We start from the raw sequence: 112630 nt of genomic DNA on the forward strand, positions 1-112630 counted from the left end.
GGCCTTCGACCCGAGCTCGGCCGCGGACAGCCCGGTCACGTAGGACAGGTAGCCGGGCAGCAACGGGACGACGCACGGCGAGAAGAACGAGATCGCACCGGCCAGCACCGCGATCGGCAGTGCCAGCAGCATCGACCCCGTCATCGAGTCGGCGAACCACTCACCCATCAGCTACTCGCGTCTTTCACCATTCCGAGAAGCGTTTGCTTCGTCACCGGCCCGAGCACCCGGGACGCGACCTTGCCCTCCTTGTCGATCACCAGGGTGGACGGGATCGAGCTGGCCGAGATCTTCTGGCCGCGGAACTTCAGCAGCAGCTTGCCCTGCGGGTCGTAGATGCTCGGGTACGGAATCTTGAACACGTCGACGAACCTCTTCGGCGCCGCCTTGTCCAGGTCCCGGGTGTTCAGCCCGATGAACTGCACCGACTCGCCGAGCTCGGTCGCGGCCTCACCGAAGGCAGGCGCCTCCTCCCGGCACGGTCCGCACCACGAACCCCACACGTTCAGCACGACGACCTTGCCCTTGGCGTCGGTCAACTGCCACGCCGCCCCGTCCAGCGTCGTACCGCCGAAGTCCGGCGCGGCCACCCGCTCGCCCGCCGGGAACGACGCCACCCGGCCGTTCCCGCTGACGAACCCGGTCTGTCCCTGCCGGTTCTCCGCAGCGTCCTGGCCGGAGCTGCAGCCCGCGACCAGGAGCACTGCGGCGACGGCAAACGCCGTACGGCGAAACATCAGGCGCCACCCACGAACTTCTTGGGGTTCTTGACCGGCAGCAGATCCTTGGCCGGCTCGGCATACCCGACGGAGACGATCGACTCGCCGTGGAAGGTGAACGAGGTCAGGCTGGCCAGGCTGCACTGGCGCTTGCGCGGGTCGTGCAGCATCCGCCGGTTCTCGATCGCGGACCGGACGATCCAGATCGGCAGCTGGTGCGACACGATCAGCGCCTCGTGGCCCGCGGCCTTCTGCCGGGCGGTCTCGATCGCGTCCCGCATCCGCCGGACCAGCTGGCTGTAGGGCTCACCCCAGGACGGCTTCCACGGGTTGCGCAGCAGCCACCAGGCACTCGGCTGGCGCAGCGCGCCGTCGCCGACGCCGAACTTCTTGCCCTCGAACAGGTTCGCCGCCTCGATCACCCGCTCGTCGATGTCCGGGGTGAGGCCGAACACCTTGGCGATCGGCTCCATCGTCTCCTGGGCCCGCTCCAGCGGCGAGCTGACCAGGTGCACGATGTCGCGGCCCTTCACGTGCTCGGCCACACGCTCGGCCATGGCGCGGCCGAGCTCGGACAGGTGGAAGTCGGGGATCCGGCCGTAGAGCACCCCGGTCGGGTTGTGCACCTCGCCGTGACGCATCAGGTGCACGACCGTCGTTTCGGTCACCGCTGCCCCTCAATCAAGTTCGACACAGCCTTCTCAGTTCTGTACTGCGGCGGCCGCCCGGGCCGCCGGGGCGAGGGCGGACTCCAGCTCGGCCAGCGCGTCGTCGTCGATGGCGGAACTGACGAACCACGCCTCGAAGGCACTCGGCGGCAGGTAGACGCCGGCGTCCAGCATGGCATGGAAGAACGCCGCGAACCGGGGCAGCACCTGGGCGTTCGCACCGGCGAAGTCCCGGATCTCGGCGGATCCCTCCATGGACTCCACGAAGAAGACGCTGAAGAGGTTCCCGGCGGCCTGAATGACGTGCGGCACACCTTCCTTCTCCAGCGCGGTCCCGACCAGGCGCTGGATGGTGGCCGACGTCTCGTCGAGCCGGCGGTAGACCTCGTCGGTTGCCAGCCGCAACGTGGTCAGGCCGGCCGCGGTCGCCACCGGGTTCCCGGACAGCGTGCCCGCCTGGTAGACCGAGCCCTCCGGGGCCAGGTGGGCCATCACGTCGGCCCGGCCACCGAACGCGGCGGCCGGGAAACCACCGCCCATCACCTTGCCGAACGTCATCAGGTCCGGCTGGACGCCGTCCACGCCGTACCAACCGGAGCGGGTGATCCGGAAGCCGGTCATCACCTCGTCGGAGATGAACAGCGCGCCGTTCTCGGTGCAGGTGCGCGCCAGGAACGCGTTGAAGTCGTCGCGGGGCGGGACCACGCCCATGTTGCCGGGGGACGCCTCGGTGATCACGGCCGCGATCTGGTCGCCGTACTCGGCGAAGGCGGCGGTGACGGCGGCCTGGTCGTTGTACGGCAGCACGATCGTGTCGGCCGTGGTGGCCTCGGTGACACCCGGCGTGCCGGGGATGCCGAGGGTGATCACGCCGGAGCCGGCCTGAGCGAGCAGCGCGTCCACGTGACCGTGGTAGCAGCCGGCGAACTTCACGATCTTCGCGCGCCCGGTGAACCCGCGGGCCAGCCGGAGCGCGGACATGGTCGCCTCGGTCCCGGACGACACCAGCCGGACCTTGTCCACCGGGGTCCGGGCGACGATCTCCTCGCCGAGCAGCACCTCGGTCTCGGTCGGCGTCCCGTACGACGTCCCGCGGGAGACCGCGGCCTGGACGGCGGCGGTCACCTCCGGGTGCGCGTGGCCGAGCAGCATCGGCCCCCAGGAGCAGACCAGGTCGAGGTAGCGGTGGCCGTCGACGTCGGTGATGTGACATCGGTCACCCGATGCCATGAAACGCGGCACGCCGCCGACGGCGCGGAACGCACGCACGGGAGAGTTGACCCCGCCCGGGGTGACTGCGGAAGCCCTCTCGAAGAGCGCGGCGGACTGTTCAGTGTGGTCGGGCACGGCCGCCATTCTCCCCGACCGGCCAGTCGATCCGGTGGGCGGGCAGCACCAATTGCCGCCGCGGGGCTTCACTTGTGCGTTGTTACGCGCCAGTATGGGTACCCGGTGACCGCTCGTACACGGTCTGGCCCGGCGCGTAACCCACGCACGGGGCGGGCGTTAGACCAAGGGACGGCGGCAACCGACACGACGAATGACCGTCCGCGGCGTGGGGCCGGACAGGTCGATGAGTCACGGAGGGGATCATCGATGGCGAAGGGCAAGCGCCGCGCCACCGGGAGCGGATGGCGTCAGGTGGCGCCGTTGGTTCCACTGGCGCTGTTCGCGAGCGCATTCACCGTCAGCGCCACAGACGATCCGGCAGTCGCCACGGCCGCGCTGGAGCAGGGCCTGGCCGGCAACGACCCGGTCGTGGTCCCCGCCAAACCGATCGCCGAACCGGCCAACGTGCCGGTGCCGGGCGTGGTCGGCCCCGGCGTCGACCCCGGTGAGCAGCCGACCCAGGTGGTCTCCGGCCTGTCCCGGAACGGGATCCCGACCCTGGCCCTGAAGGCGTACTCGCGGGCCCAGCAGGTGATGGCCCAGGTCGACCCGGCCTGCAACCTCCCGTGGACGCTGGTGGCGGCGATCGGCCGGGTGGAGTCGAACCACGGCCGCTTCGGCGGCAACTCGCTGAACTCCAGGGGCGTCGCCGTACCGGGCATCTTCGGCCCGCGGCTGGACGGCGCGAGCACGGCGCGGATCACCGACACGGACGCGGGTGCGTTCGACGGTGACGGCGCGTTCGACCGCGCGGTCGGCCCGATGCAGTTCATCCCCGGCACCTGGCGGTCGATGGGGGTGGACGGTGACGGCGACGGCGTCCGGAACCCGCAGGACATCGACGACGCGGCGATGTCGACCGCGGTCTACCTGTGCTCCGGCAAGACCGACCTGTCAAACGCGAGCGACCTGAACTCGGCCGTCCTGCGCTACAACCACTCCCAGCAGTACGCCGACCTGGTGATCAGCATCGCCAAGGCGTACGCCGGTGGCAGCTGGATCGCGGTCGGCAACGGCACCGAGAGCGGTGACCAGGGCATCGACCGGGCCGGCGAGCAGATCGGCGACCCGACCATCGACGCCCCGGCCGACGACAACCTTCCGCAGGCGGTGGACCTGCCGACGTACCCGGCCACCAAGCCGACGCCGGGGGCGGTGGAGCAGAGCGGCAAGCCGAGCACCGAGCCGACCAAGAAGCCGCCGTCGACCACCGACCCGACGACGAAGCCGACCACCAAGCCGCCGGCCACGAGCGACCCGACCGCCCCGACGCCGAAGCCGCCGGCCACGACGCCGAGCGCGCCCGGGCTGGCCACGCTGCAGACCGCCGCCGGCCTGATCGTCGGCACCGTCGGCAGCACGGTGGGCGAGCTGACCAAGGCCACGCAGTACTGCCAGGCGGAGATGGCGAAGGTGACCATCACCAAGCCGACCCAGGAGCAGCTGCAGAAGTGCGTGACCGCCTACCAGACCGGCGGCACCAAGGCCGTCGACCAGGTCATCCGAAACCTGCTGTCGCTGCTCGGACTGCTGGGCGTCCTCGGTGGAGGCATCGGCGGTAGCTGACGTAACTGGACCGGCGCGCCTGCCCCCACCCCTCCCTGGGCGCGCCCCCGGCGACGCCACGGAGCACCTCCCCCCGGCTTCGTGGCGTCGCCCTTTAACGATCTATACGGCCTACCTCTCGACCGCCCAGGCCTTCTCGATGGTCTGGCTGATCCGGTTGCCGATCAGGTCGGTCGCGGTGACCCGGATGTTCGCGTACGACGCATCGGCCGGCGCATCGGGAAGCTCTGCCCGCACCGTGCGGCCCACGCCCCGCAACCGCAGTGGCTGCCAGGTCTGCCCGTCGTACGAGATCTCGGCGGTGGTCCGGAAGATGCCCAGACCGCGCACCCCGGGCTGGTAGCCGGGCGTCAGCTCGAGCCGGCCGTCGGCCACCTTGTAGTCGACCTGGACGAGTGGCAACACGGCACGTTCGCGCGACGGCTTGGAGAAGAAACGCCACTCCGTGTGGGTCGCGGTCGAGGTGGTCGCCCAGCTCTTCGGGCCACGCTTCTGGTCCAGCGTCAGGTCGTACCAGGCCGCCTTCGCCGGTACGGCGAACTGCGCGACCGACCAGTTCTTGCTGCCGAGCTCCACGCCGTTGCTGCTGAGCTTCAGGCTCGTCACGTCACCGCGGTCGCCCCAACCGTAGGTGTCGCCGTCGCCGCTCACGTACTGCGGGATCGCGATTCGCAGCGCGTTCTCGAAGCGGGCCGCGGGCAGTCCCTCGGACTCGCTGCCCGTCGCGTTGTAGGGGGTCGCCGGCCGCATCAGCGACTCCCACCAGCCGCGGGTGACCTTCTCGTTCGGGTGGTAGCCGCGGGCGATCGTGTACTCGAACCCAGACTCGTTCCACTCCCCTGCGGCCGTCCGCTCGTCCCACGTGACGCCCTTGAGGTCGGTGGCGAGGTAGTCCGTCCGGGTGACCGGTCCGGTGACCTGACGGGTCGAGGTGAGACCCGTCGCGATCCCCGGTAGGTGTGCGATCCGCTGGTCGGTGTGCAGGTACCACGCGTCATTGCGGCCGTAGTCCGTGGTCACCGCGGCCGGGCGCATTCTGCCGATGTCGTAGGTCAGCGGGCCGCGCACCGTCGACGGCCCGACGGCCAGGTCGTAGCGGTAGGTGCTGTCGAGCAGACCGGTCAGCTGGAACGTCACCGGTCCCTCGGCGAGCAGGTCGAGCAGTTGCTTCCCCTGCTCGGCTCGCAGCAGGTAGAACGGGATGCCCTGCTCGGAGCCGGTCGACCAGAAGCCGGGCTTCTCGTTGTACATGAACACGGCCTTGGCCCCGGCGTCCTTCGCCGCCTTGACCTGCTCCGTCACCTCGTCCAGCGACTTCCACCGGATCAGCGCCACCTTGTCCTTGGCGCCGGCCAGCTCACCCGCCGTACCGTCGCCGCCGTTGAACAGCGGCAGCTTCTCGTTTCCGACGAAGACGGTCCGGTACGACGCTTCGTCCGGCGTCGGCAGGCGGAAGCTGCTGCCCGAGCCGTTGACGTCGACGGTCAGCTTCGGCTGCGCGAGGTCCCACCGCTGCACGACCTGGAAGGTGCCGTTGGCAACCTTTCCGAAGTCCTGGACGTAGACACCGTCGGCGACCCGCTCGTTGTACGCCCAGCCGGAGACCGCGTCCCGGTCGCCGACCTTGCGGTGCCAGGCGATCCCGATGCTCTGCGCGTCCGCTCGCAGCGGGGTCTTCACCGTGACCTTGTTCGCGGTCCGGGCGTCGAAGGTGAACGTGCGGTCGCGGTCGATCCACTCGTCCGGATCGCCCATCAGCGTGACCGAGTCGGTCCAGTCGGCCTCGTCGCCGCCCATCGCGTACGCCATCACGCTGTACCGCCCGGTCGGCACCTCGAGGGTCCGGCTGCCGGTCTGGTCGAACGCGATCGCCTGCACGTCGCCGGTGTCCTGGTTCCACAACTGGACCCCGCTGGCGCCCCCCTTCGTGGTCGCCGGCTCGCCGTCGCGGCCGATCCCGTTCACCGTCACCTGGTTCAGCCGTCCCCCGGCCGCGAACCCGAGCCCGGTCCGGTACGACGTCCCGCCGGAACGGGCCGTGAGGACCCCGGAGTACTTGGCCGGCTGAGTCTTGGCCAGGTCCAGGGAGACGGTGGCGGACGCCGTACCGCCGGCCGGGATCGTGAGCCGCGCCGGGCTGACCGCGAGCGCAGCCTTGATCTTCCCAGGCGACTCGGCGCCGACGGTCAGGTCGAGGGTGACAGGCCGGTTCGAGTTGTTGCGGTAGGCAACCGTGCGGGTGACCGGCGCCGGGGCGGCCGGGCCGCTCCAGGACAAGTCGCCGAAGAACAGGTTCGCCGTGTCCGGGAGGACCTTCGGGTCGAGGGCCTTCGGGATGTCGATCCGGCCGAGACCCTGCTGATCGGCCCTCGCCGCGGCCGACGGGACAGCGGTCGCGGCAAGGGCAGCCTTGAGTTGCTGCCCGGTCCAGTCCGGGTGACGCTGGGCCAGGATCGCGGCCGCGCCGGCGACGTGCGGAGTCGCCATCGAGGTGCCGCTCATCGCGGTGTAGTACTCGCTCAGCACGTGGCCCTGCTCGGTCCCGGCCGCGCGGGCGGCCGCGATCTCGACACCGGGCGCGGTCACCTCGGGCTTCAGGGCACCGTCACCGAGCCGCGGGCCGCGGCTGGAGAAGTACGCCAGTTCGTCGTCGCGGTCGATCGCGCCGACGGTGAGCGCCTCGGCCGCCGTGCCCGGAGACGCAACGGCTTCCTCCGCGCCGGCGTTGCCGGCCGCGATCACGAACAGCGCGCCGCTGGACTGGGAGAGCTGGTCGACGGCCTGGCTCATCGGGTCGGAGCCGTCGGTCGGCCAGCCGCCGAGGCTCATGCTGACCACCTTCGCGCCCTGCTGGACGGCCCACTCCATCCCGGCGATCGCCTCGGAGTCCAGGCCGCTGCCGCTGTTGTCGAGCACCTTGCCGATCAGCAGGTCCGCGCCGGGCGCGACACCCTTGCGCTTGCCGTCGGACGCCGTACCGAGGCCGGCGACGATCGACGCGGTGTGGGTGCCGTGGCCGTGCAGGTCCTGGACCGGCTGGTCCGGGACGAAGCTCTCCGACGCCACCACCTGCTTGGCGAGGTCGGGGTGGCCGGCGTCGTATCCGGTGTCGAGGACGGCGACCTTGACGCCGCGGCCGTCGTACCCGGCCTGCCACGCGGTCGGGGCACCGATCTGTTTCGTGGACTGGTCGAGGGTGGCGTGGGTGCGGCCGTCGAGCCAGATCTTGCTGACCTGGCCGGTCTTGAAGGTGGTCGGTCCGCTGATCCCGTCCCAGAAGGTCTTGGCGTCCGACTTCTGCACGCTGACCGCGGTGCTGCCGACGCTGGGGAGGGTACGGCGGACGGTCGCGGCCTGTGGCGCGCTCGGGGTGCTGCGCAGGGTCTTCGGAGCGGCGAGGAGGAGGGGCAGGCGGTCGCTGCTCGCGTCGTCGTACCCCTGGGCGACGAGGTCGGTCAGGTTGAAGAGCCGCTGGTCGAGGCGGCCTTCGGTGAGCAGCGGGTACGCCTCGGCCGGGACCAGGCTGAGATCGCCGTCGAAGGTGCCGAAGTAGTACGGCTCGTCGCTGGTCAGCCGGGCGGAGACCTGGCCGTTCGAGCTGGTGATCAGCTCGGCGACGTCGCCGGTGATCAGGGTGATCCGCTGAGTGCTCGCACCCGGGGTCGGGCGATCAGCGGTCGCAGCGGGGATGTCGGCGGCTTGTGCGGAGGTGGTCGCCAGCAGCAGGGCGCTGGCGACCACCGTCGCGAGCAGGCTCTTCGCGAGCCGTGACGATCGGGTAGTCACAGGGGGATACCTCCCGATGCCCCGACCCACGCGAGGCCATCCTCGGGAGCCTTACAGTTGCCCTAAGCCCCGGTCCACCGGTCCTGGTGACGGACATCCGCCATGACCGGTACCAGCCATCACGAGTACCGCTTGGCCACCTGCTCCACGCGGTCGACGAGGTCCACGTCGTACGCGACACCCGGGACGTAGAAGTTGACGTAGTCGGCGCCGGCCTCCAGGGCGGCCTCGACCTTGTCGGCGATCTCGTCCTCGGTGGCGATGAAGTTGTCCCGGTCGAACTTCTCCCGGTTCATCGGGCCGAGCGCCTTCTCGGTCGCCTTCTGCGGGTCGTCACCCTTGTCGATCGGGAACACGTTGAAGTTGGTCGACTTGATGATGTCGTCGTAGTTGCGGCCGACCTTCTCGCAGTGCTGCCGCAGGATGTCGCACTTCTCCTTGATCACGTCCGGGTTGCCGCCGCCGATGTTCGCGGCGTCGCCGTACTGCGCGACCAGCTTCAGCGTGACCTGCGGACCGCCGCCGCCGATCCAGAAGCTCGGGTGCGGCTTGCGGACACCCTTCGGCTCGTTGATCGGCGCGTCGATCGAGTAGTACTTGCCGTTGTAGACCGGCTTGTCCTCGGTCCACATCTTGTAGATGATCTCGGTCGCCTCCCGGAAGGCGGCCATCCGCGGCTTGGTGTCGGTCCACTCGTAGCCGTAGGCCTTCCACTCGTGCTCGTACCAGCCGGCGCCGATCCCGGCGTACAGCCGGCCGTGGCTGGCCACGTCGACGGTGGAGGCGATCTTCGCGTAGAGCGCGGGGTTGCGGTACCCGTTGCAGCCGACCATCTGGCCGATGTTCACCCGCTGGGTGTCCCGGGCCAGCGCCGCCGTCGCGGACCAGCACTCGAAGGTGGTGTTGTCACTCGGCTCCGGCACCGTGTGGAAGTGGTCGAACAGCCAGATCGAGTCCCACGACTGCGCGTCGGCCCGCTTGGCGACCGCTGTCATCGCCTCCCACTGCTCGATCGGATCGGCGATCTGCGCCAGATCCATCTTCCAGCCCTGCGGAACAAAAATGCCGAAACGTGTCATGCCACCATCCTTTCCAACCACCCCCGCCAGGGTCCATCACCACAGCTACTGAATTTGCACTCAATCAGACCACTCCAGCTTCTGAATCCCGTCGCCGTGAGAGCGCTCTAGTTTCGGAACCGGCGGGGTATTGACCGGCGGCTGGGGAGGGCTGAGAGTCGGGCCCGAGACGCGGGCGCGGCCCGCGCCCGAGCCTAGGAGTCGCCCATGCCCAGGTGGCCAGTTCTTCGCCGTCCGCAACGCCGGACGGCGCTCGTCGCGGCGACCGCGCTGATCGCCGGAATCCTGTCGGCCGCGCCCGCGGCGGCGGATGATCCGGCGCCGATCGTGCTGGCGGCGTTCGAAGGGGGTGAGCCGTTCGCGTCGCCGCCCAATCCGGGGATCTTCGGGTGGGGTAGTGACGGGGACGACCCGCCGACGATGGAGCTGCAGGCGCGGGCGGACGCTCCGAGTGGCGAGAAGGTGCTGCACGGGACCTACAACATCAGTGGCTGGGGTGGGTTCAGCCACGACGTGACGTTCGACCAGAACCCGGGTGACTGGTCGGCGCACAAGGGCATCCGGTTCTGGTGGTACGGGCAGAACACCGCGCCGTTGCCGCCCGGCTCCGGCAAGCGGATCTTCTTCGAGATCAAGGACGGCGGCGCCAACGCCGAGGCCTCCGAGCTGTGGAACACCAGCTTCACCGACGACTGGCAGGGCTGGCACCTGGTCGAGATCCCGTTCAGCGACCTGGTCTACCGCGGCGACTACCAGCCGGTCGGCGGGATCGACCAGATCCTGAACCTGACCCACATGTGGGGTTACGCGTTCACCATGCCGGCCGGGTCGCCGGGTGAGTTCGCGATCGACCAGGTCGAGGTGTTCGGCAAGGCCGACCCGGCGCTCAAGGCGAGCGTCGTCACCGACGCCGGGGTGTACCCGGTCAAGGAGGGCGGCACCGCCCAGGTCAGGATCTCCGTCGGGACCACCGGCAGCACGCCGCTCGAGGAGCCGGTCACCGTCGCCTACCAGACCGGCGCCGGCAGCGCGGGCTCCGACGACTACACGCCGACGACCGGCACCATCACCTTCCCGGCAGGTACGGCGTCCGGCGCATCGCAGACCGTCTCCGTCACCACGAAGAAGGACCGCACCGCTGAGGTCGCCGAGACGATTCCGCTCGAGCTCACGGTCACCGGCGCGAAGCCGCCGTCGGCCCAGCCGACCGTGGTGATCAACGCCCACGACCTGCCGTACCTGAACAGCAAGCTCCCGATCAAGAAGCGCGTCGCGGACCTGCTCGCCCGGATGAACCTGGCCGAGAAGGTCGGCCAGATGACCCAGGCCGAGCGCAACGCGCTCCGGTCCCGCACCGACATCGCGACGTACGCCCTCGGCTCGCTGCTGTCCGGCGGCGGCTCGGTGCCGACCCCGAACACCCCGGCCGCCTGGGCCGCGATGATCGACAACTTCCAGCTGAACGCGCAGGCGACCCGGCTGCAGATCCCGTTGATCTACGGCGTCGACGCGGTCCACGGGCACAACAACGTGGTCGGCGCGACGATCCTGCCGCACAACCTCGGGATCGGCGCGACCCGGGATCCGGACCTGGCCCGCCGTACCGGTGAGGTGACCGCGACCGAGGTCCGCGCCACCGGCATCCCGTGGGACTTCGCGCCGTGCGTGTGCGTCGTCCGCGACGACCGCTGGGGCCGCACCTACGAGGGGTACGGCGAGGACCCGGCGCTCGTGCAATCGATGGCGACCGTGATCACCGGTCTGCAGGGCAAGGCCGACGGCAGCCAGCTCAAGCAGAACAACCGGGTGCTGGCGACCGCAAAGCACTTCGTCGGCGACGGCGGCACGACATACGGCTCGTCGACGACCGGGTCGTACAAGATCGACCAGGGCGTCACCGAGGTCACCCGGCAGCAGTTGGAGACCTTGCACCTCGCGCCGTTCCAGACCTCTGTCGATCTCGGCGTCGGCACCGTGATGCCGTCGTACTCGAGTGTCGCGGTCGACGGCCAGGCGCCGGTGAAGATGCACGGCAACGGCGAGCTGATCAACGGCGTGCTGAAGGACCGGATGGGCTTCGGCGGGTTCGTGATCAGCGACTGGCAGGCGATCGACCAGCTGCCGGGCGACTACCCGAGCGACATCCGGACGTCGGTCAATGCCGGCCTCGACATGATCATGGTGCCGACGAACTACCAGGGCTTCACCCAGGGCCTGACCGACGAGGTCACCGCCGGCCGGATCCCGATGACCCGGCTCGACGACGCGGTCCGGCGGATCCTGACCGAGAAGTTCAAGCTCGGCCTGTTCGAGAAGCCGTACGCCGACACCTCCCGGATCGCCGACATCGGGTCGGCGGCGCACCGGGCGGTCGGTCGCGAGGCCGCGGCCAAGTCCCAGGTGCTGCTGAAGAACGACGGCAACCTGCTGCCCCTGGCCGCGACGAACAAGGTGTACGTCGCCGGCAGCAACGCCAACGACCTCGGCAACCAGATGGGCGGCTGGAGCATCAGCTGGCAGGGCGGCTCCGGTGCGACGACCACCGGCACGACGATCCTGGACGGGATCAAGCAGGTGGCCCCGACCGCGACCTTCAGCGCGGACGCGTCGGCGCCGCTGGAGGGTCACGACGTCGGCGTGGTCGTGGTCGGCGAACGCCCGTACGCCGAGGGAATCGGTGACGTGGGCAACGGGCACGACCTGCTGCTGTCGGCCGCGGACAAGACCGCGGTGGACAAGGTCTGCGGTGCGATGAAGTGCGTCGTGCTGATCGTGTCCGGCCGGCCGCAGGTGATCGCGGATCAGCTGGGCACCATCGACGCCCTGGTCGCGTCCTGGCTGCCCGGCACCGAGGGCGCGGGTGTCGCGGACGTGCTGTTCGGCAAGCGGCCCTTCACCGGTCGTCTCCCGGTCAGCTGGCCGCGGGCGGAAGACCAGCAGCCGTTGAACGTCGGAGACGCGTCGTACGACCCGCAGTACCCCTACGGCTGGGGTCTGACCACGCAGGCGACGGCCCGGCAGAAGCTGACCGAGGCCCGCAACGTCCTGCTGCGGAAGCACGACCCGTACGCCCTGGCTGCGGGTGTCGCTGCCGGTGTCGCGCTCCAGGTCAAGGACTGGTCAGGACCGCAGGCGACCATTGCGCTGGCGGCTCTGGCGCAGTCGGCGAAGTACCTGGAGCGAACCAAGGCCGACTCCTACGCCGAAGGTGACGCGGTGGTGAGCGCGGCGCGCTGGATCGCGCAGAACCGGATCGGGCAGGCCATCGACGAGCCGGCGTCCAAGCTGACGTCGGACGCCGAGCACCTGCTCCTGACCGGGCACCTGAACGCGGCCGTCGGCAAGCTGACGACCGCCTTCACGAACTAGCCGAGTGACGGCCGGGACGGGCCCCTCTCCCATCCCGGCCGTCACATCCCCCGCGGCTCTTCCCCCCGGCACCTGGTAGACGCAGGGCCGGGCGAAAAGGTTGGACTTCGGTCTAGACCGACGCGAGCTCACGCTCCCGGGCCGCCGGGGTGGCAGCCGCCGCGAGCTTGTTCGGCCACCAGGCCTTGCGGCCGAGCAGGACCATGCTCGACGGCAGCATCACGATCCGGACCAAGGTGGCGTCGATCAGCACGGCGACGGCCAGGCCGACCCCCATCTGCTTCATCTCGAGCATGCCGAGGGTGGCGAAGACCGCGAACACCGAGATCATCACCGCCGCCGCGCTCGTCACCACGCCCGCCGACTCGGTGATGCCCTTGCGGACGGCCTCCCGCGGCGTCAACCCCGCCGCGACGCCTTCCCGGATCCGGCCGAGCACGAACACGTGGTAGTCCATCGACAGCCCGACCAGGATCACGAACAGGAACAGCGGGATCCACGAGACCACGAACCCGGCCGAGGTGAACCCGAGCAACCCTTCGGCCCAGGTGTGCTGGAACACCAGCGCCAGGACGCCGAAGCACGCGGCGACCGAGGCCAGGTTCAGCAACGTCGTCACCACCGCGATCGCAACGCTGCGGAAGGTCACCGCCATCATCACCAGCGTCAGCGCCAGCACGAACGCGATCACGTACGGCAGCTTGTCCCGCTGGTTGTTGCCGTAGTCAACGGACTCCGCCGACTCCCCGCCGACCGCCCAGGTCACCGACCCCAGCGCGGCCGGCGCCAGCTCGTTGCGCAGCTGACCGAGCGCGGTGGAGGCGTTCTCACTGCTCTCCGGCAACACCGACACCAAGGTCAGGACGGCGGTCCCGTCACCCTGCCGGATCGCCTCCCCCGGCGCCACGACGAAGTTTCCACTCTGTACGGCGGACTGCTGCAGCCCGGCCAACGCCGTGACGGCACCTCCGCCTTGCGCGACGACGTCGTACGACAGACCGCCCTGGGACGGGAAGTTGGCCTGCAGATCCTTCAGCGTGCGCACCTCGGGGATGCTCTGCGGCAGCGTGTTCAGGTCCGCCGGCTCGGTCTTCATCCCCAGCGCCGGTACGGCGAGGGCCACCACAGCGACCGCGGACAGCGACAGCGCGGCGCGCGGATGACGCAGTACGGGCGCCAGGACGCGGCGGCTGATGCCACCCGGCCCGATGCGCCGGTTGAGCCGCCACAGCAGCGGAACACGCGGCCGGTCGACCCGGTGCCCCAGCTTCGCGAGCAGCGCCGGCAGGACGGTCAGCGAGCCGAGCACCGCAACCGCGACGACCACGATCGTTGCCGTTGCCATCGACGCGAAGGTGGCGTCCTGGGCGACGTACAGACCGGCCATCGAGACGATCACGGCGAAGCCGGAGACGACCACCGAGTGCCCGGAGGTCGCCGCGGCGATCTCGACCGCGTCCAGGGTGTTGTGCCCCTTGCGACGCTCCTCACGCTCCCGCTTGAGGTAGAACAGCGAGTAGTCGACGCCGACCGCCATACCGATCAGCATCACGACGTTCGCCACCGAGCCGCCGTCCGGGAACAGGTAGGACAGTGGCGCGTAGAAGCCGAGGGCGGCGCCGACGGCCGAGAACGCCAGCAGCACCGGGATCCCGGCCGCGATCAGGGCGCCGAAGGCCAGCAGCATCAGCACGAAGGTGATCGGCAGGCTGAGCTTCTCCGCCTTCACCAGGTCGGAGCCGACCTGCTTCCAGATCCCGGCGTCGACCGACGCGCTGCCGGCCTGCGCGATGGTCAGGTCCGGGTTCGCCTGCTGCACCTCGGCGGTGGTGGCGACGATCTTCTCGATGTTGTCCGCGGCATCGTCGTCCGTCCCTTTGAGCTCCATCGGCAGCAGCGCGGCCTTGCCGTTCTGGGACCACACCGGCTGGCCGACGGCCTGCACCGACTCGAGTGCTCCGAGCTTCTGCTGCAGCTGGGCGATCGCCGTACTCGCTGCTGCCTTGTCCAGCAGGCCGTCCGGATCGGTCAGCAGGACGGTCTCGGTCGGGCGGTCGCCCAGGTTGGCCTTCTCGATCAGTTCCGCGGCCTGGCCGGACTGGCCGACCCAGGTGTCCTTGTCTTCCGCCTGCTGCTTCGGGATGACCACCGACATCCCGACCGCGACGACGACGAGCAGCAGCCAGAGGCCGATCGCCCGCCATGGATGGGTAGCACTCCAGCGCGCGACGCGCACAGTCACAGAACCCCTGCTCACCTTGCCCCACCTCTTCCTTGTACCGGTCAGGACGAGCCTGTCCGGAACGCGGGCGGAACTCAGGAGTCCTGAGCCCCCGCCGGTGGTGGAGGTAGGCCTACCCTGCGACCGGTTCGGCGGTACGGGAGCGGAGCCGGCGCAGCATCCGGGCGTCCTCGAAGCCGACCGCGCGGGCGGCGGCCTCGACCGTCGCGCCGTGGCCGATCAGGTGCTCGGCGCGCTCCAGCCGCAGCAGCTGCTGGTAGCGCAAGGGGGTCAGGCCGGTCGCGGCGGTGAAGATCCGGGTCAGGGTCCGCTCGCTGACCCCGACCTGCCGGGCGAGCTCGGTCAGCAGCAGCCGGTCGGCGTACCGGGCGTCGATGACGTCCTGCACCCGGTGGGCGAGATCGCTGAGGTGACCGCGATGCCGCAGCATCGCGCTCTCCTGCAGCTCGTCGCCGTTCCGCCGCGCGTAGACGACCATCTCGCGGGCCACCCGGGCGGCCGCCTCGGCGCCGTGCTGGCCCGCGACCAGGTGCAGTGCCAAGTCGATGCCACTCGCGATCCCCGCCGAGGTGATCACACGGTCGTCCACGACGTACAGGACGTCCCGCACGATCGTCGCCCGCGGGTACCGGGCCGCCAGCTCGTCGGTCAGGTCGTGATGCGTGGTGTACCGCCGCCCGTCGAGCAGCCCGGCCGCTCCCAGCGCATCGGCTCCCGAGCACACACTCGCCACCGAGCCGCCGCCGGCGTGATGACTGCGCAACCGCTGCCTGGTCTCCGGCCCGATCGGCGGCACCGGCGACAACCGCGGCGACCGCCATCCCGGGACGACGATCAGGTCGCCAGGCCCCAGGTCGGGCCAGTCCAGCCGGGCCTTCACCGGGACACCCTGCGCGGTGATGATCTCGTCGGTCTCCGCCACGTAGCTCAGCCGGTAGCCGTAGCCGAGGTCGTTCGCGGTCGAGAAGACCTGCGCCGGCCCGGCCAGATCCAGCAGGTGCAGCTTCGGCACCAGCAGGAAGGCCACGTGGGTGGGGCTCATCTGGTCAGGATGGCACGGGTACGGCGGTGAGGTCGTCGAGCGTCCGAATGGTGGCGAACCGGCCGGCCAGCGCGTACTCGGTCCGCTCGGTGACGACCTCGGGGCTGAGGGTCCGCGGGTCGGCCAGGACCTCCTCGAGGGTCGCGTCGGCCGGCATCGTCCAGTGCGGCAGCGGGGTGGTCGCGGTCGCCTCGGTGACGAACACGACGTCGTACCCGAAGTCGGACGCGACCCGCGCGGTCGTCTCGCAGCACTGCTCGGTGCGGATGCCGCTGATCACCAACTCCGTGACGCCGTGCTGGGTCAGCTGCTGCTGCAGATTCGTTGTGCTGAAGGCGTTGTGCGACGTCTTGGTGATCATCGGCTCGCCGTCGGCCGGCTCGAGACCCTCGATCAGCCGGACGTGGCCGTTGGCCGGGTCGAAGGCGCCGCCGGTGCCCGGCTCGGAGTGCAGCACCCAGACCACCAGGTCGCCCTTGTCCCGGGCCGCGCGGACCAGCCGGCCGACCCGGTCGGCGATGTCGGGGTGGTTCACGGCCTGCCAGTTCGGGCGGACCCGGAAGGATTCCTGGACGTCGATCACGATCAGTGCGGTTCGGCTCATGACGATCATCCTGGCGGCCGGGCGCCGTACCGCTGAAGACCCGATCGGGCCCGCCGCCGGACGGATCCGGTCAAGGCCCGCGGAACCTCTCCAGCCTCGTGCAGTCATCGGACGAATTCAAACCGTTACGAACTGTTCCAAACACTGGACACTCGTGCTTATCGTGCCCGGGTCGGCCCTGTGAGAACGCTCTCGCCGACACTCGACGACTCAGTGAGGGGATTGCGATGTCTGACCAGTTACCTCGCCGCCAGGTCCTGCGGACAGCCGGGGCCATCGGCCTGGGCGCGGCTGCCGCGGGCGGTCTCAGTGGGGTGGCCCAGGCCAGTTCGGCCGCTGGTACGACGGATAGGTTGACCGCCATGGGCGAACACCACGGCAGGTTCGAGATCCGCAAGGACCCGTTCGGCACCACCCCGGACGGGCAGCAGGTCGACGTCTACACGTTCACCAACGGCCGGGTCACCATCTCGATGCTGACCTGGGGCGCCACCATCCAGCGGGTCGAGACCCCGAACCGGCGCGGCCGCACCGAGAACATCAGCCTCGGCTTCGACAACCTGCCGGACTACGCGACGCTCAGCCCGTACTTCGGCTCCACCATCGGCCGGTACGGCAACCGGATCGCGAAGGGCCGGTTCACCCTCGACGGGACGACGTACCAGATCCCGGTCAACAACGGCGAGAACGCGTTGCACGGCGGCACCATCGGCTTCGACAAGAAGGTGTGGAAGGCCAAGGTCGTCCGCAGCGACAAGGCCGTCGGGGTCGCGTTCAGCTACGTCAGCCCGGACGGCGAGATGGGCTTCCCGGGTGAGCTCACCACGACCGTGACCTACACGCTCGACCGCCGCGACACGCTGCGGATCGGCTACCACGCGACCGTCGCGGGCAAGCCGACCGTGGTGAACCTGACCAACCACGTGTACTTCAACCTGGCCGGTGAGGGCAGCGGCTCGATCGACGGCCACGTGCTGGAGCTGGACGCGCCGTCGTACACCCCGGTCGACGCCGGGCTGATCCCGACCGGCGAGATCGCGCCGACGGCCGGCACGCCGTTCGACTTCAGCAAGCCGACCGCGATCGGCAAGCGGATCCGCGACGACCACCCGCAGCTGGTGATCGGGCGCGGGTACGACCACAACTTCGTCCTCGGCGCCGAGCCCGGCAAGGACGGCCTGCGCTTCGCGGCCCGCTTCTGGGAGCCCGAGGAGGGCCGGACCGTCACCGTCCACACCACCGAGCCGGGTGCGCAGTTCTACAGCGGCAACTTCCTGGACGGCACCTTCCAGGGCATCGGCAACAAGTCCTACCGCCAGGGCGACGCCTTCGCGTTCGAGACGCAGCACTTCCCGGACTCCCCCAACCACCCCAACTTCCCGTCCACCGTCCTCCGCCCCGGCGAGACCTACACCTCCACCACGACGTACACCTTCGGCACGAAGTAGGCGAGGCCGGACGCCCAGGCCATCACAATCACCGCTCCCGGCAGCACCGCCGCCGGCCAACGCACTGCAGCTGCGATTGTGATGGCCTGGCGGTCCGCACCTACCTCATCCAGACGGTGCCCTGGCGGTCGCGGCCGATCCATTGTTCGAGGGCTACGACCTCGGGGTTGGCGTTCAGTTCGCGTTCGAGCAGCCAGCAGGCCAGGTCGACTCCGGCGAACCAGCCGGAGCCGCAGGTGACCAGGTCGCCGTCGTCGACGATCCGGGCGTCGACGACCTCGGCCCACTGGCTCAGCCGTTCGTAGTCGGCGCGGTGGGTGGTCGCGGGCCGGCCGTCGATCAGGCCTGCCGCGCCGAGCAGGAGAGATCCCGAGTCGATCCCGGCCAGCACCAGGTCGTTGCCTCCGGCCCGCTTCGCGTCCGCGAGTTGCTTCGGGATCACCCCTCGCTCGATCTCCTCCAGGATCCAGCCGCCGGACACCGCCAGCACCCGCGCGGTGGCCGGCGACCACGGCTCCAGCCCCGCGAACGTCGTTCCGTAGCAACCGGTCACCTCGGTCACCCCGTCGGCGGTCACCAGCCGGGGATCCACCGCCAGGCCGCGCCGTTTGGCGTTGGCGAACACCGCGTACGTCGCCAGCGCGTCGACCTCGGCCACACCTTCGAACATCAGCACATCGATCCGCATACCCCTCACCCTGCGGTCGGCTGGTCCACGAATGAGAGTGGCTGGAAAGACATCATCAGCTAGATTCGCGCCATGATGACCGTGGCCGTCCTCGCCGCCGAAGGCGCGATCGGACTCGAACTGGCCGGCGCCTGCCAGGTCTTCGCGACCGCCGAGGGCTTGTACGACGTCCGCGTCTGCGGCGCACCCGGTACGACGCTGATGGCCCACGACCGCCCGATCCTCAAGGCCGAGGCGCCGTACCCGTTGTCCGCGGCACTGCTGGCCGACACCCTCATCGTGCCCGCCGCCTTCGACCCGTCCGACGAGGTGGTGGAACTGATCCGGGAGGCGCATCGGCGCGGAGTGCGGATCGCGTCGATCTGCACGGGCGCGTTCGCGCTCGCGGCCGCCGGCGTGCTCGACGGGCGACGGGCAACGACGCACTGGTCCTGGGCGGACGAGCTCGCCCGCCGCTACCCGCAGGTCGAGGTCGTGGTCGACGCGCTGTATCTCGACGAGGGCGACGTACTGACCTCTGCGGGGGTCACAGCGGGGCTGGACCTCTGCCTGCATCTGGTCCGGCGCGACCACGGCTCGGCCGTCGCCGCGGAGGTCGCGCGGCGGCTGGTGATGGCGCCGCACCGGGACGGCGGGCAGGCGCAGTTCGTCACCATGCCCGTTGTCTCAGGCAACGATTCGCTCGAGCCGGTGATGCGGTGGATGCGCGACCACCTGGCCGAGCCGCTCACCCTCACCACCATCGCCGCGCACGCCGCGATGAGCCCGCGCACGCTGTCCAGGCAGTTCCGCGCCCAGACCGGCACGACCCCGCTGCAGTGGCTGATCCGGCAACGGCTCGCCCGGGCCCAAGAGCTGCTCGAGACCACCACGCTCCCGGTCGGCCAGATCGCGACCGAGGCCGGATTCACCACCCCGCTGTTGCTGCGCCAGCACTTCACGAAGGCGTTCGCGACCACCCCGACGGCCTACCGGAGGACGTTCACGCGGTCTTGATGATCCCGCCGTCGATCAGGTAGTCGGCGCCCACGATGCTCGCGGTCAGCGGCGAGCACAGCTGCACCACCAGCGTGGCGACTTCGGCGGGCTCGATCAGTCGGCCGGTCAGCATCCCGGTCTGCTCCGGCAGTCCGGCGATCAGGTCGTCCTGCGACACTCCGAGTTTCTTCGCGAGCTGACCGCCGTACTGGTCGGGGCCGACCCACAGCGCCGTCCGAACCGGACCCGGCGAGACCGTGTTCACCCGCACACCTTGCGGACCGAACTCCTCGGCGAGCGCCTTGCCCAACGCGGTCAGCGCCGCCTTGGCGGTCGTGTACGGAACCGGTCCGGCGGACGGGATCCGCGCGCCGTTCGACGAGACATTGACGATCGCGCCGCGCTGGCGAACCAGGCTCGGCAGCGCTGCCCGCGTCGTCCGCACGGCGGCGAAGTAGTTGAGCTCGAAGAACTGGCGCCACGCCTCGTCCCCGAACTCCAGGAATCCACCGGCCGCCTCACCGTCGCCACCACCGACGTTGTTCACCAGCAGGTCCAGCTCACCGACCTCCGCCAGCGCCGCGGCGACCGCGCGCTCCGGTCCTTCCGGTACGGCGAGATCGGCCGGCACGACGTACGCGCCGGTGGCCCGGAGCTCCGGGGTGGCGGTCCGGGCGACCGCGACCACCCGCACCCCTTCGGCCACGAGTCCCTCCACCACGGCCAGCCCGATGCCGCGGCTGGCTCCGGTGACCAGGGCTGTCTTGTGCTTCAGCTGCAGGTCCATCAGGACTCCTCAATAGCATCTTGCTTGACCCTGAAAACGTACTACTTGCAACATAGATGATGCAAGTAGTCGAATAGTCGCGTCTGACAGGTAGACTTGAGCCCATGAACGAGGTCGTGATTCGTCCACTGCGTGCGGACGCCGAGCGCACCGTGCGGACGGTCCTGGAGGCGGCCGAGCGGACCCTGAACCGGAAGCCGAACGCCACCATGGAGGAGATCGCGGCCGCGGCCGGCGTTGCCCGCACCACCGTGCACCGGCGGTTCGCCACCCGGGAAGCGCTGATCACCGCGATGGCGACCTGGGCGTCCCAGCAACTCGCGGACGCGGTCGAGCAGGCCCGCCCAGAAACCACACCGCCCCTCGTCGCGCTCTACCAGGCAACCGCCAACGTGCTGCGCGTCAAGCTGTCCTGGGGCTTCGCGATGAACGCGGCCCTTGCTCCAGGCAACGAAGCGGACCGGATCCAGGCCGGCGTCGTGCAGCGCTGCGACCAACTGTTCGCCCGGCTCCAACAGACCGGAGCACTCCGCGCCGACGTGGACCCGGTCTGGGCGCGCCGGGTCTACTACGCCCTCCTCCACGAGGTCTGCCAGGACCTGAGCAGCCGCGGCGCCGAAGCCGACACCGACGCACTCGCGACCCAGATCGTCGACACCCTCCTGCGTGGTGTCGGCAATCCGAACACGCAGCTCTGATCAGGACGCCGCTTGCGGTAGACGAGGAGATCGTCGACCAGTTGCTGTGGGCTCGCATGGCGCTTGCCGGTTTCGGAGAGATGACCCGTGGCCGCCAAGTCGGCGGCACCGTGGGCGACTGAACGCACCAGTGTGGCGAGGCGGACCGGATCGCCCGCCGGGAGCACACCATCAGCCTGCGCGGCTTCGACCAGGCCGATCAGCCCGGCCTGAGCAGACTCCGCCGCCGCACTGAGCTCGGGCGACTCGACGGTCCACCGACCGAAGACGACACTCCCGCAGAGTCACCGCCGCCACGCCGCGCGACACCACCTCGGCGCTCGGTGAGGTGCGAACCGCCACGCCATCGCAACGACCACCAGTCCGTCGATCTGAGCGTGCCGCCGGTGCTGGACCGGCAATTGTGATGGCCTGGCGGTCCGTCACCGCGGCAACGCCAGGGTGAAGCAGGTGTTGCCCGGGTGGGAGGTGACGGCGATCGCGCCGCCGTGGGCTTCGGTGATGGACTGGGCGAGGGAGAGGCCCAGGCCGGAGCCGCCGGAGTCGCGGGTGCGGGAGGTGTCGGCTCGGGTGAATCGCTTGAAGACGTTGGGTTGCAGGTCGGCCGGAATGCCGGGGCCGTTGTCGTGGATGGTGAGTACGGCGGAGTGCCGCTCGTCGTCCGTCCGCAGACCGACGGTCACAGTAGTCCCCGCCGGCGTGTGCCGGCGCGCGTTGCTGAGCAGGTTGGTGACGACCTGGTGCAGCCGCTGCTCGTCGGCCGTGACGACGATGGGTTCCGGCGGCAGGTTCAGCGACCAGTGGTGGTCGGGGCTGACGATGCGTGCGTCGGTCACCGAATCCAGGGCGAGGCGGCTGAGGTCGACCGGTCTGAGGTCGAGCGGCCGGCCGGCGTCCAGTCGGGCCAGCAGCAACAGGTCCTCGACCAGGGCTGCCATCCGGGTGGCTTCCACCATCACCTTGCCCATGGCGAGCGGGAGATGCTCGGGACTGCGAAGGCTGAGCTGGGCGTAGCCGTGAATCGTGGTGAGCGGCGTACGCAACTCATGCGAGGCGTCGGCGACGAACTGCCGCACCTGCTGCTCGCTGCGGTGCCGGGCATCCAACGCGCCCTCCATGTGGCCGAGCAACGTGTTCAGCGCGACCGCGACCTGACCGACCTCGGTCCGCTCGTCGGTGAGCGCGTCCGGGACGCGAGCAGTCACGCCGATCTCGCCCGTGGCCAACGGCAGGCCGGCCACCTCACGGGCGGTCTGCGCGACCCGACGCAGCGGCCGTAGTTGACGCCGTACGACGATGATCGCGACACCTCCCGCGGTGATCACGCCGATGCCGCCGAACAGCGCCTCCCATCCGATCAGGCTGTTCACCGTGTTGTGTATGTCCTGGGTGGAGAGGCCGGTGATGACTGTCGTGCCGTCGATGAGTGAGGCGTGGACGCGGTACTGGCCGAGCCCGGGTACGTCGACGGTCTCGTTCGCCGCGTTGACCGGTACGGACGAGAGCGTGTCGATCGCTTGTGTGGAGAGGCCGGCCGAGTCGCCGTCCGCGGTGATGACGTTGCCGGTCGAGGATGGGCCGGTCCGGTAGAGGGTGATCGTGCCCGCGTCCTGATGTGGGCCGCCGCCGTCCAGCGGCGGCTTGGGCCCGCCGTTGTTGTTCAGCACCCCGATCGCCCGGCTGTGCGACGCGGCCACCTTCTCGTCCAGCTGCCGGGTCAGGTACGAGCTGATCGCGGCGGTCGTCAGGACGCCGATCAACACACTGACCGTTGCCATCAACAACACGACAGCAGCGGTCACCCGCGCGGTCAGCGACTTCGGCCTCATACCCCCAGCGTGAGCCCCCAAGCCTGGCACTCCCTGGACGAATCCTGTGGGCTTCCTGGCAATCTTCCTGACGCGTCAGAGAAGTATTGGCGGCCTCGTCGTCGGATGCCGGAGGCGAGACCGTACTGCGCGAGGTTGTTCCGTACAGCATCGGTCAGGGCTCGGAGCAGGATTTCCTCCGCGGGCGCAAGGTGCGGCCCGAGTTCGTCGAGCTGGTGTGACACGTCGGGCGCCCGCCGGGGAATGCGGACACATAGGAATCCGCCATTTCGTGGAACCGGGCAACCAGTACGCCGAACTTCCGGTAGAGCAGCCCGACAAGATGCGTCGAAGCCCCTGTCTCTCAACGGATTCGTCCGAGCGGTGACCGCCGTACCGGTTGCTTAGGTACGGGGGCAGGGTGGTGGGGTCGGTGAGGGAGCGGAGGGTGGCGAGTACAAAGACGAGGTAAAACTCGGAGGTGTGAAGTGCGGGTGGAGTGGGGAGGTTCGTTACGTTTCCGGATTCGCCTCCCCTTTCGGGGCCGGAAACCGGTAGCCTCTTGCAGCGCCCTTTGGGGGAGGCTGCCGTACCACCGACCGACGAACTGCCGGAGAGCCCAAACCCGGTCAGGAGACCACGTCTTGCAGGAGAACACCAGCAACACCAGTACTGGCGAACTGGCGAACGTACCTCTTACCGGTGCGGACAAGGTCGCCTATGCCTTCTACGCCACGGCGGCCGCGGCCGCCCTTGTCGGTCAGGTCTGGGCCGGCGTCACCCACATCCCCTGGCCGGAGACCGGCTTCTCGACGTTCCTGAAGATCATCCTCGTCACGCCCGCGGTGGCCGTGCTCGAGCTCGGTGGTGTCGCCACCGCGGCTCTGGCCGACCTGCGCCGGCGCAAGGGTGAGCAGGCCTACGCCTACCGCGCGATGTCGTTCTTCGCGGCGCTGGTGGCGGTCGTCTTCAACGTGGTCGGGCACTGGCGGCCGGAGGAGCGGTTCCTCGCCTTCGGCTTCGGCGGCCTGTCCGCGTTCGCGTACGTGCTCTGGCTGATCCACAGCTCGGCCCGCCGCCGCGACGCGCTGCGCCGCGCCGGGCAGATGCGCGAGACCGGGCCCGTGTACGGCGTGATCCAGTGGGTCCGCGAGCCGAAGACCACCTGGCTGGCCCGGTCGCTGGCGATCGAGCACGGCTACGGCCTGTACGAGAGCCTGCGCGCGGCCCAGCACCAGATCCGGAACCGGAGCCGCCGCGAGGCGATCGCCGGGACCGTTGCCGAGTACATCCGGTCCGAGCACCAGGACGAGCGGCTGGCCAAGATCGCCGAGACGACGTACGACCCGGACCGGCTGGCCGGGATGCTCGAGGAGCGGATCAACTACGAGGTCATCACCAACAAGCTGACCAAGGCGATCTCGCCACCGCCGGAGATCGAGGAGCGTCCGGTGCCGGCGGCGGTCTGGGTGCTCGAAGGCGGGCAGCCGCGGCGGGCCGACAGCACCGGGGTGTCGCTGCGCGACGAGGATGCCTGGACCGGCGAGTTGATGGCGATCGTGGAGCAGACCGACAGCGACGAATCGGTCGCCGAGGCGGTCGTCGTCGAGGACGAGGGCGAGCGGCAGCACGTCGTCCAGAACGGGACGGCGTCCTCGGTGAACAGCACGGTGAACAGCACCGCGAACGGGGCCGGGAGTAGCAAGCTCAAGCCGTTCGCGCCGCAGCCGAAGGCCGAGCCGCTGGTGCAGAAGCCGCAGCCGCCGTCGCCGTTCGCGGACACCACCGATACCCAGCCGCCGGCCCTGATCACCACGCCCAAGGTCGAGCAGGTCCTCCCGGATCCGGAGCCGGTCCTGGTGCCGAAGGCCGAGAAGACCGAGGACGACAAGCCGGCCGCGGACCAGCCGGAGCCGACCGCGCTGGAGAAGAAGCGGATGCGTGCGTACGCGCTGCTCTCGGATTGGCCGGCCGGTCGTGAGCGCACCGCGAAGACGCTGGCCGACGCGATCGCGTCGAGCGAGCCGATGGCGGCCCGGTTCATCGAGCAGTACGAGACCGAACACGGGGTCGTGTTCGCCTCGCAGAACTGATCGATCGGCTGCCGGTGGACCTCAGCCTCTGAGGCCGAGGTTCACCGGCAGCTCGGCGAGACCGCTGACCAGCACCCGGCGCCGTTCGAGGTCCTCGGCCGGCTTGGCCAGGCTCATCCGCGGGAAGCGCCGTACCAGGGCCAGCAGTGACTCCTGCAGCTCGATCCGCGCCAGCTGGGCGCCGAGACAGAAGTGCGGTCCGAAGCCGAACGACAGGTGCTTGTTGTCCTTGCGGTCCAGCCGCAGCTCGTCGGGCTCGTCGTACGCGCGCGGGTCCCGGTTGGCCGAGTTCAGCGCCGCCATCACGCCTTCGCCGGCCTTGATCCGGACGCCGTGCAGCTCGACGTCCTCGACGGCGACGCGCAGCTGCCCGACCTCGCTGAAGCGGTTGAACCGCAGCAGCTCCTCGATCGCCGACGGCACCAGGTCGGGGTTCGCGACCAGCTTGGCCCAGTTCTCCGGCCAGCGCAGCAGGGTCGCGACGCAGCTCGAGATCTGGTTCGCCGAGGTCTCGTGGCCGGCCACCAGCAGGTTCACCCCGAACGCGATCAGCTCGTCCTGACTGAGCCGGTCGCCTTCCTCGCGGGCCCGGACGAGTTCGTCGAGGAGGTCCTCGGCCGGCTGGTCGGTGTTCGCCAGCTTCTTGGTGACCAGGTCCTCGATGTACGCGGTCAGGCTCGTCATCGCGTTCTCGACGAGATCCTTCTCCGCCATCCGCATGCTGTAGCCGAGCTCGGTCCACTCCCGGAACTGCTCCCGGTCCCCGTACGGTACGCCGAGCAGCTGGCAGATCACCTGGATCGGCAGGGGCAACGCGACCAACTGCCGGATGTCCGCGCCGTCGCCGGCCCGTGCCACGTCCTCGGCGAGCTGCGCCGACAGCTCCGCGACCCACGGCCGGGTCCGCTCGATCCGGCGGTGCGCGAACGTCGACGACACCAGCTTCCGCAGCCGGGTGTGCTCCGGCGGGTCGGTCGTGGTCAGGCTGTTCGGCATCGGCTTGGCCAGCGCGACCCGCGGTGCGCCCTGCTTCACCACCGCGGCCCGCGAGAACCGCGGATCCGCGAGCACCATCCGCACGTCGTCGTACCGGGTCACCAGCCACACCTCGGCCCCGGCGAGCGTCCGCACCCGCGCCACCGGCCGGTGCTCCCGCAACTCCGCGAACGTGGGCGACGGATCGAACTGAAAAGCATCCTCGAACGGAATCTCCAGCACCGGCTCCGACATACCCCGACCCTAAGCGACTTAGGCAGCCCTTCGCAGCGCGCACGCGAGCCGGAGGGGCGGACTGTGGTGGTGGACCGCCAGGCCATCACAATTGGCGGTCCAGCACCGGCGGCGCGCTCAGCCCTCCGGCGGGGTGGTCATTGTGATGGCGTGGCGGTCCGCATCTCGTTACCCCGCGGCGAGGGCCTTCTGTGCTTGAGCCGCCAGCCCCGAGGCTCGATCGTTGTCCGAGGGTCCGTCGGCTACCAGGACGGCGTAGCGGAGGCGGAGGGTGGAGCCGGGGGCGAAGGGGAGTTCTTCGGAGAAGAAGGGGGCGGGGCAGACGGCGGCGAAGTCTTCGGAGCGGACGAACCACTGGGGTGGGTGGCGGACGTTGTCGGTGGCGTCGGCGATGATGATCGTCGAAGCGCGGTCGTTGTTGTCGTGCTTGCCGCTGAAGCCCATCCAGGCGGCCTTCTGGCCGCGCAGCTCGTCGCCGCCCTTGCCCTGCGGGGCGAGCACAGTGCCGTTGGTGAAGGAGCGCGGTCCGCGCCAGAACAGGCCGCCGTACCCGGCGTTCTCGCGGCCGGCCGTGGTCGGGCTGCCGATCTGGATCGTCTCGCCGGAGACGTTCGTCATCGCGGTCTCGTAGGCCAGCACCCAGCCGTCGTCGGAGAAGCGCGTGGTCAGCGACCGGGCCTCGTCGACGACGTGGTCGCCGGCCTGCGTCCGCCAGGACAGGTGGTGGGCGAACCGGACCAGGTCGTCGGACACGTCGAGCGCGTCGATCCGGTCGTGGTCCATCGAGCCGTTGTTGTCCAGCTGCTGGTAGCCGGTCTCCTTGGAGAACGTCGGCCCGCCCCAGAAGTTCTCGTGCCCGAAGTGCGGCAGTGACCAGGTCAGGCCCTTGTGCCAGACGTGGTCGTGCGGCCGGAACACACTGATCAGGTCGCCGCCCAGCGTCCGGATCGGGTGCAGGTAGGGCCGCGGCGACTCCAGCTGCCGATCGGTCGCCCGGTAGACGTAGGTGAACAACTCGCTGTCTCCCGCCGTGACCTGGATCGACCGGCCGACGGCGTGGTTGCAGCCGAGGTGCTGAGACATCAACTCTCCCGTGATTGTCGGATACTCCAGGGCGCCCCGAGCTCGCTGAACAGGGCAAGCTCGTCCGAGGCCCGGTCGACCCACTTCTCGACGTCGAGAACGATCGGCCGGCGCTCGAGTCCTTCGCCTTCCCACCGCACCAGCCCGTCCGGGATCTCGGCCGGCGGCTCCGCCACCCGGACCGCCTCGACGACTTTGGTGAAGCCACCGGTCGCGGACAGCGGGCAGTACAGCGGGACGGCGGGATCGGCGCGATGGGCGAGCAGGTTCTCCAAGAGGTCTTCCCGCGCGTACTTCGTCACGGTTCCGTCCGGCAGCTCCAGCGTGTCGGAGGCGTACCGCAGTACGGCGTGCCCTTCGGAGCCGTGCACGATCACCGACGGCTCGAGATGCTCCGGCGCGCACAACGTCACTGCGATCAGGATCGTCGTACCCCGGCCGGTCACGATCCGGACCGTGGACGTGTCGTCCGACTCGATCGGGTTGGCCCGGAACAGCTCGGTCTCCACCGACCGTACGTCGTCCGCGCCGGGCGACCCGTCGAGCAGCAACGCCGCCGCGGTCGAGTGCGCGAGCGGGTTCGTCACCGCCCCGTCCACCACCGCGACCCCGTCGAGCGTACGGCGACCCGCCCAGCGTGCCCGTTGGAAGTACTTCGCCTTCCGCACCCACTTGCCGACCGCGCTGATGCCACGGAGCTCACCGAGCCGTCCGTCGGCGACCATCTCCGCAAGCGTCAGCGTCGCCGCCGACGCCTGTGCCTGAAACCCGACCTGGCAGGCCCGACCGGTCTCGGCGACCACCGCCGACAGCTGCTCGAACTCGGCCAGCGACGCGGTCGGCGGCTTCTCCAGCAGTACGTCGGCACCGGACCGCATCGCGAGCTCGGCCAGCGGCACGTGGGTCTGGATCGGCGTGCTGATGATGACCACGTCGACCTCGGTCGACGCGAGCAGCTCGTCCAGGCCGCCGTACACCTGGACGTCCGCAGGGAGGCCGGAGGCCGGTTGCGGGTCGGCAACCGCCACCAGGCGGGCGCGGCCGGCCTCCGCCAGCCGCGCCACGTTCCGGACGTGCGACGCCCCGTGACCGTGGACACCTGCCACGGCCACGCGCGGCGCGGTCATCGACAATCAGTTGCCACTAGCAACACTTACTTGAGCTCCCCGTTGATCTCGTCGATGAACCCCTGGGCCGCCTTGTCCGGCGTCTGCCGGCCGAACAGCACCTCGGTGGTGTAGCGCTGGATGATCTTCTCCACCTGGCCACCACCCACCGGCGGCGCCGGCGACGGGTCGCCGAGCTCCTTGCCGATGTCCTGGATGAACTTCGCCGAGGCGGCGTCGGCCGGCTGCAGCTTCGGCGTCACCGCGGAGCGGATCTCGGTGTTCGGCGGCACGCCCCGCTCAGCCAGCAGGATGTTGCCGGCGGTGGTGCTGTTGGCCAGGTAGTTCACGAACTCGGCCGCTTCCTTCTGGTGCTTGGACCGCGACGAGATCGACCAGAACATCGAGCCCTTGTAGTAGGAGCCGTTCGCGGCCGCGTCGCCCTCGACACTCGGCACCCGGAGCAGCTTGAGCTCGGTGCCGGCCGCCTTGCTCATCGCGTTCAGCTGGTTGCTCCACATCCAGCTCATCGCGACCTTGCCGGTCGCCATCGCGGACTGGTCGAGCGCGGCGTTCATGTCCTGCGCGATGAACTCGGCCGACGGGATCGCCTTCGAGTCCTTCAGCTTCAGCACCTGCTGGTAGAACGCGGTCACCTGGCCGGCCGAGACGCCGAGCTTGCCGTCCTGGGTCCACAGCGACTCGCCGTGCTGGCGGGCCCACAGGTTCAGCGCGGCCTCGTTGGTGCCGGGCGCGCCGGTCCCCCAGCCCTTGCCCTTCAGCTTGGTGGTGAGCTCGGCGGCGAGTTGGGTGTACTCGTCCCACGTCCACTTGGTGTCGTCCGGAAGCGCGACGCCGGCGGCCTTGAAGATCGCCGGGTTGGCCACGATCGCGAACGAGTTGATCCCGGCGTTCAGGCCGTACAGCCCGCCGTCGAACTCACCGGCCTTGAGGGTGTCCTCCTCGAACTTGCCGGTGTCCAGGCCCTCGGACTTCTTCAGGTCCTGCAGCGCGCCGCGGTCGGCGTACTCGCGCAGGTACTTCTCGTCCATCTGGATGATGTCCGGCGCGTCGTTCGCGGCGACCGTGGTGGCGAGCTTGTCCCAGTAGCCGGACCACTCGCCGAACTCACCCTTGATCGTCACGTTCGGGTGGTCCTTCTGGTAGGCGTCGATCGCCGCCTGGGTCATCTTGGTCCGGGTGTCGCCACCCCACCAGGTGAACCGGAGCGTGACCTTGCCGTCCGCGGATCCGCCGCTGTTGCCACCGGAGTCACCGCCGCAGGCACTCGCCGCCAGCAGAGTCGTGGCGATCGCGACAGCGGCCAGGGCGCGCAGGCGCCTGGTGGGTGGGATGAGCTGCCTCATGAGGTGCACCTTTCGGAGTTACTTGATGCCGGTGGTCGCGATGCCCTTGATCAGGAACCGCTGGCCGAGCAGGAAGGCAAGGAAGATCGGGATGAGCGAGACGACCGACATCGCGAACATCGAGCCCCAGGACGACTCCGCTGTCGCGTCGACGAACGACCGCAGCGCCACCGGGACGGTGTACATCTTCGGGTCGGTCAGGTAGATCAGCTGGCTGAAGAAGTCGTTCCAGGTCCAGATGAACGTGAAGATCGCGGTGGTGGCGAGGGCCGGCACCATCAGCGGCAGGATCACCCGCAGGAAGATCCCGCCCCGGCCGCAGCCGTCGATCCGGGCCGCCTCGTCCAGCTCGCGCGGGATGCCCCGGATGAACTGCACCATCAGGAATACGAAGAAGGCGTCGGTCGCCAGCATCTTCGGGATGATCAGCGGCAGGAACGTGTTGATCCAGCCGGCCTGCGAGAACAGGATGTACTGCGGCACGATCACCACGTGGATCGGCAGCATGATGCTGAGCAGCATGATCGCGAACCAGAACTTCTTGCCGACGAACTCCAGCCGCGCGAACGCGTACGCCGCCATCGAGCACGACACCAGGTTGCCCAGCACGCTGCCGAGCACCACCGCGGCGGAGTTCAGCAGGTAGCGGGTGAACGGCTCGGTCAGCGCGTTCCAGCCGATCCGGTAGTTCTCGATCCGCAGGTCCTTGGCCAGGATGCTCGGGTCGCGGAAGATCTCGTTGCCGGGCCGCAGCGAGCTGACCACCATCCAGATCACCGGGTAGAGCATCACCAGGGCGGCCGCGGCCAGCCCGAGGTGGATCAGCACCGGCCGGATCCGGACCCAGCTGATCGGGGCGGCCCGGCGGGCGGCGACCGCGCCGCGCATCGTCTCAGTCGTCATAGAACACCCAGTACTTCGAGGCGAGGAAGTTCGCCGCGGTGAAGACCCCGATGATCACGAGCAGGAACCACGCCATCGCGGACGCGTAGCCCATGTCGAAATTGCCGAAGCCCCGGTCGTAGAGGTAGAGCGTGAAGAACATCGTCGAGTCCGACGGACCGCCGCTGCCCCCGGAGACGACGAACGCCTGGGTGAACGACTGGAACGCGTGGATGATCTGCAGCACCAGGTTGAAGAAGATGATCGGGGTGAGCAGCGGCAGCGTGATGCTGAAGAACCGGCGCAGCGTGCCGGCCCCGTCCACCGACGCGGCCTCGTAGTACATCGACGGGATCTGCCGCAGTCCGGCCAGGAAGATCACCATCGGCGAGCCGAACGTCCACACGTTCAGCACCACCAGCGTGCCGAGCGCCGTACTCGGGTCGGAGATCCAGCCCTTGCCCTCCACGCCGACCAGGGCGAGCACCTGGTTCAGCAGGCCCTCGGTGCCGAACACCTGGCGCCACAGGATCGCGATCGCGACACTCGAGCCGAGCAGCGACGGCAGGTAGAACACCGAGCGGTAGAACGCCATCCCGCGGACACCGCGGTCGAGGACGACGGCGAGCAGCAGCGCGACGGCCAGCTGCAGCGGGACCGAGACGAACACGTAGGTGAACGTGACGCGCAGCGAGTTGTGCAGCCGCTCGTCGGACAGCATCCGGGTGAAGTTCTCGAACCCGATCCACTGGGGCGCCTGGATCAGGTTGTAGTCGGTGAACGACAGGTACAGCGAGGCCAGCATCGGCCCGATGGTGATGAGGAACAGCCCGAGCAGCCACGGCGCGAGAAACAGGTACGCAGCGAGATTGTCTTTCTTCTGCCCTGCGGGTTTCTTCTGCCGGAGCGAGCCGAGCTCGCCCAGCGCACTCATACTTTCTTACCTCCGGAAACCTCAGGGGCCACGGAAAGCGTTTGCCTTGGCCGGTCAAATTAGCCCAGGAAACCGGTTCACACAAGACCTGGGATCCACCTGCAGTGACCAGATGCGGACAGCTGCGAAGTATTGACAGGACAAAGTCCCGGGGACACAGTACTGGACATTTGGCAACCGCTTACCAAGCTCACTTGGTCTGCCGGTATCCCTTGGAGGCATCGATGCAGCGTCGTACGTTCCTTGCCGGCTCGCTGACCACGCTGACGGTCGGCGCCCTCTACCCGGCCACCGCGGCCGGGGCGACCGATGCTGGAGTAGCAGCCGTGGACGAAGACTTTCTCGCCGTACTGACCAAGGCCAACCAGGCCCAGATCCCGCTGGTGCTCGGCAGCCTGCAGAACCCTTCCGACAGTGTCCGGACCGTGGCTCGCAAGGCCCGCCGACTAGTGTCCGGGTACGTCTGGGGCAAGTCGTCGTACCACCACGACGACTCGCTGCTGGCGCCGCTGCTCTGGCTGTGCCAGCAGCTCGCCGCGCGGCAGCACGACGACGGTCTGTACGACGTCGGCAACCTGCACTCGCCGCCGGACAGCTCGTTCGCGATCCAGGACGTCTGCATGGTCTACGGCCTGCTCGCCGAAGACGACCAGGCGGCGACGAAACCGCACCGGGCGATTCTGGAGCAGGTACTGCGCAAGGCCGGGCCGGCGATCGCGGCCGGCGGGGTGCACACGCCCAACCACCGCTGGGAGGTCGCGGCCGCGCTGGCGCGGACCCACCACCTGTTCCCCGACCGCCGGTACGCCGCTCGCATCGACGACTGGCTCGACGAGGGCATCGACGCGACCCCGGACGGCATCTACAGCGAGCGCAGCTCGACGTACGCCTCCGAGGTGACGAACCACTGCCTGCTCGGCATCGCCTGGACCCGGAACAAGCCCGAGCTGCTCGAGTACGTCCGGCGCAACCTGGAGGCGACGCTGTACTTCATCGAGCCGAACGGCGAGGTCGACACGATCGCGTCCCGGCGGCAGGACCAGACCCGGATCCGCGAGGTCTGGTGGTACCTGACCCAGTTCCGCGAGCTCGCCCTGCACACCGGCGACGGACGCTTCTCGACGGTTGCCAAGAGCATCGAGCAGCGTGGGACCGGGGAGATCGGCGACTTCCTGGCCGAGGTGCTGGAACGACCCGAGATCGCGGCCGTGCTGCCCACTCCGAAGCCGGCGCCGACGGACTTCGCGCAGCACTTCCCGTCGCAGGCGTCGGCCCGGATCCGGCGCGGGACCAGGACCGCGAGCGTCTTCGGCGGCACGGACTTCCACGACATCCCGGTGATCGCGTCCGGGTTGTCCACCAACCCGACGTTCTTCAAGCTCCGCAACGGCGCCGCGATCCTCGACTCGGTCCGGCTCTCACCGCAGTTCTTCAGCACCGGCCACTTCCGCAGTGACGGCATGCGCCGGACCGGGCCGCGGACCTACAAGCTGGCGCAGGAGGTGAAGGTGCCGTACCACCTGCCGCTGCCGAAGCGGTACCGGCGGGAGGACGGGTTGTACGCGCTCACGCTGGACGGCCGGTTCTACGCGTCGATGGACTTCCCGCACCGCCCGCAGCAGTACCGCACGCTGCGGACCGAGGTCACGATCGTCGAGGTCGGCAACGGCTGGGACCTGTCCTTCGAGTTCGACGGCGACGAGACGGCGTACGCGATCGAGCTCTGCTTCCGGAACGGCGGAACGCTGGCCGGCGTGGAGGCGTTGGGAACCGCGGGCAACTACCAACTCGTGTCCGGGACCGGCTCCTACACCGTCGGCTCCGACCGGATCGAGTTCGGCCCCGGCAACGGCGCCGCCCGGGTCACCATGGACCCGGGCGAGCGCTACACCTACCTCGGCGGGAGCCTGACCCCCGACGGTCAGCGGGTCTACCTCACCGGTCGTATCCCCGGCCGCCAGACCTTGCAGCTGCGGACGTCCTAGACGGTGATGATCACCTTCGCGCGAGCGTGCTCGGTCTCGACGTACCGAATCGCCTCGGCGATGTCGGCCAGCGCGTAGGTGCGATCGATGGCCGGGAGCAGTTGCCTGTGCTCGGCCATCGATCGGAGCGTCCCGAGGTTGTCCGCGCTCGGCTGCGCGTCGAAGGTGACGATCCGGTGGCTCACGAAGCGGGACACCAGCACGCCGCGCAGGATCAGGCCGACCGGCCCGACCACGCTGCCGCCGCGGGACACTCCGCCGCCGGACAGGATGAGTGTCCCGCCCGGTGTCAGCGCACGCCTGAGGTCGCCGAGGGACCGGTTTCCCACCAGGTCGAGGACGACGTCGTACCGCTGCCGGGTGAAGTCGTCCCGCGTGTAGTCGACGATCTCCTTGGCGCCGAGCGACCGGAGCAGGTCGACGTTCTTGGTGCTGCAGACCGCGGTCACCTCGGCGTCCAGCGCGTTGGCGATCTGTACGGCGAACGTCCCGACGCCACCGGACGCGCCGTTGATCAGCAGCGACTGCCCCGGCTTCAGTTGCGCCACGTTGCGCAGCCCGATCAGCGCGGTGTTCGCCGCGAGTGGGATCGCGGCCGCCTGCTCGAAGGTCAGGTTGGCCGGCTTCTGGTCGACCACGGTCTCCGGCGCGGCGACGTACTCGGCGAAGGCTCCGGGCGACTCGCCGTACACCTCGTCGCCGGGCTTCAACCGTCGTACGTCCGGCCCGACCGCCTCGACCACGCCGGCGAAGTCGGTGCCCAGGACCCCTTTGGGCGCCCGGAGCCCGAACGCGGCCGGGTCCATCAGCCGGGCGATCAACGGATCACCGCGCATCACGTGCCAGTCCCGCGCGTTGACCGACGCCGCCCGGACCGCGACGAGCACCTGGTTCCCGGTGACGTCGGGCCGGGCGGTCTCCCGGATCTGCAGCACGTCCGGCGCACCGTAGCGGTCCTGCACAACTGCCTTCATGCCTGAACGCTATGCGGTGACGGCAACTGTGGCATCCGGACGATCCCTACCGGACCCCTGGATTGCTCACCCCGTCGTACGCACGGTCGTCTCGAGCCTGCCGTCGTGGGGGATGCGGAGGACGTGGACCCGGCGGCGCTGGTCGCGGAGGTAGGTGCGGGTCGACGTGCTGATCGTTGCGGTCCGGCCGGCAGACCAACTTATGGTGATGGTCGTCTGCCCGCGCCGGATCGTCAGCGAGTCGGCCGTCGCCGTCCGAGTCTGGTTGTAGGGCACGACGGTGCCGTCCGAGAAGGCGACCTCGTCACCCGGTTGGAGGACGAGCGGGATCTGTTCGGTGGCGGCTGTGGTCGCGGTGACCCGGCGGGTGACGGTGCCCGGGCCGAAGATCAGGTCAGTCGCCAATGAGCCGTCGGGAGTGCGGTAGCGGACCAGGTCGTTCGACGGGTACTCGGCGATGAGGTTGCTCTCGGCATCGGCCTTTCCGCCGCGGACCGTCGCCCAGCAACCCGTCGACGTCTGCTGCGCGTGGATCACGGTGCCGGCCGCCGGGTGCCAGAGGAAGCCGGTCCCGGCCCTGACCGCGCTCCCCGGCCGGGTCCCGAAGAACGCGCCGACGTAGTAGCCGGGACGTCGTACGTAGAGGTAGTCCTGGTTCTCCACCTCGTCGCGGCGAAGCTCGGTGAAGTCGTCCTTGCGCAGGTACGGGATGCGCGCGATCGCGGTCCGCTTCGAGGCCCGGGTCGGCAGCGTCTCGCCGTACGGGGCGTGCGCGATGATGCGCGGCGACGTGTCCTGCTTCGCCAACGCCGGCACCGGCGCCGGGTCCTCGGCCCAGGCCGTCCTGAGTGCCGCCTTGTCCTCGCGGCTGGTGAAGAACGCCGCGAGATCCGGTACGGCGGGGACGAAGTGCGAGCCGAGGATGGTCCGGTCGGGATCCGGGATCGCGTCGTCGTAGTACGCGGTCGCGGTGCGGTCGGACACGGCGTAGTAGGTGAGCCAGCCGGAGCCGTCCGGTTCACGCAGCAGGTTGTAGCCGAACCACTCGGTGAACCGGCGGGTCATCGAGACCAGCAACGGGTTCCGGGTGAGCAGGTAGAGCTCGGCCATCTCCGGCAGCATCACCTCGAAGTTGTAGTTGATGTCCATCCCGCGCGGGTCGTAGAAGAACCCGGCCGGGCTCTGCGACCACTTGGCGACGAACCGGATGCGTTCCTGCAGCCGTTGCCATCGGGCGTGGTCGGGCAGCAGCCGGAGGGTGAGGGCGGAGCCGGCCACTCCGGCGACGGCCTGGTTCGTGTACTGGAAGGGGTCGTCCCAGACCACGCGGTTGGCCGGGTCCAGGTACCAGTCGACTCCCTTGCGCAGGGCAACTTCCAGCTGAGTACGACGGCTCGGCAGCGCATCGGCCTGGCGGAGGTTGGCCAGCGTCTTGGCCAGGTAGCCGAGACCGAAACCGCTCGACGCCTTGCCACGCTCGGCCGGCGCGTACTCCGGCCAGGACCCGTCCGGATTCTGCAGGTTCAGGTAGTGCTCGATCGCCGCGTCGAGCCGGCCGAGCAACGCGGGGTCGCGGTGGTACGGATTCCAGGTACGGCGGTTGGCGTAGAACCAACTGAGCGTGAACACGTGCTCCTGCACCCGCGAGTTGAACGGCTGGGCCGGCGTCCGCCACCACCCACCGCCCATGAACCCGTACGGCGTCGTGTCCACGATGTCGTTGGCCATCGGCGCGAGAATCCTCAGGTACCCCGCGAACCGCTGGTCCCCCGGCGCGAACAACCCGCGCTCCGGCAGCCCAGCCGCCAGCCCCGCAACCGGCGGCAGCCCGACAGCGCTGGCCCGCCCCGGCAAACTCCCAACCAACGGCGCCACCGCGGCACCAATCAAAACAGAACGGCGTTTCAAAGTCGTCCTCCAGATTCAGTCTCGGATCGCCAGTACGGCGAACTCTGGGTCGGGCACCGTTCGGCCGGTGCGTATGTCGGCGGCTGTGGCGCCCCACTGGGTGAACTCGGGGGTCTTGTCGCGGTAGCCGCGGTTGCCGCGGAAGACGACGTTGCGCGAGTCCCGGAGGCCGACGCCGTAGGGCGAAGGGCCGAGGACCGTGGCTACGCGGAAGAAGACGGAGTTGCCGAAGAGCAGGTCGCGGCAGTGGTCCAGTTCGACGGCCTGGGACTGCCAGCCGTAGATGTGGTCCTCGGTCTGCAGGCCGAGGAACTCCCAGTTCGCGACGTGCCGCAGGACGACCTCGCGGTGCTGGTGGTGCTCGACGGAGACCTCGTAGACCCGGGTCGGGACGGTCGAGTGCTCGACCAGCAGGCCGTTGTCCGCCCAGCCGTTGGCGCTCCAGACGTTCGACAGGACTCCGCCACCACCGCGCACCCACACGCCGTACTTGTGGATGCCTTTGTAGGTGTAGCCCGGATCGCCGCTCGCGACCTCCTCCGGGTGCCACTTCACGAACTGGGTGGTGATGTCCGCGAGGTACGAGCCACTGCCCGACTGCCAGCTGACATTGACCGAGCCCGCGGTGTTCCGGGCTGTGTCGAGGCCGAGCCCGATGACGATGTTGCAGCCGCTGGGCGGCGTCTCGACCAACGCCTTCGGCCGGCGCGGATCTCCGAAGTACGGCGTGCCGTCCGGGGTCCGCAACCAGGTCTGCCGCGGGTGGAGCCCGATCAGGTTGGAGTGCTTCCGAAGCCGAAGCGTGCCGGACAGCAGGTACTCGCCGATCGGCACGAAGACGGTCTCGTGGCGATCGACGGCAGCCTGGAAGACGGCCAGATCGTCCGCCGTCCCGCTGCCCACGGTCCGTCCCATCCGCGCGGCGACGTCGGCGATGCTCACCCAGGTCGACACCGGCGGGAGGTCGGGCACGTCGGACCGGAGCATGTCGGACACGTCCCGATGCCCGTCGTACGACAGCTGCACGCCGTCGGTCCGGCTCTCGCGTGCGGTCAACGCGTGCGCGATCCGCAGGCCGTAGGTCAGCTCGCGTACGGCGCCATCGCGGCCGGGCGTGCGTGTTCCGCTCTGCGCACGGGTCAGGAGGGTCGGGGTCCGGCGTACCACGCTGTCCACCAGGTTCAGCTGGTTGCTGTTCCGGATCAGCGGATTCGTTGCGCCTGGCAACAGCTCGCTGTCGTTCATCAGCACCGCGGTGTCGGTGAGGCCATCGAGTAGGCAGTCCTGCAGGTAGAGGTGCACGAACTGGTCGGGCACGCACTCGACACCACGTGGCGCGTCAGCGAGCACGGTACGGACGAGCACGAGCTTCGCGTCGTTGTTGGTCCGGATCGCCGTCTCGCGCTGACCGTTGAAGCGGCAGTCCAGCACGGTCGTCTGCCACCCGGCCGAGGCGGCGAACGCATTCAGGCCGACAGCACCGCCACGGACGCGTACTCGCTGGATGAGGTTCGCGTTGTGGTCGATGCCGGCCCAGCCGTCGCCGGTGTCGATGTCCAGGTCCTGCAGGATGCACAACTGCGCGCCACCGAACCGGACCGCGATCGCACGCGGATTGCCTGCACCGATCGCGATGTCCAGGTTGATCAGCCCGGACCCGAAGGTGTCGTTGTTGGCGTACGTCACCGGGCCGCCGACCGGCCGCCGCCGGAACGCGAACACGTCGCGTGCGGCGGTACCGGCGTACCCGGGACTGTTGTCGGCCAGGACGAACCGTGGCCGGTGGACGCCGTACCCGATGATCCGCACCGAGTCGTGCACGTCGATCGGTCCGGTCAGCCGGTAGGTCCCCGGTGGGACGAGTACGACGCCACCGCCGTCACCCAGCGGGAAGTCGCGGACGCCGCCGAGGATGTCGCCGAGTTTGTTCGCGATCCCGCGCCGGGACGCCTCGTCGACCGCGGCGCGGACGGCGGCGGTGTCGTCGCCGATCCCGTCGCCGTGCACCTCGAAACCGGGTGCGCCGAGGAGCACGGCCGTCGGATCCGGCGGCCGTGCCGGGTACGCCGACTGGAAGCGGACCGGATCGCGATCACGATCACCGGTCGCAACGGCGGGGACGGTGCTGCTGACGAACGAGCCGGCGACGGCGCCGGCGGCCAGGCCGGTGAACTGGCGGCGACTCAGCATGGAGGCCTCCTGGGCGGCAGGGGGTGACAGTGCAGCGAGTGTTCTCCGCCGGATCGGCGCCGGTCAACACCTCGTCGCTGCTAATCCGCATTACCACTGGAACGAACCCTTGACGCTCCCTCGAACGCCGTTCTACGGTTCCCTGGCAATGCGTATTACTGCGAAGGATTGAGCGGATGCCGGACAGAGCCACACGACTCACCCAGCGCGACATCGCACGGCTGGCGAAGGTCAGCCAGACGACGGTGTCGCTGGTGCTGAACAACCGCAGCGACGCGACCGCGCGGATCCCGGCCGAGACCCGGGACCGGGTGCTGAAGGTGATCCGGGAGACCGGCTACCAGGCCGACCCGCTGGCCCGGCGGATGCTCAAGCAGCGCAACCAGATCCTCGGCGTGTTCACCTACGAGTCGGTGTTCCCGAGCGCGAGTGGCGACTTCTACCACCCGTTCCTGGCCGGCATCGAGGACCGCGCCGAGCGGCTCGGCTGGGACCTGCTGCTGTTCACCAGCGCGCCGGTGACGGCGGGCCGGCGGCGGATCTTCCATGAGAACAACCGGCTCCGGATCGCGGACGGCTGCCTGCTCCTCGGTCGCCAGATCCCGTCCGACGAGCTGGCCCGGCTGATCGCCGAGGAGTACCCGTTCGTCTCGGTCGGCCGTCGCGACGACGCCGGCGGCCCGGTCCCGTACGTCGGCGCCGACTACGCCACCGCGACGCGGATCGTGGTGGAACGGGCCCAGGCGCTCGGCCACCGCAGGATCGCCTTCGCCGGGCCGGGCGCCGGCGCCGAGTCCTCGGCCGACCGGATGCAGGGCTTCCGGCAGGCGGCCGGCCGCGCGCCACACCTTCCGACGGCCGACCGCTCCGGCGGCGACCTGCTCGACGACCTGCTCGACCGCAAGGTGACCGCGGTCTTCGTCGAGGAGCGGGCGGATGCGGTCGCGCTGGCCGAAGCGGCCGCCCAGCGAGGCGTCGCCATCCCACACGACTTGTCCGTCATTGCGCTCGGTGACTCGACGCGGCCGGCCGAGAGCGACATCGACTTCAGCGGCTTCCACGTCCCGCGCCGGGCGATGGGCCTGCAAGCGGTCGAGCTGCTGGAGGCCGTGCTGAGCGGTACGGCGACCGAACGCCAACTGCTGCTCCCGTGCGAACTCACCGACGGAACCACTCTCACACCACCGAAAGGTGTCTAGATGCATACCGATGTACTGATCGTCGGCGGCGGTCTCGGCGGAGTCGCCGCGGCGCTCGCCGCCCTGCGGGCCGGCCGCTCGGTGGTCCTGACCGAGGAGTTCGATTGGCTCGGCGGCCAGCTGACCAGCCAGGCCGTGCCGCCGGACGAGCACTCCTGGGTCGAGCAGTTCGGCGTCACCGCGTCGTACCGGGCGCTGCGGGAGGGAATCCGCGACTACTACCGCCGGCACTACCCGCTGACCTCGGCGTCGCGCGCGGCGACGCAGCTCAACCCGGGCGCCGGGTACGTGTCGAAGCTCTGTCACGAGCCACGGGTCGCGCTCGCGGTGCTCGAAAGCATGCTGGCGCCGTACCGGGCCAGCCGTCGGCTGCAGGTCCTGCAGCCCTTCCGGCCGGTCGCCGCCGACACCGACGGCGATCGCGTCACCGCGGTGACCGTGGAACACCGGGACGCGGGCGATCAGTTGACGATCACCGCGCCGTACATCCTGGACGCGACCGAGACCGGTGAGCTGCTGCCGCTGACCGGGACGGAGTACGTGACCGGCTTCGAGGCGCAGAGCGAGACGGGTGAGCCGAGTGCGCCGGCCGAGGCGCAGCCGCTCAACATGCAGGCGGTGTCGTACTGCTTCGCGATCGACCACGTCGACGGCGACCACGTCGGCGACAAGCCGGCCAACTACGCGTTCTGGCGGAACTACCAGCCGGCGTTCTGGGGTGACCGGCTGCTGTCCTGGACGGCGCCCAACCCGCGCACGCTGGAGAGCTCGGTGCGGACGTTCACGCCGAATCCCGACGACGACCCGCTCGCGGTAGTCGCGGACCAGCGCCGGACCGGCGGCGACACGAACCTGTGGACCTTCCGCCGGATCGCGGCCCGCCGGCACTTCGAGCCGGGCGCGTACGAGAGCGACATCTGCCTGGTGAACTGGCCGATGATCGACTACTTCGAGGGCCCGGTCATCGACGTACCGGACGCGGCCAAGCACCTCGACGCGGCGAAGGAGCTCTCGCTGGCGGTGCTCTACTGGCTGCAGACCGAGGCCCCGCGTTCCGATGGCGGCGTCGGTTTCCCCGGGCTGCGGCTGCGCGGCGACCTGCTCGGTACGGACGGTCTCGCGCAGGCGCCGTACATCCGGGAGTCCCGGCGGATCAAGGCCGAGTACACGATCGTCGAGCAGGACCTGTCGGTCGCGGTCCGCGGCGATCGCGGCGCCGTCGAGTACGGCGACAGCGTCGGCGTCGGGATGTACCGGATCGACCTGCACCCGTCGACCGGCGGGGACAACTACATCGACGTGGCCAGCAGCCCGTTCCGGATCCCGCTCGGGGCGCTGATCCCGCGCCGGGTGGAGAACCTGCTGCCGGCGAACAAGAACCTCGGCACCACTCACATCACCAACGGCTGCTACCGGTTGCACCCGGTCGAGTGGAACATCGGCGAGGCCGCCGGCCTGCTCGCCGCCTTCTGCTTGGACCGTGGCGTCAGCCCGCGCGCGGTCCGCAACACTCCCGCCCTGCTCGGCGAGTTCCAGGCCCGTCTGGTTGCTCAGGGCATCGAACTCGGCTGGCCGGACGTCACCGGCTACTGATGGAGGACTCATGAAGCTACGCGCGCTGACCGCGGCCGCCACTGCCGCGGTGCTGCTGACCGCCTGCGGCGGGGGCTCCGGCTCCTCCGGATCCTCCGGGGAGGGACCGGTCGACCTGCGAATGACGATCTGGAGTGCGAACGCCAAGCACCTGGCGCTGTTCGACCAGATCGCCGCCGACTACAAGAAGGACCACCCGGAGGTCGGCAAGATCACCTTCGAGGCGATCCCGTTCGAGAGCTACACCACCACGCTGACCACGCAGATCGGCGGCGGCAACGTCCCGGACCTGGCCTGGATCTTCGAGAGCACCGCCCCCGACTTCGTCAGCTCCGGCGCGCTCGAGGAGATCGACAAGGACGCCGACCTGCTGCCGAGCACGACCGCCAACTGGGAGAAGGACGGCAAGCTGTACGCCTACCCGTTCTCCACCTCGCCGCTGGGCGTCTTCGTCAACACCGACCTGGTGACGGCGGCCGGGCGACCGACGCCGGCGCAGCAGATCGCGGCCGGGACGTGGACCTGGGAGGAGGCCGCCAAGACCGCGGCCGCCGTACAGGCCAAGGGCAAAGGCGGGCTCGTGGTCGGCGACTTCGACTTCAAGGGCTGGGACACGCTGAACGCGATCTGGGCCGGCTGGGGTGCGCGGCCGTGGAGCGAGGACGGCAAGAGCTGCCAGTTCGACCAGCCGGCGATGGTGGACGCGATGACGTTCGTCCACAAGCTGGTCTTCACCGACAAGGGCATGCCGGGTCCGGGCGTGACGAAGGACTTCTACGCCGGCGACTCGGCGATGGTGCTGACTCAGATCAGCCGGGCCGCGCTGCTGGAGAAGGCGAAGTTCAAGTGGGACCTGGTCCCGCTCCCGGAGGGTCCGGCCGGTGAGTACTCGGTCGTCGGCCAGGCCGGCATCGGGGTGCTGAAGCGGGGCAAGAACGCCGACGAGGCGAAGGAGTTCCTCGCCTACTTCAGCAACGCGGAGAACTCTGCCAAGCTCGCGCAGTTCTTCCCGCCGCCGCGCAAGGCGCAGCTCACCACCGCCACGCTGGCCAAGGCCAACCCGCTGCTCAAGCCCGCGCAGCTGGAGAGTGTCGTGGTCAAGGGCATCGAGCGCGGCACGATCAAGCCCAGCCACACCGGGTACGCCGAACTGCAGCAGACCGTCCGGGCCGCGCTCGACCCGCTGTGGAAGCCGGACGCGGACGTGAAGACCGTGCTGTCGGACGTGTGCTCGAAGATCAACCCGCTGCTGGCGAAATGACACTGTTGCTGGAGAAGCCGGCCGCGTCGGTGGCGCCGGCGGACAAAGCGCCGTACTGGACGATGCGGCGGCGCGACGAGTTGGCCGGTTGGCTGATGGTCGCGCCGCAGCTCGCCGGGATCGTTGCCTTCGTCATCGTGCCGCTCGGGCTGGTCGTCTGGTACAGCGTGCACGAGTGGAACGTGCTGGCCGGTTCCTTCACCTTCGTCGGGGCCGACAACTACACCGCTCTGGCTGACGACAAGCAGCTCGGGCCGGTGCTCCGGGCAACGGGTTTGTTCTCGGCGGGGCTCGTCGTGCTGAACCTCAGTCTGGCGTTGTTCCTCGCCGTACTGCTGAACCAGAAGCTGCGCGGCACAGTCGTCTTCCGGACGCTGTTCTTCTCACCGGTCGTGGTGACGCTGGTCGCGTGGACGATCGTGTGGGGGTTCCTGCTGCAGGACAACGGCGGGGTGAACGCCTTCCTCGACGTCTTCGGCATCGACGGGCCGAACTGGTTGCGCTCGGGTGGTACGGCGATGGTCTCGGTGATCGTGGTCCAGCTGTTCAAGAACGTCGGGCTGAACATGGTGCTGTTCCTGGCCGCGTTGCAGGGCGTGCCGGCCGAGCTCTACGAGGCCGCCAAGATCGACGGTGCGTCCGCGTGGGCCCGGTTCCGGCGGGTGACGCTGCCGCTGATCAGCCCGACCATCCTGCTCACGATGATCCTGACGATCGTCGGGTCGCTGCAGGTGTTCGCGCAGATCGCCGTACTGACCCAGGGCGGTCCGGGGACGTCGACGACAGTGCTCGTGTACTACCTGTATCAGCAGGCGTTCCAGTTCCATCACTTCGGGTACGGCTCGGCGCTCGCGTTGCTGCTGTTCGGCATCGTGCTCGTGCTCACGGTGATCCAGTGGCGGATGCGCCGGAGGTGGGTGTTCCATGAGTCCTAAGGTCAAGGTGCTCGTGTACGGCGTACTTCTGGTGTGCTGCGTGCCGTTCGTGTTCCCGATCTGGTGGATGGCGACGACCTCGGTGAAGCCGGTGACCGAGATCTTCGCGTTCCCGCCGTCGTTGCTGCCGGGGTCGCCGACGCTGGACGCGTACCGGCAGGTGTTCGAGCTCCAGCCGTTCGGGCGGCAGTACGTGAACAGTCTCTACATCGCCCTGGCGGTGACGATCCTGACGCTGGCGGTGTCCGCGCTGGCCGGGTACGCGTTCGCGCGGATCCGGTTCCGGGGCGCCGGCGTGGTCTTCGTGATCGTGCTGACCGGGCTGCTGGTGCCGAACGAGGTGACGATCATCCCGCTGTACCGGATGTTCGACACGCTCGGCCTGGTGGACACCCACTGGCCGCTGATCCTGGTCCCGGCGCTCGGGGCGCCGAGCGTGCTGGCCACCTTCATCATGCGGCAGTTCTTCATCACGCTGCCCGGTGAGCTGGAGGAGGCCGGCCGGGTGGACGGCCTCGGCCGGTTCGGCCTGTTCTGGCGGGTCTGCCTGCCACTGGCCCGCCCGGCGATCGGCGCGGTCTCGATCTTCACCTTCCTGCACAGCTGGAACCTGTACCTGGAGCCGATCGTGTTCCTGTCCAGCAAGGAGAAGTTCACCATCCCGCAGGCGCTGACACAGTACGTCGACGCCTACGGCGGCCCGATGTGGAACACCCAACTGGCAGCGGCAACGCTGTCCGCGCTCCCGGTCCTGGTCATCTTCGTGCTGGCCCAACGCCAGTTCGTCGAGGGCCTCGCCCAGACCGGGCTGAAGGGCTAGTCCTGGGAGTTGTTGCGGCCGCGTGGAAAAATGTCTTCGTGAGTTTCCACGCGGCTGTTTTCATCGCCACCAGTCTCGACGGGTACATCGCGCGGCCGGACGGGTCCATCGACTGGCTCACCACGCGCGGCGAACAGGCCGGCGACACCGGGTACGACGAGTTCATGGCGTCGGTCGACACCGTCGTACTCGGCCGGAACACCTACGAGAAGGTGCTCAGCTTCGACTTCTGGCCGTACGAGGGCAAGCAGGTCGAGGTGCTCAGCACCACCCTCGACCCGGACGCCGACGAGCGCATCATCGTGCACCGGACCCTCGACGCCCTGATCGAGACCCTGAACGACCGCGGCGCCAAGCGCGTCTACACCGACGGCGCCCGTGTCATCCAGACCTTCCTCCGCGCCGGCCTCCTGAACGAGCTCACCATCACCACCGCCCCCGTCCTGCTCGGCACCGGCATCCGGCTGTTCGGCGACCTCGACTCCGACATCGCTCTCACCCACAACGCCACCCGGACCCTCAAAGCCGGCTTCACCCAATCCGACTACACCATCCACCGCTGACGCTGCCGGTTGCTCCCAGGTCAGCGGTCAAGGGTCTGCGCGGGCCCGTCGGGCCGCTGCCGGCGGTCCTGCTCACCGGCGGTGGCCCGCTTCTGCTGAGCTGATTGGGGTGTCGGGTTCGTGCCGGCCCGGATGGCCTTGGCGAGGTCGGAACTGTCCCGAGCGGCCCCATAGGCCCCCTTCCTGGCCTCCCGGATCTTTGCGCGCAACTCCTCGACGCTGTCGCCCGCGGTCCTGACCTCACCCTCGACCTGCGCAGCGACCTCACGAATATCGTCCGCGGTCAGCACCTGGTAGACGTCCGTACCCGGCCGTCGATTGACCACCCGGTCGAGCTGGTCGAGCGCGGCAGAAATCCGCCGGCTGCCCGCGTCCACACCCTCCATCGCGGACTTCACCGTGCCCTCGAGCTTCTCCAGCCGCCCCCGCAACTGCTCATTCCTCTGATCGGGCAGGTCACCGGCCTGCTCGAGCAGTTTCCGGCCGGCCGCGAGACAGGCGGCGCTCCGCTCGAGATTCTCCCGAATCTTCAGGAGCCGCACATCCGCCCGGAACACGTCCTTCCACAGATCCTTGGCCCGATCCCGCGCAACCCGCGCGTCCACGTCAGGCGCCAGAGCCTGCCGCCCGTCCTCAGGCTGGTGGTTCAGCTCGACGATGCCGTCCTCGACCCCGCGCACCATCTCATCGGCCTGATTCGCAAAATCAGCCGCGTACCCAGCCGCCTGCCGAGCCCACATCAACTGCTCCGCAGCCCGCCCCGCCAACTCCCCCGCCTCATCCCGGGAAACCACCACACCCACCTCACCTCTCGCCAGACCCGAGAGCGTAAACCCCCACCAGTCCACCGCACGGGCGTCAGAGCCTGCTTGCGCCCGGCCACCGCAAAGCAGACGACGCCAGAGCAGAGCCGCCCTTTCCGCTCGCCTTCCTCGAGCTCGGCCCAGAAAGCCTCGGTGTCGTCGATCAGCTGGTCCAGGCGGGTGCCCAGGAGCATGCGCAGGAGGGCGACGGTGTTCTGGATAACCGTTGCGCGCAGGCGCACGTCGTGAAGGCCGGCCTTCATCAACATGCGCGGCAACCGCCGCCCCGCATCCGGTGTCGCCAACTCATCCGCGAACCCGCGGACCAACTCGGTGGTCAGTGCGCGATCCGACCCATTGAGGAAGACGCCCGGCATCGACCTCCGACACCACGACCACCCCCAGGCCGTGTCACCCGCACCATCTCGCGTAGGGCGCTCTCCCGATCCCGCATCGCCATCAACACCCGCTCCGCCCCGCACCGATCGAACGTCGCGTCCCCGAACGCGAGCCCCCCGCATCCCCCTCGACAACCTCCACCGCCAACCCGCTCCCCGCCACACGCCTCCGAGCCTCAGCGACCATCGCCGCACTCACATCCAGCCCGACAACGCGCCCGCCCACCCCAACCATCTCCGCGATCTCGACCGCATCCACACCAGTGCCCAGCCCCACGTCGAGCACCCTCATCCCCACCTGCACGTCCAGCAGCTCCAAGATCAGGCACTTGACCTCCAACTCCCCCCAGCCACCGCCGCGCATCCAAGAACCGCACAAAGTAGTCCCCACCCACCCCATCAACATCGCCAAACCCCGCGGGCCCCTCCTCCAGCCACATCCCCACCTATCCAAGCCATGCACACTGCGCCCCCGACATCTCGCAGCGATCTCACGCCCGTCTCACCGGTCCAAACCCATTGCCTCGTTCAGATCTGGCGACTTGTGGGCATGCCAGCAGTCGGCTCTAGGACCCCAACAGGACCAGTACGGTCGATTGACGCCGACTTATGCCGACGACGCATGGAGAAACGCGGACTCGGGCAGAGGCTCAGACAACGCCAGTGCGCGCCGCGAACTCGCGCAGACCTGGAACGCTGTTGTGGCGGGAGCCGGATAGCAGATCACGAGTGAGCTGCTGTGCCCAGGGCCGGAATCGGACTTCCTGCGGCGTATCGCGGTCGGCAGCGACAAGTGCCTGAAATGCCGCCTCTGGCCGGCCACGGCCGAGCAGGGCCAGAGCGGTGTCTTCCCAGTAGCGGGCGCGACGTTCTGGGGAGGCGATGCGGGTGGGATCGACCAAGCGGGCGTAGTCGATGGCGATTCCGAAGTCGCCTAGAACGCGCGACACACTGATCTTGTAGACAGCCAGTTCGAGGGGGTTGAATCGCTCGTCGTGTGTGGCGCCTACTCGGCGCGCTGCGTCCTCAGTCTCGGTGAGTAGCGTCCAAGCGGTGTCTCGGTCGTCGCATAGAGCGGCTGTGTAGGAGGCAGCAGCAATCAACTGTCCATACATCGCGGCCGTTCCGGCGCTCGCCAGGCCGGTGTCGGAGTGCAACTGACGGGCGGCGTCGAGCATCAGCCGCTGTGCGCCGGCGCGGTGGTGGTGTGTGCGCCGCATTACAGTTGCCGCCAGGCGGCGCGCGTCAGCGAGCACCATTGGGTCGTTACATGAGTGGGCAGCCTGAACGGCCCGGTCCGCGGTGGCCCATGCCATCCCGTTGTCGTGCAGCTTGATCAGGAGCTGCGTGGCCAGGTTGTAGGCGTCTGCAAGGTGGCCGGCCGCCCGCGGTGCATCGGTGGTGTTGGCCGCGTCGCGACCGGCAACGGACTGGGCAAGCAGCCGCGGTAGGCGGCGAGCGAGCTGACTGTAACGCGTGGCGCGGAAGTCCGCACGGGCTGCAGCGATTTGTGCGGCGAGCTGGTTGCCCGGAATCGGTGCGGCGGTGGTACGGCCGAAGAGCACATCCTCGATGGTCTCGGACATGCCCTGGGCCACGGCTCGCTGATCCAGGGGCAGCACAGCCGCGCCGGTCACCACAGCGGCGGTCGTCGCGAGCAGGTCGCGTCGTCGCATCGGATCACCATCCTCATCGACACCTGTGCTCAGGCTAGCGGCGCTCGTGTCAAAGATCGGTCGCGACAGTCCGAACAGGTGCGCAGGGATAGCGAACACCTCAGCGAGACGGCGAAGGTCGCGCACGTCCCAGGTGCGATGCGGCTTGGTCTCCATCCGGCTAAGCGTCGAGGCGGAGACGCCAGCGAGCTTCGCGGCGTCCTGCAGAGTCAAGCCTGCAGCCACGCGGGCGGTTCGGAGGACTGTGCCGAATTCGCCACGACTGGCCGCCGCTATGACGGCCGGCATCGTGGCCCAGGCGGTGCGAGCGCTCAAACGGTCACCTCCATCCATCGATGGCGGGAGTTTGAGCGTGACGGATGTTTGCAGGTTGTGCAAGCCGGTTGCATCCTCAGTAGCCATGTCTTCGATCCGGGTGCCCCGCCCGCTGTGCTGGAGCCATCGAACCCGCTGGGAGACAAGGGGATCCCGCCATGATGCATCTGCCTACACCGGCCGCCACCCCGGCGACCGTCACTGACTTGGTCCGAGCCGGGCTGCTGGAGCTCGACGACGGCTGCCAGATCCACCCTTCAGCCGTGTTTCTGCCGACCGACATGCTGGGCACGACCCGTCCGATTGTGCTCGGCCGCCGGGTCATCGTTGGGGCATTCGCGATAGTGCATGGCGGTGCCACAATCGGCCGAGACACTCATATTGGGCACCGGGCAGTTGTTGGCGAGCCGGAGTACGGATACGCCGTGCGTCGTGTCTACCAAGGTGCCGGTGTACCGACGATGGTCGGCTCCGGCGTCGTGATTCGCGCCGGAGCCACGATCTATGCCGGAGTGGTCGTCGGTGACGACACTACGATCGGACATAACACGCTCCTGCGCACCAACGTGAAGGTCGGCTCCCACAGTCAGCTCGCGGCGAACCTGACCATCGAGCGCGGCTGCAGTATCGGCAACGGCGTGCGCTGCTCGCCCAGCTCCCACTTGACCGCCGACACCGTCGTCGAGGACAGGGCATTCATCGGTGCTGGAGTGCGCACCATCAACGACAAGGAGCTGATCTGGCGCGATCCCGACAACGAGAAGCCGCTGCTGCCGCCATCATTCGCGTACGGCTGCAAGATCGGCTCGGGGGCGGTCATCCTCGCAGGAGTCGCCGTAGGCGAACACGCCCTCGTCGGAGCCGGGTCGGTTGTGACCAAGGACGTACAAGCCCGGTCCATCGTGTACGGCGTCCCAGCAACGGAACGCGGGGAGGTCGCGCCATGACCAGTGTTTCGGTCTGGCTGGACCCGCTGCGGACCAGCATCGGCGAGATCGACAACACGGGCTGGCGGGATCTCCTCCGCTTGGCCGACGACGTTGCCACCCTCTGCGCGGACGCACCGCCAGCGTCCGATGGCACGGTACGGTCGCAGTGGCTCCTGCATTTGCGCCGAGAACTGGCCATCTGTCGGCGCGGACCCGCGGACGGACAGGGCAGCCTGGTGTGGCAAACACTCGCGCAGTTCACCGCCGGGTTTCATGACTTGGATCTGCGTGACGCGACCGGTCCGGGGCATGGGTCGATGATTCTCGTCGACGGCAATACTCACTCTGCCGCCCGCTGGTGTAAACGCTTGGGGGCCGGCGAGTTGGTCGGCATCGCCGCGACCGAACGGCACGGCGGCTCCCGGATCCAGGAAATCACCACTCGCGCGGTTCTATGCCGCGACGGCACCTGGCGGATCAGCGGCGAGAAATGTTGGGTGTCGCGATTGATGGAGTCAGCCGGATTCGTGGTGTTCTTCCGCGACCCGGATGGACGCATCAGCGCTGCGATCGTCGACGGCGATCGGCCTGAGCTGGAGCGCGAGGTCATCGAACCTCTCGGGCTAGGAGGCTGGTCATGGGGCGTGCTTCGCCTGCGAGAGGTGCCTGTGAATCCGGAATCCGACCTCGTCGGTCGGCCTGGTGACGGCCTTGGAGTCTTTCGGCGCCACTTCACTCGTTTCCGGCCACTGGTCACCGCCACCGCACTGGGCACCGCCGCCGGAGTGCATACCCTGGTCACGGACGCCCTGGCCGCCAAGGCAAGGGTTGGAATGCTGCCCCGGATCCGCGACAACGCCCTGGTAACTCTGGGACGTTCTCACGCCGAGATCACAGCTGCCCTCCTGGCCACCATAACCACGAGCCGCCTCGCAGCTGAGGGCAGTCCGCATGCCGACCTCGCCGCGCGAGTCGGAAAGGCAGCTGGCGTAGACACTGCCGTCCGCGTGGTGGCGGACCTAGCACCGTTGCTTGGCGCAACCGGATTTCAACGGGCGCACCCGGTCGCCAAAGCTCGCGCCGATCTGACCGGGTTGCTGTACGCCGACGGCATTCACGACAGCCTTTACCGATCAGGCGGGATCAGTTTGCTGACCGCCTCGAACACCAACACCCGGCCGCCACTGGCTGGCATCGCGACTGCCGACCACTACGACACAGCGGCCTGACACCCGACGGCGCGTTGCACCATGACGGGGAGCGCGTCGTCACGGCATGTCGAAGCCGTTCTCCAGATCGAGCGCTGCGCCTTCGGCTTTGGCTCGCAACGCGGCAATCACACGCCTGGCCAGCAGGGGCGACATCCGCTGTTCGATCTCCGCCCGATCGCACCATGCCCAGCGGGACAGTTCGTCAGGGGGTAGGTGGATATCGGCCGTGCTCTGCTCATCGAGAGTGCCGCCGTCATACACGAACATGACCCCCTCCGTGCGATCCGGCCTGGGTGGCACCCAGTCCACCACCAGTAGCGGGCCCAACGCGACCGTCTTGCCCAGTTCCTCTTTCACCTCACGCACTGCTGCCTGGCGCGGAGACTCATTCTCCTCGACGCACCCGCCTGCGATTTCCCAGTAGTCCTTGTACACAGGCTCTACGAGCAGGGCTCGCCCCGAGACATCAGTGAACAAAACACCCGCACCCATGCGTTTGCGAGGGAGCTTCGCGGTGTAATCACCAGATGAAGTCATTTCCGCAGGCTACCCCTTCGGGCGGCCGTATCCACTAGTTCATCAGTACGTTGCCAGCTGCCCCAATGTGTCGACTGCATGGCGTACACGAGCACGTAGGGAACGCATCTGCCAGGTGGTTGTGCTGGGCACCGATAGGATCCGTCTCGCCTTGTTGGATCCATCGAGCGATTGGTCAGCGACTCAAGATCCATACGCAATGCATCCTTGATGGGGTCGGGTGCCTAGCGATCCGACGAAGGCACAGCTGCGAAGTGCGCCTGCGGGCTCGCCCGGTCGGCTTGACGGGCAGTCAGCTTGCGGACGAGCGCCGACCTAGTCGTCGATTGCGCGCGACGAAGGAGTGCGCAGGAGGCCGGCGATAGCCGGCAAGAAAGCTATGGGCGGGTGGGAGCGCGCGTAGCGGACGCGACGAAGGAGCGGCTGCGTAGCACGCGTGGGGCTGACCCCAGTCGGCGGGACGACGGAGAGGTTGAGGAGCGCGGGGGTGGGGCAGCAGTTAGCGGTGGAGGAGGGGGACTGCGTCGGTGGCCCAGTAGGTCAGAATTGTGTCGGCGCCGGCTCGGCGGATGGAGGTGAGGGTTTCGAGGATGGCGCGGTCGCGGTCGATCCAGCCGTTGGCGGCGGCGGCTTCGACCATCGCGTACTCGCCGGAGATGTTGTAGGCGGCGACCGGGACGTCCACGTGGTCGCGGACCTGGCGGATGATGTCCAGGTAGGCGAGGGCCGGCTTCACCATCACGATGTCGGCGCCTTCGGCCACGTCGAGGTCGACCTCGCGGAGGGCCTCGCGGGCGTTCGTGTTGTCCTGCTGGTAGGTCTTGCGGTCGCCCTGCAGGGACGAGCCGACGGCCTCACGGAACGGGCCGAAGAAGGCCGACGCGTACTTCACGGAGTACGCCAGGATCACCGTGTCCTGGAATCCGGCCGCGTCCAGCGCCGTACGGACGACCCCGACCTGGCCGTCCATCATCCCGGACGGGCCGACGACGTGCGCGCCCGCGGCCGCCTGCGCGACACCCATTTCGGCGTAGATCGCGAGCGTCGCGTCGTTGTCGACGCGGCCAGAAGAGTCCAGTACGCCGCAGTGGCCGTGGGACGTGAACTCGTCCAGGCACAGGTCCGACATCACCAGCAGCGCGTCGCCGACCTCGCTCACGGCGTCCCGGATCGCGACGTTGAGGATCCCGTCCGGGTCCACGCCACCGGAGCCGGTCTCGTCCTTCGACGTCGGTACGCCGAACAGCATGACGCCACCGAGTCCGAGCTGAGCCGCCTCGGCGACCGCCTTGCGGGCGGAGTCGCGGGTGTGCTGGTACACGCCCGGCATCGACTTGATCGCGATCGGCTCGCGGGCGTCTTCCCGGATGAACATCGGCAGGATCAGCTGCCGCGGTTCCAGGGTGGTCTCCGCGACCAGCCTGCGCATCGCCGCCGACGACCGAAGCCGCCGCGGCCTGACCTCCGGGAATCCAGCCACAGACCTAGCTCTTCCTGCGAGAGCCCGAGCGGCGCTCGGACGGGCGGGTGACCGGCTCACCGGCCTCGATCATGGTGTCACGACGGTCGGCGCCGAAGCGAGCGAGCGCGTCGGCCAGTTCCTCCGCGGACGGGGTGTCGGCCATCGCGTCGACCCGCAGGCCGTGCTCCTCGGCGGTCTTCAGGGTGGCCGGGCCGATCACCGCGATCACCGTGGACGCGTGCGGCTTGCCGGCGATGCCGACCAGGTTGCGCACTGTCGAGGACGAGGTGAAGACGACCGCGTCGAACTTGCCGGACTTGATCGCCTCGCGGGTCGGCGCGGGCGGCGGGGCGGCCCGCACGGTCCGGTACGCCGTCACGTCGTCGACCTCCCAGCCGAGGTCGGTCAGCCCGGCGACCAGGGTCTCGGTGGCGATGTCGGCGCGCGGCAGGAAGACCCGGTTGATCGGGTCCAGCACCTCGTCGAACGGCGGCCAGTCCTCGACCAGCCCGGCGGCGGACTGCTCGCCGGACGGAACCAGGTCCGGGCGGATGCCCCAGGCGCCGATCGCCTCGGCGGTCTTGTCGCCGACCGCGGCGATCTTCAGCCCGGAGAACGCCCGCGCGTCCAGGCCGTACTCGTCGAACTTCTCCCGGACCGCCTTGACCGCGTTGACCGAGGTGAACGCGACCCACTCGTACCGGCCCTCGACCAGGCCGCGGATCGCCTTGTCCATCTGCTGCGGGTTGCGCGGCGGCTCGACCGAGATGGTCGGGACCTCTTCCGGCATCGCGCCGTACCGGCGAAGCCGGTCCATCAGCGGGCCGGCCTGGTCCTTGGTGCGCGGCACCAGGATCCGCCAGCCGAACAGCGGCTTGGTCTCGAACCAGGACAGCGTCTCGCGCTGCTCGACCACCGCGCCGACCACGATGACGGCCTCGCCGGTCACCTTGGCCGCACGCAGGTCGGCGACGATCGTCTCGAGGGTGCCGACCACGCTGGTCTGCAGGGTCGTCGTGCCGCCGACGGTCGCCGCGACCGGCGTCCCGGCGTCGAAGCCCGCCTCGACGAGCGCGGCGACGGTCTCCTTGAGTACGTCGGTCGCGTTCAGCAGCACCAGCGTCTGCTTGGGGTGCAGCCGGCTCAGGTCGAGCTTGGCCTCGGCCAGGTCGAGGACGGTGACCTCGCGGTCGCCCTTCATCGTCAGCGGGATGCCCGCGTACGTCGGGACGGCGCTGACCTCGCTGACACCGGGGATGATGTTGAACCCGATGCCCGCCTTCCGGCACGCGGCCGCTTCCTCGGCGCCACTGGAGAAGGTGAACGGGTCACCGGTCAGCAGGCGTACGACGTTCGCCGCGGACTTGGCCGTCTTCACCACCAGCCGGGCCCGGGCGGCGACCTTCAGCGCCCGGCTGCCCTCGGCGCCGGACCCGTCGACCACCTCGACACCCGGCTTGCAGTAGGCCAGGAAGGCGTCGTGCTCGGGGCCCTCGACCACGACGGCGTCGGCGTTCGCCAGGACGTCGCGGCCGGCCAGCGTCAGCAGGGCGGGATCGCCCGGCCCGACACCGACGAACGTGACGTGGCCGAGTGGTCTGGTCTGCTTGACCGTGCTGGTGGCGGCAGCCTTCGCCGGCACTTTCTGAGGCGTCCTGGATGCCGCGGTGGCTGCTGTCTTCGCGCTGCTCACGTCTGCCTTCGCCCTCGTCCTCGTCCTGCTGCTCGTCTTGTGCGCCGCGTCATGAGACGCCCTCGTCGTCGTGCCCCGTGCCGGTGTCATGTCTGCTCCAGCAACTCGTTCGCCAGCGCTTTGCCCAGTGACACCGGGTCGTCCACCGGCCCGTTGGCCGACAACCGCCGTACGCCGTCTTCCTGGCCGAGCGCTCCCCGCAGCCACAGCTCCGGGCCGTCCTCACCTTCGACCACTTCGGCGAGGGCGCCGACCGGAGCCGTGCACCCTGCCTCGAGAGTGGCAAGCATCTGCCGCTCCGCCGTCACCGCCGCCCGGGTGGCCGGGTCCTCCAGCGGCGCCAGCGCGGCCAGCACCTCGGTGTCGTCCGCCCGGCACTCGATGCCCAGGGCACCTTGTCCCGGAGCCGGCAGGACCTGGATCGGATCCAGCGTCTCGGTCACCTCGGCGAGCCGTCCCAACCGGGACAACCCTGCCCTTGCCAGCACCACCGCGTCCAATTTGCCATCGGCCACCATCCCGATCCGGGTGTCCACGTTGCCGCGGATCCCGGTGCACTCGAGGCCGAGGCCGAGCGCGTCGAGCTGCGCGACCCGGCGCGGTGAGCCGGTGCCGACGAGGGCGCCTTGCTGCAGCTCACCGAGGGTCAGCCCGTCGCGGGCGACCAGCACGTCGCGCGGGTCCTCGCGGACCGGTACGGCGCCGATCGCAAGACCGTCGACCGGTGCGGTCGGCAGGTCCTTGAGCGAGTGCACGGCGATGTCGATCTCGCGGGACAGCAAGGCGTCCCGCAGCGCGCTGACGAAGATGCCGGTGCCGCCGATCTGCTCCAGCGGCGCCCTGTTGACGTCGCCGGTGGTGACGATCGGGACCAGCTCGACCTCGTGCCCGAGGGCGCGCAGCTGGCCGGCCACCCAGGTCGCCTGCGCGGTCGCCAGGGCGGACCGCCGGGTGCCAAGCCTGATCATGCGCGGTCACCTCCGGTCGCGTCGGCGCGGGTGTTGCTGGTCTCTTCCGGCGTCTTCGCGGCCGTGACCGCGTCGACGGTGGCCGGGTCGAGCGCGAACAGTTCGCGGAGGGCGTCGGCGTACGTCGGTCCGCCCGGGTCGGCGGCCAGCTCCTTCACCCGCACGGTCGGTGTGTGCAGCACCTTGTCGACCACCCGGCGGATGGTCCGGGCGACCTCCTGCCGCTGGGTGTCGTCCAGTCCGGGCAGCTTGCGGTCCAGCCGGGCCAGCTCGGAATCGACCAGCTCGGTCGCCATCGCTCGCAGCGCGACCACGGTCGGCGCGACCGATGCGGCCCGCCGGGTGGCCTCGAACGACCCCGTCTCCTCCGAGACGATCCGCCGTACCCCGTCGATGTCGGCCTCGCTGCCGCCCGCCGTCCCGGCGAGATCGGCCAGCGTGACGAGCGTGACCCCGGGGATCCGGGCCACCTCGGGCGCGACGTCCCGCGGTAGCGCGACGTCCAGCACGCCGAACGGCCGCCCGTCGGTCGCGTTCCGGATCATCTCTTCGGTCAGTACGACGCCCCGCGCGCCGGTGCACGACACGACCAGGTCGGTCTCGGCCAGCGCCTCGGGGACGTTGGCGAGCTGGACCGCTCTCCCGCCGACCCGCTCGGCCAGCGCGACCGCGCGGTCGTAGTTGCGGTTGGCAATGGTCACGCTCGCGGCGCCGCCGTTGAGCAAGGTCTGCGCGGCCAGCGAGGCCATCGAGCCGGCGCCGACGACCAGCGCGCGCCGGCCCTCGAGGCCGCCGACCGCGTCGAGGCCGGCCGAGACGACCGAGCGCCCGGCGGCGTCGATGCCGGTCTCGGTGCGGGCCCGCTTGCCGACTCGCAACGCGTGCTGGAGTACGGCGTTGAGCTCGGTGCCGACCGTCTCCAGGTCCTGGCCGACGCGCAGCGTGTCCTTCACCTGGCCGAGGATCTGGCTCTCGCCGACGATCATCGAGTCGAGTCCGACCGAGACCTGGAACAGGTGCGCGACGGCGCCTTCCTCGAAGTGCACGTAGAGGTGCTCGGCCAGGTCCAGCAGCGGTACGCCGGTGACGTCGGACAGGATCGCGGTGACCTCGTCCATGCCGGCGTGGAACCGGTCGACTGTCGCGTAGACCTCGGTGCGGTTGCAGGTGGCGAGGACCGCGGACTCGGAGACCGCCGGGGTGTGCTTGACGGCCAGGGCCAGCTTGGTCGCCGCGTCCGGGTCGAGCGCCACGCGCTCGAGGACGTTGATGTCAGCTGAGCGGTGGCTGATACCGACGACCAGGTAACTCATGCGCCGACACCTCCCCCGACGCTCGGCAGATCGGTCAGACCGTTCATCGCTGGTAGCTCGGGCACCTCGGGGAGCGCCGCCTCTCCGGACTTTCGTTGTTCGTGGTACGCCAGGATCTGCAACTCGATCGAGAGGTCCACCTTGCGGATGTCGACGCCGTCGGGCACGGACAGCACGACGGGCGCGAAGTTCAGGATGCTGGTCACCCCGGCGGCGACCAGCCGGTCGCACACCTCCTGGGCCGGACCGGCGGGCGTGGTGATGACACCGATCGAGACCCGGTCGGCCTTCACGATGTCCTCGATCTGGGCGAAGTCGCGGACCTCCATGTCGCCGACCCGCTCACCGATCAGGTTCGGGTCGGCGTCCAGCAGCGCCACGATCCGGAACCCGCGGGTGCCGAAACCGGAGTAGTTCGCCAGCGCGTGACCCAGGTTTCCGATCCCGACGATGACCACGGCCCAGTCCTGGGTGACGCCGATCTCGCGGGCGATCTGGTAGCGCAGGTACTCGACGTCGTACCCGACGCCGCGGGTGCCGTAGGAGCCCAGGTAGGAAAGGTCCTTGCGGAGCTTGGCCGAGTTCACGCCGGCCGCGGTCGCCAGGTCCTCGCTCGACGCGGTGGCGATCCCGCTGTCGGACAGCGCGGTCAGCGCCCGCAGGTAGACCGGCAAGCGCGCGACAGTCGCCTCGGGAATGCCGCGTTCGGTTCTCGTCGGCGGGCCGGGGCGACGGCTGCTGGCACGCGTCACAATTCTCCTGGGAACGGTTCTCCACGGCCGCGGTCTTGACGGCCGGCGGCTCTCCTTACTCTAGGAGCTTGTGAACGTGAGAACAAAATCGGCGAAGGCCGAGGTGACGGACAGCACTAAGTGGTGAGGGCCTTGCGAAGCCTGGCCGGGTCGACGCGCCAGAAGTCGTGCTGCTTGCCGTCGACGAAGGTCACCGGGATCTGCTCGCCGTACTCGGTGAGCAACCGGTCATCCTGCGTGATGTCGACCTCGGACCAGTCGACGCCGAGCTCGGCACAGACCGCCTGGACGATCGCCCGGGCGTCGTCACAGAGGTGGCAGCCGGGCTTGCCGTACAGCGTGACGCGGCTCATTTCCGCAGCCGGCCCTTCGCGACCTTGCCGGTGACCGAGTGCGGCAGGTGGTCGACCACCTCGATCTCCACCGGGCACTTGAACCGGGCCAGCCGGGTCTCGGCGTACTCCCGGAGCGCGGCCGTGTCCACGCTCGCCCCGGTCTCCGGCACGACGAACGCCTTCACCGCCTCACCGGTGTCCTCGGACGGTACGCCGATGACGGCGGCCTCGCGGACGCCGGAAGCGCCGACCAGGACCTCCTCGACCTCGCTCGGGAAGACGTTGAACCCGGACACGATGATCAGCTCACGCAGCCGGTCCACCAGGAAGAGGTCGCCGTCGGCATCCAGGTAGCCGACGTCGCCGGTGCGGTACCAGCCCTCCTCGTCCGGACCGTCCACGCCGTCCGGCCAGTAGCCGGAGAACAGGTTGGCGCCGCGGATCAGGATCTCTCCAGGATCGTCGCCTTCGACATCCTCACCTTGTTCATCGGCGATCCGGACCTCGACGTTCGGCAGCGGACGCCCGACCGAGCCCGGCTTCGGCTGTCCCTCGCCAAGGGTGGTGGTGACACCCGGGGACGCCTCGGTCAGGCCGTAGCCCTGGTGGACGAACTTCCCGGTCTCCTGCTCGAAGCGGTCGGCCAGCGCCCGGTCGAGGGTCGACGCGCCGGTCAGGACGACCTTGACCGTCCGCAGGGCGTCGTGAAGGCCCGACTGGGCGAGCAGGGCGTTCAGCGCCGGCGGTGCGAGTGGCAGTCGCGTCACGCCGTACCTGCTGATCAGGCCGAGGGTGTGGACGGAGTCGAAGCGCGGTTCGATGACGAGCGCCGCGCCGGTCGCGACAGCCCAGCCGAGGACGGCGTTCAGGCCGAAGGCGTGGAACATCGGCAGCACGCCGAGGACGACGTCGTCCGGGCCCATCCGGTCCTCGCCGAGGCCGGAAAGGTTCTTCACGTTCGCGGCCAGCGCGCGGTGCGACAGCATCGCCGCCCGCGGGTCCCCACTCGTCCCGGAGGTGTAGAGCAGGACCGCGAGGGTCTCGGGGTCGAGCGGCGGCAATAACGGAGCGTCACCCTGGAGCTCGCCGGCCCGAACCGTCCGGAGACCTCGGACCTTGTCCGCGAGGTCTCCGTCGGCGATCGCCAGCCGGGCTCCGGAGTGCTCCACGACCCCACTGATCTCGCTCGCCGTCAGGCCCGTGTTCAGCGGTACGGCGACCAGGCCGGCGCGGAGAATGCCCAGGTAGGACGTGACAAAGTCGACGCTGTTGGCCTGCAGCAGGATGACCCGGTACCCCGGCACCAGGCCGGCCGCGGCGAACCCCTGGGCAGCCCTGTCGACGGCGGCGTCGACCTCGCTCCAGGTCAGCCGCCGGTCACCGTCGACCAGTGCGAGACGTTCGCCGTGACGTTGCGCTGTGTCACGAAGAACGTCCGCGAAGTTGAAGTTCACCAGGCGAGTCTGCCACGTTCACCCGGGCATGTTGCGCTCCCCTGGGCACAGTTCGAGACGGTGACGCGCAGTAGGCGACAGGCGGGGGTTCCGTGCCCTAAGGTCCTGCTTCATGGGTGGGGGTACGTCACGTGACCTCCGAGCCAGATCGATCCTGGCTGGGGAGGCCAGCGCGGCCGCGGCCGAGTTGGAAGCGGCGCTGGAAACGCCGCAGGTTCCGGACGCGGCTGCGTTCTTCGATGTGGACAACACGATGCTGCAGGGCGCGTCGATGTTCCACCTGGCCCGTGGGCTGTACCGGCGAAGGTTCTTCAGCACCGGCGAGATCGCGCAGAAATCCTTTGCGCAGTTGAGGTTCCGGCTCCAGGGCGAGACCCCGGACTCGGTCGCGAACGCGCGCGCGGCGGCGTTGTCGTTCATCGCCGGCCACCGGGTGGCCGAGGTGCAGATCCTGGTCGAGGAGATCTTCGACGAGATCATGGCCGACCGGATCTGGCCGGGCACACTTGCGCTGGCGCAGCAGCACCTCGACGCCGGCGAGCGGGTCTGGCTGGTGACGGCGGCGCCGGTGGAGGTCGCCAGGCTGCTCGCCAGGCGGCTGGGACTGACCGGCGCGCTCGGAACGGTTGCAGCAGAGCGTGACGGGATATATACAGGTGAACTCGTGGGCGACATCCTCCATGGCCCGGCCAAGGCGGAGGCCGTCCGCGCGCTTGCGGCGCGCGAGGGGCTGAACCTGGCCTCCTGCGCGGCGTACTCGGACTCGGTGAACGACCTGCCGATGCTCGAGCTGGTGGGGAATCCATGCGCGATCAACCCCGACAGCAGGCTGCGCCGCCACGCGGAAGTCGCCGGCTGGCGCATTCGTGACTATCGGACCGGACGGAAGGCGGCACGCCTCGGACTGTTGACAGCGGGTGCTTCAGGCGTAACGCTCGGTGCTGTCTCAGCCGCTGTGGCCATTCGCGGATGTGTCAGAAGACGTGTCAGTTGAACGGGGAGAAATCTTGACGACGCCGGAGCCAAGCCCGGACGGGATGAGACGTGCAGAGCTCGTCGATCGCGCCCAGGCCGGGGACGTCGGTGCCTTCGGTGAGCTGTACGACGAGTACTCGCTCACCGTCTACCGCTACATCTACGCGCGGGTGTCGTCGTCGGCACTCGCCGAGGACCTGACCAGCGAGACGTTCGTCCGGGCGCTGCGCGCGCTGGACTCGTTCCGCTGGCAGGGCCGGGACTTCGGCGCCTGGCTGGTGACGATCGCCCGGAACCTCATCACCGACCACTACAAGTCCGGCCGGGTCCGGCTCGAGGTGGTCACGGACGAGATCGAGACGCACGACCGGCAGACCGAGGGGCCGGAGGTCGACGTACTGGCCGCCGCCACCGCCGAGGTGCTGCGGGACGCCGTCGCGGCCTTGCCCGACGAGCAACGCGACTGCCTGACGATGCGATTCTTCGCCGGATTGTCGATCGCGGAAACGGCCAAGGCGCTGGAGAAGTCCGAAGGCGCCGTCAAGCAACTGCAACTGAGGGCCGTACGGCACTTGGCGAAGGTTATCCCCAAGGACTTGAGGTGAGGCGGATGACAACGAATGTCTTTCGTAACCCGTCAGGGAGTTTCCTCGTTTGCCTGATGAGGACCTGTCGGTGACCCCGACTGGCCATTGAGGAGAACGAGAACTCATGAGTGACCTACACAGGGCTCGAGCGCGCGCGGAGGCATTCGCGCACGCCGTCGATCACGGGCCCCGTCACTCTTCGCGACTGAGCGATGACCCCGAGCTGATGGAAGCTGTGGAACTGGTCGGACGGCTGAGGACCGCCGGCGCAGTGGCACCGCGACCGGAGTTCAGTGCCGAGCTGAGGCACCGCCTGATGGAGCAGGCGGCGGCCCGCGCGGCAACGACGACTCCGACGATGGTGCGCAGCTCTCCGGACGACTCGGACGACCCGCCGGGCAGCGAGGACGTGGACGCGTCCGTGACAGCTATCCGCCATCGTCACGGCCGGCGCATCCGGCTCGTGGCCAGTACCGCCGCGCTGGTCCTGCTCGGAGGTGGCATCGGTTCTGCCGCCGCCGCTCAGCAGGCGATGCCCGGTGACACCTTGTACGGGATGAAGCGCGGCATCGAGAACGTCTCGACCAACGTCAGCGTCGGGGACGACTCCCGGGGCCGGCGCGATCTCGAGCACGCGATGACCCGGCTGTCCGAAGTCCGCGCGCTGGCCGAGAACGGCGGCGACGTGGGCACGATCAACGCCACCCTCGACGACTTCTCGGCCCAGTCCCGCAAGGGAGTGTCCCGGCTGGTCGCGTCGTACCAGCAGGACGGCGACGCCGGTTCGATCACGGCGATCACGCAGTTCATCACCAGCGCCCGCCAGGCTCTTGGTGAGCTCGCACCGAAACTGCCGCCGGAGTCGCTGAAGTCCGCCGTCGAGGCACTCGCCACCATCGAGCAGCTGGCCCAGCACACCACGGCCGCCTGCCCGAAGTGCGAGCAGCCGAAGCCGGCCAAGGGCGGCAACCAGCCGGCCGCGCCGAACACCGGGAACGTCGGCACCGAGCCGAACGACCCGGCCAACGGTGGGCCGAGCGCGAAGCCGTCCAGCAAGCCGACCACGGGTCAGAGCACGGCGCCGAGCGCGACGCCGAGCCAGCAGCTGCCGAACACGACGATCGTCCAGGAGTCCAAGACTCCGCCGACGAGTCTGAAGACCCCGCCGAACCCGTCGGCGTCCTCGACTCCGACGTCGACCCCGACCGTCGTGCCGACCATCCCCACCCCGGGCGCGACCGAGTGGCCGTGGCCGTTCCCGACCCTGCTCCCGTCCACCCCGATCATCAACCTTCCCGGCGTCATCCAGACCCTCCTCCCACCATGGAAGTAGGTCCCTGACCCACCAGAGAAGCCCGGCGCAACCGCGCCGGGCTTCTTGCTTGTCCACCCCACCCCACCGCCGCCCCCACCCTGCCGCGTTCGAGCGGATATCCCCTCGAATGCGGGGTTCTCTGCTCGTACACCAGGGGCGAACCCATCACGGCGCGGGATATCCCCTCGAATGCCGTGGGGCCGGGGCGGGGCCGGGGCGGGGGCGGGGCCGGGGCGGGGGCGGGGCCGGGTGGCCGGGGCGGGGCCGGGTGGGCCGGGGCGGGGCCGGGTGGCCGGGGCGGGGGTGGAGAGCGGTCAGAAGAAGACGCTGCGGCGTTGCATCAGCAGGGTGTAGAGGGTCTGCTGGATGGTCTCGCGGACCTGGTCGGTGACGTTGAAGACCAGCATCGGGTCGTCGGCGGCGCCGTCGGGGAAGTCGTCGGTGCGGATGGGCTCACCGAACTCGATCAGCCACTTGGACGGCAGCGGGATCAGCCCGAGCGGCCCGAGCAGCGGGAAGAACGGCGTGATCGGGATGTACGGCACGCCCAGCAGTCGCGCCAGCGACGCGATGTTCCCGACCAGCGGATAGATCTCCTCGGCCCCGACGATCGAGCACGGCACGATCGGCACCCCGGTCCGCATCGCCGCGCTGACGAACCCGCCGCGGCCGAACCGCTGCAGCTTGTACCGCTCGCTGAACGGCTTACCGATCCCCTTGAAACCTTCCGGCCACACGCCGACCAGGTCGCCGCGCCCGAGCAGCCGCTCGGCGTCGTCGTTGCTCGCCAGCGTCGCCCCACCCTTGCGGGCCAGCTCACCGACGAACGGGGTCTGGAACACGAGATCCGCCGCGAGCGTCCGCAGCGGCCGGTGCGCGTGGTCCGCGACGATCAGCTGGGTGACGAGCCCGTCCAGCGGCATCGTCCCGGAGTGGTTCGCCACGATCAGCGCGCCACCGTCGGACGGGATGTTCTCCACCCCGCGCACGTCGACCCGGAACCACTTCTCTGCCATCGGCCGCAGCAGCGGCAGCAGCACCTGGTCGGTCAGATCGGCGTCGTACCCGAACTCGTCGACCTCGTAGCTCCCGCTCAGCCGCCGGCGCAGGAACGCCAGCCACTCCGCGACCCGGCGCTCGCCTTCGTCGCCGAACAGCTCGCGCACCACCCGCTCGAGCCCGGCGAAATCGAACGCCGCCGGGGCTTCGATCATCGGGGTGTCCTCGACGTCCGGCACGACACCGACCGGCTCGGCCGCCGTCTCCGCGGCCTTGCCGCGAGCGGGCTTCCGCTTCGACGACGAGCCGGCGAGTGCGCGGGCTGCCGCGGAGGGCGTCGTACGGCGGCCACTGCCGCGGCCCGGCCGTCCGCCGGAACCGATCGGGATCACGTCGGCGTCAGCCACGCAGCGCTCCCAGCCCGGCGCTGAGCAGGTTGGCCGCCTGCGACACCGCACCCGGCCCGAGGGAGGCGCGGAAGTCGTCGAAGGCCTCGGCCGTCGTGTACGCCGGCTCGAACCCGAACTCGGTCCGCATCCGGGTGGTGTCCACGGCGCGCCCGTAGGTCAGGAAGGTGATCTGGTCGGGCGAGAAGTCCGCGAGCCGCGCCCGCCGTACGGCGGCCGCCGTGCTGGACGCGGTGAACGAGGGCAGCCGCAGGGCCGGCCGGCCGAGCCGGCGGATCGCCTGGGACAGCGCGAGGATCCCGTCGCCGGCCAGGTTGAAGGTGCCGGGCAGGTCGTTGACGGTGGCGTGGTGGATCGCCTCGACGCCGTCGTCCTCGTGCAGGAACTGGAGGCGGGCGTCGTACCCGAAAACTGTCGGCACGACCGGCATCGAGAAGTACCGGGTGATCGGGGAGTTGGTCTTGGGGCCGATCCAGTTCGCCATCCGGAGCGTGGAGACGCAGACGTCGGGGCGGCGCCGGGCGAACCCGCGCACGTACCCCTCGACCTCGACCGCGTCCTTGCTCAGCCCGGTCTGGTGGATCGCCCGCGGCGCCATCTCCTCGGTGAACATGGCGGGGTCGCGAGGACCCGCGCCGTACACCGTGGTGGACGACTTCACCACCAGCTTGGCCACACCGGGCGCCTTCTGGCAGGCGGCGAGCAGCTGCATGGTGCCGATGACGTTGATCTCCTTCATCGACGACCGGCCGCCGGCGCTGCCCGGAGTGGCCACGACGCCGGTGTGGACGACCGTGTCGACGTCCTCGGCGGCGATCACCTTGGCGATCACGGGGTTGCGGATGTCGGCCCGGACGAACCGGACCCGGCCCAGCTCGGCCCGTGGCGGCACCACGTCCACGCCGAGCACCGTGCCGATCGACGGGTCGTCGGCCAGCCTGCGGGCACAGCGAGCGCCGGCGTCTCGCGAGACGCCGGTCACCATCACCACCTGTGCCACGAGAGACCCCCAGCCAGACAGCAACCCCACACAACGCCGCACCGGACCCCGGTGCGGCCGGAACTGCTTACTTGCCGAGCTTGCGGCGCTGCACCCGCGTCTTCTTCAGCAGCTTGCGGTGCTTCTTCTTCGCCATCCGCTTACGGCGCTTCTTGATAACCGAACCCACAGTGGACCTTCCAAACCTAAAGAGAGCGTCGGCAAAGCTTACCCGCAGGTCCTCTCCTCAACCTAAAGCAGGGAGCTGGATAGGGTGGAGACTCGACCTGGGGAGGCTGGAATGAAGGCTCGGTACGACGGTCTGGCCGACTGGTACGACGCTCGGTACGTGGCCGACGCCGAGCCGCACCAGGCCGGTCTGCTCGAGCTCCTGGGGCCTGGATCCGGGCCGTGCCTGGACATCGGCTGCGGTACCGGGCGCAACTTCGAGACGATCCGGGCGACTGGCCGCAGCGTCGTCGGTGTGGACTACTCCGCCGACCAGCTCAGGCTGGCCCGCAGTCGCACCGAGGGCCCGCTGATGGTCGCGGACGCCGGCGTGCTCCCGTTCGCCGACGCCTCGTTCGACACCGCGATGGTGATGTGGATCTCCACCGACGTCGAGGACTTCGGCCAGGTGGTCCGCGAGGCGGCGCGTGTGCTTCGGCCGGGTGGTGTGCTCGTGGTGTACGGCGTTCATCCGTGTTTCAACGGTCCGCACGTGCAGTGGAACGAGGACGGCAGCCGGCTCGTGCATCCGTCGTACCGCCGGTCGGGCTGGCACGAGGAGTCGCCGTACTGGGGTGACGGGATCCGGCAGCACGTCGGTATGCACCACGTCACGCTGGCCGACTACCTGAACGCCTTCCTCCTGTCCGGGCTCACACTCGAGCGTTTCGAGGAGCCGGACAGCGCGGGCGTGCCGTACAGCTTGGCGGTCCGCGCGCGGCGGGGTTAGGCGGCTTTGCGGGGCGGGAGCTGGATCGGGTCGGGGAGGACGGCCAGGTGCGGGCCGATGGCGGTGCGGGTGGTCGCGGTGGTCTGGTCGGACGTGGTGCTGGCGTAGGCACCCGGGGTGAAGGCGACGGCGGCGAAGCCGAGGCTGACGATGGTGCCGGCGGCAACGGTCTTCACGATCTTGGTGCGCATCGGGTGCTCCTGGAAGTTCCGGGGCCGGGACTCGTTCCCGGCGATGACTCCATCCTGGTCGCCCGCACTGCAACGGCCCTGTGAGCATCCTGGGAGCTTCCTGGGAACGACGGTACGCTCAACCACATGGCCTATCTGGTGTTCGTCGGCGGGCTGGTCGTCGTACTGGCCGGCCTGACCTGGTTCGCGACCTGGGCCAAGCGCAGTGGTCACGGATCCGGGGTTGCCGGTGCGCTGGCCGCGCATGACGAGGCCTACCGGACCACGGCTCACCAGTCCCACCACGAGCTGCGCGTCGCCGCCGACCGCAGGTCCGAGACGGGCTCGCCGGACGACTACCAGAGGTAGTCCGCGACCGGGCCGAGGGTGAGGAGGCCCGAGCCGGCGGCCAGCTCCGTGGCGGCCGGGGTCAGGGCAGCCTGGGCTCTGCCCAGCAGTTGTACGTCGTCGCGCTCTCGGGCAGCGTGGACGGTCAGGCACCACAGCGTCTCGAGCAGTAGGCCGGGCGGCGGCTCTGGGATGTCATCGGCCGGGCGGACCCATGGCGTGTAGGGGCCGTAGTCGAGATCGGGGATGGGCAGGCCGTGGCGGAGGTGATGGCATGCCAGAGCCAGGGGCAGCAGGCCTTGCTGGAGGCCAGGCATGCCGGCGCCATCGAGCAGGTCAGCTCCTTTGCGGTAAGCCGGTTCAGTGTCCTCGCGCATGGCGCGGTACCAGGTGGTGAAGACGCCGACGAGTGGGAGCTCGTGCCTTGCCGCCAAGGCGTCGGCGGCTGCAGCGTGGCGGTCGGCCGACAGGAAGTCGTTGAGGGCGCTGCGTGCCTGCAGGCGGATCAGATGGCCGAGGACCTCATAAGTGAACAGCCCGTGCCGCGCCGACAGGTCCACGAGCTCCACACCGATGGCATCGCGTTGCGGTGCGAGGCCGGGGCGCTGGCAGGTCTGCATCCAAACGCCGTTGAGCACAAAGGCGAGTAATGCAGGATCGTCAAGCCCGCGGGCGATTTCTTCAGCCTCCCGAGCCGCGTCCGCTGCACGCGGTGCACGCGATCCGCGCGACTCCAGCGCGATCGTCGCGAGCAGGCGGGCGCGCGCAGCCGGATGTTCCTGCGGCCGCAAGGCTCGCTCCGCCGCGGCAACGATCGCCGCCGCCTGGGCTTCGTCGTCCGACCGAGTCCAGATCGCCGGTACGTCGTACGCACCGATGACTCTCGCGGTCAGGTCGGCATCGCCGAGCTCCTCGGCCGCAGTGACCGCGGCGAGCCGGTGGCGGCGGGCAGCCTCGAGGCCACCGCCTCCGGTGACTGCGAGGTTGCGCAGCAATCCCACGGTCGACTCCAGCCGCACTCGTGCACCGGCTCCCACGTACGCCGCGGCCGCCTCCTCCCACACCCGCCCTGCCGATGCCGGTGCCAAGTGCTCGGCCTGGTTGAGGATGTCGGTCTCCAAGCGGCTCAACGCCGTACCTGGATCGACACCGAGCTGGTCGACCAGCATCGAGCGAGCGCGCCGCAGTACGGCGAGAGCATCGCCCTGACGACCAGTGCGGTAGAGCGCGAGGGCCAGCAGCCGCCATGCCTCCTCACGCCACGGATGCTCGGTCACATGCGCGTCCAGGTCGGGCACTGCCTCGGCGGCAAGGCCTGACGCGAGTTGGTACCCCGCCTGTCGTTCGACAGCTCGCAGCCGCAGCTCGGTCAGCCGTGCGCGCTCTGCCTGCGCCCAGTCCTCGTCCGCGAAGTCGGCGTACGCCGGACCACGCCACAGCGCCAACCCCTGCTGCAGCTCAGGCAGGGTGCCGCCTACCGCCTTCTCGAAGCGCCACGCATCGACCGCGTCCGTCCGCAACGCATAGCCAGGCCCCTCAGTCACCAGGAGGCGCGCCGGCGTACGCGGCGCTCTGTCCGGCTCGAGTGCGCGGCGCAGCGAGGCAACAAAGGTCCGTACGGCGCTCAGCGCACCAGCAGGCGGGTCGATCCACAGGTCGTCCACCAGCCGGGTCGCCGGTACGACGCGGCCGCGGGCGACGATCAGCCGGGCCAGCACCGCCCGATGCCGCGGGCCCTTCAGGTCGAGCGGCTGCCCGTCATCGTCCCAGGCCATCACCGCCCCGAGCACCCCGAACTCCACCCGCCCACGGTACTCATCCAACGCTCATCCGCGTCCAGGAGGCTGATCGACATGAAGATCAACGGATTCGACTACCACCGCGTCCCGGGCGCCGACGGGGTTGCGCTGAACGTCGCGGTCGGTGGCTCCGGTACGCCGGTCGTGCTGCTGCACGGCTTCCCGCAGACCCACCTGATGTGGCGCCACGTGGCCGCCGACCTGGCCGCGGACCACACCGTCATCTGCCCGGACCTGCGCGGGTACGGCGACAGCGACAAGCCCACCGACGGCTACGCCAAGCGGACGATGGCGGCCGACGTCGTCGCGGTGGCACGCGAGCTCGGCCACTCCACCTTCGCCCTGGCCGGTCACGACCGCGGCGCGCTGGTCGCCTTCCGGGCCGGACTCGATCATCCGGACGTGATCACGCACCTGATGTGCCTCGACGTACTGCCGACGCTCGACATGTGGGACGTGATGCGCGGGACCAGCGCCGCCGTCGGCTTCCACCTGTACCTGATGGCGCAGCCGCCCGGCCTGGCCGAGACGATGATCGCCGCCAGCGCGGACGCCTTCTTCGGCCACTTCCTGACTCTGTGGGCGAAGGACGACTCCGCAATCCCCGCCGACGTTCGCGCGGCCTACCTGGACGCGTGTCGCGCTGCCGTCCCGTCGATCGTGGCCGACTACCGCGCCTCGGCGGGCGTCGACGTCGACCACGACCAGGAGGATCTTGCCGCTGGCAACAAGCTGCGGATGCCGCTGACCGTGATCCAGCAGGACTGGGGCGCGGCCCTGGGCTTCGATGCCGCGGCACGGTGGCGTGCCTGGTCGGACGATCTCGACCACCAGACGACGTCGGCCGGCCACTTCATGGCCGAGGAGTCCCCAGCCGAGATCAGCAGCGCGATCCGCGCCCTACTGAAGCGCTGAGGTCAGGTAGCCGATCGAGTCCGCGAGCGCGTCGAGAGCACCAGGCAACGCCGGACCGACCAGGTGACCGTCGCGCTTGACCGCCGTACCTCCAACCAGGACGGTGTCGACGTTGCCCGGGTGCGCCGCGGTGACGACGGTTGCGATCGGGTCGTGCCGGCCGCCGGCCAGGTTGACGTCGGTACCGCGGAGCAGCACGAGGTCGGCGTGGTTGCCAACGGCAAATGAACCGACATCGGTCAGACCGAGGGCCCGAGCGCCTCCCACGGTGGCGATTCGCAGTACGTCCGCCGCCGAGAACGTCTTGTAGCCAAGGGCAAGCAGCTCATGCATCGCGGTGAACATGTCACCGGCCACCGTCGTCACGGCGTCGACACCGAGGCCGAGGTTGACGCCGGCCGCTCGCAACCGCGGGGCGAGCGGCACACCCATCTGCATCCGTGCCTCGACAGATGGAGTGGTCGAGACGGAAGCGCCGGACTCGGCGATCAGCTTCAGCTCGGCGTCCGGCAGGTCGTTGCCGTGCACGTACAGCGTGTTCGGCCGCAGCAGACCGGCCTCCCGCAGTCGAGTGATCGGATCAGGTGTGTTCGCGCTGATGTGGACCACGACCGGGAGGTCGAGGGAGTCGGCCAGCTCCCAATCCGCCCGGACCACCTCGAACGACGCGTACGACGGCCCGATCGCGGCGACCGCGAGACCGATCCGGTCGGTCACCCGGTCGAGGATCCTGCGCATGCCGTCCGGACTCACCGCACCACCGCTCAGCGGGGACGGACCGTAGCCGAAGACGGCCCGGATCCCGCTGTGCTGCAAGGCATCCAGCGCGGCGTCGGCATGCGCGTCCGACGACTGCACATGCGAGAAGTCCTGCACCGTCGTGATACCCGCGTCCAGGCACTCCAGCGCGCCCACGAGGTTGCCTGCAGCGACATCTTCGGCGCGGAAGCGGGAGCCGTAGCCTGCGATCACCTGCTCCAGGTAGGCACCGAGACCGGCGTCGACGACGGACCCACGCAGCCCGGTCTCCCACAGGTGCCGATGCGTGTCCACGAACCCCGGCAGCACGATCCGCTCGGTCGCGTCGATCACCTCGACGTCGCTCGCCGCCACATCGGCGATCAACTCAGGCCCGACAGCCGCGATCCGCCCGTCCTCGATCAGTACGTCGCTCCCCTGCCGCGCCACCACCTCAGGGTCGGTGTCGATCACCACGCCACCCCGCACCAGCATCCGCATCCAATTCTCCTCACTAGAAAGCTTTACAGAAAGCTATCACCAAAGGCACTTAGACTGTCAACAGTTCCCCAGAAGGAGGTCCGGTGGGCGATCCGGTGGATCGGTTGATCGCGTCGTGGCAGCAGGAGTTGCCGGAGGTGCTCTACCCGACGAGCGAGCTGGCCAAGCGGATCATGCTGCTCGCCGGCGAGCTGAACGAGTCGACCCGGCGGGTGCTGCGCGACCTCGGGCTCACCACGGCGGAGTTCGACGTGATCGTGTCGCTGCGCCGGTCCGGAGCGCCGTACCGGCAGAAGCCGTCCGACCTGAGCCGCAGCCTGCTGCTGTCCTCGGGCGGCACCAGCAACGTGACGAATCAGCTGGTCCGGCGCGGCCTCGTCGTACGGGAGCCCGATCCGGAGGACGGCCGGGGGACTCAGATCCGGCTGACCGACGAGGGACGGGCGCTGGCGGAGCAGGCGGTCAAGGCGAGTTCGGCAGCCCACGACGAGCTCTGGGCCGGTATCCCGGCGGAGACGGTCGAGCAGGCCGCCACCGCACTGCGGAAACTGTTCCGGACGTAGCGAGGCGGCCGGTCCCGAAGGATCCGGCCGCCTCGCGTCTCGTGGTTATCCGGCTTGAAAGTAGGCGCCTTTGAGGTAGTCGTGCACGGCGTCCTCCGACACCCGGAACGAACGACCCACCCGCACCGCGGGCAGCTCACCGGAGTGCACCAACCGGTACACCGTCATCTTGGACACGCGCATGGCCGTGGCGACTTCCGCCACGGTCAGGAACTTCACCTCGGCGAGCGGCTGCTCACCACCGGACTTCTTTGATGCCATTGCGCACCGCACTTCCAGCACGGATCGTGCGCCGGCTTCCCCTCCGGCACCTCCGCCCGTGCATGCAACGAGCGTAGTGGCTGTTGGTACGAATGGGAAAGAGGGGGACTCGTGTGACTCGACCGGGGCAGTGGGGCGGGGGCAGGTTTCAGTAGGTGGGGTCCAGGCCGAGCAGCGGGAAGCTGATGTCGCGGGTCGCCTTGATCGAGCGGTCCAGCCAGGTGTCCGGGTTGTAGCCGATCGACCAGTCGGAGTACGCCGCGTCCCGGCCGTCCGTCATCCGCAGCGGCGCGGTCCGCGCGAACCGCAGCCGGATGTCCTCCCGCCACGACTCCGGCACCGGCGTCTGCGGGTCGATCGGGTTGCCCGCGACGATCGCGAGCAGGTGGCTCCAGGCCCGCGGCACGACGTCGAAGATCGCGTACCCACCACCGCCGGTGGCGACCCACTTGCCGCCGGCGACCTCGTGCGCCAGGTCATGCAGCGCCAGGTACGCCGCCCGCTGCCCGTCGACCGTCTTGGTCAGGTGGGCCAGCGGGTCCTCCACGTGCGAGTCGCACCCGTGCTGGGTCACCAGCACCGACGGCCGGAAGGCCCGCACCACCTGCGGCACGATCGCGTGGAACGCCCGCAACCAGCCGGCATCCCCCGTCCCCGGCGGCAGTGGGATGTTGACCGACGTACCCTCCGCGTTCGGCCCGCCGGTCTCCGCAGCGCTCCCGGTGCCGGGGAACAGCGTGGTGGGCGACTCGTGCAGGCTCACTGTCAGCACCCGCGGGTCGTCGTAGAACACAGTCTGTACGCCGTCCCCGTGGTGCACGTCGACGTCGACGTACGCGACTCGCTCGGCGCCGTGGTCGAGCAGCCACTGGATCGCGATCGCGGGGTCGTTGTAGACGCAGAAGCCGCTCGCAGCGGCAGGCATCGCGTGGTGCAGGCCGCCGGAGATGTTGGCGGCGTGCAGTACGTCGCCCTCCCAGACAGCCCGGGCCGCCTCGACGGACGCGCCGACCACGTGCGCGGACGCGTCGTGCATGTCGGCGAAGCAGTACGTGTCCTCGGTGCCGAGACCGTGGTCCGGATCCGGCTCGTGCGGGTTCTCGCCCGCGCGTCTGACCGCGGCGATGTACTCGGCGGTGTGCACGGTCCCGATCAGCGCGTCGTCGGCGACCGGCGCCGGCACGACCTTCAGCTGGTCGAGGACGCCGAGCGCGCGGGCCAGGCGGACCGTCAGGTCCACCCGGATCGGGCTCATCGGGTGACCATGGCCGAAGTCGTACGCCGTCAAACCGTCGTCGAAGACCAGCATCGCCTCACCACTCATGTCCCCGACCTTAGCCGCCGGCGCTGCGGCACGGGCCTCCCGAAGGAGGAACTACAGCGTCTGCGACATCAGGGTCAGTGGGCGGTCGGGGTTGCCGAAGGTCTCGATGCGACCGGTGGAGGCGAATCCGGCCCGGCGGTAGAAGGCGGCTGCTCGGGGCGCGGCGTCGTACACCCAGAGCAGGAGGCGCTTGTACGACTGCTCGCGGGACCAGGTCACGAGCTCGGCGGTCAGCGCGTCGGCGACGCCGCGGCCACGGGACTCCGGCGAGACCCACATCGCGAGCATGATCGCCGCGTCCGGGTCGCGCTCCTCGTCACTCGCGGGGGCGCCGGTGACCATACCGGCCGGGCGGCCGCCGGCCTCGGCCAGCAAGGTGACCTTGTCGGTCGCGCGGAGCCGCGTCCGCCAGTCTTCCTCCAGCAACGCGACCGAGTCCTGATAGGTGGTGTAGAACGAGTCCGGCGCGTCCAGCAACGCGCGCAGCCGCACCTCGCGCAACGTCGCCCAGTCATCCTCGCCCAGCCGGCGAACCTCCACGGTCATGCGACCATCCTCACCCGCCGGCTGCGGCAGCTCGAACCGTTTTCCGCGGGGGTGCGGTGCGGAAGCGGGCGGCGCGGCACCCCTCCAAGGTCGCGCCGGCCACTCCCGCAGGGATCGGTCCAGGCGAACGGTCTATCGCTGCCGGACTGCAAGGTGTTACAGGATTTGCAGGATGCTGCAAATCACGCTCCGTTCTGGTTGCGGAGGGTGACGATGGGCGGTCTAGTCCTGTATTTTAGACGGTTCATTCAGGCGGCGTGCGGGGTGTTGCAACGTTTGAGCATCCGACTTGCGCTCGGTAGCCGTCAGGCCGCACAGTTCCGTCCCGTGAGGAAGTCCGTGAGCTCGATGAAACCCAATCGACGGCAAATCTTCACGGCGGGGGCCGCGGTGGCTGCCTCGACCGTGGCCGTCTCCACAGTGACCGCGACCGAGGCGTCCGCGGCCGACAGCGGCCCGTACGGCTCCGGCGTGCTCGGGTCCTGGGCCGGCGCGACCCGGGCCATCTCGACGGCGGCGCAGATCCAGCGCACCCGCGAGACCAACGGGGTCTACATGTTCGGCGACAGCATCTCCGTCCAGGACGGGAAGTCGCTGGCGACGCGCCTGCTGGGCCGGGACGGCAGCCAGCTGGCCGTGCACAACTGGTCCAGCCGGCCAACGTCCGGCGCGGTGGACGCGCTGCAGCAGTGGGCGGCGACGTACGGCCTGCCGCGGCGGATCCTGATGGCGAGCGGGTCGAACGACATCTTCGACCCGCCGAAGTTCGCGGCGCAGGTCGACCGGGCAATGAGCATCGTCGGCTCGACCCGGACGCTGTACTGGGTCAACATCCAGGTCGTCCGCAAGGCCGTGACCGCGTCGATGCAGCTCGCCGACCAGCGCAACAGCTCGTGGCTCAACATGCAGCTGTACGACGCGCAGGAGAAGTACCCGAACCTGCGGATCATCCGCTGGGCCGAGTGGCTCTGGGTCAAGCCGTACCGGCTGCTCAACTACCTCCGCGACGGCGTCCACCCGACGGTCCCGCTCGGCCAGGACGCCCGCAACGAGCTGATCGTCCAGGCGCTCACGCAGCGATGATCAGGCTGGCGCGCCTTCCGGCGTACCGGCTACTCTGACGCTGTGAACACGAACTTGCAGCTGTGGTGGGCCGTCTAGGGCGGTCCCCCCAGCGTGTTCACACGCATCCACGAGGCCGCCTCGCCGAGGCGGCCTCTTTCATGTCCTCCCTCGGTGGGGCTCGTACACCCGAGGGAAGAGTCATGACATCGCTATCCGGCATCACCCCGTCCGGCCGCCTGACGCTGGGCAACCACCTCGGCGCCCTGCGCCGGTTCACCGACCCCGACGGGTTCTACTTCGTCGCGAACCTGCACGCGATGACGACCAAGCACGACCCCCGAAGACTCGCCGCGCTGACCCGGGAGTTCGCCACCCTGATGCTCGCGGCCGGCGTCCCCGAGGGCACCGTGTTCGTCCAGTCCGACGTACCGGCGCACGCGCAACTCGCCTACCTGCTGGAGTGCACGTCGTACGTCGGCGAGCTGTCCCGGATGATCCAGTACAAGGAGAAGGGAAAGGGCCGGCCGATGACCCGGGCCTCGCTGTTCACCTACCCGTGCCTGATGGCGGCGGACATCCTGCTGTACGGCACCCAGCAGGTCCCGGTCGGCGGCGACCAGGACCAGCACGTCGAGCTCGCCCGGGACGTCGCTATCCGGTTCAACCGCGAGTACGGCGAGACGTTCGTCGTACCGCGGCTGGCCAAGGCCGTCCTGGCGACCCGGGTGAAGGACCTGGCGAACCCGGCCACCAAGATGAGCAAGTCCGACAGCGACGACGCGATCGGCACGATCCGGCTGCTCGACCCGCCGGACGTGATCCGGCGGCAGATCATGCGAGCGGTCACGGACTCCGAGAACGAGGTCCGGCACGACGAGGCGGCCAAGCCCGGAGTCACCAACCTGCTCGAGATCCTGGCCGCCTGCACCGACGGCGATCCGGTCGCGCTGGCGGCGTCGTACGCGTCGTACGGCGCGTTGAAGCAGGACGTCGCGGACGCCGTACTGGCCGTCATCGAGCCGCTGCAGAAGGAGTACGGGCGGCTGGCGACCGATCCGGGAGCGATCGACCAGCTGCTCGCGCAGGGCCGCGATCGGGCGATCGAGGCGAGCACTCCGCGGCTCCAGGCCGCGGTGCGGGCGATGGGGCTGACCGGGACGGCTTCGGGTTTGGCAGGATCGGCGCCATGAAGATTCGCGCCGCCACGTTCAACATCCGCAACTCGTCCGCACCGGACGGCGACAACGCCTGGCCGGTACGGCGGGATGCGGCAGTGGCGGCGATCGAACGGCTGGACGCCGACGTGGTCGGGCTGCAGGAGGTGCTGCCCGACCAGCTCGAGTACCTGCGCTGGCGGTTCTCGCGGTACGAGATCGTCGGCATGGGCCGGGACGACGGGATGAGCGCCGGCGAGCACTCCGTCGTCCTGGTCCGGCCGGGCGACTGGCACGTGGACAAGTACGAGACCCGGTGGCTGTCCGACGACCCCGGGACGCCGGGGTCGGTCGGCTGGGACGCGGACCTGACCCGGATCGCGACGCTGGTCTGGCTGCGGCACCTGAACGGTACGACGGTCGGCGTCCTGAACACGCACTACGACCACGCCGGTGAGGTCGCGCAACTGCAGTCGTCGCGGCTGATCGCGCGCTGGGTCGCCGGTTCGCTGCCGTGGGTCGTGATGGGCGACCTGAACGCGACCCCGGACTCGCCGCCGCTGAAGGCGTTGACGGGCGCCGGGCTGCGGAACGCCGTACCGATCGAGGCCGGTGGTAGCTGGCACGACTTCACCGGCGCCGAGGACGACGACCGCATCGACCACATCCTCGTCACCGAGGGCTGGAAGGTGGTCGATGGGGCCGTATCCCACGTCCGCCCGGGCGGACGGCTGCCGAGCGACCACTGGCCGGTCGTCGCGACGCTAGAGCTTGGCTAGCACCTCTTCGCGCAGACGCTCCAGGGCGTCGAAGCGGCGGTTGCCGGTGCCGAGGAACGAGTCCGGCACGAGCAGCTCGTCGATCCCGGCGGCCGGGTACTGCGCGACCGTGTCGAGCACCTCCTGCGCCGACCCCATGATCACGTGCATCCCGCGTCCTTCGAGCCGCTCCTAGCGCTCGGCCGCCTCGGTGTCACCCGGCACGACGACCTCCAGGATCGTCTGCGCGGAACGCCGTACCGACTTCGGGTCCCGGCCGATCTTCGCGCAGTGCTCGGCGAACACCTTCCCCTTGTGCGCGGCCAGGTCCGGCCGGCCCCAGTGGTTCCACTCGTCCGCGTACTTCGCAACGATGCCCAGGGCAACCTTCTCGCCGGCGGCGCCGATCATGATCGGGAGCCGGGCCGGCTTCGGCTCGAGCGGGGCGCCCGCGAGCTGGTAATACTCACCGTCGAATGTGGTCCGGTCCTGGGTGAGCAGGCCCTTGATCACCTGGCAGGCCTCCTCGAACCGGGCCAGCCGCTCCTTCACCGGCGGCAGCTCGATCCCGTACACCTCGTGCTCGTTCACCTGCCAGCCCGCGCCGATCCCGAGCACGAACCGGCCGTCGCTCATCTGGTCGATCGTCGCCGCCTGGTTCGCGACCACGGCGGGGTGCCGGTAGGTGTTGCCGAGCACCATCGACCCGATCCGCACCCGCTCGGTCCGCGCCGCGATCCCGGCCAGCAACGCCAGGCACTCGTTGACGGGAACCGACAGATCGTCCCCGTTCTGCATGAAATGGTCCGCTATCCACACACCGTGCCACCCGGTCCGCTCGGCGTACTCAGCTCCTTCGAGCACTTCCCGCCAGGTCCTGGACGCCGCAGGCCACAAAGAAAAGTCCATACCGCGACCCTACGTTCAGACGATGTGCCAGCGGATCAGGAAGGCGCCTACGGACAAGGTGAGGTAGGTGAGGACGAGGAGGGTGCCGATGCCGGGACGGGGGCGGTGACGGCGGGGTGGGTGGTTGGCGGCTTCGGCGCGGATGGCCTCGATGACCGCGGCGACGTAGGCGGTGCGGTCCTTGGGGATGCCGTTGATCTCGCTCTCGTCCTGGCCGCGGACCAGGACGACGTTGTCGTCGCCGACCTCGATCCGGTCGACGTCCTGCCAGGTGACGCTGCGGATCAGCATGCTGGTGCGCGCCTTCAGCGCGGTCGGGGTCAGCATCACCCGGTACAGCACCACTCCGCCGGCCACCCGGACGACCGAGGCGCCGATGATCGTGAGCAGGCCGACCGCGAGCATGTCGCGGGCGCCCATCCACAGCCAGGAGTTCAGCGTCGGCACCGCGATGAACGGAATGACGAACAGCGCCCACGCCCACCACGGAGCCGGGTCCAGGGGCACCCGCCAGGGCAGGTCAGGCACGCGTACGGCGGCCTGCTCCGGGACTCCCGGTGTGAGGGCAGCGCTGAGATGCTCGGGGCTCTCCTGCTCCGAACGATTACTCATGGGCGGGACCATAGTCGACTCATCCCTTGAACACGGCAGGAAACTGCGGCGCCAACAATAACGCCAGCCGTGGGACAGGTGTTACTCGGCAGCGAGCGCGCGCGAACGGTTGCGGGCCGCTTCGATCGCCGACAGGAACGCCGCGCGGACCTTGTGGTCCTCCAGTTCGCGTACGGCGGCCGCCGTCGTCCCGCCCGGGGACGTGACGCGCTCGCGGAGCACGGTCGGGTGCTCACCGGTCTCCCGCAATAGCTTCGCGGAGCCGACCACGGTCTGCACGACGAGCTCGGTCGCGGTGCCGCGCGGCAGGCCCATGTGCACGCCGGCCTCGATCATCGCCTCGACCACGAAGAACAGGTACGCCGGACCGGACCCGGAGATCGCGGTCACCGCGTCCTGCTGCTTCTCCGGCACCCGCAGGACCTTGCCGGTCGCAGCCAGCAGGCTCTCCGCCAGCTCCAGGTGGCTCTCGTCGCAGTGCGCGCCGCGGGAGATCGCCGCCATCCCCTCGTCGACCAGCGCCGGCGTGTTCGGCATCACCCGGACCACGGCGACGCCCTCGGGCAGGCGGGACTCGACGAACCCGGTGGTGACACCGGCCGCCATCGACACCACGGTCTGCGACGCCTCGACCGCCGGGGCGATCTCGCTGAGCAGGTCCGCCATGTCCTGCGGCTTCACCACCAGAACCAGCGTCTCCGCCTTGGCAGCCGCGTCCAGGTTGGACACGACGTCCACGCCGTACCGCTCCCGCAACTCGGCGGCCCGCTCCTCCCGGCGCTCGGTGATCAGGAGCTCCTCCGGTCGCCACCCAGCCCGAATCAGGCCAGACAGCAACGTCTCCCCCATCACCCCGGCCCCAAGAATGGCCACCTTGCTCGTCATGCCCTCAGACTACTGATCCCAGTAGTCGGAGATCCGACGACCGCCCACCAGCCGGACCAGCTCCCCCACGCGCCCGCTCCCCGGTCGCGTGCACGTCGCCCGCCATCGGTAACCGAAACCCGCAGATGGATGGGGTTGGGGTTACTTCTTGCTGATGAGGGAGCGGGCGAAGAACTGGAGGTTGGCGGGGCGTTCGGCGAGGCGGCGGACCAGGTAGCCGTACCAGTCTTCGCCGTACGGGATGTAGACGCGGACGGTGTGGCCCTGGGAGGCCAGGCGGAGCTGCTCTTCGGGGCGGATGCCGAAGAGCAGCTGGTACTCGTAGCTGCCGGGGCGGCGGTTGGCGCGGTCGGCGAGGGAGCCCGCGATCGCGATCAGGCGCGGGTCGTGCGAGGCGATCATCGGGTAACCGGCGCCGTTCATCAGGATCTTCATCGCGCGGACGTACGCCTTGTCCACAGCCCGCTTCTCCTGGAACGCGACCGACTCCGGCTCCTTGTACGCGCCCTTGCACAGCCGGACCCGGGAGCCCGCGTACGCGAGGTCGCGGCAGTCGGCCTCGGTACGGCGCAAGTAGGCCTGCAGCACCGCGCCGGTCTCCGGGAAGTCCTGGCGGAGCTCGCGCAGGATGCCCAGCGTCGAGTCGGTCGTGGTGTGGTCCTCCATGTCGAGCGTGACCGTCGTACCGGCGTTGCGGGCCGCGAGGCAGATGTTCCGCGCGTTCTCCAGCGCGATCTTCTCGCCGTCACCCGGCAGCGCCTGCCCGACGGCGGACAGCTTGACGGAGACCTCGGCGTTCTTGGTCAGGCCGACGTCGGCGAGCTGCCGGAGCAGCTCGAGGTAGGCCTCGACGGTGGCGGTCGCAGCAGCCAGGTCGGTGACGTCCTCACCGAGGTGGTCGAGCGTGACGTTCAGGCCGCTGCTGACCAGCTTCTCGGTGGCCAGCACAGCCTCCGGAGCGGTCTCGCCGGCCACGAACCGCGCAACGATGCCACTGGACACCGGGAGCGACGAAACAGCCTTCTTGATCTGGGGGCTGCGGGACATGCCCAGCAGTACTCGCCGAAGCACTACGTGTTCCTCCTCATCAACCCACCCGGCCCCATATGCCAGTGGTGTCAGCAGGTTACGTGCCTGAATCGAACCGGCCCTAATCCTGTGTCCAGAACCACACCACCACCCCCACTGGTCCGATTACACCCCGTGCCCACACCCCCACGCCAGAGGAACGCGCGAGCGCCTTGCTCCTAGGTCGCTCGCCCGCGGCAACCGCGACAGGTGAGCCGACACCTACAAGTCGATGCATCTCGTTGACGGGGCTTGCTGAGCGGGCGTAGCGGGGTGCGTGGGCTGGCCCAGGTCCGGGTGCAACCTCGGGGGGCTGGGGTTCCGTCTTGAGGGGGAACTGGAGAGTGGAGGAGCCAGATGGCGGAGCGGGACCGGGAGTTCGTCGAGTTCGTCGAGGCGGCGAGTGCGTCGTTGCGGCGGACGGCTTACCTGGTGAGTGGGGATCGGCACCGGGCCGACGACATCGTTCAGGACGCGCTCTACAAGCTGTACCTGGCTTGGCCGAAGGTGCGGCGGACGGGGAACCCGTTCGCGTACGCCCGCCGGATGGTGGTCAACGTGGCGCACGACGGGAAGCGGCGGCCGTGGCGGCGGGAGGTTTCGATCGCCGACGTGCCTGAAGGGGTGGAGCGGGACGACTTCGCCGCCGGGTACGCCGAGCGGAACGAAGTACTCGAGGCACTGCGCGGGCTGGCGCCGCGGCAACGGGCGTGTGTGGTGCTGCGGTACTACGAGGACCTGTCCGTCGAGCAGACCGCGGAGGTCCTGGGGTGCTCGGAGGGCACGGTGAAGAGCCAGGCGGCGCGCGGCCTCGACACTCTCCGCAAGGCGATCGACCGGGCGCGGCGGACGAGCCGGGCGTTGTGAAGGAGAGCGAGATGGAAGACGTACGCGAGGTCCGCGCGGAACTGCAGAGGCTGGCCGAGGCGGAGAATCTGAAGCCGTTCGACACCGAGGGGCTGCTGGCCCGGGGCCGTCGAGGGAGGCTGCGCCGTACGGTCCTCACCGCGGGCGCCGCGATCAGCGGAGTTGCTGTGGTCGCGCTGGTGAGCCTGGTGCCGAGTCTCGGCGTGGCCGACAAGCAGCCGGGACTGGCCGGCGACCAGAACCAGAACTCGCAGTTCGAGGCGGTGCCGGGGATCGAGCGCGGCGAGGCGGCCGCCGGCCAGACGATCACCAGGGAGGAAGCGGTACGGCGGTGCGCGCTGCGGTACCCGGAGAACAAGCAGGCGCTGCAGGGATCGGGCTCGTTGAAGGCCGGGAGTACGCCGATGTACGCGTTCGAGAGGGGCGCGAAGTTCGCGGCGTGCACGATTCCCGGCGGCGACAAGCCGAAGCCGGCGCTGGTCGCGGCGGCCGAGAAGGATCCGTTGCCGACGACCGCGGCCGGCCAGCTGCGGAACTGCTCGGTGAAGCTGTGGGTCGATCTGACCGGGTGGCGCGTGGTGGCGGCGGACCAGTCGAAGCGACTCGGTACGACGGTGGTCGTCGCGATCTCGCCGTCCGGGCGGAAGGCAGTCGCCTGCGAGCTCGCGTCACCTTCGGCCGGTGAGCCGATGCCGGGCGCGACCCCGTTCCTGACGTTGAACGCGCTCGGGCCGAACGACCCGGTGCTCACGCCTGGCAAGGGACCCAAGCACGCCGAGCTGTTCGTGGCGTCCGGTGGGGGCGGGAGCTACTGCCCCGGTACGCCGTGCACGAAGCAGTACAACTACACCGGCTGGGGACGGGTGTCGTCGGCAGCGACCAAGGTCCGGCTCGAACTGGGGCCGGGTCCGGTCCACGAGGTCGAGGTCACCGACGGGTGGTTCGCCTTCACGTGGTTGAGCCCGGGACCGGCGACCAAGGTGTCGGCGCCGAAACTTACGGCGTACGACAGGGCCGGCAAGGTCGTGAAGGTCATCCGCTGACGCCGTCCTAGGACGCTGCGATCACGGTGGAGGCGACCATGAACAGGCCGAGACCCAGCGCGAGCACGGAGAAGAACGCGGCGAAGACGGCGACCGGCTTGCCGCGGCGGTTCCCGGTGAGCGCGAAGATCGCGAGCGCAAGCCCGGGCACGGCGAACGGGAGCGGACTGTAGGGCCGGATGAGATCCAGGTTGATCGGCAGCAACCAGACCACGCTCCCGGCCAGACCGAGAAGCAACGCAAGCACAGCCGCCCCGGCCCCCTTCGGAGCATTTGCCGGAGGGGGCCCACCCGGCCAACCCCGCCCGTGCGGATCGGTCCAAGACTGTTGCGGCGTGTCGGGCGGCGGGCTGTAGCTCATGAGACTCCCCACTGGGTTCACAAGGAGTCCCATGAATACCAGCCCCACCGGTCCACCCGAGCCGGCTGCGTGCGGGTCAGGCGGTACGTCGGCGGAGGGTGGCGGCTCCCAGGCCCAGGGCGGCGAGGATGAACGCGATCACGACCAGGGCGTCGGCGCCGGCGCCCGAGCCGAAGCCGTTGCCTTGGGCAACCCCGGTGACCGCGTCGACGGCGTAGGACAGCGGCAGTACGTCGCTGATCGCATGCAGAACCCCAGGCAGTTGGTCACGCGGCACCAGCAGACCGCACAGAAGTAGCTGCGGAATCATCACCGCCGGCATCATCTGCACCGCCTGAAACTCGGTCGCCGCAAAAGCACTCGCAAACAGTCCGAGCGCCGTACCGAGAACGCCGTCGAGCACCGCGACAACACCGAGCTGCCACGCAGGTCCGCGGATATCCAGATCCAGCGCATAAAGCGCGATCGACACCACGACCAACGCCTGTACGACGGCAATCAGCGCAAACGCCACCGCGTACCCCAGCAGGAAATCCAGCTTCCCCATCGGCATCGTGAAGAGCCGCGACAGCGTCCCGGTGGACCGTTCGCGCAGCGTCGCGACCGAGGTGACGACGAACATGATGATCGACGGGAACACCGCCAGCAACGGACCGCCGATCCGATCGAAGGTCGTCGGCGAATCAGTGAACATCCACCACATCAGGCTGACCAGCAGCGCCGGCAGCACGATCAGCATCGCGACGGTGCGATGGTCGCGGCGCAGCTGGGCGAGGACCCGCGCGGCGACGGCCAAGGTGACACGGAGCGTCATCGCGCACCTGCCTTCCGGTCGATCAGGGTGAGGAACACCTGCTCGATGTCGTCGGTCCCGACCGAGTCGAGCAGCGATTGTGGAGTGTCGTCGGCAAGCAGGTCGCCGTCGCGCATCAACAGAAGCCGGTCGCAGCGCGAAGCCTCGTCCATCACATGGCTCGAGACGAGCAACGTCGCGCCGGCGTCCGCCAACGAGTGGAAGAGCTGCCACAGATCCCGCCGGAGCACCGGATCCAGTCCGACCGTCGGCTCGTCGAGGACAAGCAGCTCAGGACTGCCCAGCAACGCAGCGGCAAGCGACGCACGCGACCGCTGACCACCGGACAGCCGGTCCACCCGCGCATCGACGTGCGAGCGCAGATCCACCGCGTCGATCACGCGTTCCACATCATCGGACGACACCCCGAGGACGCCGGCGAAGAAGCGCAGGTTCTCGGCGACGCTCAGATCGCCGTACACGCTGGGCTCCTGGGTGACGTACCCGATCCGGCCGCGCAGCGTGGCCGCGCCGGCCGGCTCACCCAGTACGGCGATGTCGCCGGTGACCTTGGCCTGCAGCCCGACGATCGCCCGGATCAGCGTGGTCTTGCCGCAGCCGGACGGACCGAGCAGCCCGGTCACCGTCCCGGTCCGGAGGTCGAACCCGACCCCGTGCAGGACCTCCCGGTCGCCGCGCACCACCACGACGTCCCGGCAACTCACCGCGTTTTTCATCATGTGATGAATTTAGCTCGCGACGGCACCCGTCCGCAAGTGGTCAGATCAGCGCGAATCCGGTGGCGTCGACCAGCGGGGCCAGGTCCGGGTCGCCGTACCGCTGACGCATCGCACCGAACGTGACGACCTTGTCCGCACCCCACCGAGCGACCACGGCCGCGTACGTGTCACCGGAGACGAACACCGGCGGCGTCCGCTTGCTGTGGAACTTGTCCGCGTACATGACGAGCTCCTCCTCCGGCGTACCCGGCACGTAGTCGTCGACCGGGATCGGCAGCGCCTGCCGCAGTACGTCGTCCCGCGTGATCCCGACGCCCGTGTGCCGGGAGCAGAACCGGCTCAACTCGTCCGGAAAGCCGAGGCCGTGCAGGAGCTCATGCCCGAGTACGCCGTGCCGCACATACTCGGCCGAGTCGAGCCGGTAGACGCCGATGTCGTGCAGCAACGCACCGGCCCGCACCAGATCCCCGTCGAGATCCAAGGACCCGAGGTACTGCTCTGCGATCCGGCAGACGATCGAGCAGTGCTCGAACACCGACTCGAAGGCCGCGCGGCTCGGCGCGTACGAGCGATGCAACTCACGGATCTCCCGATCCGACGGAATCTGCATCAGCCGGTGAGGTGCAGCTGAAGGACCGGGGCCAGCCGATCGATCAGCACGGCCAGGTCCACGGACGCGACCGGCTCGAGACCGACCAGGTAGCGGGCCATCGCGACCCCGATCAGCTGCGTCGCGACCATCGTGACGCGAAGCTGCGCGTCAGGTACGTCGAGGGCGCGCGAGACCGGCCCGATGATCATCTGGGTGATGCCCTCCCGCATGATCCGGGCCACTTCGTCGCTGGTCACCACGCTGCGGAAGATCGCCTTCATCCGCTGCTGCCCCTCGGCCGACTCCCAGACGCCGAGGAACACGGTCGCGATCCGGCGGCCGAGCTCCTCCGGCGGGCCGTCCAGGATCCGCGCGGCGATCTGCCGCGGGTCGACCGGGATCGCCATCGCCTCGATGAACAGCTCGTCCTTGCTGTCGAAGTAGTGGTGCACGAGCGCCGCGTCCACCCCGGCCTCGCGGGCGACCGCGCGGATCGAGGTGCCGTTGAAACCCTTGTCCGCAAAGGACTTCCGGGCCGCGAGCAGGATCTCCCCCCGGGTGTCCGGTCCCCCCGGCCGGCGGCCCGGGCGCCCGTTCCCGGCACCACCAGCGGCCGAAGCCTTACCTCCGGTCGAGGACCGGGTCATGTGGTGAGCTCCGAGATCTCCCCCTCCGGGGTGACCGCGAACGACGAGCGCCGGGACGTGCGGACGAAGTGCTTGCGGGTGAACTCGAGCGACTCGATCAGGTCGACCTCGCGCTCGGACCGGCTGGTCGCGCGGCGGGTGTTGATCTCGATGATGATGTGCCCGCGGAAGTCCTGGTTGGCCAGGCCGTTCAGCAGGTCGGCGGCGCGCTGGGTGCCGCGACCGGGCACCAGGTGCTCGTCCTTGGCCGAGCCGGTGCCGTCGGTCAGGTGGATGTGGGTGAGGCTCTTGCCCATCGTCGCCGCGAGCTCGACACAGTCCTGCTCGGCGGTCGACGAGTGCGACAGGTCGAGGGTGGTGTGCGCGTAGTCCTGCTCGGTCGGGTCCCAGCTCGGCGCGTACGCCTGCAGGCCCTTGCCGGGCGCGCGCCACGGGTACATGTTCTCGACCGCGAAGATCACGCCGGTCTCTTCCTCGAGCCGCGCGATCCCCTCGACGAACCCGCGGGCGTAGTCGCGCTGCCAGCGGAACGGCGGGTGGACGACGACCACGTCCGCGCCGAGCTCCTTCGCGGCCTCGGCGCTGCGCTCCAGCTTCCCCCACGGGTCGGTGCCCCAGACCCGCTGCGTGATCAGCAGACACGGCGCGTGGATCGCCAGCACCGGCAGCTGGTGGTAGTCGACCAGCCGCTGGACCGCGTCGATCTGGGTGCTGAGCGGGTCGATCCCGACCATCACCTCGACCCCGTCGTACCCGAGCCGGGCGGCCAGCTCGAACCCGCTCGCCGTCGACTCGGGGTAGACAGACGCGGTCGACAGGCCGATCCGGGCGGTCTTGCTGGTGCTCATCTGGTGCCTTCGCGGTGGTTCGTCAGGGGTGGTGCTTCATCGGGGTTGCAACTGGTCGAGCCGGGACAGGATGACACCCTCCCGCAGCGCCCACGGACACACTTCGAGCGCGGGCAGGTCGAACAGGTCCATCACGGCGTCCGCGACCAGGGCGCCCGCGAGCAGCTGCGGCGCGCGGCCCGCCGACACCCCCGGCAGCTCGGCCCGCTCGGCCGCGGACATCTTGGTCAGCTTCGGCATCCACTCGGCCAGGTCGTCCCGGTTCAGCGACCGCGGCACGTACTGCCCCTCGTCCGACGGCGCGGCGCCACAGATCCGCGCCAGCGACCGGAACGTCTTGCTGGTGGCGACCGAACGCTGCGGCTTGCCGGCCCGCAGTACGTTGCCGGCCACCGCGGCCATCTCCATCCGGATCCGCTTCCGCAGCGCCCGGACCTCGTCCTTGTCCGGCGGGTCGTTGGTCAGCCCTTCGCGGGTCAGCCGGCCGGCGCCGAGCGGGGCCGACACCGCGACGGTCGGCTCCTCGTCGGACCCGGCGGCGATCTCCAGCGAACCGCCACCGATGTCGAAAACGGCCAGCCGGCCCGACGACCAGCCGAACCAGCGCCGTACGGCGAGGAACGTCAGCCGGGCCTCGTCCTCACCGGTGAGCACCTGCAGGTCGATCTCGGTCTCCTTGCGGACCCGGTCGAGCACCTTCTCGCCGTTCGGCGCCTCGCGCAGCGCCGAGGTGGCGAACGCAAGCACCGACTCGCAGCCCTTGTCCTCGGCGAGCTCGGACGCCTCCTTGATGAACGACACCAGTCCGTCGGAGCCCGAGCCGTCGATCTTGCCGTTCTTGTCCAGGTACTCGGCCAGCCGCAACTCGGTCTTGTGCGAGTACGCCGGCAGTGGCGCAGCACCACGATGAGCGTCCACCACGAGCAGGTGGACGGTGTTGGATCCAACGTCGAGTACGCCGAGCCGCATACCCTCACGCTACTGGACAGGCGTTCTCCGGGCCTTATCCGGAGTCAGCGTTCACGCTCGGCGGCCGAAGGCGCGTACGCTTTCCAGGTGCCTGAGGTTTCGCTCGATTTTCCCCGCGCCTGGGTCGAGTTCATCGACCCCGAGGACCCCGACCAGGTCTTCCGCTGCGACCTGACCTGGCTGACGTCCAACTGGACCTGCATCTTCGGCGGTGGCTGCCGCGGCATCTACAAAGGCCGGCCGAACGACGGCTGCTGCACCCTCGGCGCGCACTTCTCCGACGATGACGACGAGAAGCGGGTCAAGGGTTACGTCAAGGAGCTGACCAAGGACGACTGGCAGTTCCGCAAGGAGGGCCGGAAGAACGGCTGGGTCGAGACCGACGACGAGGGCGACCGCAAGACCCGGGTCTGGGAGGGCGCCTGCATCTTCCTGAACCGGCCGGACTTCCCCGGTGGCGGCGGGTGCGCCCTGCACGGGCTGGCGCTGAAGAAGGGCGTGCACTTCGTCGAGACCAAGCCCGACGTCTGCTGGCAGCTCCCGATCCGCCGGACCTTCCGCGAGGTCGAGCGCCCGGACGGGACGACGTACACGGAGGTCGGCATCGGTGAGTACGACCGGCGCGGCTGGGGTCCGGGCGGGCACGACCTGGACTGGTACTGCACCGGAAACACCGAGGCCCACATCGGCGTCGAGGCCGTCTTCGAGTCCAGCAAGGTCGAGCTGCAGACACTGATGGGCCACAAGGCGTACGACGTGCTGGCGACCTACTGCCGTGAGTACCTGGAAGCCGGTCGGCTGCTGCCGCACCCGGCCTCTAAGTGATCTTGCCGTTCTCCACCAGCCAGCCGACGCCGGACAACGCGGCGTCCAGCGCGCTGTAACGCGGGCGGAAACCGAGCAGCCGCGCAGCCTTCTCCATCGAGCAGTGCGGGCTGTGCGCGATGTGGTCGTAGGTGGCCGCGGCGTCGTTCTCGGACACGGTCCGTCGCCACTCGTCCCAGGGCAGGAACGCGAGACGCGCCTCCTGACCGAACCAGGTGGCGACGCCCGCGGCGTACCCACGCAGTGTCATCGCGCCCTCGGCGACCGCGTGGAAGCTCTCGCCGACTGCGACCGATCGGTTCCGCAGTGCGGCGAGGAACATGCCTGCCACGTCAGCGGCGTGCACGTGCTGGACCGTCTCCAGACCGAGGTTCGGGAGCACGAGCTCGTCGCCATGGGCAAGCTTCTCGAACACGCCGAGGTCGAGGTTGGCCGCCGGGTTGATCGGCGTCCACCCGGGACCGCTGATGTGACCGGGGTGGATCAGTGTGACCGGGAGCCCGTCGCGATGTGCGCGGTCCAGCAGGTAGCGCTCGATCGCCGCCTTCTGAATGCCGTAGTCGCCAAAAGGCCGTCGCGGCGCGTCCTCGCGCGTCGGCACCAGCTCGCTCGGGCCGTGCACCCAGATCGTGCCGCAGTGCAGCAGGTGCTGGACCTTGCCGCGGACCGCCTCGGCCAGTTGCCGGGCGCTGTCCTCGGTGAAGCAGATCAGGTCGATGACGACATCAGGCCGCAACTCGGCGACGCGCGTACCGAAGGTGCCCGCGGCATCCTCCGCGGCGCGGTCCACCGAGATCTGCTCGACCCGATTCCAGGCGCCGTCCGACTGGTACGGCGACCGCTCGCCCCGACTGAGTACGACGACCTCGTGCCCGAGCCGCACCAGCTCCGGCACGAGATAGGTGCCGATGTGACCGGTCCCGCCGACGACGACTGTGCGCATGACGTAGACCCTATCTGCGGGTCGCGACACCCCCAGGTCCGCGACTGTCGGTGATCGGGGCCAGAATGACTGGCATGCGTCTTGATCATCTTTCGTACGCCTGCGGGCCCGACGGGTGCGAGGCGACGCTCGAGCGGCTGTCCGCACAACTCGGCGCGGAGTTCGTCGACGGCGGGGTGCACCCGCGGTTCGGCACCGTGAACCACGTCCTGGCCCTGGAGAACGACCGCTACATCGAGGTGGTCGACGTCCTGGACCACCCGGCGTCGGACAAGGCGCCGTTCGGCCAGGCGGTGCGCGCCCGCAAGCAGCTGGGTGGCGGCTGGCTCGGCTGGGTGGTGGCGGTCCGCGACATGCAGCGGATGGAGCAGCGCCTCGGCCGGCAGGCGGTGCCCGGCAACCGGCACCGGCCGGACGGGGTGAACCTGACCTGGCGGCAGATCGGCGTGAAGGGCCTGATCGCCGACCCGCAGCTGCCGTTCTTCGTGCACTGGGACGACCTCACCCAGCACCCGTCGGTCGGCGGCAAGGGCATCAAGCTGACCGCCCTGGAGATCGCCGGCGACCCGGTCCGGGTCACCGACTGGATCGGCCACCCGGCCGACCACCTGCTCGACGACCTCGAGGTCGACTGGCGTCCGAACGGGCAGCCCGGTCTGGTCTCCGCGGTCTTCGAGACTCCCAGCGGCACCGTCCGGCTGTAAATCGCCGTACCCCTTGACCTGGCCTTGCGCTGTGCCTAACGTACAACCAAATGGTTGTAGATGAGTCCGTCGTGGACCAGTTGCTGCACGCGCTGGCCGACACGACCCGGCGCGACATCGTGCGGCGCTGCCTGACCGGCGAGGCGTCGGTGTCGCGGCTGGCCGAGGCGTACCCGATGAGCTTCGCGGCCGTGCAGAAGCACGTGGCCGTCCTGGAGCGCGCCGGGCTCGTCACCAAGCAACGCAGTGGCCGGGAGCAACTGGTGCGCACCGACGTGGACGCCGTACGGCGAGCTCGCGAGGCACTCGACCAGCTCGAGGCGACCTGGCGCGGCCGGGTCGACCGGATGTCCGAGCTGCTCACCGAGACAGAGGGGAACCGAGAAGATGAGCGTGACGAGCATTGACAAGGATTTCGACGCCCTGACCCTGACCGTGGTCGCGGACTTCGACGCGCCGGCCGAGCGGGTCTGGGAGCTGTGGGCGGACCCGCGGCTGCTGGAGCGCTGGTGGGGACCGCCGACGCACCCGGCGACGGTGATCGACCACGACCTGACCGCGGGTGGCGAGGTCACGTACTACATGACCAGCCCGGAGGGCGACAAGTACCGCGGCTGGTGGCGGTTCACGGCGGTGAACCCGAAGGAGTCGCTGGAGTTCCTCGACGGCTTCGCGGACGCCGACGGCAAGCCGGTCGACGACATGCCGGTCAGCACGGTCCGGATGCAGCTCAGCGCGTACGGCGGTGGCACCCGGATGGAGCTGAAGTCGGTCTTCGACTCCCGCGAGCAGATGGACCAGTTGATCGGCATGGGCATGGCCGAGGGGCTGGAGCTGTCGGTCGGCCAGATCGACGCGCTGCTGGCTTAGTGGATGTGCTCGAGATCGGCGAGTGAGGTCTCGAGATGGACGAGCAGCCGCTGGAGGTGCGGGACGGTCCGGCGGCAGCCGATCAGGCCGAAGTGCAGGTGGTGGTCGTAGCTGGTCACGCTGATGTTGAGCGCCTGGCCGTTCAGCACGACCGAGGCCGGATACATGCCGAGCAGGCGCGACCGGTTCCAGTACAGCGGGCCCTCGGCCGGGCCGGGCACGTTGGAGATGACCAGGTTGTACGGCGGCGCCGTACGGCCGGCCACTCCCGGGAGCACGGCGGCCGGGCCGGCGACGCTGAAGCCGAGCGCGCCGACCATCAGGTTCTGCAGCGGAGTGAGGCCGGACAGCCTGCCCTTGCCGTAGCTGGTGGACGCGATGATGCGGCGGATCCGGGCTTCCGGGTCCGCCTCGTCGGTGGCGAGGTCGGTGATCAGCGTGCTCAGCGAGTTGCCGCCGCCGGGCGCGTCGGAGCTGCCGCGCAACGACACCGGGACCATTGCGGTCAACGGCTTGGCCGGCAGCGCGTTCAGCTCGAGCAAATAGTTGCGCAGGGCACCTGAACACATCGCCAGCATCACGTCGTTGAGCGTCGCCCCGGTGATCGCCCGCACCTTCTCCAACCGCTCGATGGGCCACGACTGCGCCGCAAACCGCCGCGCCCCGGTAATCCCCTGGTTGAACACCGTCCTCGGCGCCGCGAACGGAGTGGTCGCCTGCAGCAAACTCTTGAGGCCGACCGGCGTGAGCCCGGCGAGGTCGAGCAGGAACCTGCCCGCGTTGCCCGGCACCCGTCCGACGGTCGTCAGCAAACCAGGTGTGTTCGTCGGTGGCTCGGCCGAGTCAGGGAGCGCGTAGGGGGCGGGCATTTTGGTGCGGTTGGGGTCTGTGGTGAGGGTGTCCTGCATCCACCGGAGAGCGGTGACGCCGTCGATCATCGAGTGGTGAATCTTGCTGTACATGGCGAAGCGGCGGCCCTCGACGTTCTCGATCAGGTGCATCTCCCACAGTGGGCGGTGCCGGTCGAGGAGGGTGCCGTGCAGCCGGCTGGTGAGCTCGAACAGCTCCCGGTAGCGCCCCGGCCGAGGCAGCGACGACAGCCGCACGTGGTACTCGAGATCGATCTCGTCGTCCTGCTCCCACGACCAGTAGCCGAGGTCGAGCGGCCGGTTCCGCACCCGGCGGGCGAACAGCGGATTGACCGCCTGCGCCGCGACCATCTCGTGGTACAGCCGCGACACGTAGTCCCGCGACCCCTCCGGGAACACGTGGTCCCGCCCGGCCCCCTCCGGCAGCTCGAACAGCATCAGCCCACCGACATGCATGGGCTGCTCACGACTCTCCCCGAGCAGGAACATCGCATCCAGCGGCCCCACCGCGGTCATGCTTGCCTCCCGCTCCCCGACCCGGGTTCCTGACAACTCATCGTTGTCAGGAAGTCCCCGGGCCGTCTACCCCTGCCAACAGCGCCTACGGAGATTTGGTGATCCCCTCAGCCACTGAAGCGGCAGGTTTCAGTCGAGTGGGCGGTAGTTCACCCCGAGACGCTCGATGCGGGTCAGGTGTGGGCGCAGCCGGGTGAGGAAGTCGTCGTACGACGTCTTCGGGGAGCCCCACGCGCGTTCGGCGAAGGCGGACAGCCGCGGCAGGAGCATGTAGCCGACCTGGTCGGGGCCCTCCATGTACTCGGTCCACACGTTGCACTGAGCGCCCACGATCCGGGCCTGCTCCTCGGCGCTCAGCCCCGGCGGGATCACCTCGAAGTCGTACACCTTCTCCAGCGGAATGAACCCGCCGATCGCGAGCGGCTCCGTCGCCGCGTCACCCTGGTAGTAGTCGAAGTACACCGACTCGCACGGCGTCATCACGACCTCGTGCCCCGCCTTCGCCGCGACCTCGCCACGCTCGGCGCTGCGCCACGCCATGATCACCGCGTCCTTCGGGCAGTCGGTCTCGACCATCTCGTCCCAGCCGACCAGCCGCCGCCCTTCCTCGGCCAGCACCGACGCGACCTGCGCGGTGAACCAGCCCTGCAGCTGGCTCGCCTCGGACAACCCCAGCTCGGCCTGCCGCTTCTGCGCCGCCTCCGACTCCCGCCACTGCACCGACGGGCACTCGTCACCACCCAGGTGGATGAACGGCCCCGGGAAGATCTCCAGCACCTCCCGCAGCACGGTCCGGACGAACTCGACCGTCTCGTCGTTCACGTTCAGCACGTCGTCGCTGATTCCCCAGACCTGCCGCACGCCGATCTGGTTCTCGGGGTAGTTGCCGAGCTCCGGGTACGCCGCGATCGCCGCCTGCATGTGCCCCGGCAGATCGATCTCCGGGACCACCGTGATCCCACGATCCGCGGCGTACGCGACGATCTCGCGCAACTCGTCCTTGGTGTAGAACCCGCCGTGCCGCTTCCCGTCGTAGGTGAACTCGGTCTGGCCGTGCGACATCTTCCCGACCATCGTCTCCGGCCGCCACGCGCCGACCTCGGTCAGCTTCGGGTACGCCTCGATCTCGACCCGCCAGCCCTGGTCGTCGGTCAGGTGCAGGTGCAGCACGTTCAGCCGGTGCAGCGCCAGTACGTCGATGACCTTGAGCACGAACTCCTTCGGCATGAAGTGCCGCGCGACGTCGAGCATCGTGCCCCGCCAGCCGAACCGCGGCGCATCCGCGACCCGCACCGCCGGCACCGCGACCTTCCCGTCCTCCACCGGTACGGCGGCGTCCAGCAACTGCAGGTACGTCGTCTCCGCGTGCCGCAGCGCGTCCTCGGAGCCGGCCGACAACCGGGCGCCCTCCGCCGTCACGTCGATCCGGTACTCGGTCTCACCAAGGTTCTCCACCACCGTCCGGACGGCCTCGGACGCCGGGTCCTCGGAGACCCATCGGCCTTCGGTGACGGTGAGCTCGCGCGGGGCAGGGACGATCGCGATGTCAGGCATCCGGACTCCAAGGGGGTGGAATTACGTCAAGAGGATCCTATAGTCGGGCTTCCGTCGCAGTCCATGTTCGGAAGTGCGTGTAACTCAGATGCTGAGCACGCTGCCGAGCAGTCACAATCCGGCTGCCTTCCGGGTCAGGTTGATGAGAGGGTGACCTCGTGACCACCGACCAGAGACCCGCCGAGGCGCAGCGAACGACCCTGCGGGTGCTGGTGGCCAGCAACGCACTTGGTGGGGTGGCAACGGCCAGTGGCTTCGCCGTAGCCGGTCTGCTCGCCGAGAACATCTCCGGCTCCACCTCGCTCGCCGGGCTGGTCGCCACGTCGACCACACTGGGAGCTGCGCTGCTCGCCGTACCGCTGGCTCGGTTGGCTCGGTCGCGTGGGCGGCGGGTGTCCCTGACGACGGGCTACTTCATCGCCTTCTCCGGTGCGGTGCTCACCATCGTCGCCGCACAACTGGACTCGCTGGCGTTGCTGCTGTTCGCCGGTTGCCTGTTCGGCAGCGGCACGGCCTCCAACCTGCAGTCCCGGTACGCCGCCACGGACGCAGCGGACCCGGATCACATCGCGCGTTCGCTGGCCGTGGTCGTCTGGGCCACCACGATCGGTGTGGTCGTCGGACCGAACCTGACCGGCGTCGGCGGCTCGGTCGGCATGTCACTCGGCCTCCTGGCGCTGGCCGGTCCGTACGTCTTCTCGGTGATCGCGTTCGGGACCAGCACGCTCACGGTGTGGTTCGGCATGCGGCGGCTGCAGCAGCTCACGCCGCGGCACAAGCTGGAACGCCAGCCACTCATGACGACGTTCCGTCAGGTCGTCGCGATTCCGCACGCGCGGCTCGGCCTGCTGGCGATCGCGACTGCGCACGCGGTGATGGTCGGGGTGATGTCGATGACGTCGGTCCACCTCACGCACCACGGCGCGTCCCTGACCATCGTCGGCTTCGTGCTGAGCGGCCATGTCGCCGGCATGTTCGCCCTGTCCCCGCTGACCGGCTGGCTGGCCGACCGCCTGGGCCGGATCCCCACCATCGGCATCGGACTCGGCATCCTGGCCATCGCGATGACACTCGCGGCGCTGGCGCCGGACGACGCGCACGGCCTGACCGGAGTGGCTCTCTTCCTGCTCGGCCTCGGGTGGTCCGCCTGCCTGGTGGCCGGCTCCACGTTGCTGTCCCGCTCGGTCCCCGAGGACATCCGCACCTCGGCACAAGGCATATCCGACCTCACCATGGGCATCCTCGCCTCGATCTCCGGCACCGCCTCCGGACCGGTCCTCGCGTACTTCGGCTTCCACTGGCTCGCCGTCTTCTGCGGTCTCCTGCTCATCCCGGTCGCCTTGCTGGCGGCCACCACCAAGCCGATGCCTCCTTCCACCGCTGCGAGCTGACCAGCGGGGACTGGATCGAGTCGCCGGCCCCACGCGGCTATGGTCTGGCGGTGTGAGCATCGCGGACGGCGGGATCCCCAGCCCGAACATCTGGCACCACCCGAAGGTGTACGAGGTCGAGAACCACGCGGTCGACCCGGACGGCGTGATCGAGCCGGCGATGCGCGCGATCCGGGACTGGGCCGGCGCAACCGTGCTCGACATCGGGTGCGGGACCGGGTTCCACCTGCCGATGTTCGCGGCGACCGCGGCCCGGGTGATCGGCGTCGAGCCGCACGGAGCACTGGCCGACGCGGCCCGGCGCCGGACCCGGGCGCTGACCAACGTCGAGGTCAGGCAGGGTACGGCGCAGCGGCTGCCGGTGCCGGACGCGTCGATCGACGTGATGCACGCGCGCTGGGCGTACTTCTTCGGACCGGGGTGCGAGCCGGGTTTGGCCGAGCTGGACCGGGTGATGCGGCGGGGCGGGACCGCGTTCGTGATCGACAACGACGGCAGCCGGTCGACGTTCGGGCGCTGGTTCAGCGCGGCGTACCCGATGATCAAACCGCCTGTAGTGGAACGTTTCTGGGCCGCGCGGGGCTGGCAGCGGACACACCTGGACATGGGCTGGCGGTTCGAGAGCCGGGCCGACTTCGAGGCGGTGGTCCGGATCGAGTTCACGCCGGCCGACGCGGACAAGATCATCGCCGAGCACACCGGCACCGAGGTCGACTACGCGATCAACCTGTGGAGCCGGACCTTCTGAAGATGTTCTGCAGCGTCTTCTGAAGATTTCTGGAGGGGCACGCGGCGACGGCTGCGAGCGGACCCTGAACCCCCATAGGGTTGACGGACCACTCGACGGGTCTTCTGGGGAGGCGCCACCCACGAATGGACGGACTGCTGCTCGAAGGAATACCCGATCTGCCGGAACGAGTCCTGATCGAGGTCGGGGAGCAGCGAGCCCTGGTGATGCCCACTGCCGCCGCTGCCCGTCGACTGGCCGACCTGGTGATCGGCCTGGAGGACCTGCCCGACGGTGCGGTCGTCGAGACCGGCGGTGCGGTCCGGCTGGTGCCTGCCGAAGGCGGACTGCTCCCCCACCTGACTGTGCTCGGCAACGTCGTCCACGGCCACACCGTCACGCACCGGGTGACCCGTCAGGCAGCTGAGGAGCACAGCCGGCTGACAGCTGAGTGGTGCGGGCTGGAAGACGTGCTGGACCGCTACCCGCACGAGATCACCCCGGGCCGTCGTCGACTGGCCGGTGTGGCCCGGGCGCTCCGCGCAGAGCCGCGAGTGATCGTGTTGGAGGACGCCGGCGGTCTGCCGACATGGGGGTCGCTGCTGGGGCTCAGGTCCAACCCCGAGCTCGGCCGAGCCGCCCTGTTGCTCATCACAACCGATCCGGAGCGAGCGACGGGGTTCGGCGATGCAGCGTAGTCGCCGGGCGTTCCTGGGCGCGGCGGCGACGCTGTTGGTCACGGGGTGCTCGAGTGATGTCCTCGGACTGCGTCGCAGCGTGCGGGTCGCGGTGAGCTGGAGCGGACAGGAACTGCGAGCGTTCCATGATGTCCTCGACAACCTTGGCACACTGGACTATCCGGTCGAGGTCGTGCCGCTGGGCGACGACATCTCCACGGCCTTCGGCGCTCGTTCGACTCGTCGGCCGGACATCGTGATGCTGCCGCAGCCCGGGCTGGTCCCGCGGCACCTGCGCGACCTCGAGCCGATCCCGGACGACGTCGACGACCGCGGACGGGCGCGGTTGTGGGCCGAGTTGCTGGTGCACGACGGGACGACGTACGGCGTGCCGTTCAAGACGGCGCACAAGTCCGCGGTTTGGTATCGACCCTCGGTCTTCCGGAACTTCGGCCTGGAGCCGCCGCGGCTCTGGTCCGAGTGGCTGGACGTCAACAGGTCCCTGTCACTTGCCGGAGTGCGGCCGCTGTCGTTGGCGGCCGGTGACGGCTGGGTGCTCACCGACTTCTTCGAGAACGTCCTGCTCGGCACAGCGCCCAGCGTGTACGCGGCGCTTGCGACCGCCGAGCGTCCGCAGCCGTCGCACCAGCCGCAGATCGCTGCCGCACTTCGCTTGCTGGGCACGATGTGGTCGGCACGCGGCACCTTGGCCGGTGGGGTGGAACGGTCGCTCGTGCAGCAGTTCCCGGACGCAGTGGTAGAGGTCTTCGGGCACCGCAGAGCCGCCATGGTGCTCGCGTCCGACTTCGCCGAGCCCGTCGTCCGCTCGTTCGCCGCAGACCCCGACGACGTCGGCCTCTTCACTTTCCCAGCCCTGTCCGCCGGCAGCGCACCACCTGTCGTCGTCGGCGGCGACGTGATGGTGCTGCCGAAGCCCACCTCCGACGACGCCCTCGATCTGGTACGGCGGCTGGCCGCACCGACCGCTGTGGACCCGTGGATCAAGGCAGGCGGCTTCCTGGTCGACGGACGGGACACCGGCTACTCCCCTGAGCTCACCCGGCTGGCCAGGCAGTTGTCGGAGTCGGGTGGGCAACTGCAGTTCGACCTGTCCGACCGGCTGGGACGACTCGGCGCCATCAACGGGCTGTGGCGAGTCCTCACCGACTTCCTGGTCCGGGTCGGCGACCACGGCAGCGAGTCCGTGCCCGCCGCAGTGGACGCGGCGATGACGGAACTGCGGAAGGTGGAGAGCTGATGGGCTTGCAGAGCAACGGCCTGTCGCTCGAGGTGGCCGGCCGCGAGGTCAGCGGTCGTCCGGTCGCCGGCAAGCCGCGGCGCCCGGCAGCGCCGTACCTGCTGGGCTTGCCTGCGCTGTTGCTGAGCTGCCTGCTGCTGATCCCGATCGGGGTCACGGTGGTCGCGGCCTTCAAGACACCGAGCGGTTTCGGGTTCGGCAACTTCGCGGTGATGGGCGACCCGGACGCAATGCGTGCCGTGGGCAACAGTCTGGCCTGGGTCGCGGTCGCGCTCGGGCTGGTGGTGGTCGGGTTCTTCCTCGCGCTGGTGAGCTACCGGCTGCCCGAGGTGACATCCTTCCTCCAGCCCGCGCTGGTGATCCCGTTCGCGGTGTCGGTGCTGGTGTCCGGGGCGACGTTTCGGCTGATCTTCGACCCGGCACCCGAACGCGGCACGCTGACCGCGGTCTGGACGCAGCTGTTCGGGTCGAGCCCGGTCTGGCTCGGCCCGGGCCTGTTCTGGCTCGTCCTGGTGTCCGCCTTCGGCTGGACCTGGCTGGGGTACGTCGTCTCGCTGTTCCGGGCCGGCCTGGACGCCATCCCGGACGACGTGAGCCGCACGATCGCCGCCGAAGGTGTCACCGGTTGGCGGCGGCTGTTCGCGTTGGAGATCCCGCTGCTTCGGCCGATCACCGGTGTGGTCACGCTGACCCTCGTCATCGCGGCCGTCCGGGTCTTCGACCTGGTGCTGATCGTCGTACCCGGGCCGATGCAGCGCTCTGCGGACGTGCTTGGCCTCAACTGGTGGCGGGCGACGACAACAGGCGACGACCCGGGTCGTACGGCGGCTCTCGGCGTGGTGTTGTTCGCGATCGTGGCCGCGGTCGGTGTGGTCGGCGTACGCGGCCTGCGGCGGCGCAGGTGGGCGATGCCGGTGCAGGTGGTGCCGCCTGACCCCACCGTAGGTCGACCGAAGCCCAGCAAGCGAGTACGTCGGATCGGGTGGACTGCGGGGTTCGTGGTGAGCCTGGTGTGGATCCTGCCGGCCGTGGTGCTGGTTGCCACTGCACTGCACTCCCCACGCGAGGCAGGTCTGCGGGGTTGGTGGTCGCCGTCGGGCCTCGGGTTCTCGTCGTTCGCGGCTGCTGCGAACGTCGGGCTGTTCCGTGCGTTGCTGTCGACGTTGCTGATCGCCGGCGCGGCAACCGCCGTACTGCTCGTGATCGCCGTACCGACTGCGTATCTGGTCGCGTGGGGTGGGCTGCCGCAGTGGTTGGGGCGCGTGGTGACGTCGATGTTCGTCGTGCTGGCGGTGACGCCGGTGCAGATGTACGCCGCTCCGCTGCGGGACGCGATCGGTACCGCGGGGTTGGCTGGGTCACGGGTTGCGTTGGCCTTGGTGCATGCGGCCGCTGGTCTGCCGTTCGCCGTACTGCTGCTGCGGTCTGCTTTCGCATCTGCGCCGCCGGCGTTGGTGTCTGAGGCGTTGCAGGGACCTGCGCGACAGAGCGCCGTACTGGCGACTGTGCAGCGTACGTATCGGCCTGCACTGGTTGCCGTGGCGGTGTTGGAGTTCGCACTGGTGTGGAATGACTTCATCGTGGGCTTCCTGATCAGCGGGCCTGGTACGACGCCGTTGTCGCTGGTGTTGTGGGGTGAAGCGCGGCAGTTCTCCGCGTCGGCCGGGACTGTCGCTGCTGCCGGCGTGGTTGCTTCCGTCGTACCTGTGGTGCTGATGCTGTCGAACTGGCAGCGGGTCGTGCGTGGGCTGACGGTCGGGGGACGGCCGTGACGACGCCGGCGCCGAGTGCGCCGAAGGTCGAGGACCAGCAGAGCCGGCGGCGGGGTGGGTTCTTCAGTCGCAGTGCGCTCGCGTCCGGGCTGCTGACGGGACTGCTCGGCGACAGGCTGTCGGAGAGCCTCAACAGTGGCGGCTGGATCCGGGTCGCGGGATTCACCGTGGCCATTTCCTGCGCGCTGATCTGGGCGTACTACGACATCCCGCTCGCGTTGCGTGCGTACCGGAGATGGCGACGCGGCGGTGTGGTCGCCGTACATGCTCCGGAGCTGCACGCGGCTGCGGAGCAGGCGGAGTCGTGGATATTCCAGCTCGGCTCGGGTGCTGCCGGGATGGCCGCGGCCGAGTGGTTCGCCCTGAACGAGCCGCGGCTACGCGACCTGCTTGACACGGAGAAGGCACGAGAAGAGACCGCAGACGACCTCGCCCGAATCTGCGACGCGCTGGAGGTCTGGTACCTGCGCCGGTGTGATCCTGGCGAGCTGTTGGCGCTCAGTGAGTTTCTGGCCGCCGTTGCGGACACCAGCGGACGCCGGGACCTTGCGGAGCTCGCTGCCGCCCGCGCGGCGACGGCGTACCGGCTGATGGGTGACCTGGACAGCGCGACGACACGGCTCGGCATCTCGGACAACGTGGCGACCCACAGCCGTACGGCGGCCGCGCTGACCACCCGTCGCCAGGTCGAGCGGGCGCTGCTGCATCTGGAACGGGCCGAGCAGTCACCGGCGGGCAACGATCGAGACGAGGCCGTTCTGAACGCACGAGACCGGCTGGACGACGCCCGGCTGAACAGACCGGGCCCCGACCTTGCTGCGGAGGTGGCGATCTCCATCAACCTCGCGATCGTGCACCTGTACCAGCAGGACCCGGAGAACGCGCTCGACCATCTCGGCACCGCGGCTGCTCGTGCCACCGCCGCCGGGGACGTCAGTGGGCATGCACATGCGCTTGAACTGCATGGCGTCGCGGCCTGGATGCAGGGCAGCCCGCACGAGGCCAAGCGGTGGTGGAAGCACGCCGAGCACCTGTACGCAGAGCTCGACGAACGCGAAGGGCGGGCACGCTGCCTGCAGCATCTGGGGTCGGCGGCAGTCGTCTCCGGCCGGCTCGAGGAGGGGCGGAAGTTGCTCGAGCAGAGCGCGTTGCTGCGGCAGTCCGAGAGTGAGCTGTTGACGACGTACCTCGAGGCGGCGCGGGAGACCAGGCAGCTTCCGGAGGTCGAGCCCGATCCCGTTCCACGCTTCACCGGAGGGTGGATCCGGCGGCGTCTGACCCAGTTGCGCGACCACTTTCGCTGAGCCTGTGGACAGCCGCTCGGGATTTGTCGGCAGCGTCGCCTAGGTTGTTCGGCATGGCGAAGGCAGCGGGGAGCACGAAGGGAAAACCGGCGTTCGCGTGCTCGGAGTGCGGGTGGACGTCGGCGCGCTGGATCGGGCGTTGTGGCGAGTGCCAGGCCTGGGGCACGGTCGCCGAGGTCGGCGCCCCCAAGGCCGCCCGGATCACCGCCGGCCCGGTGTCGTCGCCCGCGATGCCGATCGCCAAGGTGTCCGCGATCGAGGCCGAGTCCCGCCCGACCGGGATCGGCGAGCTCGACCGGGTGCTCGGCGGCGGCGTCGTACCTGGTGCGGTGATCCTGCTGGCCGGTGAGCCCGGTGTCGGCAAGTCGACGTTGTTGCTGGAGGTTGCCGCGCAGTCGGCTCGGCGGGGGCAGCGGACGTTGTACGTGTCGGGTGAGGAGTCCGCTGCGCAGGTGCGGTTGCGCGCTGGGCGGACCGATGCGCTGGTGGACGAGCTCTACCTCGCGGCCGAGACGGACCTGTCCGCGGTGGTCGGCCAGGTGGACGCGGTCGAGCCGTCGTTCCTGGTGATCGACTCGGTGCAGACGATGGCGCACCCCGAGGTGGAGGGCGCGCCGGGCGGGGTGACGCAGGTCCGCGAGGTGACGGGTGCGCTCGTGCGCCTGGCCAAGGAGCGGCACATCGCGGTCGTGCTGGTCGGGCACGTGACGAAGGACGGCGCGATCGCCGGCCCGCGGATGCTCGAGCACCTGGTCGATGTCGTGCTGGCGTTCGACGGCGACCGGCACTCCGGGTTCCGGATGGTCCGCGCGACCAAGAACCGGTTCGGCCCGTCGGACGAGGTCGGGTGCTTCGACATGGTCGACACCGGCATCGTCGAGGTGACGGACCCGACCGGCCTGTTCGTCTCCGAGCACGCCGAGCCGGTCGCGGGGACGTGCGTGACGGTGATGATGGAGGGGCGACGGCCGTTGCTGGCCGAGGTGCAGGCGCTGGTCGGTCCGTCGGCGGCGCCACAGCCCCGCCGGACCACGTCGGGCCTGGAGTCGTCCCGGGTGTCGATGGTCCTCGCCGTACTCGGGAACCGGGTCGGCCTGAAGCTGACCGACCAGGAGGTGTACGTCGCCACCGTCGGCGGGGTGAAGATCGGCGAACCGGTCGCGGACCTCGCGGTCGCGATCGCTGTCGCCTCTTCGGTGATGGACCGACCGATCCACCCGGGCCTGATCGCGATCGGCGAGGTCGGACTGGCCGGCGAGGTCCGCCGGGTCGGCGGCCTGGAGAAACGCCTGGCCGAAGCCGCCCGCCTGGGCTTCACCAAGGCGATCGTCCCGGCCGACGTCCCCAACCGCGGCAAGGACCTGAAACCCATGGACATGCAGGCCAAGTACGGCCTCCGCGTCTTCGCCGCCCCCGACCTTCCCTCGGCTCTCCTGGCCGCCGGCCTCACCTGACCGAGCTGTGTTCCCGGCCACACTCCACGGCTGCCGGTGAGACGAGGGATCCACGGGGGTGCGACGAGGAACGTACGCTGGGGTGGCCCCCCGCCGGGTTCAGCGTGGAACCTGGAAAGCTTGCCGGCCTGCCCGGATGACCGCAGGAGCCCTCAGATGACCGGATCCAGAGTTGTCGCGCTCGGCCATTACCAGCCCGAGCGAGTGCTCACCAACGCCGAGCTCGCCACCATGGTGGAGACCAACGACGAGTGGATCCAGAGCCGGGTGGGCATCCGCGAGCGCCGGATCGCGGCGCCGGACGAGCAGGTCGACGAGATGGCCTGGCGGGCGGCCGAGAAGGCCGTCGCGAACGCCGGCATCGACAAGGCCGAGATCGACTACGTCGTGGTCGCCACCTGCACGGCGATCGACCGTTCACCGAACATCGCGGCCCGGGTCGCCGCCCGGCTCGGCCTCGGCAACCCGGCCGCCATCGACGTGAACACCGCGTGCTCCGGCTTCGCGCACGCGATCGCGACCGCCGACCACGCGATCCGGGCCGGTGCCGCTTCCAAGGCGCTCGTCATCGGCGTCGAGAAACTCAGCGACTTCACCGACTGGACCGACCGCACCACCTGCGTGCTGATCGGCGACGGCGCCGGCGCGGCCGTGCTGGTCGCCAGCGAGGAGCCGGAGATCGGCCCGGTGGTCTGGGGCTCGGTGCCGGAGATGTCCGACGCGGTCCGGATCGAGGGCCAGGACGCGAAGTTCGCCCAGGAGGGCCAGGCCGTCTTCCGCTGGACCACGACCCAGCTCCCGGTGATCGCCAAGCAGGTCTGCGAGAAGAGCGGGATCGCGCCCGAGGACCTCGGCGGCGTCGTGCTGCACCAGGCCAACCTGCGCATCATCGAGCCGCTCGCGAAGCGCCTCGGCGCGGTCAACGCGGTGGTCGCCAAGGACGTGGTCGAGTCCGGCAACACCTCGGCCGCGAGCATCCCGATCGCGCTGTCGAAACTGGTCGAACGAGGCGAGATCCCGAGCGGCGCGCCGGTGCTGCTGTTCGGATTCGGCGGCGGGTTGTCGTACGCCGGCCAGGTCATCCGCTGTCCCTGACCCGGCAAGCGTCGTACCCCCGGCGGTCCATTTCACGCGGGAGATCGGGTTGCACGGATCAGGTGCACGGGCGTTTGCACGCGCACGTGCAAAGGCACCGGAGCTGCCGTCCGCCGACTGACCGGTAGTCGGGGACTTCCGCGCATGCACGCGCGGCGAACCGCATAGACTCAGTTTTCGTGGCCCCCAATTCCGACAAGAACAGCACCGACGCCCGGATGCGCGCGACCCTCGCGGCGGTCGCGCCCGGGACCGAACTGCGTGAAGGCCTGGAACGGATCCTGCGCGGTCGCACCGGCGCGCTGATCGTGCTCGGCCACGACAAGACCGTCGAGTCGATCTCCACCGGCGGGTTCGAGATCGACGTCGAGTTCTCCGCGACCGGGCTGCGCGAGCTGAGCAAGATGGACGGCGCGATCATCGTCGACCGCGACGCCGCGCGGATGATCCGGGCCGCCGTGCACCTGATGCCGGACCCGTCGATCTTCACCGAGGAGACCGGCACCCGGCACCGCACCGCCGACCGGGTCGCCCGGCAGACCGGGTTCCCGGTGATCTCGGTGTCGCAGTCGATGCACATCATCGCGCTGTACGTCGACGACCAGCGCTACGTGCTGGAGGACTCCGGCGCGATCCTGTCCCGCGCCAACCAGGCCCTGGCGACCCTGGAGCGGTACAAGCTCCGCCTCGACGAGGTGTCCGGCACGCTGTCCGCGCTGGAGATCGAGGACCTGGTCACCGTTCGCGACGTGGCCGCGGTCGCCCAGCGGCTGGAGATGGTCCGCCGGATCGCCACCGAGATCGACGGGTACGTCGTCGAGCTCGGCACCGACGGCCGGCTGCTCACCCTGCAGCTCAACGAGCTCGTCGCGGGGGTCGCCGGCGAACGCGAGCTGGTCGTCCGCGACTACCTGCCGCCGGCCACCGGCCGCAAGGCGAAGACGGCCGACGACGTGCTGCTCGAGCTGGACGCGGTCAGCCCGACCGACCTGCTGGACATCGGCCAGGTCGCGCGGGCGCTGCAGCTCGGCGGCGCCGAGCAGCTGGACGCGGCCGTGACGCCGCGCGGGTACCGCCTGCTGGCCAAGGTGCCGCGCCTGCCGGGCGCCGTGATCGATCGCTTGATCGACCACTTCGGCCACCTGCAGAAGTTGCTCGCAGCAAGCATCGACGACCTGCAGACGGTCGAGGGCGTCGGCGAGAACCGCGCCCGCACAGTCCGCGAGGGCCTCTCCCGCCTAGCCGAGTCCAGCATCCTCGAACGCTACGTCTAACCCACCCCGATCGGACACACGTCCGATCGGTCACCGCCTCCAATCGGACACCGGCACCCGCGCCAGGTCACCGGCGCACAGACTGTGATTGCTGTGCGCCCAGGGAACAGCTCACCCGGGTGATCGCGTGCCCAACGTGCATCCGGTCGGCGTTCAAGGGGTGCCCGCCGACAGTCCGCCGGCCGCAGTCGGCGGACCGTCGACTGTCGGGCGGACCCCTCGCGGGTGTCCGTGGGGGCCGCGGGCACTTCACTCGCCGCGTGCAGTTCGCTCGCCGCGTGCATCGACGTCTGTCCACGCTGAGCGGCTGAAAATACTGCCGACGACGAAGGCCGGGGTCCGTTGGGGTTGTTTGTGGAGTTTCGCGGGGTAATGCTCCACATGGAACATTTCGGGTGGAACAATCCGGGTGGGGGATGATGGCTGAGTTGACCCCGTTGGCGATCTCGGTGCTGGCGTTGCTCAACGAGCGGCCGATGCACGCCTACGAGATGTATCAGCTGCTGATCGCGCGGCAGAACGACCGGATCGTGAAGGTCCGGCCCGGCTCGCTGTACCACACGGTCGAGCGGCTGGCCGGGCAGAAGTACGTCCGCGCGACCGGCACCGAACGCGCCGGCAACCGCCCCGAGCGCACGACGTACGAGATCACCCCGGAGGGCGATGAGGCGCTGCGACGCCGGGTCGAGACCGGGCTGGAGAAGTACGTCTACGAATATCCGCTGTTCCCGGTGGTACTGAGTGAAGCGCACAACCTCGACGTCGAGGACGCGCTGTTGCGGTTCCGCCGCCGGGTCGCCGACCTGGACACCTGGCTGGCCGAGCTGAACGAGGCGATCGCCGCCGCCCAGGCCGACGGGGTGCACGAGCCGTACTGGCTGGGCGGCGCCTACGTCCGGGCCCAGCTCGCCGCCGAGCGCGACTGGCTGGCCACCACCATCGAACGGATCGAGAGCAAGGACTTGCCATGGGTGCCCCGCAACGGGTGAGGCCGGAGGTACGGCCGTGGCCGGCGCTGTGGGCGCTGGTGATCGGCTTCTTCATGATCCTGGTCGACTCGACCATCGTGTCGGTCGCGACCCCGGCGATCATGAACGACCTGCGAACCGACGTCGGCAACGTGATCTGGGTGACCAGCGCCTACCTGCTCGCATACGCCGTACCGCTGCTGGTGACCGGGCGGCTCGGTGACCGGATCGGGCCGAAGAAGGTCTACCTGACCGGGCTGGCGCTGTTCACCGCCGCGTCGGTGTGGTGCGGCCTGACGACGTCGATCGAGATGCTGATCGTCGCCCGGGTCTTCCAGGGGCTCGGCGCCTCGATGATGACGCCGCAGACGATGGCGGTGATCACCCGGATCTTCCCGCCGGACCAGCGCGGTCGCGCGATGAGCCTGTGGGGTGCGACCGCCGGCGTGGCGACGCTGGTCGGCCCGATTCTCGGCGGCGTGCTGGTCGACGGGCTCGGCTGGGAGTGGATCTTCTTCCTGAACGCGCCGGTCGGCGTGATCGCCTTCGTGCTGGCGATGCGGCTGGTGCCGGACCTGCCGACGAACGAGCACAAGTTCGACCTGGTCGGCGTCGCACTGAGCTCGCTCGGCCTGTTCCTGCTGGTGTTCGGCATCCAGGAGGGCCAGAAGTACGACTGGGGCACGATCAGCGGCCCGATCACGGTCTGGTCGCTGATCATTGCCGGCCTGGTGGTGCTCGCCGCCTTCGTGGTCTGGCAGTCCCGCAACCGCGGCGAACCGCTGCTGCCGCTCGGCCTGTTCAAGGACCGGAACTTCTCGCTCGCGAACACCGCGATCACCACGGTCGGTTTCGCGATCACCGCGATGACCTTCCCGCTGATGCTCTACGCGCAGTCCGTGCGCGGCCTGAGCCCGACCAAGTCCGCGCTGCTGCTGGTCCCGATGGCCGTCATCACCGGTGCGCTGTCGCCGTTCGTCGGCAAGCTCACGGACCGGGCGCATCCGCGGTACCTGGCGAGCTTCGGCCTGCTGTGCTGCTCGGTCGCCCTGTTCTGGCTCAGCCAGGTCATCGAACCCGACGTGCCGATCTGGCAGCTGCTGCTGCCGATCGCGCTGCTCGGCGTGGCCAACGGCTTCATGTGGGCCCCGATCGGCAGTACGGCGACCAGGAACCTCCCACTGCATCAGGCCGGAGCCGGCGCGGGCGTCTACAACACGACGCGTCAGGTCGGCGCCGTCCTCGGTAGCGCGGGCATCGCCGTACTGATGGAGTCGCGGCTGGCGCACAACCTGCCTGCCGGTCCTGGCGGAGCGCCGGCGGGCGAGGGGATGGCGACGGGCGGAACGTTGCCGGAGATGCTGCATCAGGGCTTCAGCGACTCGATGGCGCAGTCGCTGATCCTGCCGGCGGTGGTGCTGCTGGTCGGGCTGGTCGCGGCCTTGATGTTCGCCAAGCCGACGCACCTGCAGCAGGCGCCTGCCTCGGGGTCAGACGATCTGGAAGGCTTGCGGAGCTGACTCGCGGTCGTCGAAGACGGCCTTCACGACATAGGTTCCGGGCTTGGCGACCGGCTGACCAGGTAGGCAGCCAGGCCCAGACCGGCGGCCGGTCCACGGCACCGTGACCGCCGACTGTTTGCCCTCGGCAACAACCAGGGTGGCGCGCTGGATCATTTGCCCACAGTGCGTCGTGGTCCAGATCAGGTCGTTGCCCGAGGTGACGGTCACGGTCAGGGAGTCGGAGTCGATCGACGCCTTGCACTCGTCCGAGACGGCCTCGAGGCGGACCACGAAGTTCAGCACCGAGCCGGAGACGATCTTCCGGTTCGCCGGCACCGCCTCGACCCGTACGTCGGAGCCTTCGCACTTGGTGTCCCGCGGCGGCGTCGTGCTGCCGCTGGTGGTCTTGGCCGGCTGCTCGGTCTTCTTCGTGACCGGTGTGCTGGTGGGTGTCACCACTGGGGCCGTCGCTGGGTCCTGCTGCGGGCCGGACGCGGCCGTGTTCTGCGGCTCCTCGCCGCCGCCTCCGAACAGCCGGAGGACCAGGAAGAGCAGCAGCGCCAGTACAGCAAGGACCAGTCCCCGGCGGAACCAGTACACGCTGGCGGGCAGGTGCCCGACCGGACGGAGCAGGCTGCTCATGGCCTGCATCTTAGGATCGGCTCTGTGCTGGACCAGTCAGGCTCGCCGCTCATGGCAACAGCAGCCGCGCTGCACGCGCCCGTGCTGCAGTGGTACGACGCCAACGCCCGGGTGCTGCCTTGGCGCGAGCCGGGCGCCGGTGCGTGGGCAGTGATGGTGAGTGAGTTCATGCTGCAGCAGACACCGGTCAGCCGGGTGCTACCGGCGTACCGGAGCTGGCTGGAGCGGTGGCCGAAGCCGGCGGACCTGGCTGCAGAGCCGCCAGGAGAGGCTGTGCGGGCCTGGGACCGGCTCGGGTACCCCAGACGTGCCCTGCGGCTGCACGCGGCCGCTCAGGCGATTGTGGAGCGGCACGGCGGTGACGTGCCGGACGACCACGACGCTCTGCTCGCGCTGCCCGGGGTGGGGACCTACACAGCGGCTGCGATCGCGTCGTTCGCGTTCGGGCAGCGGCATGCGGTCGTGGACACCAACGTGCGCCGAGTGCTCGCGAGAGCCCTCACCGGGGTCGCGCAGCCGAGCATCTCCCCCACTGCGGCTGACCAGCGGCTTGCAGTGAGCGCACTGCCCGCTGACGAGCGGACAGCAGCCCGCTGGGCGGTCGCGTCGATGGAGTTGGGCGCACTGGTCTGTACAGCGCGTACGCCGAGGTGCGACGACTGCCCGATCAGAGGGCGGTGTGCGTGGATGCTCGCCGGAAGTCCGCCGTACGACGGGCCGCCTCGGCGGGGGCAGACGTATGAGGGCACTGATCGGCAGGTCCGCGGCCGGCTGCTCGCCGTACTGCGTGCTGCGACGGACGCCGTCCCCAAGCAGACGCTGGATGCGTGCTGGCCGGACCAGCCCCAACGCGAACGCGCCCTGGACGGCCTGGTAGCCGACGGCCTAGTAGAACCACTCCCAAACTCCCACTACCGCCTACCAACCTGATCCTCCTCCGATCGGCGGGCAGTGCAGGGGTCGCTGGCTGGCGCAGGGTGCGGTTTGTACACCGCCGACGTGCGCCCGCAAGGCGCACGTCGGCGGTGGTGGTGAAACTGGGCGACCGGACCAGGGAACGGGCCGACCTGTCTGGTGATTCAGTTCTTCTTGCTGCCGGTGGTGGCTTCTTCGTCGTCGTCGGCCAGCAGGTCGAGCGGCATCGCCGGGCTGCCGGACAGCGTCGCCAGCATCTGGCGGACGTTGGTCAGCTGCGCGTTGATGCTGTCGCGACGCTGGGTCGCGGCGGCGAGCTCACGCTCGGACTCGGCCCGGATCCGCTCCGCCTTGTCCTTCGCGGCGGCGACGATCTCCTGAGCCTGCCGGTTCGCGTCGGCCAGCTGCTGCTGAGCCAGCCGCTCCGCCTCGGAGCGGGAGCGGTCGGCCTCACGCTGCACCTGGGCGGCGCGGTCGGTGACGGCGGCCAGCTGCTGCTCGGCCAGCGCGGTCCGGGCGGCGAACTCCTGCTCGACCTTGCCCCGGCGCTCGGCCAGGGTGGTCTCGAAGGCGGCCGCGGCCTGAGCGGACTTGGCCCGCTCCTGCTCGTACAGCGCCTGAGCCTCGCTGCGGCGGGCGGTCGCGTCACGCTCGGCCTCGTCGCGCATGTCGTCGGCCTGGGTGCGCGCCTCCTCCAGGATCCGGGCGGCCTCGGCGTCGACCTCGCTCTTCCAGTCCAGGGAGTACTGCTCGGCCTCCTTGCGGACCTTCTTGGCGTGCGCCTCGGCGTCGGCGACGATCGCCTCGGCGTCGGTGCGGGCCCGGGTGACCAGGTCACGGGCCTCGTCGTCGGCCAGCGACAGGATCTTGGCGACCCGCTCGCCGAACTCGGTGAAGGTGGGGGTGCGGTCCTTGTTCTCCTCCTGGGCGGAGATGACGGCCGACTCCGCGGCGTCCGTCCGGGTCTGCAGCTCCTGAACGTGACGCTGCAGCTGCTCGGACTGCTGCTGCAGTGCCGTCAGCGAGGTGGTCAGCTCACGGATGTGCTGGTCCACCTGGGCAGGCTCGTAGCCACGCAGAACGGTGCGGAACGGGGTTGGGCTTTCACTGCTCATGTTTTCTGATGCTCACTTCGGTGGGTGGGTGGATCACACATTGTCACTGACAAGGATCTGACTGTCACGTCCTCATCCTGATTCCCCCGTGGAACCCTCGCTGGAGGACATTCCACCACCTGGACGGAATCCCGGTACAGCGAGTGCCTCGATCACACCCGAAAGCTGGGTGAGCTCCTTGGTGATCTCATCACGGCGCTGGTTCAGCGCCGCGACCCTCGCCTCGGCGTCGGCGAGAAGTTTTCGGGCCTGGGCACGCAGCTCGTCGGCGTGCTCGCGGGCCTGCGCCTCGATCTGCTGAGCCTCGGCGCGGGACTTGCGGATCAACTCGTGCGACTGCCGCTGGGCGCCGGCCAGGTCGTTGGCGGCGCGCTCGCGCAGCACCTGGGTGCTGGCCTCGGCCTCCGCCTCGCGGCGGTTCGCCCGCTCGACGATCTCGCGGGCCTCGGTCTGCGCCGCGGTCTTCAGCCGGTCGGCCCGGGACTGCGCCTGCGCGGTCAGCTTCTCGGCTTCCTGCTTGGCCGCGGCCAGCGTCGACTCGGCCTGCTCGGTCGCGGTCGTCAGCGTGGTCTCGGCCAGCGTCGTCAGCTCGGCGTTCTCCCGGGCGATCGCGTCCTTGGTCTGCTTGAGCCGGCTGGTCGTCCGGCCGACCACGCGGCGCAGGTGGGCCCGCTTCTGCCGCAGCAGCTCGGCCGCGTCGGCGGCGGCCTGCTCGCGGATCGACTGCGCCTCGGACTCGGCCGCGCCGATCAGGTCGTCGACCGTCCTCTTGCTCCAGATGGTCTGCTTCTCGGCCTCCGCGAGCGCGGCCTCGGCGGCCTTGTTCGCGTCCTCGACGATGCGGTGCGCTTCCGCGGCCGCCGTACGGCGATCTGCCTCGATGCTGTCGACGACGAGCTTGGCCTGGGCCCGGGCGTCGGCCATCAGCCGCTCGTTGCCTGCCTCGGCCTCGGCCTTGCGCTCCGCGATCTCGGCGACTGCCTCGGCCCGCAGCTTGTCGATCTCGAGTGAGATGGCGGCCAGCTTGGCCCGCTCGGTCTCCTCCAGCTCGGCGGTCCGGCGCTCCAGCTCGGCCCGGTTCTCGCCGCGCAGCCGCTCGATCTCGGCGTGCGCATCGGCGATCTCGACACGAGACTTCACCCGGGCCGCCTCGACCTCGCGCTCCACCGCCGCCCGCAGCTCGGCGGCCTCGGTCTCGGCCCGGGCGATCAGGTCGGCCTCGTTGCGCACCGCGGCCTGCGAGACCAGCGCGGCCTGCTCGCCGGCGTCCTTGACCAGCTGCTGGGCCTCGCGACCGGCCCGGTCGACCGTGTGCTGCGCGGCCTCCCGGGCCATCCGGGCTTCCTCGAGCAGCTCGTCGGCCTCTTCCTTCAGCCGCGCCGCTTCGGCTTCGGCGGCCGCGATCCGCCGGTCGGCAGCGGCCTGCGACTCGGCCCGCAGCCGGTCGGCCGCCGCCTGGCTCTCGTCCCGCAGCTTCTCCGCCGCGGCCTCGGACTCGGCCCGGCGCCTCGCCACTTCTTCCGCGACCGCGGCCCGGAGCTGCTCGGCCGCGGACTCCGAGTCGGCCTTCAGCCGTTCGGCGATCGCGGTCGCCTCGGACCGGACGCGGTCCGCCTCGGCGGTGGACTCGCGCTGCAGCTTCTCGGCCGCGGCGGCAGCGTCACGCCGTACCCGGTCGGCTTCGGCGGTCGACTCCGACCGGAGCCGCTCGGCCGTGGTCTCGGCTTCGGTGCGGACCCGGTCGGCCTCGGACTCGGCTTCGGTGCGCAGTTGCTCGGCGGCGCGCTCGGCGTCGTTGAGCAGTCGTTGCGCGGCGGACGTCGCGTCGGCGCGCATCTTCTGCGCGGCCGCCTCGGCCTCCGCCTTCAGCCGCTCGCTCTCGGCGCGGACCCGGGCCGCCTCCTCGTGGGCGAGGTCGTTCTCGTACTCCGCCTGCTCCCGCAGCGTGTCGGCGATCCGCTGGGCACGTTCGAGCACTCCGCCCGCTTGCCGCACGCCAAAGGAACCGGTGTCAGCGACCGGTTCCTGGGTCAGCGGCAGACGCGGTGCGTCCATGCGACGAGATGATTCCATCCCCGGCCCCCTTTCCGACAGTCCGGGTCCCATCAGCGTGGTCACAGCGTTACAACGCGGTACATGGGTGCCAGGTAACTTCTTTTTCATGCCGCTGCGCGAGCTTCCCACCGAATCGAAGGCCGCGGCGGCTCTTCTCCGCACCGAGTCGATCACCCATCGCAGGACCATACGACGATCCGGACGGCATGGTGTCATGCTGGCGTGTCTCGCTGCCGGGACGGCGTTCGCGGTGCTCGTCCCGGCCCCGGCGGGCACAGGCTGTTACCTCTGGCGAGCCTCCACCCAACCAGTCAGCGGCCGTGCCGCGGCCCTCGCGCTGCCGGTCACGATCGTGCTGCTGGTGCTCGTGGATCGCTTGTCTGCCGACAGATTCCGGCTTCGCCGGCAGGTCCGTTCCAGCGGTACGGCGGCCATCGGACTGGTCACCGTCACGGCCTGGATCGGATTCGCCGCCCAGGGCCGGCCGAGCTGTGCGACCTCACCGGCTGTGATCGGCACGATTGTCTGCGGAACGCTCGCAACAGCTGTCGCCGCGCATTGGGCGACCCGTTCGACAGCCCCCTGGACAGTGCCCGACGAGGGCTCCGGCGACGGGTCCGCTGAACCGCTCAACCAGTCCGAATTGCGGGCAGTCTTCGTCCGGCTGGGCGACCAGGTCGACTCGTGGACGTCTTTTCGCTTCCAACTGTTTCCCTTCGTCAGCGGTACCCTCGCCGTCCTCCTGCTGATCTCGACCGTGCTGCCGTGGCGCGAACTGGTCGACCCGGTCGCTCTCGGGCCGACCGCGGCCGAGGCCGGTCTAGCCCGGTCTCAGCTCTGGGAGATCCCGTCCGCCCGGCCGTGGGCCTTCATCGTCTGCGGGTTGGCAGTGGCGACGGTGGTCTCCACGGGCCTGGTACGACGAGCAGCCGCCGTCGCCACCGGGTCAGTGGTAGTCGCGGGTCTCCTGTCGCAGTTGCTGTGGCTACCACCCTCGTTGCCGAACGGTGTCGGCTACCGCGCCGCGATCGGTGCCTGGATCGCATTCGGCCTGGGGCTGTGCCTCTGCGCAGCAGCTCTGCTGCGTGCGCGTCGACGTCGACTGGCTGTGCTGGCTGGTGCCGCCGTAGTGGGCGTACTGGCCGGCATATTGGTGCCGTCGGCTACTGGAGCGGCGTACCAACCATCAGTCGTCGCCGGGGTCCCGCACCGGTTGCTGGACCTGCAGGGTGGCCAACTGGTCGACCGCCTCGGCATGCGCGTCTCCATCGGTACGTCGGACCCGCTGGACTCGCTGGCCTGGACACTCGACGGTTCGCCGGGCCAGTGGCTGCTGGGGCGGACCGGCTCGGAGAGCTCGACAGTCTTCGCGTACGACGATGACGTCGCGCTCCCCCAGGTCACGCTGAACCACGGTCCCACGCCGCCCGCCCTCTGGGGTGTGACCGACAACCACCTGGTCGTGCTCGCCGGTGGCGCCCGCGGTCAGCCGTGGGCGATCCTCTCGGTGCCACTCGACCTCGTGACCGCCGACATCAGCCTGAGCCACAAGAACAAGGACGGCAGCTACTACGTCACGCCCGGTGTGGACGTCCTTGCCACCGGCATCGGTCCCGCACTCAGCCACCGCAACGCGGACAGGTCGATCGTCGTGTGGGGATCCACGACCACCTGGCAGTTCCCGGCGAACCAACTGCGCAAGGGCATCCGCCTCGCGGACTTCGTGGTCGACCCCGGCCCAGGCGCACCGGGCAACGCGATCTCCAGCGGTCCGGACGGTACGACGGCCTGGCGGACGAGCGAGACCGGGTTGGCGATGATCCGGACGGGTGGGGTGCCGCAGCAGCTGACCGGAGTGGCCCCGGCTGGTTGTGTGCTGAGCAGTGACGCCGCCAGCTCGTCCATGACGGTCGATGCCTTCGCTGTCGACGTACGAGGCAACGTGTGGCTTGGCGGTGGTGCTCCGACCTCGGTCATCACGCCGGACGGCGTACTGCGGGAGCTGCCAGGTGGGGCCGAGGGTGTGGACAGCATCGAAGCTCGACCGGACGGGTCGGTCTTGCTGGGGACCTCGCCTGGTGGCGGCGATCAGGTGCTGGAGATCCCTGATGCGGCCGCTGCCGCCGCTTCGTATCCGGCCGCACCTCCGCCGGCCCCGCGCTGTGATCGCCGGAAGCCGGCGGACGGCACGACAACGTTCAAGGCCACTCCGGTGCCGGCTGTGCCGGTGGTGGGTGCGGCCGGGGTGAGCACGCAGCTCGCGCTGGACGCCACCGGGCGGCTGGTCCGGGTGCGAGTGCCGCTGGCTGCTCGTGCTTTCGCTCCTGACGGACAGGGCGGCGTGTGGTGGACGGTGGTCGACCGGCGCTCGATGGAGAGCGCCGTACACCTCGTGCGTGGCCGCACGACGGTGGTGCGTGACCCACAGCCGGTGCCGGGCAGCCAGAAGGGCGAGTACGCCGCAGCCGCCGGGGACCGCGTGGTATCGGCGATCGGCGGAAGTCTCTACAACCGCTACGGACCCGGCCACACGGTACGGCGGGTGCAGGTCAAAGGTGAGCTCCGTCCGAACGGGCTGGCGCAGCTCGCGTCCGGCCAGGTCGCGATGGTCCTGGGCGAGCAGCTCGTCCTGGTCGACGATCGGACGACCGTCCTGCTCGGCGG

The 112630-nt window shown here is 69.5% G+C and carries 103 protein-coding genes and 2 pseudogenes (2 of these 105 running past the window's edge); 44 read left to right on the plus strand and 61 right to left on the minus strand.

Annotated features, from left to right (window positions below; genetic code table 11):
* The 4 genes in view from ACWCOV_RS04575 to hemL are tightly spaced (at most 60 nt apart) and all read right to left on the minus strand, a layout consistent with a single transcriptional unit that may run on beyond the window.
* Positions 1-168, minus strand: the 5' end (the start) of a protein-coding gene (locus ACWCOV_RS04575; RefSeq protein WP_449827834.1) for a cytochrome c biogenesis CcdA family protein. It extends 576 nt beyond the left edge of the window; 168 of the gene's 744 nt are visible here — the first part of the coding sequence; its start codon is at positions 166-168; its stop codon lies off the left edge, out of view.
* Positions 168-737 (minus strand): TlpA family protein disulfide reductase, encoded by a 570-nt coding sequence (locus ACWCOV_RS04580; protein ID WP_449827835.1) that lies wholly within the window; start codon positions 735-737, stop codon positions 168-170. Before ACWCOV_RS04580 ends, ACWCOV_RS04575 begins: the two co-directional genes overlap by 1 nt.
* Positions 737-1360, minus strand: coding sequence for a histidine phosphatase family protein (locus ACWCOV_RS04585; RefSeq protein WP_449827992.1), 624 nt, complete (start codon positions 1358-1360; stop codon positions 737-739). The genes ACWCOV_RS04580 and ACWCOV_RS04585 overlap by 1 nt, the downstream gene beginning before the upstream one ends.
* 60 nt (positions 1361-1420) lie before the next feature.
* Positions 1421-2743 carry a glutamate-1-semialdehyde 2,1-aminomutase gene (gene hemL, locus ACWCOV_RS04590; protein ID WP_449827836.1) on the minus strand — a complete coding sequence of 441 codons (1323 nt, stop codon included), beginning with the start codon at positions 2741-2743 and terminating at the stop codon, positions 1421-1423.
* 240 nt (positions 2744-2983) lie between these two features.
* Here hemL and ACWCOV_RS04595 point away from each other — a divergent pair, with 240 nt between their 5' ends.
* Positions 2984-4342, plus strand: a complete 1359-nt coding sequence (locus ACWCOV_RS04595; RefSeq protein ID WP_449827837.1) for a lytic murein transglycosylase — start codon at positions 2984-2986, stop codon at positions 4340-4342.
* Positions 4343-4453: 111 nt separating this feature from the next.
* Here ACWCOV_RS04595 and ACWCOV_RS04600 read toward each other — a convergent pair whose 3' ends face one another.
* Complete coding sequence (locus ACWCOV_RS04600) at positions 4454-8128, minus strand: S8 family serine peptidase (RefSeq protein ID WP_449827838.1); 3675 nt, start codon at positions 8126-8128, stop codon at positions 4454-4456.
* Positions 8129-8247: 119 nt separating this feature from the next.
* Positions 8248-9207 carry an LLM class F420-dependent oxidoreductase gene (locus tag ACWCOV_RS04605; RefSeq protein ID WP_449827839.1) on the minus strand — a complete coding sequence of 320 codons (960 nt, stop codon included), beginning with the start codon at positions 9205-9207 and terminating at the stop codon, positions 8248-8250.
* 207 nt (positions 9208-9414) lie between these two features.
* On the opposite strand from ACWCOV_RS04605, the gene ACWCOV_RS04610 reads away from it, so the two are divergent.
* Positions 9415-12576, plus strand: coding sequence for a glycoside hydrolase family 3 protein (locus ACWCOV_RS04610; protein ID WP_449827840.1), 3162 nt, complete (start codon positions 9415-9417; stop codon positions 12574-12576).
* Positions 12577-12688: 112 nt separating this feature from the next.
* Here the strand turns inward: ACWCOV_RS04610 and ACWCOV_RS04615 are convergent, their stop codons facing one another.
* The 3 genes from ACWCOV_RS04615 to ACWCOV_RS04625 all read right to left on the minus strand — a co-directional run bounded on the left by ACWCOV_RS04615 (position 12689) and on the right by ACWCOV_RS04625 (position 16464).
* A complete protein-coding gene (locus tag ACWCOV_RS04615) occupies positions 12689-14833 on the minus strand; it encodes an MMPL family transporter (RefSeq protein WP_449827841.1) in 2145 nt (714 codons plus the stop codon).
* Positions 14834-14930: 97 nt separating this feature from the next.
* Positions 14931-15860 carry a GlxA family transcriptional regulator gene (locus ACWCOV_RS04620; RefSeq protein WP_449827842.1) on the minus strand — a complete coding sequence of 310 codons (930 nt, stop codon included), beginning with the start codon at positions 15858-15860 and terminating at the stop codon, positions 14931-14933.
* A 4-nt stretch (positions 15861-15864) separates the two neighbouring features.
* Positions 15865-16464: an isochorismatase family protein gene (locus ACWCOV_RS04625; protein ID WP_449827843.1), complete on the minus strand. Its 600-nt coding sequence runs from the start codon at positions 16462-16464 to the stop codon at positions 15865-15867.
* A gap of 227 nt (positions 16465-16691) precedes the next feature.
* Here ACWCOV_RS04625 and ACWCOV_RS04630 point away from each other — a divergent pair, with 227 nt between their 5' ends.
* Entirely contained in the window at positions 16692-17912 is a 1221-nt protein-coding gene (locus ACWCOV_RS04630) for an aldose epimerase family protein (protein ID WP_449827844.1), read from the plus strand.
* Positions 17913-18012: 100 nt separating this feature from the next.
* Here the strand turns inward: ACWCOV_RS04630 and ACWCOV_RS04635 are convergent, their stop codons facing one another.
* The gene (locus ACWCOV_RS04635) at positions 18013-18600 is read right to left on the minus strand and encodes a DJ-1/PfpI family protein (protein ID WP_449827845.1); all 588 of its coding nucleotides are present in this window, start codon (positions 18598-18600) and stop codon (positions 18013-18015) included.
* 72 nt (positions 18601-18672) lie between these two features.
* Between ACWCOV_RS04635 and ACWCOV_RS04640 the strand changes: the two genes are divergently transcribed.
* Positions 18673-19596, plus strand: a complete 924-nt coding sequence (locus tag ACWCOV_RS04640; RefSeq protein WP_449827846.1) for a GlxA family transcriptional regulator — start codon at positions 18673-18675, stop codon at positions 19594-19596.
* On the opposite strand, the gene ACWCOV_RS04645 is transcribed toward ACWCOV_RS04640, so the two are convergent.
* The gene (locus tag ACWCOV_RS04645) at positions 19583-20365 is read right to left on the minus strand and encodes an SDR family NAD(P)-dependent oxidoreductase (RefSeq protein WP_449827847.1); all 783 of its coding nucleotides are present in this window, start codon (positions 20363-20365) and stop codon (positions 19583-19585) included. The genes ACWCOV_RS04640 and ACWCOV_RS04645 overlap by 14 nt on opposite strands.
* A gap of 104 nt (positions 20366-20469) precedes the next feature.
* Between ACWCOV_RS04645 and ACWCOV_RS04650 the strand changes: the two genes are divergently transcribed.
* Complete coding sequence (locus tag ACWCOV_RS04650) at positions 20470-21063, plus strand: TetR/AcrR family transcriptional regulator (protein ID WP_449827848.1); 594 nt, start codon at positions 20470-20472, stop codon at positions 21061-21063.
* 38 nt (positions 21064-21101) lie between these two features.
* On the opposite strand, the pseudogene ACWCOV_RS04655 reads toward ACWCOV_RS04650, so the two are convergent.
* Together ACWCOV_RS04655 and ACWCOV_RS04660 are read right to left on the minus strand one after the other, a co-directional pair.
* Positions 21102-21299: pseudogene (locus tag ACWCOV_RS04655) on the minus strand (TetR/AcrR family transcriptional regulator); the annotation flags it as partial.
* A 186-nt stretch (positions 21300-21485) separates the two neighbouring features.
* Entirely contained in the window at positions 21486-22892 is a 1407-nt protein-coding gene (locus ACWCOV_RS04660; protein ID WP_449827849.1) for a sensor histidine kinase, read from the minus strand.
* 623 nt (positions 22893-23515) lie between these two features.
* On the opposite strand from ACWCOV_RS04660, the gene ACWCOV_RS04665 reads away from it, so the two are divergent.
* Entirely contained in the window at positions 23516-24964 is a 1449-nt protein-coding gene (locus ACWCOV_RS04665) for a hypothetical protein (protein ID WP_449827850.1), read from the plus strand.
* 21 nt (positions 24965-24985) lie between these two features.
* Here the strand turns inward: ACWCOV_RS04665 and ACWCOV_RS04670 are convergent, their stop codons facing one another.
* The 6 genes from ACWCOV_RS04670 to ACWCOV_RS04695 form a co-directional block, all read right to left on the minus strand.
* Positions 24986-26194, minus strand: coding sequence for a cytochrome P450 (locus ACWCOV_RS04670; RefSeq protein WP_449827851.1), 1209 nt, complete (start codon positions 26192-26194; stop codon positions 24986-24988).
* A gap of 168 nt (positions 26195-26362) precedes the next feature.
* Positions 26363-27277 (minus strand): DUF6807 domain-containing protein, encoded by a 915-nt coding sequence (locus tag ACWCOV_RS04675; protein WP_449827852.1) that lies wholly within the window; start codon positions 27275-27277, stop codon positions 26363-26365.
* Positions 27277-28404 carry a Gfo/Idh/MocA family protein gene (locus ACWCOV_RS04680; protein WP_449827853.1) on the minus strand — a complete coding sequence of 376 codons (1128 nt, stop codon included), beginning with the start codon at positions 28402-28404 and terminating at the stop codon, positions 27277-27279. The genes ACWCOV_RS04675 and ACWCOV_RS04680 overlap by 1 nt, the downstream gene beginning before the upstream one ends.
* A 26-nt stretch (positions 28405-28430) precedes the next feature.
* Positions 28431-29750 (minus strand): ABC transporter substrate-binding protein, encoded by a 1320-nt coding sequence (locus tag ACWCOV_RS04685; protein WP_449827854.1) that lies wholly within the window; start codon positions 29748-29750, stop codon positions 28431-28433.
* Between the two features lie 18 nt (positions 29751-29768).
* Positions 29769-30653 carry a carbohydrate ABC transporter permease gene (locus ACWCOV_RS04690; protein WP_449827855.1) on the minus strand — a complete coding sequence of 295 codons (885 nt, stop codon included), beginning with the start codon at positions 30651-30653 and terminating at the stop codon, positions 29769-29771.
* The gene (locus tag ACWCOV_RS04695; RefSeq protein ID WP_449827856.1) at positions 30643-31566 is read right to left on the minus strand and encodes a carbohydrate ABC transporter permease; all 924 of its coding nucleotides are present in this window, start codon (positions 31564-31566) and stop codon (positions 30643-30645) included. The genes ACWCOV_RS04690 and ACWCOV_RS04695 overlap by 11 nt, the downstream gene beginning before the upstream one ends.
* A 224-nt stretch (positions 31567-31790) precedes the next feature.
* Between ACWCOV_RS04695 and ACWCOV_RS04700 the strand changes: the two genes are divergently transcribed.
* On the plus strand, positions 31791-33551 hold the full coding sequence (locus tag ACWCOV_RS04700) for a hypothetical protein (RefSeq protein ID WP_449827857.1): 1761 nt from the start codon (positions 31791-31793) through the stop codon (positions 33549-33551).
* Here the strand turns inward: ACWCOV_RS04700 and ACWCOV_RS04705 are convergent.
* The 3 genes from ACWCOV_RS04705 to ACWCOV_RS04715 form a co-directional block, all read right to left on the minus strand.
* Positions 33548-34525 (minus strand): NAD(P)-dependent alcohol dehydrogenase, encoded by a 978-nt coding sequence (locus ACWCOV_RS04705; protein ID WP_449827858.1) that lies wholly within the window; start codon positions 34523-34525, stop codon positions 33548-33550. The two genes, ACWCOV_RS04700 and ACWCOV_RS04705, sit on opposite strands and share 4 nt — an antisense overlap.
* Before the next feature lie 66 nt (positions 34526-34591).
* Positions 34592-36400, minus strand: a complete 1809-nt coding sequence (locus ACWCOV_RS04710) for a hypothetical protein (protein ID WP_449827859.1) — start codon at positions 36398-36400, stop codon at positions 34592-34594.
* A 48-nt stretch (positions 36401-36448) separates the two neighbouring features.
* Positions 36449-38623 (minus strand): glycosyl hydrolase family 28-related protein, encoded by a 2175-nt coding sequence (locus tag ACWCOV_RS04715; RefSeq protein ID WP_449827860.1) that lies wholly within the window; start codon positions 38621-38623, stop codon positions 36449-36451.
* A 176-nt stretch (positions 38624-38799) separates the two neighbouring features.
* On the opposite strand from ACWCOV_RS04715, the gene ACWCOV_RS04720 reads away from it, so the two are divergent.
* The 6 genes from ACWCOV_RS04720 to ACWCOV_RS04745 are packed head-to-tail and all read left to right on the plus strand — an operon-like array spanning position 38800 to position 44994.
* Positions 38800-39822 (plus strand): LacI family DNA-binding transcriptional regulator, encoded by a 1023-nt coding sequence (locus tag ACWCOV_RS04720; RefSeq protein WP_449827861.1) that lies wholly within the window; start codon positions 38800-38802, stop codon positions 39820-39822.
* A complete protein-coding gene (locus ACWCOV_RS04725) occupies positions 39823-41415 on the plus strand; it encodes an FAD-dependent oxidoreductase (RefSeq protein WP_449827862.1) in 1593 nt (530 codons plus the stop codon).
* Positions 41416-41425: 10 nt separating this feature from the next.
* Complete coding sequence (locus tag ACWCOV_RS04730) at positions 41426-42676, plus strand: ABC transporter substrate-binding protein (RefSeq protein ID WP_449827863.1); 1251 nt, start codon at positions 41426-41428, stop codon at positions 42674-42676.
* Positions 42673-43611: a carbohydrate ABC transporter permease gene (locus tag ACWCOV_RS04735; protein ID WP_449827864.1), complete on the plus strand. Its 939-nt coding sequence runs from the start codon at positions 42673-42675 to the stop codon at positions 43609-43611. The genes ACWCOV_RS04730 and ACWCOV_RS04735 overlap by 4 nt, the downstream gene beginning before the upstream one ends.
* Complete coding sequence (locus tag ACWCOV_RS04740; protein ID WP_449827865.1) at positions 43601-44431, plus strand: carbohydrate ABC transporter permease; 831 nt, start codon at positions 43601-43603, stop codon at positions 44429-44431. The genes ACWCOV_RS04735 and ACWCOV_RS04740 overlap by 11 nt, the downstream gene beginning before the upstream one ends.
* Before the next feature lie 38 nt (positions 44432-44469).
* Positions 44470-44994 carry a dihydrofolate reductase family protein gene (locus ACWCOV_RS04745; RefSeq protein ID WP_449827866.1) on the plus strand — a complete coding sequence of 175 codons (525 nt, stop codon included), beginning with the start codon at positions 44470-44472 and terminating at the stop codon, positions 44992-44994.
* Positions 44995-45014: 20 nt separating this feature from the next.
* On the opposite strand, the gene ACWCOV_RS04750 is transcribed toward ACWCOV_RS04745, so the two are convergent.
* The 4 genes and pseudogenes from ACWCOV_RS04750 to ACWCOV_RS04765 form a co-directional block, all read right to left on the minus strand.
* The gene (locus ACWCOV_RS04750; protein WP_449827867.1) at positions 45015-45842 is read right to left on the minus strand and encodes a hypothetical protein; all 828 of its coding nucleotides are present in this window, start codon (positions 45840-45842) and stop codon (positions 45015-45017) included.
* A 292-nt stretch (positions 45843-46134) separates the two neighbouring features.
* A pseudogene (locus tag ACWCOV_RS04755) lies at positions 46135-46296 on the minus strand (methyltransferase domain-containing protein); the annotation flags it as partial.
* Positions 46257-46601, minus strand: a complete 345-nt coding sequence (locus ACWCOV_RS04760) for a methyltransferase domain-containing protein (protein ID WP_449827993.1) — start codon at positions 46599-46601, stop codon at positions 46257-46259. The pseudogene ACWCOV_RS04755 and the gene ACWCOV_RS04760, both read right to left, overlap by 40 nt.
* Positions 46602-46845: 244 nt before the next feature.
* The gene (locus ACWCOV_RS04765; protein WP_449827868.1) at positions 46846-48273 is read right to left on the minus strand and encodes a helix-turn-helix domain-containing protein; all 1428 of its coding nucleotides are present in this window, start codon (positions 48271-48273) and stop codon (positions 46846-46848) included.
* 71 nt (positions 48274-48344) lie between these two features.
* On the opposite strand from ACWCOV_RS04765, the gene ACWCOV_RS04770 reads away from it, so the two are divergent.
* Entirely contained in the window at positions 48345-49133 is a 789-nt protein-coding gene (locus ACWCOV_RS04770; protein ID WP_449827869.1) for a DapH/DapD/GlmU-related protein, read from the plus strand.
* The gene (locus tag ACWCOV_RS04775) at positions 49130-50344 is read left to right on the plus strand and encodes an acyl-CoA dehydrogenase (protein ID WP_449827870.1); all 1215 of its coding nucleotides are present in this window, start codon (positions 49130-49132) and stop codon (positions 50342-50344) included. The genes ACWCOV_RS04770 and ACWCOV_RS04775 overlap by 4 nt, the downstream gene beginning before the upstream one ends.
* A 39-nt stretch (positions 50345-50383) precedes the next feature.
* On the opposite strand, the gene ACWCOV_RS04780 is transcribed toward ACWCOV_RS04775, so the two are convergent.
* The 8 genes from ACWCOV_RS04780 to ACWCOV_RS04815 form a co-directional block, all read right to left on the minus strand.
* A complete protein-coding gene (locus tag ACWCOV_RS04780; RefSeq protein ID WP_449827871.1) occupies positions 50384-50863 on the minus strand; it encodes an NUDIX domain-containing protein in 480 nt (159 codons plus the stop codon).
* 499 nt (positions 50864-51362) lie between these two features.
* Entirely contained in the window at positions 51363-52343 is a 981-nt protein-coding gene (hemB, locus tag ACWCOV_RS04785) for a porphobilinogen synthase (protein ID WP_449827872.1), read from the minus strand.
* A 4-nt stretch (positions 52344-52347) separates the two neighbouring features.
* Positions 52348-54108 carry a uroporphyrinogen-III synthase gene (locus ACWCOV_RS04790; protein ID WP_449827873.1) on the minus strand — a complete coding sequence of 587 codons (1761 nt, stop codon included), beginning with the start codon at positions 54106-54108 and terminating at the stop codon, positions 52348-52350.
* Complete coding sequence (hemC, locus tag ACWCOV_RS04795; RefSeq protein ID WP_449827874.1) at positions 54105-54986, minus strand: hydroxymethylbilane synthase; 882 nt, start codon at positions 54984-54986, stop codon at positions 54105-54107. Before hemC ends, ACWCOV_RS04790 begins: the two co-directional genes overlap by 4 nt.
* Entirely contained in the window at positions 54983-56299 is a 1317-nt protein-coding gene (locus tag ACWCOV_RS04800) for a glutamyl-tRNA reductase (RefSeq protein WP_449827875.1), read from the minus strand. The genes hemC and ACWCOV_RS04800 overlap by 4 nt, the downstream gene beginning before the upstream one ends.
* Positions 56296-57051 (minus strand): redox-sensing transcriptional repressor Rex, encoded by a 756-nt coding sequence (locus tag ACWCOV_RS04805; RefSeq protein ID WP_360536831.1) that lies wholly within the window; start codon positions 57049-57051, stop codon positions 56296-56298. Before ACWCOV_RS04805 ends, ACWCOV_RS04800 begins: the two co-directional genes overlap by 4 nt.
* 116 nt (positions 57052-57167) lie before the next feature.
* A complete protein-coding gene (locus tag ACWCOV_RS04810) occupies positions 57168-57404 on the minus strand; it encodes a glutaredoxin family protein (protein ID WP_449827876.1) in 237 nt (78 codons plus the stop codon).
* Positions 57401-58840: a class I adenylate-forming enzyme family protein gene (locus tag ACWCOV_RS04815; protein WP_449827877.1), complete on the minus strand. Its 1440-nt coding sequence runs from the start codon at positions 58838-58840 to the stop codon at positions 57401-57403. The genes ACWCOV_RS04810 and ACWCOV_RS04815 overlap by 4 nt, the downstream gene beginning before the upstream one ends.
* A gap of 112 nt (positions 58841-58952) precedes the next feature.
* Between ACWCOV_RS04815 and ACWCOV_RS04820 the strand changes: the two genes are divergently transcribed.
* The 3 genes from ACWCOV_RS04820 (at position 58953) to ACWCOV_RS04830 (ending at position 61735) form a co-directional block, all read left to right on the plus strand.
* On the plus strand, positions 58953-59834 hold the full coding sequence (locus ACWCOV_RS04820) for an HAD family hydrolase (protein ID WP_449827878.1): 882 nt from the start codon (positions 58953-58955) through the stop codon (positions 59832-59834).
* 43 nt (positions 59835-59877) lie between these two features.
* A complete protein-coding gene (locus tag ACWCOV_RS04825; protein WP_041289570.1) occupies positions 59878-60420 on the plus strand; it encodes a sigma-70 family RNA polymerase sigma factor in 543 nt (180 codons plus the stop codon).
* Between the two features lie 208 nt (positions 60421-60628).
* Positions 60629-61735, plus strand: coding sequence for a DUF5667 domain-containing protein (locus tag ACWCOV_RS04830; RefSeq protein WP_449827879.1), 1107 nt, complete (start codon positions 60629-60631; stop codon positions 61733-61735).
* 296 nt (positions 61736-62031) lie between these two features.
* Here the strand turns inward: ACWCOV_RS04830 and ACWCOV_RS04835 are convergent, their stop codons facing one another.
* The 3 genes from ACWCOV_RS04835 to ACWCOV_RS04845 form a co-directional block, all read right to left on the minus strand.
* Complete coding sequence (locus ACWCOV_RS04835; protein WP_449827880.1) at positions 62032-63123, minus strand: lysophospholipid acyltransferase family protein; 1092 nt, start codon at positions 63121-63123, stop codon at positions 62032-62034.
* A complete protein-coding gene (locus tag ACWCOV_RS04840; protein ID WP_449827881.1) occupies positions 63116-64123 on the minus strand; it encodes an NAD-dependent epimerase/dehydratase family protein in 1008 nt (335 codons plus the stop codon). Before ACWCOV_RS04840 ends, ACWCOV_RS04835 begins: the two co-directional genes overlap by 8 nt.
* 67 nt (positions 64124-64190) lie before the next feature.
* Positions 64191-64292, minus strand: coding sequence for a 30S ribosomal protein bS22 (locus ACWCOV_RS04845; protein WP_008356322.1), 102 nt, complete (start codon positions 64290-64292; stop codon positions 64191-64193).
* Positions 64293-64403: 111 nt separating this feature from the next.
* On the opposite strand from ACWCOV_RS04845, the gene ACWCOV_RS04850 reads away from it, so the two are divergent.
* On the plus strand, positions 64404-65060 hold the full coding sequence (locus tag ACWCOV_RS04850; protein ID WP_449827882.1) for a class I SAM-dependent methyltransferase: 657 nt from the start codon (positions 64404-64406) through the stop codon (positions 65058-65060).
* Here ACWCOV_RS04850 and ACWCOV_RS04855 read toward each other — a convergent pair.
* Positions 65057-65251, minus strand: coding sequence for a hypothetical protein (locus ACWCOV_RS04855; RefSeq protein ID WP_449827883.1), 195 nt, complete (start codon positions 65249-65251; stop codon positions 65057-65059). The two genes, ACWCOV_RS04850 and ACWCOV_RS04855, sit on opposite strands and share 4 nt — an antisense overlap.
* 126 nt (positions 65252-65377) lie before the next feature.
* Here ACWCOV_RS04855 and ACWCOV_RS04860 point away from each other — a divergent pair, with 126 nt between their 5' ends.
* The gene (locus ACWCOV_RS04860) at positions 65378-65599 is read left to right on the plus strand and encodes a hypothetical protein (RefSeq protein WP_449827884.1); all 222 of its coding nucleotides are present in this window, start codon (positions 65378-65380) and stop codon (positions 65597-65599) included.
* Here the strand turns inward: ACWCOV_RS04860 and ACWCOV_RS04865 are convergent.
* Positions 65587-67380, minus strand: coding sequence for an AfsR/SARP family transcriptional regulator (locus ACWCOV_RS04865; RefSeq protein WP_449827885.1), 1794 nt, complete (start codon positions 67378-67380; stop codon positions 65587-65589). The genes ACWCOV_RS04860 and ACWCOV_RS04865 overlap by 13 nt on opposite strands.
* Before the next feature lie 51 nt (positions 67381-67431).
* On the opposite strand from ACWCOV_RS04865, the gene ACWCOV_RS04870 reads away from it, so the two are divergent.
* Positions 67432-68292: an alpha/beta fold hydrolase gene (locus ACWCOV_RS04870; protein WP_449827886.1), complete on the plus strand. Its 861-nt coding sequence runs from the start codon at positions 67432-67434 to the stop codon at positions 68290-68292.
* Here the strand turns inward: ACWCOV_RS04870 and ACWCOV_RS04875 are convergent.
* Positions 68278-69531 carry an amidohydrolase family protein gene (locus ACWCOV_RS04875; protein ID WP_449827887.1) on the minus strand — a complete coding sequence of 418 codons (1254 nt, stop codon included), beginning with the start codon at positions 69529-69531 and terminating at the stop codon, positions 68278-68280. The two genes, ACWCOV_RS04870 and ACWCOV_RS04875, sit on opposite strands and share 15 nt — an antisense overlap.
* Before the next feature lie 83 nt (positions 69532-69614).
* Here ACWCOV_RS04875 and ACWCOV_RS04880 point away from each other — a divergent pair, with 83 nt between their 5' ends.
* Positions 69615-70094: a MarR family winged helix-turn-helix transcriptional regulator gene (locus ACWCOV_RS04880; RefSeq protein ID WP_449827888.1), complete on the plus strand. Its 480-nt coding sequence runs from the start codon at positions 69615-69617 to the stop codon at positions 70092-70094.
* Positions 70095-70139: 45 nt separating this feature from the next.
* On the opposite strand, the gene ACWCOV_RS04885 is transcribed toward ACWCOV_RS04880, so the two are convergent.
* From ACWCOV_RS04885 to ACWCOV_RS04895, 3 genes are all read right to left on the minus strand, one after another.
* Positions 70140-70355 carry a helix-turn-helix domain-containing protein gene (locus tag ACWCOV_RS04885; protein ID WP_132209923.1) on the minus strand — a complete coding sequence of 72 codons (216 nt, stop codon included), beginning with the start codon at positions 70353-70355 and terminating at the stop codon, positions 70140-70142.
* 148 nt (positions 70356-70503) lie between these two features.
* Positions 70504-71679, minus strand: a complete 1176-nt coding sequence (locus ACWCOV_RS04890; protein WP_449827889.1) for an acetoin utilization protein AcuC — start codon at positions 71677-71679, stop codon at positions 70504-70506.
* 51 nt (positions 71680-71730) lie between these two features.
* Positions 71731-72225 carry an N-acetyltransferase family protein gene (locus ACWCOV_RS04895; RefSeq protein ID WP_449827890.1) on the minus strand — a complete coding sequence of 165 codons (495 nt, stop codon included), beginning with the start codon at positions 72223-72225 and terminating at the stop codon, positions 71731-71733.
* 327 nt (positions 72226-72552) lie between these two features.
* Here ACWCOV_RS04895 and ACWCOV_RS04900 point away from each other — a divergent pair, with 327 nt between their 5' ends.
* The 3 genes from ACWCOV_RS04900 to ACWCOV_RS04910 all read left to right on the plus strand — a co-directional run bounded on the left by ACWCOV_RS04900 (position 72553) and on the right by ACWCOV_RS04910 (position 75223).
* Positions 72553-73308: a hypothetical protein gene (locus ACWCOV_RS04900; RefSeq protein ID WP_449827891.1), complete on the plus strand. Its 756-nt coding sequence runs from the start codon at positions 72553-72555 to the stop codon at positions 73306-73308.
* Positions 73309-73490: 182 nt separating this feature from the next.
* Positions 73491-74480, plus strand: a complete 990-nt coding sequence (trpS, locus tag ACWCOV_RS04905) for a tryptophan--tRNA ligase (RefSeq protein WP_449827892.1) — start codon at positions 73491-73493, stop codon at positions 74478-74480.
* Positions 74477-75223, plus strand: a complete 747-nt coding sequence (locus ACWCOV_RS04910) for an endonuclease/exonuclease/phosphatase family protein (protein ID WP_449827893.1) — start codon at positions 74477-74479, stop codon at positions 75221-75223. Before trpS ends, ACWCOV_RS04910 begins: the two co-directional genes overlap by 4 nt.
* Here ACWCOV_RS04910 and ACWCOV_RS04915 read toward each other — a convergent pair.
* From ACWCOV_RS04915 to ACWCOV_RS04935, 5 genes are all read right to left on the minus strand, one after another.
* Entirely contained in the window at positions 75209-75373 is a 165-nt protein-coding gene (locus ACWCOV_RS04915; protein ID WP_449827894.1) for a hypothetical protein, read from the minus strand. The genes ACWCOV_RS04910 and ACWCOV_RS04915 overlap by 15 nt on opposite strands.
* A gap of 21 nt (positions 75374-75394) precedes the next feature.
* A complete protein-coding gene (locus ACWCOV_RS04920; protein ID WP_449827895.1) occupies positions 75395-76111 on the minus strand; it encodes a TIGR03560 family F420-dependent LLM class oxidoreductase in 717 nt (238 codons plus the stop codon).
* A gap of 15 nt (positions 76112-76126) precedes the next feature.
* Positions 76127-76723, minus strand: coding sequence for a hypothetical protein (locus tag ACWCOV_RS04925; protein ID WP_449827896.1), 597 nt, complete (start codon positions 76721-76723; stop codon positions 76127-76129).
* Between the two features lie 81 nt (positions 76724-76804).
* Positions 76805-77608 (minus strand): pyrroline-5-carboxylate reductase, encoded by an 804-nt coding sequence (proC, locus tag ACWCOV_RS04930; RefSeq protein ID WP_449827897.1) that lies wholly within the window; start codon positions 77606-77608, stop codon positions 76805-76807.
* Between the two features lie 141 nt (positions 77609-77749).
* Positions 77750-78679, minus strand: coding sequence for a proline dehydrogenase family protein (locus ACWCOV_RS04935; RefSeq protein WP_449827898.1), 930 nt, complete (start codon positions 78677-78679; stop codon positions 77750-77752).
* A 354-nt stretch (positions 78680-79033) separates the two neighbouring features.
* Here ACWCOV_RS04935 and ACWCOV_RS04940 point away from each other — a divergent pair, with 354 nt between their 5' ends.
* Both ACWCOV_RS04940 and ACWCOV_RS04945 read left to right on the plus strand, forming a co-directional pair.
* Positions 79034-79543, plus strand: coding sequence for a SigE family RNA polymerase sigma factor (locus tag ACWCOV_RS04940; protein WP_449827899.1), 510 nt, complete (start codon positions 79034-79036; stop codon positions 79541-79543).
* Positions 79544-79554: 11 nt separating this feature from the next.
* On the plus strand, positions 79555-80586 hold the full coding sequence (locus ACWCOV_RS04945; protein WP_449827900.1) for a hypothetical protein: 1032 nt from the start codon (positions 79555-79557) through the stop codon (positions 80584-80586).
* 7 nt (positions 80587-80593) lie between these two features.
* Here ACWCOV_RS04945 and ACWCOV_RS04950 read toward each other — a convergent pair whose 3' ends face one another.
* The 7 genes from ACWCOV_RS04950 to ACWCOV_RS04980 all read right to left on the minus strand — a co-directional run bounded on the left by ACWCOV_RS04950 (position 80594) and on the right by ACWCOV_RS04980 (position 85536).
* The gene (locus ACWCOV_RS04950; RefSeq protein ID WP_449827901.1) at positions 80594-80833 is read right to left on the minus strand and encodes a hypothetical protein; all 240 of its coding nucleotides are present in this window, start codon (positions 80831-80833) and stop codon (positions 80594-80596) included.
* A gap of 190 nt (positions 80834-81023) precedes the next feature.
* Entirely contained in the window at positions 81024-81761 is a 738-nt protein-coding gene (locus tag ACWCOV_RS04955) for an ABC transporter permease (RefSeq protein ID WP_449827902.1), read from the minus strand.
* Entirely contained in the window at positions 81758-82480 is a 723-nt protein-coding gene (locus ACWCOV_RS04960; protein ID WP_449827903.1) for an ABC transporter ATP-binding protein, read from the minus strand. The genes ACWCOV_RS04955 and ACWCOV_RS04960 overlap by 4 nt, the downstream gene beginning before the upstream one ends.
* Before the next feature lie 40 nt (positions 82481-82520).
* Positions 82521-83090, minus strand: coding sequence for an HDIG domain-containing metalloprotein (locus ACWCOV_RS04965; RefSeq protein ID WP_449827904.1), 570 nt, complete (start codon positions 83088-83090; stop codon positions 82521-82523).
* Positions 83090-83719: a TetR/AcrR family transcriptional regulator gene (locus ACWCOV_RS04970; RefSeq protein ID WP_449827905.1), complete on the minus strand. Its 630-nt coding sequence runs from the start codon at positions 83717-83719 to the stop codon at positions 83090-83092. The genes ACWCOV_RS04965 and ACWCOV_RS04970 overlap by 1 nt, the downstream gene beginning before the upstream one ends.
* On the minus strand, positions 83716-84567 hold the full coding sequence (locus ACWCOV_RS04975) for a sugar phosphate isomerase/epimerase family protein (RefSeq protein WP_449827906.1): 852 nt from the start codon (positions 84565-84567) through the stop codon (positions 83716-83718). Before ACWCOV_RS04975 ends, ACWCOV_RS04970 begins: the two co-directional genes overlap by 4 nt.
* A 36-nt stretch (positions 84568-84603) precedes the next feature.
* Positions 84604-85536 (minus strand): Ppx/GppA phosphatase family protein, encoded by a 933-nt coding sequence (locus tag ACWCOV_RS04980; RefSeq protein ID WP_449827907.1) that lies wholly within the window; start codon positions 85534-85536, stop codon positions 84604-84606.
* A gap of 87 nt (positions 85537-85623) precedes the next feature.
* On the opposite strand from ACWCOV_RS04980, the gene ACWCOV_RS04985 reads away from it, so the two are divergent.
* Complete coding sequence (locus tag ACWCOV_RS04985) at positions 85624-86361, plus strand: hypothetical protein (protein ID WP_449827908.1); 738 nt, start codon at positions 85624-85626, stop codon at positions 86359-86361.
* Here the strand turns inward: ACWCOV_RS04985 and ACWCOV_RS04990 are convergent.
* A complete protein-coding gene (locus ACWCOV_RS04990) occupies positions 86354-87304 on the minus strand; it encodes an NAD-dependent epimerase/dehydratase family protein (RefSeq protein ID WP_449827909.1) in 951 nt (316 codons plus the stop codon). The two genes, ACWCOV_RS04985 and ACWCOV_RS04990, sit on opposite strands and share 8 nt — an antisense overlap.
* Before the next feature lie 74 nt (positions 87305-87378).
* Between ACWCOV_RS04990 and ACWCOV_RS04995 the strand changes: the two genes are divergently transcribed.
* From ACWCOV_RS04995 to ACWCOV_RS05005, 3 genes are read left to right on the plus strand one after another with little or no spacing between them, the layout of a single operon-like run.
* Positions 87379-88008 (plus strand): VOC family protein, encoded by a 630-nt coding sequence (locus ACWCOV_RS04995; RefSeq protein WP_449827910.1) that lies wholly within the window; start codon positions 87379-87381, stop codon positions 88006-88008.
* Positions 88009-88058: 50 nt separating this feature from the next.
* Positions 88059-88415 (plus strand): ArsR/SmtB family transcription factor, encoded by a 357-nt coding sequence (locus ACWCOV_RS05000; protein WP_449827911.1) that lies wholly within the window; start codon positions 88059-88061, stop codon positions 88413-88415.
* Complete coding sequence (locus ACWCOV_RS05005) at positions 88402-88878, plus strand: SRPBCC family protein (protein WP_449827912.1); 477 nt, start codon at positions 88402-88404, stop codon at positions 88876-88878. Before ACWCOV_RS05000 ends, ACWCOV_RS05005 begins: the two co-directional genes overlap by 14 nt.
* Here ACWCOV_RS05005 and ACWCOV_RS05010 read toward each other — a convergent pair.
* Both ACWCOV_RS05010 and ACWCOV_RS05015 read right to left on the minus strand, forming a co-directional pair.
* Complete coding sequence (locus tag ACWCOV_RS05010; protein WP_449827913.1) at positions 88875-90263, minus strand: WS/DGAT/MGAT family O-acyltransferase; 1389 nt, start codon at positions 90261-90263, stop codon at positions 88875-88877. The genes ACWCOV_RS05005 and ACWCOV_RS05010 overlap by 4 nt on opposite strands.
* A gap of 129 nt (positions 90264-90392) precedes the next feature.
* Entirely contained in the window at positions 90393-91817 is a 1425-nt protein-coding gene (locus tag ACWCOV_RS05015; RefSeq protein WP_449827914.1) for a beta-N-acetylhexosaminidase, read from the minus strand.
* Positions 91818-91975: 158 nt separating this feature from the next.
* Between ACWCOV_RS05015 and ACWCOV_RS05020 the strand changes: the two genes are divergently transcribed.
* From ACWCOV_RS05020 to ACWCOV_RS05070, 11 genes are all read left to right on the plus strand, one after another.
* Positions 91976-93208: an MFS transporter gene (locus ACWCOV_RS05020; protein WP_449827915.1), complete on the plus strand. Its 1233-nt coding sequence runs from the start codon at positions 91976-91978 to the stop codon at positions 93206-93208.
* A 52-nt stretch (positions 93209-93260) separates the two neighbouring features.
* Positions 93261-93956, plus strand: coding sequence for a class I SAM-dependent methyltransferase (locus ACWCOV_RS05025; RefSeq protein WP_449827916.1), 696 nt, complete (start codon positions 93261-93263; stop codon positions 93954-93956).
* Positions 93957-94081: 125 nt separating this feature from the next.
* Positions 94082-94633: a hypothetical protein gene (locus ACWCOV_RS05030; protein WP_449827917.1), complete on the plus strand. Its 552-nt coding sequence runs from the start codon at positions 94082-94084 to the stop codon at positions 94631-94633.
* Positions 94623-95870 carry an ABC transporter substrate-binding protein gene (locus ACWCOV_RS05035; RefSeq protein ID WP_449827918.1) on the plus strand — a complete coding sequence of 416 codons (1248 nt, stop codon included), beginning with the start codon at positions 94623-94625 and terminating at the stop codon, positions 95868-95870. The genes ACWCOV_RS05030 and ACWCOV_RS05035 overlap by 11 nt, the downstream gene beginning before the upstream one ends.
* Positions 95870-97642, plus strand: coding sequence for an ABC transporter permease subunit (locus ACWCOV_RS05040; protein ID WP_449827919.1), 1773 nt, complete (start codon positions 95870-95872; stop codon positions 97640-97642). Before ACWCOV_RS05035 ends, ACWCOV_RS05040 begins: the two co-directional genes overlap by 1 nt.
* Entirely contained in the window at positions 97639-98946 is a 1308-nt protein-coding gene (locus ACWCOV_RS05045; protein WP_449827920.1) for a hypothetical protein, read from the plus strand. Before ACWCOV_RS05040 ends, ACWCOV_RS05045 begins: the two co-directional genes overlap by 4 nt.
* Before the next feature lie 53 nt (positions 98947-98999).
* Complete coding sequence (gene radA, locus ACWCOV_RS05050; RefSeq protein WP_449827921.1) at positions 99000-100400, plus strand: DNA repair protein RadA; 1401 nt, start codon at positions 99000-99002, stop codon at positions 100398-100400.
* Positions 100401-100556: 156 nt separating this feature from the next.
* Complete coding sequence (locus tag ACWCOV_RS05055) at positions 100557-101495, plus strand: beta-ketoacyl-ACP synthase III (protein ID WP_449827922.1); 939 nt, start codon at positions 100557-100559, stop codon at positions 101493-101495.
* Between the two features lie 218 nt (positions 101496-101713).
* On the plus strand, positions 101714-102769 hold the full coding sequence (gene disA, locus ACWCOV_RS05060) for a DNA integrity scanning diadenylate cyclase DisA (protein WP_449827994.1): 1056 nt from the start codon (positions 101714-101716) through the stop codon (positions 102767-102769).
* Between the two features lie 419 nt (positions 102770-103188).
* Entirely contained in the window at positions 103189-103758 is a 570-nt protein-coding gene (locus tag ACWCOV_RS05065; RefSeq protein ID WP_449827923.1) for a PadR family transcriptional regulator, read from the plus strand.
* Positions 103737-105257: a DHA2 family efflux MFS transporter permease subunit gene (locus ACWCOV_RS05070; protein ID WP_449827924.1), complete on the plus strand. Its 1521-nt coding sequence runs from the start codon at positions 103737-103739 to the stop codon at positions 105255-105257. Before ACWCOV_RS05065 ends, ACWCOV_RS05070 begins: the two co-directional genes overlap by 22 nt.
* On the opposite strand, the gene ACWCOV_RS05075 is transcribed toward ACWCOV_RS05070, so the two are convergent.
* Positions 105228-105881: a hypothetical protein gene (locus ACWCOV_RS05075; protein ID WP_449827925.1), complete on the minus strand. Its 654-nt coding sequence runs from the start codon at positions 105879-105881 to the stop codon at positions 105228-105230. The two genes, ACWCOV_RS05070 and ACWCOV_RS05075, sit on opposite strands and share 30 nt — an antisense overlap.
* Before the next feature lie 51 nt (positions 105882-105932).
* On the opposite strand from ACWCOV_RS05075, the gene ACWCOV_RS05080 reads away from it, so the two are divergent.
* The gene (locus ACWCOV_RS05080) at positions 105933-106811 is read left to right on the plus strand and encodes an A/G-specific adenine glycosylase (protein ID WP_449827926.1); all 879 of its coding nucleotides are present in this window, start codon (positions 105933-105935) and stop codon (positions 106809-106811) included.
* Positions 106812-106960: 149 nt separating this feature from the next.
* Here the strand turns inward: ACWCOV_RS05080 and ACWCOV_RS05085 are convergent, their stop codons facing one another.
* Positions 106961-107911, minus strand: coding sequence for a DivIVA domain-containing protein (locus ACWCOV_RS05085; protein WP_449827927.1), 951 nt, complete (start codon positions 107909-107911; stop codon positions 106961-106963).
* Between the two features lie 72 nt (positions 107912-107983).
* On the minus strand, positions 107984-109966 hold the full coding sequence (locus ACWCOV_RS05090) for a kinetoplast-associated-like protein (protein WP_449827928.1): 1983 nt from the start codon (positions 109964-109966) through the stop codon (positions 107984-107986).
* Between the two features lie 214 nt (positions 109967-110180).
* Between ACWCOV_RS05090 and ACWCOV_RS05095 the strand changes: the two genes are divergently transcribed.
* Positions 110181-112630, plus strand: partial view of a hypothetical protein gene (locus tag ACWCOV_RS05095; RefSeq protein ID WP_449827929.1) — the 5' portion only. Its footprint extends 265 nt past the window's final position; 2450 of the gene's 2715 nt are visible here — the first part of the coding sequence; the start codon lies at positions 110181-110183; its stop codon lies beyond the right edge, outside the window.

The organism is Kribbella sp. NPDC002412, assembly GCF_053592935.1.

Bases quoted from the DNA above. Each gene is read 5' to 3' on its own strand.
- ACWCOV_RS04580 (WP_449827835.1), bottom strand. From the start codon at position 737: ATGTTTCGCCGTACGGCGTTTGCCGTCGCCGCAGTGCTCCTGGTCGCG.
- ACWCOV_RS04585 (WP_449827992.1), bottom strand. From the start codon at position 1,360: ATGCGTCACGGCGAGGTGCACAACCCGACCGGGGTGCTCTACGGCCGG.
- hemL (WP_449827836.1), bottom strand. From the start codon at position 2,743: ATGGCGGCCGTGCCCGACCACACTGAACAGTCCGCCGCGCTCTTCGAG.
- ACWCOV_RS04595 (WP_449827837.1), top strand. From the start codon at position 2,984: ATGGCGAAGGGCAAGCGCCGCGCCACCGGGAGCGGATGGCGTCAGGTG.
- ACWCOV_RS04605 (WP_449827839.1), bottom strand. From the start codon at position 9,207: ATGACACGTTTCGGCATTTTTGTTCCGCAGGGCTGGAAGATGGATCTG.
- ACWCOV_RS04610 (WP_449827840.1), top strand. From the start codon at position 9,415: ATGCCCAGGTGGCCAGTTCTTCGCCGTCCGCAACGCCGGACGGCGCTC.
- ACWCOV_RS04620 (WP_449827842.1), bottom strand. From the start codon at position 15,860: ATGAGCCCCACCCACGTGGCCTTCCTGCTGGTGCCGAAGCTGCACCTG.
- ACWCOV_RS04625 (WP_449827843.1), bottom strand. From the start codon at position 16,464: ATGAGCCGAACCGCACTGATCGTGATCGACGTCCAGGAATCCTTCCGG.
- ACWCOV_RS04630 (WP_449827844.1), top strand. From the start codon at position 16,692: ATGTCTGACCAGTTACCTCGCCGCCAGGTCCTGCGGACAGCCGGGGCC.
- ACWCOV_RS04635 (WP_449827845.1), bottom strand. From the start codon at position 18,600: ATGCGGATCGATGTGCTGATGTTCGAAGGTGTGGCCGAGGTCGACGCG.
- ACWCOV_RS04640 (WP_449827846.1), top strand. From the start codon at position 18,673: ATGATGACCGTGGCCGTCCTCGCCGCCGAAGGCGCGATCGGACTCGAA.
- ACWCOV_RS04645 (WP_449827847.1), bottom strand. From the start codon at position 20,365: ATGGACCTGCAGCTGAAGCACAAGACAGCCCTGGTCACCGGAGCCAGC.
- ACWCOV_RS04650 (WP_449827848.1), top strand. From the start codon at position 20,470: ATGAACGAGGTCGTGATTCGTCCACTGCGTGCGGACGCCGAGCGCACC.
- ACWCOV_RS04660 (WP_449827849.1), bottom strand. From the start codon at position 22,892: ATGAGGCCGAAGTCGCTGACCGCGCGGGTGACCGCTGCTGTCGTGTTG.
- ACWCOV_RS04670 (WP_449827851.1), bottom strand. From the start codon at position 26,194: ATGTCGGAGCCGGTGCTGGAGATTCCGTTCGAGGATGCTTTTCAGTTC.
- ACWCOV_RS04675 (WP_449827852.1), bottom strand. From the start codon at position 27,277: ATGTCTCAGCACCTCGGCTGCAACCACGCCGTCGGCCGGTCGATCCAG.
- ACWCOV_RS04680 (WP_449827853.1), bottom strand. From the start codon at position 28,404: ATGACCGCGCCGCGCGTGGCCGTGGCAGGTGTCCACGGTCACGGGGCG.
- ACWCOV_RS04685 (WP_449827854.1), bottom strand. From the start codon at position 29,750: ATGAGGCAGCTCATCCCACCCACCAGGCGCCTGCGCGCCCTGGCCGCT.
- ACWCOV_RS04690 (WP_449827855.1), bottom strand. From the start codon at position 30,653: ATGACGACTGAGACGATGCGCGGCGCGGTCGCCGCCCGCCGGGCCGCC.
- ACWCOV_RS04695 (WP_449827856.1), bottom strand. From the start codon at position 31,566: ATGAGTGCGCTGGGCGAGCTCGGCTCGCTCCGGCAGAAGAAACCCGCA.
- ACWCOV_RS04700 (WP_449827857.1), top strand. From the start codon at position 31,791: ATGCAGCGTCGTACGTTCCTTGCCGGCTCGCTGACCACGCTGACGGTC.
- ACWCOV_RS04705 (WP_449827858.1), bottom strand. From the start codon at position 34,525: ATGAAGGCAGTTGTGCAGGACCGCTACGGTGCGCCGGACGTGCTGCAG.
- ACWCOV_RS04715 (WP_449827860.1), bottom strand. From the start codon at position 38,623: ATGCTGAGTCGCCGCCAGTTCACCGGCCTGGCCGCCGGCGCCGTCGCC.
- ACWCOV_RS04720 (WP_449827861.1), top strand. From the start codon at position 38,800: ATGCCGGACAGAGCCACACGACTCACCCAGCGCGACATCGCACGGCTG.
- ACWCOV_RS04725 (WP_449827862.1), top strand. From the start codon at position 39,823: ATGCATACCGATGTACTGATCGTCGGCGGCGGTCTCGGCGGAGTCGCC.
- ACWCOV_RS04730 (WP_449827863.1), top strand. From the start codon at position 41,426: ATGAAGCTACGCGCGCTGACCGCGGCCGCCACTGCCGCGGTGCTGCTG.
- ACWCOV_RS04735 (WP_449827864.1), top strand. From the start codon at position 42,673: ATGACACTGTTGCTGGAGAAGCCGGCCGCGTCGGTGGCGCCGGCGGAC.
- ACWCOV_RS04740 (WP_449827865.1), top strand. From the start codon at position 43,601: ATGAGTCCTAAGGTCAAGGTGCTCGTGTACGGCGTACTTCTGGTGTGC.
- ACWCOV_RS04760 (WP_449827993.1), bottom strand. From the start codon at position 46,601: ATGTTGATGGGGTGGGTGGGGACTACTTTGTGCGGTTCTTGGATGCGC.
- ACWCOV_RS04765 (WP_449827868.1), bottom strand. From the start codon at position 48,273: ATGGCTACTGAGGATGCAACCGGCTTGCACAACCTGCAAACATCCGTC.
- ACWCOV_RS04770 (WP_449827869.1), top strand. From the start codon at position 48,345: ATGATGCATCTGCCTACACCGGCCGCCACCCCGGCGACCGTCACTGAC.
- ACWCOV_RS04775 (WP_449827870.1), top strand. From the start codon at position 49,130: ATGACCAGTGTTTCGGTCTGGCTGGACCCGCTGCGGACCAGCATCGGC.
- ACWCOV_RS04780 (WP_449827871.1), bottom strand. From the start codon at position 50,863: ATGACTTCATCTGGTGATTACACCGCGAAGCTCCCTCGCAAACGCATG.
- ACWCOV_RS04790 (WP_449827873.1), bottom strand. From the start codon at position 54,108: ATGACACCGGCACGGGGCACGACGACGAGGGCGTCTCATGACGCGGCG.
- hemC (WP_449827874.1), bottom strand. From the start codon at position 54,986: ATGATCAGGCTTGGCACCCGGCGGTCCGCCCTGGCGACCGCGCAGGCG.
- ACWCOV_RS04800 (WP_449827875.1), bottom strand. From the start codon at position 56,299: ATGAGTTACCTGGTCGTCGGTATCAGCCACCGCTCAGCTGACATCAAC.
- ACWCOV_RS04810 (WP_449827876.1), bottom strand. From the start codon at position 57,404: ATGAGCCGCGTCACGCTGTACGGCAAGCCCGGCTGCCACCTCTGTGAC.
- ACWCOV_RS04820 (WP_449827878.1), top strand. From the start codon at position 58,953: ATGGGTGGGGGTACGTCACGTGACCTCCGAGCCAGATCGATCCTGGCT.
- ACWCOV_RS04825 (WP_041289570.1), top strand. From the start codon at position 59,878: ATGAGACGTGCAGAGCTCGTCGATCGCGCCCAGGCCGGGGACGTCGGT.
- ACWCOV_RS04830 (WP_449827879.1), top strand. From the start codon at position 60,629: ATGGAAGCTGTGGAACTGGTCGGACGGCTGAGGACCGCCGGCGCAGTG.
- ACWCOV_RS04850 (WP_449827882.1), top strand. From the start codon at position 64,404: ATGAAGGCTCGGTACGACGGTCTGGCCGACTGGTACGACGCTCGGTAC.
- ACWCOV_RS04855 (WP_449827883.1), bottom strand. From the start codon at position 65,251: ATGCGCACCAAGATCGTGAAGACCGTTGCCGCCGGCACCATCGTCAGC.
- ACWCOV_RS04860 (WP_449827884.1), top strand. From the start codon at position 65,378: ATGGCCTATCTGGTGTTCGTCGGCGGGCTGGTCGTCGTACTGGCCGGC.
- ACWCOV_RS04870 (WP_449827886.1), top strand. From the start codon at position 67,432: ATGAAGATCAACGGATTCGACTACCACCGCGTCCCGGGCGCCGACGGG.
- ACWCOV_RS04875 (WP_449827887.1), bottom strand. From the start codon at position 69,531: ATGCGGATGCTGGTGCGGGGTGGCGTGGTGATCGACACCGACCCTGAG.
- ACWCOV_RS04885 (WP_132209923.1), bottom strand. From the start codon at position 70,355: ATGGCATCAAAGAAGTCCGGTGGTGAGCAGCCGCTCGCCGAGGTGAAG.
- ACWCOV_RS04890 (WP_449827889.1), bottom strand. From the start codon at position 71,679: ATGAGTGGTGAGGCGATGCTGGTCTTCGACGACGGTTTGACGGCGTAC.
- ACWCOV_RS04895 (WP_449827890.1), bottom strand. From the start codon at position 72,225: ATGACCGTGGAGGTTCGCCGGCTGGGCGAGGATGACTGGGCGACGTTG.
- trpS (WP_449827892.1), top strand. From the start codon at position 73,491: ATGACATCGCTATCCGGCATCACCCCGTCCGGCCGCCTGACGCTGGGC.
- ACWCOV_RS04910 (WP_449827893.1), top strand. From the start codon at position 74,477: ATGAAGATTCGCGCCGCCACGTTCAACATCCGCAACTCGTCCGCACCG.
- ACWCOV_RS04915 (WP_449827894.1), bottom strand. From the start codon at position 75,373: ATGCACGTGATCATGGGGTCGGCGCAGGAGGTGCTCGACACGGTCGCG.
- ACWCOV_RS04920 (WP_449827895.1), bottom strand. From the start codon at position 76,111: ATGGACTTTTCTTTGTGGCCTGCGGCGTCCAGGACCTGGCGGGAAGTG.
- ACWCOV_RS04925 (WP_449827896.1), bottom strand. From the start codon at position 76,723: ATGAGTAATCGTTCGGAGCAGGAGAGCCCCGAGCATCTCAGCGCTGCC.
- proC (WP_449827897.1), bottom strand. From the start codon at position 77,608: ATGACGAGCAAGGTGGCCATTCTTGGGGCCGGGGTGATGGGGGAGACG.
- ACWCOV_RS04940 (WP_449827899.1), top strand. From the start codon at position 79,034: ATGGCGGAGCGGGACCGGGAGTTCGTCGAGTTCGTCGAGGCGGCGAGT.
- ACWCOV_RS04945 (WP_449827900.1), top strand. From the start codon at position 79,555: ATGGAAGACGTACGCGAGGTCCGCGCGGAACTGCAGAGGCTGGCCGAG.
- ACWCOV_RS04955 (WP_449827902.1), bottom strand. From the start codon at position 81,761: ATGACGCTCCGTGTCACCTTGGCCGTCGCCGCGCGGGTCCTCGCCCAG.
- ACWCOV_RS04960 (WP_449827903.1), bottom strand. From the start codon at position 82,480: ATGATGAAAAACGCGGTGAGTTGCCGGGACGTCGTGGTGGTGCGCGGC.
- ACWCOV_RS04965 (WP_449827904.1), bottom strand. From the start codon at position 83,090: ATGCAGATTCCGTCGGATCGGGAGATCCGTGAGTTGCATCGCTCGTAC.
- ACWCOV_RS04970 (WP_449827905.1), bottom strand. From the start codon at position 83,719: ATGACCCGGTCCTCGACCGGAGGTAAGGCTTCGGCCGCTGGTGGTGCC.
- ACWCOV_RS04975 (WP_449827906.1), bottom strand. From the start codon at position 84,567: ATGAGCACCAGCAAGACCGCCCGGATCGGCCTGTCGACCGCGTCTGTC.
- ACWCOV_RS04980 (WP_449827907.1), bottom strand. From the start codon at position 85,536: ATGCGGCTCGGCGTACTCGACGTTGGATCCAACACCGTCCACCTGCTC.
- ACWCOV_RS04990 (WP_449827909.1), bottom strand. From the start codon at position 87,304: ATGCGCACAGTCGTCGTCGGCGGGACCGGTCACATCGGCACCTATCTC.
- ACWCOV_RS04995 (WP_449827910.1), top strand. From the start codon at position 87,379: ATGCGTCTTGATCATCTTTCGTACGCCTGCGGGCCCGACGGGTGCGAG.
- ACWCOV_RS05000 (WP_449827911.1), top strand. From the start codon at position 88,059: ATGGTTGTAGATGAGTCCGTCGTGGACCAGTTGCTGCACGCGCTGGCC.
- ACWCOV_RS05010 (WP_449827913.1), bottom strand. From the start codon at position 90,263: ATGACCGCGGTGGGGCCGCTGGATGCGATGTTCCTGCTCGGGGAGAGT.
- ACWCOV_RS05015 (WP_449827914.1), bottom strand. From the start codon at position 91,817: ATGCCTGACATCGCGATCGTCCCTGCCCCGCGCGAGCTCACCGTCACC.
- ACWCOV_RS05030 (WP_449827917.1), top strand. From the start codon at position 94,082: ATGGACGGACTGCTGCTCGAAGGAATACCCGATCTGCCGGAACGAGTC.
- ACWCOV_RS05035 (WP_449827918.1), top strand. From the start codon at position 94,623: ATGCAGCGTAGTCGCCGGGCGTTCCTGGGCGCGGCGGCGACGCTGTTG.
- ACWCOV_RS05040 (WP_449827919.1), top strand. From the start codon at position 95,870: ATGGGCTTGCAGAGCAACGGCCTGTCGCTCGAGGTGGCCGGCCGCGAG.
- radA (WP_449827921.1), top strand. From the start codon at position 99,000: ATGGCGAAGGCAGCGGGGAGCACGAAGGGAAAACCGGCGTTCGCGTGC.
- ACWCOV_RS05055 (WP_449827922.1), top strand. From the start codon at position 100,557: ATGACCGGATCCAGAGTTGTCGCGCTCGGCCATTACCAGCCCGAGCGA.
- disA (WP_449827994.1), top strand. From the start codon at position 101,714: ATGCGCGCGACCCTCGCGGCGGTCGCGCCCGGGACCGAACTGCGTGAA.
- ACWCOV_RS05065 (WP_449827923.1), top strand. From the start codon at position 103,189: ATGGCTGAGTTGACCCCGTTGGCGATCTCGGTGCTGGCGTTGCTCAAC.
- ACWCOV_RS05070 (WP_449827924.1), top strand. From the start codon at position 103,737: ATGGGTGCCCCGCAACGGGTGAGGCCGGAGGTACGGCCGTGGCCGGCG.
- ACWCOV_RS05075 (WP_449827925.1), bottom strand. From the start codon at position 105,881: ATGAGCAGCCTGCTCCGTCCGGTCGGGCACCTGCCCGCCAGCGTGTAC.
- ACWCOV_RS05080 (WP_449827926.1), top strand. From the start codon at position 105,933: ATGGCAACAGCAGCCGCGCTGCACGCGCCCGTGCTGCAGTGGTACGAC.
- ACWCOV_RS05085 (WP_449827927.1), bottom strand. From the start codon at position 107,911: ATGAGCAGTGAAAGCCCAACCCCGTTCCGCACCGTTCTGCGTGGCTAC.
- ACWCOV_RS05090 (WP_449827928.1), bottom strand. From the start codon at position 109,966: ATGGACGCACCGCGTCTGCCGCTGACCCAGGAACCGGTCGCTGACACC.